General features: G+C 72.3%; 113 protein-coding genes and 7 tRNA genes (1 of these 120 only partly in view). 61 read left to right on the top strand and 59 right to left on the bottom strand.

What is annotated here, in order from left to right:
- Positions 1-197: 197 nt before the first annotated feature.
- Together AB0J97_RS34500 and AB0J97_RS34495 are read right to left on the bottom strand one after the other, a co-directional pair.
- Entirely contained in the window at positions 198-500 is a 303-nt protein-coding gene (locus tag AB0J97_RS34500; RefSeq protein ID WP_364096573.1) for a hypothetical protein, read from the bottom strand.
- A gap of 198 nt (positions 501-698) precedes the next feature.
- Positions 699-1,508, bottom strand: coding sequence for a helix-turn-helix transcriptional regulator (locus tag AB0J97_RS34495; protein ID WP_364096570.1), 810 nt, complete (start codon positions 1,506-1,508; stop codon positions 699-701).
- A gap of 78 nt (positions 1,509-1,586) precedes the next feature.
- On the opposite strand from AB0J97_RS34495, the gene AB0J97_RS34490 reads away from it, so the two are divergent.
- Complete coding sequence (locus AB0J97_RS34490) at positions 1,587-1,976, top strand: nuclear transport factor 2 family protein (protein ID WP_364096567.1); 390 nt, start codon at positions 1,587-1,589, stop codon at positions 1,974-1,976.
- A 38-nt stretch (positions 1,977-2,014) separates the two neighbouring features.
- Here AB0J97_RS34490 and AB0J97_RS34485 read toward each other — a convergent pair whose 3' ends face one another.
- The 6 genes from AB0J97_RS34485 to AB0J97_RS34460 form a co-directional block, all read right to left on the bottom strand.
- Positions 2,015-2,647 (bottom strand): SDR family oxidoreductase, encoded by a 633-nt coding sequence (locus tag AB0J97_RS34485; protein WP_364096586.1) that lies wholly within the window; start codon positions 2,645-2,647, stop codon positions 2,015-2,017.
- Positions 2,648-2,749: 102 nt separating this feature from the next.
- Complete coding sequence (locus AB0J97_RS34480; protein ID WP_364096564.1) at positions 2,750-4,801, bottom strand: iron ABC transporter permease; 2,052 nt, start codon at positions 4,799-4,801, stop codon at positions 2,750-2,752.
- Positions 4,798-5,778, bottom strand: coding sequence for an iron-siderophore ABC transporter substrate-binding protein (locus AB0J97_RS34475; protein ID WP_364096561.1), 981 nt, complete (start codon positions 5,776-5,778; stop codon positions 4,798-4,800). Before AB0J97_RS34475 ends, AB0J97_RS34480 begins: the two co-directional genes overlap by 4 nt.
- An 8-nt stretch (positions 5,779-5,786) precedes the next feature.
- Entirely contained in the window at positions 5,787-6,617 is an 831-nt protein-coding gene (locus AB0J97_RS34470) for an ABC transporter ATP-binding protein (protein WP_357703164.1), read from the bottom strand.
- Between the two features lie 7 nt (positions 6,618-6,624).
- Entirely contained in the window at positions 6,625-7,518 is an 894-nt protein-coding gene (locus tag AB0J97_RS34465; RefSeq protein ID WP_364096558.1) for a siderophore-interacting protein, read from the bottom strand.
- 91 nt (positions 7,519-7,609) lie between these two features.
- Positions 7,610-8,533: an aminoglycoside phosphotransferase family protein gene (locus AB0J97_RS34460; protein ID WP_364096555.1), complete on the bottom strand. Its 924-nt coding sequence runs from the start codon at positions 8,531-8,533 to the stop codon at positions 7,610-7,612.
- Between the two features lie 78 nt (positions 8,534-8,611).
- Here AB0J97_RS34460 and AB0J97_RS34455 point away from each other — a divergent pair, with 78 nt between their 5' ends.
- Positions 8,612-9,577 (top strand): DUF2332 domain-containing protein, encoded by a 966-nt coding sequence (locus tag AB0J97_RS34455; protein WP_364096552.1) that lies wholly within the window; start codon positions 8,612-8,614, stop codon positions 9,575-9,577.
- A gap of 22 nt (positions 9,578-9,599) precedes the next feature.
- On the opposite strand, the gene AB0J97_RS34450 is transcribed toward AB0J97_RS34455, so the two are convergent.
- Positions 9,600-10,787 (bottom strand): MFS transporter, encoded by a 1,188-nt coding sequence (locus AB0J97_RS34450; protein ID WP_364096549.1) that lies wholly within the window; start codon positions 10,785-10,787, stop codon positions 9,600-9,602.
- Positions 10,788-10,891: 104 nt separating this feature from the next.
- Between AB0J97_RS34450 and AB0J97_RS34445 the strand changes: the two genes are divergently transcribed.
- The 3 genes from AB0J97_RS34445 to AB0J97_RS34435 all read left to right on the top strand — a co-directional run bounded on the left by AB0J97_RS34445 (position 10,892) and on the right by AB0J97_RS34435 (position 14,074).
- Positions 10,892-11,221 carry a helix-turn-helix domain-containing protein gene (locus AB0J97_RS34445; RefSeq protein WP_364096546.1) on the top strand — a complete coding sequence of 110 codons (330 nt, stop codon included), beginning with the start codon at positions 10,892-10,894 and terminating at the stop codon, positions 11,219-11,221.
- A gap of 85 nt (positions 11,222-11,306) precedes the next feature.
- Complete coding sequence (locus AB0J97_RS34440) at positions 11,307-12,779, top strand: Ig-like domain-containing protein (RefSeq protein WP_364096543.1); 1,473 nt, start codon at positions 11,307-11,309, stop codon at positions 12,777-12,779.
- A 653-nt stretch (positions 12,780-13,432) separates the two neighbouring features.
- Positions 13,433-14,074: a hypothetical protein gene (locus tag AB0J97_RS34435; RefSeq protein ID WP_364096540.1), complete on the top strand. Its 642-nt coding sequence runs from the start codon at positions 13,433-13,435 to the stop codon at positions 14,072-14,074.
- A 48-nt stretch (positions 14,075-14,122) separates the two neighbouring features.
- Here AB0J97_RS34435 and AB0J97_RS34430 read toward each other — a convergent pair whose 3' ends face one another.
- A complete protein-coding gene (locus AB0J97_RS34430; RefSeq protein ID WP_364096537.1) occupies positions 14,123-15,613 on the bottom strand; it encodes a PLP-dependent aminotransferase family protein in 1,491 nt (496 codons plus the stop codon).
- A 70-nt stretch (positions 15,614-15,683) separates the two neighbouring features.
- Between AB0J97_RS34430 and AB0J97_RS34425 the strand changes: the two genes are divergently transcribed.
- The 3 genes from AB0J97_RS34425 to AB0J97_RS34415 all read left to right on the top strand — a co-directional run bounded on the left by AB0J97_RS34425 (position 15,684) and on the right by AB0J97_RS34415 (position 18,807).
- Complete coding sequence (locus tag AB0J97_RS34425; protein WP_364096534.1) at positions 15,684-16,136, top strand: carboxymuconolactone decarboxylase family protein; 453 nt, start codon at positions 15,684-15,686, stop codon at positions 16,134-16,136.
- Positions 16,137-16,247: 111 nt separating this feature from the next.
- Complete coding sequence (locus AB0J97_RS34420) at positions 16,248-17,444, top strand: MFS transporter (protein WP_364096531.1); 1,197 nt, start codon at positions 16,248-16,250, stop codon at positions 17,442-17,444.
- Positions 17,445-18,315: 871 nt separating this feature from the next.
- Positions 18,316-18,807 (top strand): tyrosine-type recombinase/integrase, encoded by a 492-nt coding sequence (locus AB0J97_RS34415; RefSeq protein ID WP_364096528.1) that lies wholly within the window; start codon positions 18,316-18,318, stop codon positions 18,805-18,807.
- A 102-nt stretch (positions 18,808-18,909) separates the two neighbouring features.
- Here the strand turns inward: AB0J97_RS34415 and AB0J97_RS34410 are convergent.
- Positions 18,910-18,981, bottom strand: a tRNA-Val gene (locus tag AB0J97_RS34410).
- Positions 18,982-19,431: 450 nt separating this feature from the next.
- On the opposite strand from AB0J97_RS34410, the gene AB0J97_RS34405 reads away from it, so the two are divergent.
- Positions 19,432-19,848 carry an SsgA family sporulation/cell division regulator gene (locus AB0J97_RS34405; protein ID WP_020547189.1) on the top strand — a complete coding sequence of 139 codons (417 nt, stop codon included), beginning with the start codon at positions 19,432-19,434 and terminating at the stop codon, positions 19,846-19,848.
- 59 nt (positions 19,849-19,907) lie between these two features.
- Here AB0J97_RS34405 and AB0J97_RS34400 read toward each other — a convergent pair whose 3' ends face one another.
- A complete protein-coding gene (locus AB0J97_RS34400; protein WP_364096525.1) occupies positions 19,908-20,519 on the bottom strand; it encodes a DUF305 domain-containing protein in 612 nt (203 codons plus the stop codon).
- An 82-nt stretch (positions 20,520-20,601) separates the two neighbouring features.
- On the opposite strand from AB0J97_RS34400, the gene AB0J97_RS34395 reads away from it, so the two are divergent.
- Positions 20,602-21,984 (top strand): hypothetical protein, encoded by a 1,383-nt coding sequence (locus tag AB0J97_RS34395; protein WP_364096523.1) that lies wholly within the window; start codon positions 20,602-20,604, stop codon positions 21,982-21,984.
- Positions 21,985-22,032: 48 nt separating this feature from the next.
- Here AB0J97_RS34395 and AB0J97_RS34390 read toward each other — a convergent pair whose 3' ends face one another.
- Genes AB0J97_RS34390 through AB0J97_RS34380 form a run of 3 tightly spaced genes read right to left on the bottom strand, consistent with a single transcriptional unit; the run spans position 22,033 to position 24,757 of the window.
- On the bottom strand, positions 22,033-22,863 hold the full coding sequence (locus tag AB0J97_RS34390) for an aminotransferase class IV (protein WP_357703136.1): 831 nt from the start codon (positions 22,861-22,863) through the stop codon (positions 22,033-22,035).
- Positions 22,860-23,810 (bottom strand): chorismate-binding protein, encoded by a 951-nt coding sequence (locus AB0J97_RS34385; RefSeq protein ID WP_364096521.1) that lies wholly within the window; start codon positions 23,808-23,810, stop codon positions 22,860-22,862. The genes AB0J97_RS34390 and AB0J97_RS34385 overlap by 4 nt, the downstream gene beginning before the upstream one ends.
- Positions 23,811-23,839: 29 nt before the next feature.
- Positions 23,840-24,757 (bottom strand): LysR family transcriptional regulator, encoded by a 918-nt coding sequence (locus AB0J97_RS34380; RefSeq protein WP_364096518.1) that lies wholly within the window; start codon positions 24,755-24,757, stop codon positions 23,840-23,842.
- A 21-nt stretch (positions 24,758-24,778) separates the two neighbouring features.
- On the opposite strand from AB0J97_RS34380, the gene AB0J97_RS34375 reads away from it, so the two are divergent.
- Positions 24,779-25,972 carry a Rid family hydrolase gene (locus tag AB0J97_RS34375; protein WP_364096515.1) on the top strand — a complete coding sequence of 398 codons (1,194 nt, stop codon included), beginning with the start codon at positions 24,779-24,781 and terminating at the stop codon, positions 25,970-25,972.
- A 10-nt stretch (positions 25,973-25,982) separates the two neighbouring features.
- On the opposite strand, the gene hutH is transcribed toward AB0J97_RS34375, so the two are convergent.
- From hutH to AB0J97_RS34360, 3 genes are read right to left on the bottom strand one after another with little or no spacing between them, the layout of a single operon-like run.
- On the bottom strand, positions 25,983-27,533 hold the full coding sequence (hutH, locus tag AB0J97_RS34370; protein ID WP_357703128.1) for a histidine ammonia-lyase: 1,551 nt from the start codon (positions 27,531-27,533) through the stop codon (positions 25,983-25,985).
- A gap of 15 nt (positions 27,534-27,548) precedes the next feature.
- Entirely contained in the window at positions 27,549-28,256 is a 708-nt protein-coding gene (locus AB0J97_RS34365; RefSeq protein WP_357703126.1) for a helix-turn-helix transcriptional regulator, read from the bottom strand.
- 44 nt (positions 28,257-28,300) lie between these two features.
- Positions 28,301-28,855 (bottom strand): hemerythrin domain-containing protein, encoded by a 555-nt coding sequence (locus AB0J97_RS34360; protein ID WP_357703124.1) that lies wholly within the window; start codon positions 28,853-28,855, stop codon positions 28,301-28,303.
- A 112-nt stretch (positions 28,856-28,967) separates the two neighbouring features.
- Here AB0J97_RS34360 and AB0J97_RS34355 point away from each other — a divergent pair, with 112 nt between their 5' ends.
- The 6 genes from AB0J97_RS34355 (at position 28,968) to AB0J97_RS34330 (ending at position 31,918) form a co-directional block, all read left to right on the top strand.
- Complete coding sequence (locus tag AB0J97_RS34355) at positions 28,968-30,167, top strand: hypothetical protein (RefSeq protein WP_364096510.1); 1,200 nt, start codon at positions 28,968-28,970, stop codon at positions 30,165-30,167.
- 164 nt (positions 30,168-30,331) lie between these two features.
- On the top strand, positions 30,332-31,054 hold the full coding sequence (locus AB0J97_RS34350; RefSeq protein ID WP_364096507.1) for an SDR family oxidoreductase: 723 nt from the start codon (positions 30,332-30,334) through the stop codon (positions 31,052-31,054).
- A gap of 86 nt (positions 31,055-31,140) precedes the next feature.
- Positions 31,141-31,212, top strand: a tRNA-Gly gene (locus tag AB0J97_RS34345).
- A 15-nt stretch (positions 31,213-31,227) separates the two neighbouring features.
- A tRNA-Cys gene (locus tag AB0J97_RS34340) sits at positions 31,228-31,298 on the top strand.
- A gap of 6 nt (positions 31,299-31,304) precedes the next feature.
- Positions 31,305-31,379, top strand: a tRNA-Val gene (locus tag AB0J97_RS34335).
- A 107-nt stretch (positions 31,380-31,486) separates the two neighbouring features.
- Complete coding sequence (locus AB0J97_RS34330) at positions 31,487-31,918, top strand: nuclear transport factor 2 family protein (protein ID WP_364096504.1); 432 nt, start codon at positions 31,487-31,489, stop codon at positions 31,916-31,918.
- 150 nt (positions 31,919-32,068) lie between these two features.
- On the opposite strand, the gene AB0J97_RS34325 is transcribed toward AB0J97_RS34330, so the two are convergent.
- Together AB0J97_RS34325 and AB0J97_RS34320 are read right to left on the bottom strand one after the other, a co-directional pair.
- On the bottom strand, positions 32,069-32,902 hold the full coding sequence (locus tag AB0J97_RS34325) for an alpha/beta hydrolase (protein WP_364096501.1): 834 nt from the start codon (positions 32,900-32,902) through the stop codon (positions 32,069-32,071).
- 150 nt (positions 32,903-33,052) lie between these two features.
- A complete protein-coding gene (locus tag AB0J97_RS34320; protein ID WP_364096498.1) occupies positions 33,053-33,661 on the bottom strand; it encodes a TetR/AcrR family transcriptional regulator in 609 nt (202 codons plus the stop codon).
- A gap of 103 nt (positions 33,662-33,764) precedes the next feature.
- Here AB0J97_RS34320 and AB0J97_RS34315 point away from each other — a divergent pair, with 103 nt between their 5' ends.
- Together AB0J97_RS34315 and AB0J97_RS34310 are read left to right on the top strand one after the other, a co-directional pair.
- The gene (locus tag AB0J97_RS34315) at positions 33,765-35,138 is read left to right on the top strand and encodes an APC family permease (protein WP_364096495.1); all 1,374 of its coding nucleotides are present in this window, start codon (positions 33,765-33,767) and stop codon (positions 35,136-35,138) included.
- Entirely contained in the window at positions 35,135-35,785 is a 651-nt protein-coding gene (locus AB0J97_RS34310; protein WP_364096492.1) for an NAD(P)H-binding protein, read from the top strand. Before AB0J97_RS34315 ends, AB0J97_RS34310 begins: the two co-directional genes overlap by 4 nt.
- On the opposite strand, the gene AB0J97_RS34305 is transcribed toward AB0J97_RS34310, so the two are convergent.
- Positions 35,772-37,025, bottom strand: a complete 1,254-nt coding sequence (locus AB0J97_RS34305) for an MFS transporter (protein WP_364096489.1) — start codon at positions 37,023-37,025, stop codon at positions 35,772-35,774. The two genes, AB0J97_RS34310 and AB0J97_RS34305, sit on opposite strands and share 14 nt — an antisense overlap.
- Before the next feature lie 84 nt (positions 37,026-37,109).
- Here AB0J97_RS34305 and AB0J97_RS34300 point away from each other — a divergent pair, with 84 nt between their 5' ends.
- The 8 genes from AB0J97_RS34300 to AB0J97_RS34265 all read left to right on the top strand — a co-directional run bounded on the left by AB0J97_RS34300 (position 37,110) and on the right by AB0J97_RS34265 (position 43,025).
- Complete coding sequence (locus AB0J97_RS34300) at positions 37,110-37,646, top strand: ABATE domain-containing protein (RefSeq protein ID WP_364096486.1); 537 nt, start codon at positions 37,110-37,112, stop codon at positions 37,644-37,646.
- Positions 37,647-37,737: 91 nt separating this feature from the next.
- Positions 37,738-38,829, top strand: a complete 1,092-nt coding sequence (locus AB0J97_RS34295) for an LLM class flavin-dependent oxidoreductase (protein ID WP_364096483.1) — start codon at positions 37,738-37,740, stop codon at positions 38,827-38,829.
- 23 nt (positions 38,830-38,852) lie between these two features.
- The gene (locus AB0J97_RS34290) at positions 38,853-39,464 is read left to right on the top strand and encodes an FMN reductase (protein WP_364096480.1); all 612 of its coding nucleotides are present in this window, start codon (positions 38,853-38,855) and stop codon (positions 39,462-39,464) included.
- Positions 39,465-39,473: 9 nt separating this feature from the next.
- Positions 39,474-40,238, top strand: coding sequence for a chitosanase (locus AB0J97_RS34285; protein ID WP_364096477.1), 765 nt, complete (start codon positions 39,474-39,476; stop codon positions 40,236-40,238).
- A gap of 50 nt (positions 40,239-40,288) precedes the next feature.
- The gene (locus tag AB0J97_RS34280; RefSeq protein ID WP_357703098.1) at positions 40,289-40,828 is read left to right on the top strand and encodes a hypothetical protein; all 540 of its coding nucleotides are present in this window, start codon (positions 40,289-40,291) and stop codon (positions 40,826-40,828) included.
- Positions 40,829-40,857: 29 nt separating this feature from the next.
- Positions 40,858-41,463, top strand: coding sequence for a cyclodeaminase/cyclohydrolase family protein (locus AB0J97_RS34275; RefSeq protein WP_357703096.1), 606 nt, complete (start codon positions 40,858-40,860; stop codon positions 41,461-41,463).
- Entirely contained in the window at positions 41,460-42,287 is an 828-nt protein-coding gene (locus tag AB0J97_RS34270; RefSeq protein WP_364096473.1) for a bifunctional 5,10-methylenetetrahydrofolate dehydrogenase/5,10-methenyltetrahydrofolate cyclohydrolase, read from the top strand. The genes AB0J97_RS34275 and AB0J97_RS34270 overlap by 4 nt, the downstream gene beginning before the upstream one ends.
- Positions 42,288-42,317: 30 nt before the next feature.
- Complete coding sequence (locus AB0J97_RS34265; protein ID WP_357703092.1) at positions 42,318-43,025, top strand: type 1 glutamine amidotransferase; 708 nt, start codon at positions 42,318-42,320, stop codon at positions 43,023-43,025.
- 45 nt (positions 43,026-43,070) lie between these two features.
- On the opposite strand, the gene AB0J97_RS34260 is transcribed toward AB0J97_RS34265, so the two are convergent.
- Positions 43,071-43,703, bottom strand: coding sequence for a hypothetical protein (locus AB0J97_RS34260; RefSeq protein WP_364096470.1), 633 nt, complete (start codon positions 43,701-43,703; stop codon positions 43,071-43,073).
- A gap of 190 nt (positions 43,704-43,893) precedes the next feature.
- On the opposite strand from AB0J97_RS34260, the gene AB0J97_RS34255 reads away from it, so the two are divergent.
- Both AB0J97_RS34255 and AB0J97_RS34250 read left to right on the top strand, forming a co-directional pair.
- Positions 43,894-44,199 carry a hypothetical protein gene (locus tag AB0J97_RS34255; protein ID WP_364096467.1) on the top strand — a complete coding sequence of 102 codons (306 nt, stop codon included), beginning with the start codon at positions 43,894-43,896 and terminating at the stop codon, positions 44,197-44,199.
- 134 nt (positions 44,200-44,333) lie between these two features.
- Positions 44,334-44,999 (top strand): endonuclease V, encoded by a 666-nt coding sequence (locus AB0J97_RS34250; RefSeq protein ID WP_364096464.1) that lies wholly within the window; start codon positions 44,334-44,336, stop codon positions 44,997-44,999.
- 31 nt (positions 45,000-45,030) lie between these two features.
- Here AB0J97_RS34250 and AB0J97_RS34245 read toward each other — a convergent pair whose 3' ends face one another.
- Both AB0J97_RS34245 and AB0J97_RS34240 read right to left on the bottom strand, forming a co-directional pair.
- Positions 45,031-45,402: a hypothetical protein gene (locus AB0J97_RS34245; RefSeq protein WP_364096461.1), complete on the bottom strand. Its 372-nt coding sequence runs from the start codon at positions 45,400-45,402 to the stop codon at positions 45,031-45,033.
- Positions 45,403-45,506: 104 nt separating this feature from the next.
- Entirely contained in the window at positions 45,507-46,160 is a 654-nt protein-coding gene (locus AB0J97_RS34240; RefSeq protein ID WP_364096458.1) for an NAD(P)-binding domain-containing protein, read from the bottom strand.
- Positions 46,161-46,250: 90 nt separating this feature from the next.
- Here AB0J97_RS34240 and AB0J97_RS34235 point away from each other — a divergent pair, with 90 nt between their 5' ends.
- From AB0J97_RS34235 to AB0J97_RS34220, 4 genes are all read left to right on the top strand, one after another.
- On the top strand, positions 46,251-46,607 hold the full coding sequence (locus AB0J97_RS34235) for a helix-turn-helix domain-containing protein (protein WP_364096455.1): 357 nt from the start codon (positions 46,251-46,253) through the stop codon (positions 46,605-46,607).
- A gap of 81 nt (positions 46,608-46,688) precedes the next feature.
- Positions 46,689-46,904, top strand: coding sequence for a hypothetical protein (locus tag AB0J97_RS34230; RefSeq protein WP_364096452.1), 216 nt, complete (start codon positions 46,689-46,691; stop codon positions 46,902-46,904).
- Between the two features lie 332 nt (positions 46,905-47,236).
- Positions 47,237-47,809 (top strand): TIGR00645 family protein, encoded by a 573-nt coding sequence (locus AB0J97_RS34225; RefSeq protein ID WP_364096449.1) that lies wholly within the window; start codon positions 47,237-47,239, stop codon positions 47,807-47,809.
- 38 nt (positions 47,810-47,847) lie between these two features.
- Positions 47,848-48,054 carry a hypothetical protein gene (locus AB0J97_RS34220; protein WP_357703072.1) on the top strand — a complete coding sequence of 69 codons (207 nt, stop codon included), beginning with the start codon at positions 47,848-47,850 and terminating at the stop codon, positions 48,052-48,054.
- Between the two features lie 50 nt (positions 48,055-48,104).
- On the opposite strand, the gene AB0J97_RS34215 is transcribed toward AB0J97_RS34220, so the two are convergent.
- On the bottom strand, positions 48,105-48,908 hold the full coding sequence (locus tag AB0J97_RS34215; RefSeq protein WP_364096445.1) for a Cof-type HAD-IIB family hydrolase: 804 nt from the start codon (positions 48,906-48,908) through the stop codon (positions 48,105-48,107).
- Positions 48,909-48,960: 52 nt separating this feature from the next.
- On the opposite strand from AB0J97_RS34215, the gene AB0J97_RS34210 reads away from it, so the two are divergent.
- On the top strand, positions 48,961-49,344 hold the full coding sequence (locus AB0J97_RS34210; protein WP_364096442.1) for a hypothetical protein: 384 nt from the start codon (positions 48,961-48,963) through the stop codon (positions 49,342-49,344).
- A gap of 65 nt (positions 49,345-49,409) precedes the next feature.
- Here the strand turns inward: AB0J97_RS34210 and AB0J97_RS34205 are convergent, their stop codons facing one another.
- Complete coding sequence (locus AB0J97_RS34205) at positions 49,410-49,886, bottom strand: DUF2283 domain-containing protein (RefSeq protein ID WP_364096439.1); 477 nt, start codon at positions 49,884-49,886, stop codon at positions 49,410-49,412.
- 127 nt (positions 49,887-50,013) lie between these two features.
- Between AB0J97_RS34205 and pyrF the strand changes: the two genes are divergently transcribed.
- Entirely contained in the window at positions 50,014-50,820 is an 807-nt protein-coding gene (gene pyrF / locus AB0J97_RS34200) for an orotidine-5'-phosphate decarboxylase (RefSeq protein ID WP_364096436.1), read from the top strand.
- Here the strand turns inward: pyrF and AB0J97_RS34195 are convergent.
- On the bottom strand, positions 50,801-52,477 hold the full coding sequence (locus tag AB0J97_RS34195; protein ID WP_364096583.1) for a 2-isopropylmalate synthase: 1,677 nt from the start codon (positions 52,475-52,477) through the stop codon (positions 50,801-50,803). The genes pyrF and AB0J97_RS34195 overlap by 20 nt on opposite strands.
- A 201-nt stretch (positions 52,478-52,678) precedes the next feature.
- On the opposite strand from AB0J97_RS34195, the gene AB0J97_RS34190 reads away from it, so the two are divergent.
- Positions 52,679-53,380, top strand: coding sequence for an FCD domain-containing protein (locus AB0J97_RS34190; RefSeq protein ID WP_357706624.1), 702 nt, complete (start codon positions 52,679-52,681; stop codon positions 53,378-53,380).
- Between the two features lie 75 nt (positions 53,381-53,455).
- Here the strand turns inward: AB0J97_RS34190 and AB0J97_RS34185 are convergent, their stop codons facing one another.
- The 11 genes from AB0J97_RS34185 to AB0J97_RS34135 all read right to left on the bottom strand — a co-directional run bounded on the left by AB0J97_RS34185 (position 53,456) and on the right by AB0J97_RS34135 (position 64,703).
- Positions 53,456-53,716: a hypothetical protein gene (locus AB0J97_RS34185; RefSeq protein WP_364096432.1), complete on the bottom strand. Its 261-nt coding sequence runs from the start codon at positions 53,714-53,716 to the stop codon at positions 53,456-53,458.
- A 58-nt stretch (positions 53,717-53,774) separates the two neighbouring features.
- Positions 53,775-54,668: a ribokinase gene (rbsK, locus tag AB0J97_RS34180; RefSeq protein WP_364096429.1), complete on the bottom strand. Its 894-nt coding sequence runs from the start codon at positions 54,666-54,668 to the stop codon at positions 53,775-53,777.
- Positions 54,665-56,005: an ADP-ribosylglycohydrolase family protein gene (locus AB0J97_RS34175; protein ID WP_364096426.1), complete on the bottom strand. Its 1,341-nt coding sequence runs from the start codon at positions 56,003-56,005 to the stop codon at positions 54,665-54,667. The genes rbsK and AB0J97_RS34175 overlap by 4 nt, the downstream gene beginning before the upstream one ends.
- On the bottom strand, positions 56,002-57,141 hold the full coding sequence (locus AB0J97_RS34170) for an ADP-ribosylglycohydrolase family protein (RefSeq protein WP_364096423.1): 1,140 nt from the start codon (positions 57,139-57,141) through the stop codon (positions 56,002-56,004). Before AB0J97_RS34170 ends, AB0J97_RS34175 begins: the two co-directional genes overlap by 4 nt.
- Positions 57,138-58,097, bottom strand: a complete 960-nt coding sequence (locus tag AB0J97_RS34165) for an ADP-ribosylglycohydrolase family protein (RefSeq protein ID WP_357706632.1) — start codon at positions 58,095-58,097, stop codon at positions 57,138-57,140. The genes AB0J97_RS34170 and AB0J97_RS34165 overlap by 4 nt, the downstream gene beginning before the upstream one ends.
- A 6-nt stretch (positions 58,098-58,103) precedes the next feature.
- Positions 58,104-59,069: an ADP-ribosylglycohydrolase family protein gene (locus AB0J97_RS34160; protein WP_364096419.1), complete on the bottom strand. Its 966-nt coding sequence runs from the start codon at positions 59,067-59,069 to the stop codon at positions 58,104-58,106.
- Positions 59,066-60,376 (bottom strand): sugar ABC transporter substrate-binding protein, encoded by a 1,311-nt coding sequence (locus AB0J97_RS34155; RefSeq protein WP_364096416.1) that lies wholly within the window; start codon positions 60,374-60,376, stop codon positions 59,066-59,068. The genes AB0J97_RS34160 and AB0J97_RS34155 overlap by 4 nt, the downstream gene beginning before the upstream one ends.
- A 12-nt stretch (positions 60,377-60,388) precedes the next feature.
- Positions 60,389-61,207, bottom strand: a complete 819-nt coding sequence (locus AB0J97_RS34150) for a carbohydrate ABC transporter permease (RefSeq protein WP_357706637.1) — start codon at positions 61,205-61,207, stop codon at positions 60,389-60,391.
- Positions 61,204-62,118: a sugar ABC transporter permease gene (locus AB0J97_RS34145; protein WP_357706638.1), complete on the bottom strand. Its 915-nt coding sequence runs from the start codon at positions 62,116-62,118 to the stop codon at positions 61,204-61,206. The genes AB0J97_RS34150 and AB0J97_RS34145 overlap by 4 nt, the downstream gene beginning before the upstream one ends.
- The gene (locus tag AB0J97_RS34140) at positions 62,115-63,146 is read right to left on the bottom strand and encodes a LacI family DNA-binding transcriptional regulator (RefSeq protein WP_357706639.1); all 1,032 of its coding nucleotides are present in this window, start codon (positions 63,144-63,146) and stop codon (positions 62,115-62,117) included. The genes AB0J97_RS34145 and AB0J97_RS34140 overlap by 4 nt, the downstream gene beginning before the upstream one ends.
- Positions 63,147-63,476: 330 nt before the next feature.
- A complete protein-coding gene (locus AB0J97_RS34135) occupies positions 63,477-64,703 on the bottom strand; it encodes an MFS transporter (protein ID WP_364096410.1) in 1,227 nt (408 codons plus the stop codon).
- A gap of 23 nt (positions 64,704-64,726) precedes the next feature.
- On the opposite strand from AB0J97_RS34135, the gene AB0J97_RS34130 reads away from it, so the two are divergent.
- The 3 genes from AB0J97_RS34130 (at position 64,727) to mihF (ending at position 66,883) form a co-directional block, all read left to right on the top strand.
- Complete coding sequence (locus AB0J97_RS34130; protein ID WP_364096407.1) at positions 64,727-65,962, top strand: ROK family protein; 1,236 nt, start codon at positions 64,727-64,729, stop codon at positions 65,960-65,962.
- A gap of 108 nt (positions 65,963-66,070) precedes the next feature.
- Positions 66,071-66,475 carry a heme-binding protein gene (locus AB0J97_RS34125; protein ID WP_364096404.1) on the top strand — a complete coding sequence of 135 codons (405 nt, stop codon included), beginning with the start codon at positions 66,071-66,073 and terminating at the stop codon, positions 66,473-66,475.
- Positions 66,476-66,577: 102 nt separating this feature from the next.
- Positions 66,578-66,883 carry an integration host factor, actinobacterial type gene (gene mihF, locus AB0J97_RS34120; RefSeq protein ID WP_043641121.1) on the top strand — a complete coding sequence of 102 codons (306 nt, stop codon included), beginning with the start codon at positions 66,578-66,580 and terminating at the stop codon, positions 66,881-66,883.
- Between the two features lie 142 nt (positions 66,884-67,025).
- Here the strand turns inward: mihF and AB0J97_RS34115 are convergent, their stop codons facing one another.
- Together AB0J97_RS34115 and AB0J97_RS34110 are read right to left on the bottom strand one after the other, a co-directional pair.
- Positions 67,026-67,673 carry a response regulator transcription factor gene (locus AB0J97_RS34115; RefSeq protein ID WP_358285518.1) on the bottom strand — a complete coding sequence of 216 codons (648 nt, stop codon included), beginning with the start codon at positions 67,671-67,673 and terminating at the stop codon, positions 67,026-67,028.
- Positions 67,664-68,911: a sensor domain-containing protein gene (locus AB0J97_RS34110; protein ID WP_357706645.1), complete on the bottom strand. Its 1,248-nt coding sequence runs from the start codon at positions 68,909-68,911 to the stop codon at positions 67,664-67,666. Before AB0J97_RS34110 ends, AB0J97_RS34115 begins: the two co-directional genes overlap by 10 nt.
- Positions 68,912-69,097: 186 nt before the next feature.
- Between AB0J97_RS34110 and AB0J97_RS34105 the strand changes: the two genes are divergently transcribed.
- The 3 genes from AB0J97_RS34105 to AB0J97_RS34095 are packed head-to-tail and all read left to right on the top strand — an operon-like array spanning position 69,098 to position 73,444.
- Complete coding sequence (locus tag AB0J97_RS34105) at positions 69,098-70,363, top strand: acyltransferase (protein WP_357706646.1); 1,266 nt, start codon at positions 69,098-69,100, stop codon at positions 70,361-70,363.
- 37 nt (positions 70,364-70,400) lie between these two features.
- The gene (locus tag AB0J97_RS34100) at positions 70,401-70,940 is read left to right on the top strand and encodes an N-acetyltransferase family protein (RefSeq protein ID WP_364096398.1); all 540 of its coding nucleotides are present in this window, start codon (positions 70,401-70,403) and stop codon (positions 70,938-70,940) included.
- A complete protein-coding gene (locus tag AB0J97_RS34095; protein WP_364096580.1) occupies positions 70,937-73,444 on the top strand; it encodes a DUF3516 domain-containing protein in 2,508 nt (835 codons plus the stop codon). The genes AB0J97_RS34100 and AB0J97_RS34095 overlap by 4 nt, the downstream gene beginning before the upstream one ends.
- Before the next feature lie 131 nt (positions 73,445-73,575).
- Here AB0J97_RS34095 and AB0J97_RS34090 read toward each other — a convergent pair whose 3' ends face one another.
- Positions 73,576-74,139, bottom strand: a complete 564-nt coding sequence (locus tag AB0J97_RS34090; RefSeq protein ID WP_364096395.1) for a hypothetical protein — start codon at positions 74,137-74,139, stop codon at positions 73,576-73,578.
- Positions 74,140-74,147: 8 nt separating this feature from the next.
- On the opposite strand from AB0J97_RS34090, the gene AB0J97_RS34085 reads away from it, so the two are divergent.
- On the top strand, positions 74,148-74,651 hold the full coding sequence (locus AB0J97_RS34085) for a DUF2087 domain-containing protein (protein ID WP_357706650.1): 504 nt from the start codon (positions 74,148-74,150) through the stop codon (positions 74,649-74,651).
- 17 nt (positions 74,652-74,668) lie between these two features.
- Here AB0J97_RS34085 and AB0J97_RS34080 read toward each other — a convergent pair whose 3' ends face one another.
- Entirely contained in the window at positions 74,669-75,601 is a 933-nt protein-coding gene (locus tag AB0J97_RS34080; protein ID WP_364096392.1) for a helix-turn-helix domain-containing protein, read from the bottom strand.
- A 41-nt stretch (positions 75,602-75,642) separates the two neighbouring features.
- Here AB0J97_RS34080 and AB0J97_RS34075 point away from each other — a divergent pair, with 41 nt between their 5' ends.
- Positions 75,643-76,422, top strand: coding sequence for a phytanoyl-CoA dioxygenase family protein (locus AB0J97_RS34075; protein WP_357706654.1), 780 nt, complete (start codon positions 75,643-75,645; stop codon positions 76,420-76,422).
- A 56-nt stretch (positions 76,423-76,478) separates the two neighbouring features.
- On the opposite strand, the gene dusB is transcribed toward AB0J97_RS34075, so the two are convergent.
- On the bottom strand, positions 76,479-77,588 hold the full coding sequence (dusB, locus tag AB0J97_RS34070) for a tRNA dihydrouridine synthase DusB (RefSeq protein ID WP_364096388.1): 1,110 nt from the start codon (positions 77,586-77,588) through the stop codon (positions 76,479-76,481).
- Between the two features lie 79 nt (positions 77,589-77,667).
- Here dusB and AB0J97_RS34065 point away from each other — a divergent pair, with 79 nt between their 5' ends.
- The 6 genes from AB0J97_RS34065 (at position 77,668) to AB0J97_RS34040 (ending at position 80,217) form a co-directional block, all read left to right on the top strand.
- A complete protein-coding gene (locus AB0J97_RS34065) occupies positions 77,668-78,303 on the top strand; it encodes an ACT domain-containing protein (RefSeq protein WP_364096385.1) in 636 nt (211 codons plus the stop codon).
- Between the two features lie 48 nt (positions 78,304-78,351).
- Positions 78,352-78,423, top strand: a tRNA-Gly gene (locus tag AB0J97_RS34060).
- Between the two features lie 16 nt (positions 78,424-78,439).
- Positions 78,440-78,513 (top strand) — tRNA-Cys (locus AB0J97_RS34055).
- 1 nt (position 78,514) lies between these two features.
- Positions 78,515-78,589 (top strand) — tRNA-Val (locus AB0J97_RS34050).
- Positions 78,590-78,765: 176 nt separating this feature from the next.
- Positions 78,766-79,386: a maleylpyruvate isomerase N-terminal domain-containing protein gene (locus AB0J97_RS34045; protein ID WP_364096382.1), complete on the top strand. Its 621-nt coding sequence runs from the start codon at positions 78,766-78,768 to the stop codon at positions 79,384-79,386.
- Positions 79,387-79,470: 84 nt separating this feature from the next.
- Positions 79,471-80,217, top strand: a complete 747-nt coding sequence (locus AB0J97_RS34040) for a hypothetical protein (protein ID WP_364096379.1) — start codon at positions 79,471-79,473, stop codon at positions 80,215-80,217.
- Between the two features lie 76 nt (positions 80,218-80,293).
- On the opposite strand, the gene AB0J97_RS34035 is transcribed toward AB0J97_RS34040, so the two are convergent.
- The 5 genes from AB0J97_RS34035 to AB0J97_RS34015 all read right to left on the bottom strand — a co-directional run bounded on the left by AB0J97_RS34035 (position 80,294) and on the right by AB0J97_RS34015 (position 87,655).
- Positions 80,294-82,291 (bottom strand): DUF5107 domain-containing protein, encoded by a 1,998-nt coding sequence (locus AB0J97_RS34035; RefSeq protein ID WP_364096376.1) that lies wholly within the window; start codon positions 82,289-82,291, stop codon positions 80,294-80,296.
- Positions 82,288-83,127, bottom strand: a complete 840-nt coding sequence (locus AB0J97_RS34030) for a carbohydrate ABC transporter permease (RefSeq protein ID WP_364096373.1) — start codon at positions 83,125-83,127, stop codon at positions 82,288-82,290. Before AB0J97_RS34030 ends, AB0J97_RS34035 begins: the two co-directional genes overlap by 4 nt.
- 11 nt (positions 83,128-83,138) lie before the next feature.
- Complete coding sequence (locus tag AB0J97_RS34025; protein ID WP_364096370.1) at positions 83,139-84,059, bottom strand: sugar ABC transporter permease; 921 nt, start codon at positions 84,057-84,059, stop codon at positions 83,139-83,141.
- The gene (locus AB0J97_RS34020) at positions 84,059-85,375 is read right to left on the bottom strand and encodes an ABC transporter substrate-binding protein (RefSeq protein WP_364096367.1); all 1,317 of its coding nucleotides are present in this window, start codon (positions 85,373-85,375) and stop codon (positions 84,059-84,061) included. The genes AB0J97_RS34025 and AB0J97_RS34020 overlap by 1 nt, the downstream gene beginning before the upstream one ends.
- Before the next feature lie 78 nt (positions 85,376-85,453).
- Positions 85,454-87,655: an RICIN domain-containing protein gene (locus AB0J97_RS34015; RefSeq protein ID WP_364096364.1), complete on the bottom strand. Its 2,202-nt coding sequence runs from the start codon at positions 87,653-87,655 to the stop codon at positions 85,454-85,456.
- A gap of 245 nt (positions 87,656-87,900) precedes the next feature.
- On the opposite strand from AB0J97_RS34015, the gene AB0J97_RS34010 reads away from it, so the two are divergent.
- Positions 87,901-88,887 (top strand): LacI family DNA-binding transcriptional regulator, encoded by a 987-nt coding sequence (locus tag AB0J97_RS34010; RefSeq protein WP_364096577.1) that lies wholly within the window; start codon positions 87,901-87,903, stop codon positions 88,885-88,887.
- 40 nt (positions 88,888-88,927) lie between these two features.
- Here the strand turns inward: AB0J97_RS34010 and AB0J97_RS34005 are convergent, their stop codons facing one another.
- Positions 88,928-89,518: a phosphatase PAP2 family protein gene (locus tag AB0J97_RS34005; RefSeq protein ID WP_357706667.1), complete on the bottom strand. Its 591-nt coding sequence runs from the start codon at positions 89,516-89,518 to the stop codon at positions 88,928-88,930.
- A gap of 39 nt (positions 89,519-89,557) precedes the next feature.
- A complete protein-coding gene (locus tag AB0J97_RS34000; RefSeq protein ID WP_357706761.1) occupies positions 89,558-90,544 on the bottom strand; it encodes a LacI family DNA-binding transcriptional regulator in 987 nt (328 codons plus the stop codon).
- Between the two features lie 202 nt (positions 90,545-90,746).
- On the opposite strand from AB0J97_RS34000, the gene AB0J97_RS33995 reads away from it, so the two are divergent.
- The 4 genes from AB0J97_RS33995 (at position 90,747) to AB0J97_RS33980 (ending at position 94,929) form a co-directional block, all read left to right on the top strand.
- A complete protein-coding gene (locus AB0J97_RS33995; protein WP_357706669.1) occupies positions 90,747-91,592 on the top strand; it encodes a sulfotransferase in 846 nt (281 codons plus the stop codon).
- Positions 91,589-92,767 carry a glycosyltransferase family 4 protein gene (locus tag AB0J97_RS33990; protein WP_364096359.1) on the top strand — a complete coding sequence of 393 codons (1,179 nt, stop codon included), beginning with the start codon at positions 91,589-91,591 and terminating at the stop codon, positions 92,765-92,767. Before AB0J97_RS33995 ends, AB0J97_RS33990 begins: the two co-directional genes overlap by 4 nt.
- A gap of 126 nt (positions 92,768-92,893) precedes the next feature.
- Positions 92,894-93,793 carry a D-alanyl-D-alanine carboxypeptidase family protein gene (locus AB0J97_RS33985; RefSeq protein WP_357706671.1) on the top strand — a complete coding sequence of 300 codons (900 nt, stop codon included), beginning with the start codon at positions 92,894-92,896 and terminating at the stop codon, positions 93,791-93,793.
- 80 nt (positions 93,794-93,873) lie between these two features.
- The gene (locus AB0J97_RS33980) at positions 93,874-94,929 is read left to right on the top strand and encodes an oxidoreductase (RefSeq protein ID WP_364096355.1); all 1,056 of its coding nucleotides are present in this window, start codon (positions 93,874-93,876) and stop codon (positions 94,927-94,929) included.
- Between the two features lie 42 nt (positions 94,930-94,971).
- Here the strand turns inward: AB0J97_RS33980 and AB0J97_RS33975 are convergent, their stop codons facing one another.
- Entirely contained in the window at positions 94,972-95,304 is a 333-nt protein-coding gene (locus tag AB0J97_RS33975; protein WP_364096352.1) for a hypothetical protein, read from the bottom strand.
- A gap of 54 nt (positions 95,305-95,358) precedes the next feature.
- On the bottom strand, positions 95,359-95,988 hold the full coding sequence (locus AB0J97_RS33970; RefSeq protein ID WP_364096349.1) for an alpha-ketoglutarate-dependent dioxygenase AlkB: 630 nt from the start codon (positions 95,986-95,988) through the stop codon (positions 95,359-95,361).
- A 190-nt stretch (positions 95,989-96,178) separates the two neighbouring features.
- Between AB0J97_RS33970 and AB0J97_RS33965 the strand changes: the two genes are divergently transcribed.
- Positions 96,179-97,525 (top strand): MFS transporter, encoded by a 1,347-nt coding sequence (locus AB0J97_RS33965; RefSeq protein ID WP_364096346.1) that lies wholly within the window; start codon positions 96,179-96,181, stop codon positions 97,523-97,525.
- Between the two features lie 47 nt (positions 97,526-97,572).
- On the opposite strand, the gene AB0J97_RS33960 is transcribed toward AB0J97_RS33965, so the two are convergent.
- The 5 genes from AB0J97_RS33960 to AB0J97_RS33940 all read right to left on the bottom strand — a co-directional run bounded on the left by AB0J97_RS33960 (position 97,573) and on the right by AB0J97_RS33940 (position 101,214).
- The gene (locus tag AB0J97_RS33960; protein ID WP_364096343.1) at positions 97,573-98,112 is read right to left on the bottom strand and encodes a CGNR zinc finger domain-containing protein; all 540 of its coding nucleotides are present in this window, start codon (positions 98,110-98,112) and stop codon (positions 97,573-97,575) included.
- Between the two features lie 59 nt (positions 98,113-98,171).
- A complete protein-coding gene (locus AB0J97_RS33955) occupies positions 98,172-99,128 on the bottom strand; it encodes a hypothetical protein (protein ID WP_364096340.1) in 957 nt (318 codons plus the stop codon).
- 5 nt (positions 99,129-99,133) lie between these two features.
- Positions 99,134-100,087: a hypothetical protein gene (locus AB0J97_RS33950; RefSeq protein ID WP_364096337.1), complete on the bottom strand. Its 954-nt coding sequence runs from the start codon at positions 100,085-100,087 to the stop codon at positions 99,134-99,136.
- A gap of 73 nt (positions 100,088-100,160) precedes the next feature.
- On the bottom strand, positions 100,161-100,523 hold the full coding sequence (locus AB0J97_RS33945) for a DUF2203 domain-containing protein (protein WP_357706685.1): 363 nt from the start codon (positions 100,521-100,523) through the stop codon (positions 100,161-100,163).
- Positions 100,524-100,533: 10 nt separating this feature from the next.
- Positions 100,534-101,214 carry a GntR family transcriptional regulator gene (locus AB0J97_RS33940; protein WP_364096334.1) on the bottom strand — a complete coding sequence of 227 codons (681 nt, stop codon included), beginning with the start codon at positions 101,212-101,214 and terminating at the stop codon, positions 100,534-100,536.
- A 91-nt stretch (positions 101,215-101,305) separates the two neighbouring features.
- Between AB0J97_RS33940 and AB0J97_RS33935 the strand changes: the two genes are divergently transcribed.
- Entirely contained in the window at positions 101,306-102,637 is a 1,332-nt protein-coding gene (locus AB0J97_RS33935; protein ID WP_364096331.1) for an MFS transporter, read from the top strand.
- Between the two features lie 80 nt (positions 102,638-102,717).
- Here the strand turns inward: AB0J97_RS33935 and AB0J97_RS33930 are convergent, their stop codons facing one another.
- Positions 102,718-104,016 carry an MFS transporter gene (locus AB0J97_RS33930; RefSeq protein WP_364096328.1) on the bottom strand — a complete coding sequence of 433 codons (1,299 nt, stop codon included), beginning with the start codon at positions 104,014-104,016 and terminating at the stop codon, positions 102,718-102,720.
- A gap of 256 nt (positions 104,017-104,272) precedes the next feature.
- On the opposite strand from AB0J97_RS33930, the gene AB0J97_RS33925 reads away from it, so the two are divergent.
- The 4 genes from AB0J97_RS33925 (at position 104,273) to AB0J97_RS33910 (ending at position 106,540) form a co-directional block, all read left to right on the top strand.
- Entirely contained in the window at positions 104,273-104,980 is a 708-nt protein-coding gene (locus tag AB0J97_RS33925) for a hypothetical protein (RefSeq protein WP_357706689.1), read from the top strand.
- Between the two features lie 41 nt (positions 104,981-105,021).
- On the top strand, positions 105,022-105,570 hold the full coding sequence (locus AB0J97_RS33920; RefSeq protein ID WP_357706690.1) for a GNAT family protein: 549 nt from the start codon (positions 105,022-105,024) through the stop codon (positions 105,568-105,570).
- 72 nt (positions 105,571-105,642) lie between these two features.
- Complete coding sequence (locus AB0J97_RS33915; protein ID WP_364096323.1) at positions 105,643-106,104, top strand: hypothetical protein; 462 nt, start codon at positions 105,643-105,645, stop codon at positions 106,102-106,104.
- Between the two features lie 31 nt (positions 106,105-106,135).
- The gene (locus AB0J97_RS33910) at positions 106,136-106,540 is read left to right on the top strand and encodes a nitroreductase family deazaflavin-dependent oxidoreductase (RefSeq protein ID WP_357706693.1); all 405 of its coding nucleotides are present in this window, start codon (positions 106,136-106,138) and stop codon (positions 106,538-106,540) included.
- Positions 106,541-106,543: 3 nt separating this feature from the next.
- Here AB0J97_RS33910 and AB0J97_RS33905 read toward each other — a convergent pair whose 3' ends face one another.
- On the bottom strand, positions 106,544-106,555 hold the final stretch of the coding sequence (locus tag AB0J97_RS33905) for a LysR family transcriptional regulator (RefSeq protein WP_364096318.1). It continues 942 nt past the right edge of the window; only the last 12 of its 954 coding nucleotides appear in the window; the start codon falls outside the window, past its right edge; it ends in the stop codon at positions 106,544-106,546.

The raw sequence follows: 106,555 nt of genomic DNA, 5'->3' as shown, positions 1-106,555 counted from the left end.
TCCGGCCGTGACGCCTCCGCCGAGGCACACGTCCGCGCCGTACACCCCCGCCCCCGCCGCCCCGCCCGGGAGTCGCCCCTGAGGGGCCCGGCCCCCCCCCCCCGCGCCGGCCAGTCCCTTAGGTGCGCTCGGGGCTCCCACCACCCCCCCCCCCCATCGCCCCCCCTGGCCGTCGGCTGGAGAACGGCCCGCGCCCCCTAGACCGTCGTCGCGATCCAGCCGACGGTCTCGACGGCGTGGTAGCCGTCGCTCTTGACGGTGCCGGTCACCAGGACCTCGTTGAAGCGGATCTTGAAGCCCTGGTGGGTGACGTCGGCGATCCTGAGGCCCGGCGTGTACGGGCCGTTGAACGTCTGGACGGCGGGGATGACGACGACCTGGGCCCCCTGCGGGAAGGGGGTGGGGAAGGTGACCCGGGTGAAGGTGGAGGTGTTGCCGCCGGTCTCCTCAACCGGGTGCTGGGAGTCGAGCTGGAGGATGCCCGTCTGGATCATGCTCATGCGAGGTCTCCCTGGTTGCGGAACGGATTCTCACCGAGAGTATTCGGAGCGTCACGTTGAGCGCCACGGAGGATTCCGTTTCCCACGGGCACCGGAAGCAGACCTCAACAACACTGGACAGATCGTGTCGGCAACGGCGGCCTTGGTGAGCGGGGTGGGCGTGACTGCCGTCACGATGACGGCCCCTGCGGTCGACGGTCACTCCCCCGCCAGTACGTCCGCCCCGAATTTCGTGAAATAGGCGGCGGTCTCGGCGTCGGCCGGGTAGTACGACTCGATCGAGATCTCGTCCAGGGTGATGTCCATCGGGGTGCCGAACGTGGTGGTGGTCGAGAACAGCCGCAGTTCGACGTCGCCGAACCGGAAGATCATCGCAACGGTGACCTCGGACCCGATCGACCGGCCCGGCTCCTCGAAGCCCCGCGCGGGCTGTTCCTCGGGACCCGGCGCGAGCAGTTCCTCGTAGATCGCGTGGAGTTCGGCGTCGGGCGCGACGGCGAGCTGGCGGGAGATCCGGGCCCGGAGCACCGCGCGCACCTCGGGCAGGTTGACGATCCGGGGAGCGAGCCCGCGGCCCTCCAGCCCGAGCCGCAGGATGTTGATCGGCGGACGCAGCAGGTCGGGCGCGACGTCCACGAGGAACGCGTCGATGGCGCGGTTGGCCATCACGATGTTCCACCGGCGGTCGAGGACCACCGCCGGGTACGGCTCGTGGGCGCGCAGCACCCGAGCGATCGCGTCCCCGGCCGTCACCAGCGCGTCCCCGGTGAGCGGACGTTCGGCGTACCGGGGGGCGAAACCGGCGGCCAGCAGCAGCCGGTTGCGTTCGCGCAGCGGAATGTCGAGCTGGTCGGCGAGCCGCAGGATCATGTCGGCGCTCGGGTTGGACTTGCCGGTCTCCACCAGGCTCACGTGACGGGCCGAGACGTCGGCGGCGATCGCGAGATCGAGTTGGCTGAGCCTCCGGCGGTGCCGCCAGTGCCGCAACATTTCCCCGACAGTGCGCATGGCCGTCGAGATTACTCGCCGCCCGCCATGAAATCCCTTTTCATCGACATCCTCCGCAGGGCTGGAAACACTGTTTCCATGACGACCGACAACAAGGCCATCGTTCAGCGCGCGCTCACGGAACTGCTCGGAACGGGCGACGTCAACGCGCTCGCGCCGCTGCTCCACGACGACTTCCTCCATCACCGGCCCGATGCGGAGAACTCGACCAAGGCGGAATGGCTGGACGCCGTCCGTTCCGCGCTCACCCCGCTGGCCGGCATGCGCGTGGAGATCGACCACGTGCTGGCCGACGGCGACCACGTCGTGATGCACTCACGCCGGTGGGCGCCCGACGGCGGGCCGGAGATCGTGGTCGTCGACATCTGGCGCCTGGACGGCGGCCTCATCGCCGAGGCGTGGGAGATCATCGAACCGGTCTCCCAGGCCGCCGCCAACCTGACATGGTGGGCCCCGACCAGCCCCTGAGCGCGCACGCCGCGTCCTCTCACCGGGGCACGGCGGCGTCAACTGCTGGGTGGGAGCATGTCCTGGCGCCCTTGTGCGGCAGGGGAGCGAATCGTCATGCCGCCGTCGACGACGAGGAGCTGGCCCGTCATGTACCGCGATTCGTCGGAGGCGAGGAAGACCATGGTGTGGCCGATGTCCTCCGGGTCGCCCAGGTAAGGCAGGGCGTTCACTCGTTCGAGGCTCTCGACGACCTCCTCAGGGAGATTGCCCAGCAGAGCAGGGGTGACCACCGCGCCCGGCGCCACGGCGTTGCAGCGGACGCGCTGCGGGCCGTACTGCACGGCGATCGACTTCGTGATGTTGATGACGGCGGCCTTCACCGCGCCGTAGGCGATCTGGAGGACGTCTCCCACCAGACCGGCCACCGAGGCGGTGTTGACGACCGAGCCGCCGCCACCTTTGATCAGGTGCGGAAGTGCGTGCCGGGTGCCCAGGAGCGTGCTTCGTAGGGGCCGGTTGGGGGCCTTCGCGTCCGGTGAGGACGTGGCGCGTGGTGAGGGCGTCCCCGACGAAGACGGCGTCGGCGAGCGGGGCGTGCACCGCCACGCTGCCCGCAGCAGCCACCCGGCCCTGTCGATTACATGCCATGTTTGCTGCTGTCGCTCATGCGGGCCACCGTCGGGGAGCACCCAGGACACCGGCAGTCCGGCGATCCGGCCACGGCGCCCCCTGGCGCACCTCGCCGGACCGGGTGCGCCAGGCGGTTCAGCCGCACCCCTTTACAACGTAGATCACGTAGCGGAAGCGGCGCGCGAGCGCCAGAGCAGCCACACGAAGTACGGCGTGCCGAGCAGCGCGGTGACCAGCCCGGCCGGCACCTGGGCGGGTGCGATGACGGTACGGCCCAGCGTGTCGGCCAGGCTCACCAGCACCGCCCCGAGCACCGCCGCGGCGGGCAGGAGCCGGACGTGCCTGCCGCCGACGAGCGCGCGGGCGGCGTGCGGGGCGACGAGCCCGACGAACCCCACCACGCCGACGACCGAGACCGCGGTGGAGGTGAGGAGCACGGCGCCGCCCAGCGCCAGCAGCCGCACGGGTTCGAGCGGCACGCCGAGCACCCGGGGCGTGTCCTCGTCCAGCGCGAGCAGGTCGAGGTCGCGCCGCAGCCACAGAGCCAGTGGCAGGAAGAGCGCGAGCGCCACGGCGACCGGCAGGAGCTGGGCGGGGACCCGTCCGTAGGTGGAACCGGAGAGCCACGTGAGCGCCTTGGCGGTGTTCCACGGGTCGGACCTGACGATGATCAGCACAGTGACCGCGTTGAACAGCGCGTGCGCGCCGATGCCCATGAGCACGAGCCGGTCGGAGCTGAGCCCGCCGCGCCAGGCCAGCAGGTAGACCAGGGCGAAGGCGGCGAGCGCGCCGAGCCCGGCGGCGCCGGACACCGCGGCGATCCCGGCCATGGGCACGAGGGTGAGCGTCGCGACCGCCGCCGCGCCGGCGCCCGCGGTGATGCCGAGCACGCCCGGTTCTGCCAGCGGGTTGCGGGAGACGGCCTGGAAGGCCGCGCCGGAGACGGCGAGCGCCGCACCGGCCAGGACCGCCGCGGCGACGCGGGGCCAGCGCTGATCGAGCACGTACGTCAGCGCCTTGCCGGTCCTGCCCTGCAGCCAGTTGGCGACGTCGCCGAGCAGCAGCCAGGTGTCGCCGCCGAGCAGGCCCAGCACGACGGCGCCGGCCAGCAGCGCCGTACCGGACAGGAGGATCACCGCGAAGGCGGCGCGGCCGGGGTCAGCGGTGCGGACGGTCGGCGGCTGCCTGGTCGGGCCGGCGTCGCGGTGCCGGCGGGCCAGCCACAGGAGCACGCCCGCGCCCAGCATCGCGGTCACCACGCCCGGCGGCACGTCCACCCCGGCCCGGGCGCCGAGCACGAAGCGCAGCGCGAGGTCGGAGGCGAGCAGGATGACCACGCCGGCCAGCGCCGAGAGCGGCACCAGGGCGCGGTGCCGGCTCAGCTCGGGCAGCCGCCGGGCCGGCAGGCGGACGATGACCGGCGCGCACAGGCCGACGAAGCCGACGGGCCCGGCGACGGTGACCGCGGCGGCCGAGAGCAGGACGGCGAGCACGATGACGGTCAGCCGCAGCCGCCGGACGTTGACGCCCAGCACCGTCGCGGTGTCGTCGCCCAGGCCGAGGATGTCGAGGCGGGAGCCGAGGGCGACGGCCGCCCCGATCGCCGGCACGACGACCAGGGCCATCTGGGTGACGCCGCCGAGGTCGCTCTGGACGAGCGAGCCGCTGCCCCAGGCGAACAGGCCGGTGTTCTCCTCCTGGAAGAGGATCATGAGCAGGGTGGTCACCGACTGCAGGGCCAGCGCGGTCGCGGAGCCGGCGAGGATCAGCCGGGTGGTGCCGGTTCTGCCGCCCGCCGACAGGGCGAGCACCAGGGCGGCGGCGGCCAGGCCGCCGAGGAAGGACAGGCCGCCGGACAGGAAGGCCGGCAGGCTCAGGCCGAAGGTGGCGGCCAGCACGACCGCCAGGTAGGCGCCGTTGCTGACGGCGAGGGTGTCGGGCGAGGCCAGCGGGTTGCGGGCGACCGACTGCAGCAGCGCGCCCGCCGCGCCGAGCGCGACGCCGACGCTGACCGCCGCCAGCAGACGCGGCAGCCGGGAGGCGACCAGCACGTTCATCGCCTGGTCGTCGAGGGCGAACAGGTCGGTGTCGGAGGTGCCCTGCGTCAGGTGCAGCGCGGCGAGGGCGGCGATGACGGCCAGGGTCACGAGGAAGGCCCCCGCGACGCCGAGCCTGCGCAGCGGCGTCGTGGGGGCCTCGACTGCGGTGATCACCCGGTGTAGGCCTTCACCAGGGCGTCGGCGTACTGCCGGCACGACAGGGGGCCGCCGAAGGTCCAGATGCCGTCGGGGAGTTTGGTGACGCGGTTCTGCTTGACGAAGCTCAGCGACTTCCACAGGGCGTTGCCGGCCAGGTCGGCGAAGACGTCGGCGCCGTCGGAGGCGTTGTAGAAGAAGCGCAGGTTCTCGTCCTTGACGGCGGTCATGCCCTCGATGTCGGTGCTGCCGAGGCCCCACTGCTCGTCGACCTCGCCGGTCCAGGCGTTGGCCAGGCCGAGCCGCTCGGCCACGTCGGAGACCAGCGAGCCCTTGCCGAACGGGCGGATGGAGATCTTGCTGCCGTCCTTCCAGCCGTCGGCCATCATGAACTTCTGCCCGGCCGAGCCGGAGGCGGCGATCTTGGCCTTGCCCTCGGCCATCGCGGCGTCGAAGTCGGCCATCACCTTGGTCGCCTGCTCCGTCCGGCCGACGGCGGTGGCGAGCAGGGTGAGGTCGTCGCGCATGCGGGTGAGGTTCGCGGCGGCGTCGCTGCCCTTGGCGACGATGACCGGGGCGATCTTCTCCAACTGGCCGATGAGCCCGGAGTCGTCGGACTCCATGACGACGAGGTCCGGCCGGAGGGCGGCGATGGAGTCGACGCTGGGCTCCTGGCGGGTGCCGACGTCCTTGACGGAGGCGTCGAGCGGGGCCGCGGTGACCCAGGTGCCGTACCCCTTGACGTCGGCCGCGCCGACCGGCTGGACCCCGAGCGCGACCAGCATCTCGACCTCGCCCCATTCCAGGCCGACGACGCGGGTCGCGGGCCGGTCGAGGGTGACCTGCTTGCCGCGGGCGTCGGTCACGGTGACCGGAGCGGCGGCACCGGCCGACGGCTCCTGAGCCGCAGGGGTCGCGGGAGCCACGGGAGCCTCGGTGGTGCCGCAGGCGGTCAGCAGCAGCATGGCGGCCATGACCGCCGGGAGGGAACGCATGGGATCTTTCAGCCTTTCATCGCCAGATGGCGGCCCAGCGGCCTGGTGCGGACCAGTCCGGTGAGGGAATCGATCGTGGCCTCGACGCGGATGCCGTAGGCCTCGGTGAGCAGGTCCTCGGTGAGCACCTCGTGCGGCGCGCCGTCGGCGCGGACCCGGCCGCCCTGGAGGAGCACGACCCGGTCCGCGATCTCGGCGGCCTGGTTGAGGTCGTGCAGGACGACGCCGACGGCCACGCCGTGCCGGTCGGCGAGGTCGCGCACGAGTTCGAGCAGTTCGACCTGGTAGCGCAGGTCGAGGAAGGTGGTGGGCTCGTCGAGCAGGAGCACGCCGGCGTCCTGGGCGAGGCAGGTGGCCAGCCACACGCGCTGCATCTCGCCGCCGGACAGCTCGTCGACGGGGCGTCCCGCCATGGCGCTGACGCCGGTCAGCTCCATGGCGTGCTCGATCGCCGCCGGTCCGCCGGGGTCGCCCGCGCGCCAGCGGCCGCGGTGGGGGTGGCGGCCGTAGCCGACGACGTCCTTGACGCGTACGCCGGTCGGGGTGGGACGGCTCTGCGCCAGCAGCGTCACCCGGCGGGCGAAGTCGCGGGCGGACAGGGCCAGGGCGTCGGCGCCGCCGGCCAGCCGTACCTCGCCGGAGTCGGGGCGGTGCAGCCGGGCCAGGGCGCGCAGCAGGGTGGACTTGCCGCTGCCGTTCGGGCCGACCAGGGCGGTGACGGCGCCGGTGGCCAGGCTGATGCAGGCGTCGTCGACGACGGGGCGGCCCGCGTAGCCGAGGCACAGGCCGGTGCCGGTGAGCGCGTGGTCGGAGCGGCCCGGGAGCAAGAGGTCGGTCACGGCGGGCTCACGCGTCCTCGGAGCGGCCCTGGCGCCAGTAGCCCATGAAGGCCACGGCCTTGCGGTCCATGCCGCGTTCGGAGACGAGGTGGCGGCGCAGGCGCTTGATCACGGCCGCCTCGCCGGCCAGCCAGGCGTAGCAGGGGCTGTCGCCGTCCTCAGGGACCTCCCAGAGGATCTCGGTGTCGACGTCGACCTCCTCGGGCTCGACGCCTGCCGCGCCCGCGGGCAGGAGCCTGGCGGCGGCCTCCACGACGGCGGGTTCCAGGCGGGCGCCCCAGGGGGCGTCGCCGCGGGCGAGCCAGGTGACCTTCACGCCCGACCCGGTGACGACCGGCAGGACGTCCTCCTCGTGCGGCACCTCCAGCAGGGCCTCGCCGGTGACGTGGGCGGGCAGGCGTTCCAGGATGCCGACGATCGCCGGGACGGCGGTCTCGTCCCCGGCGAGCAGCACGTTGCCGAAACCGGCGGGCGGCCGGAACTCCAGGCCGCCGTGGAAGCCGTCGTGGAGGCCGTTCGGGCCGAAAAGAGCCGCCTGGGAGCCGGGTTCGGCGGCGGCGATCCAGCGGGCGGCCGGTCCGGCGGGCCCGGCGCAGTCGTCGTGCAGGACGACGTCGATGTCGACCTCGGCGGCCTCGGGCCGGACCGCGCGGACGGTGTAGGTGCGCAGCGGGTTGCGCTCGTCGCCCTGGGCGTACCACTGCCTGAACCAGTCGGCGCCGCGTGGGAAGCGTGTCACGCCCGCGCCGGGGATCGGCAGGACCAGCTTGATGCGCTGGTCGTACCCGTTGTCGGCGAACTCGTGCAGATCATCCCCTGTGAAGGTCACGCGGAGAAACGACGGGCTCAGCCGCCGCAGGCCTCGAACCTGGACATCGAAGGCACGAAAAGGGTCAACCACCACAGGCTCCTTACTTAGGTTAGGCTAACCTATATTGAATTCCCCGATCGGGGAACCAGGAGCTCCGGCGGCGGCGTGATCCGGCGGGCCGTCAGGACAGATCGGTCCAAGGAGCGGGTGGAGCCGAGGCGAAGAAGCGGAGCAGGCCGAGGAGCCGGCTGGCCGGAGGGGCGGTCCAGTGGCGTTCGCCCGGACGCGGGACGGGATCCTTCAGGCGTCCCAGCGCCCAGGTGAGGTGGCACCACAACACGCGGGCTTCCCAGGTCGTCGAGCTTTCCTGGCCGGTTTCCCGTCGATAGCCGTCGAGCATGGCCGGGACGTCGGTGAGGGGCATCTTGGCGAAGTCGGCAGCGGGGTCGGCCCATTCGGCGTCGCCCCAATCCACGATCCCGTTGAGCTGGGCCGTCTCCGGGGCGACGAGCAGGTTCTGGGGCGCGATGTCGCCGTGGATCAGGACCGTCGGCGCGCTCGTGGGGAGATGTGTTGAAAGCCGGTCGAGCCATCCGCTGAGCCAGCGGGCGGTCTCGGCGTCGATCCAGCCGTCCTTGGCGAGGCCGTCGGTGAGCGCCCAGGGGTCCGCGGCGCCGTCGTCCGCGGGGACGCCGGCAAGGGCCGGTGCGGTGTCCGGCGTGAGCCGATGCAGTCTGCCCAGCTCGCGCCCGACCTGCCGGTGGAGACGTTCGGTGTCCGCGTCGGACAGTTCAAGGCGCGCGAGATCCATTCCCCGCGTCCGGGTGAGCACCATGTACGGGACGTCCACCACCGAGCAGGTGTCGTCGAAGGCGACGATCTCCGGAGTCCGCACACCGGCGCGCAGGGCGTACGGGATGACCGCGGCCTCCTTGACCAGGTCCGGAAGGAACTGCTCGGCCCGTGGGACGCGCAGGACCAGGTCGTCCCCGAGAAGGAAGACCTGGTTGGCCACCCCCTGCGGGAGGGGCCGTACGTGCTCGGCGGTGGTCCCGAGCAGGCCGGCGATGGCGGCCAGGGTCGCGTCACTGGTCTCGTATCCCATGATCGATCATGCTGGCACGGACGGTCAGGAGCTGTGAGTCCTGCCCGCCCCAGGGAGAGGTGGATCATCGTGCACGGGATGGCCGAAACGACCACGGCGGAGCGGTACCGGACGTTCGGGGAGATGGAGGCACGGGGTCACTCCCCCAGCTACGAGCGGCTGTGCGCCGGCGTCGCCGCCGACCCCGAACTCCTGGCCCTGGCCGATACGCTGCCCGCGGCCAAGCGGCAACCCAACCTCCTGTTCGGCGCGGTCCGCTTCCTCGGCGGCCCGGTGCATGATTTCGGGGCGTTCCGCGCCTGGGTGCTCGACCATTGGACGGAGGTCAGCACCGCGATGCCGGCCCGCAGCACCCAGACCAACGAGCCGGGCCGGTGTGCGACGCTGCTGCCGCTGCTGGCACGCCTGCCGCAGCCGCTGGCGTTGATCGAGGTCGGCGCCTCGGCCGGGCTGTGCCTGTACCCGGACCGGTACGCCTACCGCTTCGACGACCGGCCCGTCCTGGGTCCGGCCGGCCCGGTCGTCCTGACCTGCCGGACCAGCGGAGCGGTGCCGGTCCCGCAGCAGGTGCCGTCGGTGGTGTGGCGGGCCGGGATCGACCTGAACCCCCTCGACGTCGCCGATGCCGACCAGTTGCGCTGGCTGGAGGCGCTGGTCTGGCCGGAGCAGCAAGATCGGCTGGTACGGCTGCGCGCCGCGGCGCGGATCGCGCGCGCCGAACCGCCCCACCTCGTCCGGGGTGATCTGAACGCCGGCATCGCCGACCTGGCCGGGCAGGCCCCGCCGGACGCCACGCTGGTCGTGTTCCACAGCGCGGTGCTGGCCTACCTGCCGCAGGACGAACGCGATCGGTTCGTCCGGACGATGCGCGGCCTGCCCGCCCGGTGGATCTCCAACGAGGCGCCCGGCGTACTGCCCGGCGTGGCCGCTCGGCTCCCCCGGAGCCCGTCGTCCGACCGTGGCGCGTTCGTCCTGGCCCTGGACGAGGAGCCGGTCGCCTTCACCGGACCGCACGGCCAGTTCCTGGACTGGTTGCCGGAATGACACCCTTGCGGCGGCGGAGGCGTCACGCCTCGGCCTTCTCCGGGGCGGAGGGAGCCGGCCGAGGCGCCGCGGACGCGCGGCGGCGGGCGGTCGTCAGATGGTGGAGCAGCGCCAGGGTCGTGACACCGGCGGCCGGCAGCCCCAGCGCGGCGGGCACGACGGCGAACCACTCCTGGACCAGCCCGCCCAGTCCGCCACCGAGAGCGATCCCGAGGTAGATGGCCGAGGAGTTGAGGCCGAGCAGAACCGGCGCCGCGGCCGGGCTGAGCGCGATGAGCCGGTGCTGTTGCGGAACGACGACAACGCCCAGGGCCGCGCCCCAGACCGCGGCCCACACCAGGGTGGACGCCAGCGTGGCGGTCGCCACCGAAGTGAGCGCGAGGGCGACGGCGGCGACGACGAGGGGACCGGTCAGCACGTGCGCGGGGTCGTGCCGGTCGACCAGCCGTCCGGCGACGATGTTCCCGGCCAGGACGCCGACCCCCCAGGCCAGCAGCACGGCGGCGAGCAGCGGTCCGGAGCCGCCGGTCGCCTCCTGAAGCGCCGGGCCGATGTAGGTGTAGAGGGTGTAGGCGCCGAGGAAGACCAGCGTGGTGACGGCCAGCAGCGCGAGGACCCGGCCCTGCCCGAGCGGGCGCAGCCGGTCGCCCAGCGAGGCCGCGGGGAGCGTCACCTTGGGCAGGCCGGCGGCGATCCCGAGGGCCGCGACGAGGCCGATCCCGGCGACCGCCCACAGGGTGAGGTGCCAGTCGGTACGGCCGATCAGCGTACCGAGAGGAAGGCCCAGCGCCGTGGCCGACGTGAGGCCGCCCAGCACGAAGGCCAGGGCCCTGCCTCGGCGTTCCGGGGCCGCGATGGCCCCGGCGGTGCTGGAGGCGGCGGAGTTGATCATGCCGGCCCCGACCGCGGTGACGACACGGGCGATCATCACCACGTCGTAACCGGTGCCCAGGGCGGTGGCGGCGTTGCCGGCCACGAAGACGCCCAACGCGATCAGCAGCGCGGTCCGCCTGTCCAGCCCACTGGTGAGCGTGCCCATGACGGGCGCGGACAGGGCCATCACCAGGGCGAACACCGTCACCAACTGCCCCGCGGCGGGGGTCGAGACCCGCAGGTCGGCGGCTATGGCCGGGAGCAGGCCCGCGATGACGTAGCTGTCGGTGCCGACGGCGAAGGTCGCCAGGGCCAGGGGAAGCAGTCGTTTCAACACCGGGTGGTGCCGCCTTTCCAGAGGAACCTCGGAAGCAACGAGGGGAACCTTAGGCAATATATGGATGCTTGTCCATGTATCCATATATTGGTAGCGTGGCGGCCATGCGTGAGGTGTCACAACCGGCGACCGAGGCCATCCGACTGGTGGAGGTGCTGCGCGCCCTGGCCGATCCGGTACGGCTCGACCTCGTCGTGCGGCTCGACCGGATGGGCGAGGACTTCTGCAACGCGATCGGCGCCGAGATCGACGTGCACCAGACGACGCTGTCGCACCACTACCGGGTGCTGCGCGAGGCCGGCGTCACCTGGACGAAGGTGCAGGGCCGGTCCCGGCTGGTCCGGCTGCGCCGGGAGGATCTCGACGCGCTGTTCCCCGGCCTGCTCGACTCCGTACTGGGCGCACAGCGCCGAACCCGCGACACCACGTCCTGAACCGCTTGAGGTGAGCAAGGAACCCCTTGCGCCTTTGTGCGATCACAGATAGTTATTTGCCAACTACTCAAAGTAAGGATGGCAAGTGACCCCCACATCGCGTCCCCGACGCCGCCTCGCCTCCCGCGTCAAGATCATGGCGACGGCGACCATCACCGGAGCCCTCCTGCTCCCCCTGTTCGCCGCGACCTCCCCGGCGCAGGCCGCCGCCGCGCCGCGCCGAGTCGTCCACCAGGCCGCCGGTCCCTGCGTCCGGCACGGCCAGGCCAACTACCCCGTCGAGTACTACTGGAAGAACGCGCTCGGCTGGCGGCTCGGCAGCGGGACCATCTCGGTCACCACCTCGCCCAGTCTGTGGGGCGGCCAGATCGCACCGGGCAGCACCTTCACCCTCACCCTGCGGCACCAGACCGCGCAGTGGCCGGCCCTGGTCCGCACCTACACCACCATGTGGGACGTGTCGTCCCTGCTGGCCAGCGCCACCGTCGTGGGATCGGTCAGCAACGGCACCCTCAGCGGCAACACCCTGAGCGTCCAATCGCCGGGCACCAAGACCGACCCGGGTCCGACCGTGATCACCTTCCGCGTCAACCCCGGCACCGTCGGACGCAGCATGACCATCCGGCCGAGCGGCATCAGCAGCGTCATCGCCTTCCCCGGCCAGCTCGGCAACAACACCGCGGCCCCGCCCATCCAGATCGTCAGCGGGAACTCCATCTCGCCCACCAACGCCGCCGACGACACCGCCTCCACCACCGACAACACGCCCGTCACCGTGCCCGTCCTGGCCAACGACACCGGGACGGCCCCGGCGATCAGCGCCGTCACCCAGCCCGCCTACGGCAAGGTGACCATCTCGGGGGACAAGGTGATCTACACCCCGGACAAGGACCGCGCCGGCACCGACACCTTCACGTACACCATCGAGACCGCCTGCGGCACCAGCACCGCCACGGTCACCGTCACCGTCGAGTGCACCCGCGAGCCCATCAACCTGGTCAACGGCAGCTTCGAGACGCCCGCCGTCGCCCGCTACGACTGGGACATCCCCGACGCCTCCACCAACCCCGCCGTCGGCTGGCACACCACCGCCTCCGACCGGAAGCTGGAGTTCTGGAACAGCGCCAGCGGCGTCCCGGCCGCCGACGGCCGGCAGTTCGCCGAACTGAACGCCAACGAGGCCTCCACCCTCTACCAGGACGTCCCCACCGTCCCCGGCACCGTGATGACCTGGTCGCTCTACCACCGCGGCCGCCTGGGCACCGACGTCATGCAGGTGCTCATCGGCGCCCCGACCGCCACCACCCCCCAGAACCCGGACGGGGCCGCCTCCCCCGACATCTCCGACGACAACAACGCCTGGGGCCACCACACCGGCACCTACGTCGTCCCCGCCGGGCAGACCGTCACCCGATTCGCCTTCGAGTCGGTCTCGGCGGCAGGCGGAAGGCCGACGTTCGGCAACTTCCTGGACGGCGTCGTCTTCCAGACCCCGTCCTGCCTCCCCATGAACGGCGACGCCGCCTCAAGGAACGCCACCAAGGCACACCGGCGGTAGGGCTCAGGCCCACCCCTCTGTCCCGAGCCGCGACAGAGGGGTGGGCCCGCGTGGGCGCCACCCCCTGCCGGTGGTGGCCGGATGAGGCCACGTGAGGGCGATGTTTACGGCGTAGGGGGCGTCGGTAACGGAAATGCGGTGTCCGGGGCGTTCGCTTTCGGTCCAACCTGACCGTTTGTGATCGTTGCCAGCTTCTCCGTGTTCTCCCAGCGTCCCCGAGGTGGGCCCGCCGGGCCCGGTGCAGTTCGTACGGAAGAAGCCGACAGGATTCACGGCGATCATTCCGGGGCGGCAGGATCCGTGGGAAGCGCTGTTCCTCCACGACGGCCGGGTCGCGAAGATCAACCTGGAGAAGCTGATCTCGGAAGAGCGGCTGCTGGACGCCTACCCGAACAAGCTGGCCGGGATACCTGAGCCGTTCGTCACCCAGACCGACGCGGCGTTCGAGGTCCGGGGCGCGGCGGGCGTCCAGCGCACGATCTTCGTCGACGAGGACCAGTGCCTGGACTGGGAGTGGGGCGTCGGGGCCAGGTACAAGGGGCCGATCATCGATCTGCCGGACTCCGGCCGACATATCCCGGAAGGGTTCCGCAGCGACCTCGACGCCGTCATGGGCCTGCCGGACGGCGGCACCATGCTGTTCAAGGAAGCCAGTGCGCGATCGTCCAGTGGGGGCCCAGGGCGGCTGCACCTACAAGGGCACCCTGGCCGACATGCCCAGATGGAGCTGGGGGAACGCGCCCTCGGACATGCGCGGCGACTTCGACCACGCCGTGCTGATCAACTCACCGGACCAGCTGCAGGACGAGACCTTGTTCATCAAGGGCGACAAGGCGATGATCTTCCACTGGTCCCTCGGTCCCAGGATCGTCGGCACCTGGGCCCAGGTGCCGTCCGGGCTCGACTCCCCGCCTGACGTGTACAAGAAGCCCGTGCGGCCCGGGGAACTGACTGTCCAGCCCACGAAGCCACCGCAGAAGACACCGCAGCCCCCCGCCAAGAGCTCCCTCGCCACCGCCACGCCCACCGTGGCCAAGGGGGCGCCCCTGACGGTGCGCTACTCCACCCCGGCGAACACTGTCAGCGGCAAGAACCGGGTCGGCGTCTACCCCGACAACAACGGCGCGACCATCGCGAAGGAGGAGTCCTTCGTCTGGACGTACACGCCCGACGCCAGCGGCAGCGCCGCCCTGGACACCGGCAAGGTGCCCGGACCGGGCTCCTACGCGGCCTGGTACTTCCACGACGACGGCTACACCATCCTGGCCGGCCCGGTCATCTTCACCGTGACCTGAGCCGGTTACGGCGCGGGGACCCGGCCGAGCAGTCACCGGGTCCCCGCGTCATGTGCTTTCCGGCGTCCTCACCGCCCCGGCTCCCGTCGATCCGGCCCCGGGCACGCCGACCTCTGCCCCCATGGACCGGAACGGCCGTTCTTCGTCGACCTCGGTGTCACCGGGGTCGGGCAGGGCCAGGCACAGGGCGTCCAGCGCGGCGGCGAACGCGTGCTCAGCCGGTGTGCCGTACCCGATGACCAGGCCGTCGCGGGCCGGCATGGCGCTGTCCGGATGCCGGTAGGGACCCAGGCCGTCCAGGGCGAGGCCGAGACGGCGGGCGGCGCGCAGGGTGGCCTCCTCCGTACCGGCGGGAAGGTCGAGCACGGCGTGCAGGCCCGCGGCGATGCCGCTGACGGTGATGTGCGGGGCGCGCTCGGCGAGCGTGGCCGTGAGCAGGCTCCGGCGGCGCCGGTAGATCGCGCGCATACGGCGCAGCTGGCGGTCGTAGGCACCGCCGGCGATGAAGTCGGCCAGGGTGAGCTGGTCGGTGACGCCCGACCAGAACTCGCGCGCGCCCTTGGCGGCGAGCACGTCGTCCACCAGCCGGGTGGGCAGCGCCATCCAGCCGAGCCGCAGCGAGGGAGACAGGCTCTTGCTGGTCGAGCCGAAGTAGACGACCCGGTCGGGGTCGAGCCCCTGCACGGCGCCGACCGGTTCGCGGTCGTAGCGGAACTCGCCGTCGTAGTCGTCCTCCAGCACCAGGCCGCCCGTGGCGCGGGCCCAGTCGATGACCGCGGCCCGCCGCCGCGGGTGCAGCGCGCCTCCGGTGGGGTACTGGTGCGCCGGCGTCAGCAGGACCGCTCGCGCGTCCGTGGCGGGAAGGTCCTCGATCCGGGCGCCGTGGGCGTCCACGGTGAGCGGGACGGTGCTCAGCCCCGCCTCGGTCAGCAGAGAGCGGTGGAAGGCGAGGCCGTAGGACTCGACGGCGATCGGGCCGCGCAGCACCTGGCACACCAGCCGCAACCCGTGCGCGTAGCCCGAGCAGATCACGATGTGCCGCGCCGTGGTGCGCACACCTCTGGTGCGCGCCAGATAGTCCACCAGCGCCTGACGCACTTCGAGCCGGCCGCGGGGATCGCCGACGCCGAAGGCGTCGCTGGGCGCGGCGGTCAGCGCCCGACGGGCCGCGGCGGCCCAGGCCGAGCGGGGGAAGGCGGCCGCGTCGGGGGAACTGGGCATCAGGTCGTGGACGATCCGCGGGCGGGACGGACGCGCGGGAGCCCGCCACAGGTCCGGCTCCAGAGGCGCGGCGCGGTGCGCGACCTCGGTGCCCGAGCCCTGACGTGCGGTGAGCCAGCCTTCCTCGACGAGCTCGGCGTAGGCGGCGGCCACCGTGTTGCGGGCGATGCCCAGGTCGAGGGCGAGGGCGCGGTAGGGCGGCAACCGGGTGCCGGGGGCCAGCCGTCCCGAGCCGACGGCCTCGCGCAGGGCCCGCATCAGCCGCACGCGCGCGCCGCCGCTGCCGGTGAGCTCCAGATGCAGGTCGCTGCCGCTCACGAATTGGCCCAGAAAGGCGTCACGGGAATGCACCATACCGTGGGCCGATCACGCTCCTAGCGTGGTGGCCATGACGAACGTCGCCATCGCCGAACGAATGAACCTGTCGCGTGTCGCCCCCAAGGTCTTCAAGGCCGTGCTGGCCCTGGACGCCGTGGCCCGCGAAGGGCTGGACCCGGTGCTGGTCGAGCTGGTGCAGATCCGCGCCTCGCAGATCAACCGGTGCGCGTACTGCATCGACTACCACACCGGCGACGCCCGCCGGGCGGGTGAGAGCGAGGCGCGGATCTACCAGCTCAGCGCCTGGCAGGAGGCCGGCCTCTACACCGCGAAGGAGCGCGCCGCCCTGGCGCTGACGGAGGCGGTGACCCTCCTGCCGCAAGGGGTCGAGGACGAGGTGTACGACGAGGCCGCGCGGCACTTCGACGACAAGGAACTGGCCCACCTCATCGCGCTGATCTTCACGGTCAACGCCTGGAACCGCATGAACGTGACCACGCGCAAGACCCCCGGCACCGAGTAGCCCCACCGCTTCCCCGCTTCTCCGCTTCTCTGCTTCTCCGCTTCCGGGCGGTGGCCGCCGCCCGCGTGGCCGCCGTTCGCGCCTTGACCACGCCTGGAAAGGCCCCCACCCATGACCACCATCGGCGCCAGGCCGTCGGACGCGGCCCAGGGTCCCGGCCCGTCACCCGTCCGGGGCTGGTTCGCGATCCTCGCCGTCACGCTGGGCATCTTCGCCCTGATGACGTCCGAGCTGCTGCCCGTCGGACTGCTCACCCCCATCGGCACCGCCCTCGACCTGTCCGAGGGCACCACCGCGCTCATGGTCACCGTGCCCGGACTCGTCGCCGCCGTCGCGGCGCCACTGGTCACCGTGGCCACCGCCCGGATCGACCGCCGCCTGGTGCTGGCCCTGCTGATCGGCATCGTGGGCGCGGCCAACCTCGCCTCAGCCTTCGCCACCAGCTTCGCCGTCGTCCTGCTGGCCCGCTTCCTGATCGGCATCAGCGTCGGCGGCTTCTGGTCCCTGGCCGGCGGCATCGCCCTGCGCCTGGTGCCCGAACGCCACGTCGCCCGCGCCACCGCGGTCGTCTTCGGCGGCGTCGAAACCGCGTCCGTGCTCGGCGTGCCCGCCGGCACCCTGGCCGGTGACCTCGCCGGCTGGCGCGCCGCGTTCGCCGCCGTCGGCGTGCTCGGCCTGATCTCGCTGGCCTGCATGGTCATCGTGATGCCGAAGGTGGCGCCGGAGCGCACCATGACGTTCGCGGACCTGCCGCGCGTGCTGCGCACCCACCGTGCCGTACGCACCGGCATCGCCATGACCTTCCTGGCCATCACCGGGCACTTCACCGCCTACACCTTCCTGCGGCCCATCCTCCAGGACGACGGCGTCGCCGACGGCATGATCAGTGTGCTGCTGCTCGTCTTCGGCGTCGCCGGCATCTGCGGCAACTTCCTCGCCGGCGCCCTGGTCACCACGCGCCTGCGCCAGACCGTGTGCGGCATCGGCCTGCTGCTCACCGCCGCCATGGCCGCCGTCGCGATCGGCAGCCACGACGTCCGGTCCGCGGCCGCGATCCTGGTCGTCTGGGGGCTGGCGTACGGCGCCGTCCCGGTCACCTTCCAGACCTGGATACTCAACGCCGCCCCCACCGCCACCGAGGCCGCGTCCTCCCTGTACGTCTCGACGTTCAACCTGTCCATCGCCCTCGGCGCCTTCGCGGGCGGCCTGGCGGTCGATGCCGCCGGCCCGGCGAGCGTCCTGTGGATCGGCGCCACCCTGACCCTCCTGGTACCACCACTCATCCTGGCCACACACCGCCGCCCATGACGGCCCGCGCAGCAAGCCGTCGAGGCATCACCAGATTCCCAAGAGCGCCCAGTCTTCGGCGAGAAGCCGACAGGTCGAGCAGCCGAACGGGACGGCTCCCGTCAACCCTCGGACATGACAGAAGGGGCTTCGGATGATCACTGGGATCGAACCAGTAACCCCTTCGGTGTAAAGGAACGCAGGCCAGTCTGAACACGTCGATGTGAGTCGATCGGGGCGCCTCTCACCTGGCAGAACGTCTATGGAAGACGCAGCAAGTCTGCTGGAATCGAAGGGCGATGGCTCCCCAAATTGGCTCCCGCAGCTCCTCTCCGTTATGGATGGATAGTCCCTACGTTCACTCCCACCGTTGATGATCTGGAACCGCACGATTCTCGGCTGCCAGCGGGATGGACCGATCGGCGTTCTCTCACACATATCGTCGTCCGGCCGGTCCCTCCATGTGCACTGCGTCGCCGACCGACATTCCTTCAGGAACTCCCTGCCAAGCTCAGACGGACGACCCCGCCCTGCGGAGCCGACATCCACCTGTCTTGCGAATGCCTCTGCGGAACGGGGCGATCCCCCGCGCGTGCGGGGCCGACCCGCGGGCGGTGTAGCCGGTGCCGACGATCTCGGGGCGACCCCCGCGTCCGCGAGGCCGACGGCGCCACATCGAGACGGGGCACACGGTAGAGGGGAACATCCCGCGCGGGGATGTTCCTTGGCTCGACCTCGAAGGCATGGACTGGGAAAGGTCAGCCCCGCGGACGCGGGGATGTTCCCTACGCCTACGCCGTGACGGACGTGACCGCAGCGTCGGCCCTGCGGACGCGGGGATATTCCGCGCCTGCCCAAGGCGAAGATCGACGGCGACTCGTTGGCCCCGCGAATGAGCCTCAAGCAGTGGCGGCCAGTCACCGAGGCAGGGTTCAAGCACAAGAAGTTCGCCATCTACGTCTGGCGGACCGTCCGGGAAGGAGGAGACACCAAGACCCGCAAGTCACGCCGCACGCTGGAGCTGCCGAAGCTGGCGGCCCAGGCGCTCAGACAGCACCACACCCGCCAAGCCGCCCAGAAGCTCAAGGCCGGCGAGGCATGGGAGGACCACGATCTGGTGTTCTGCACGAACGTCGGCACCCCGCTCGACGTGTCGAACGTGCGGCGCACCTTCCGCAGGATCACCAGGCAGGCCGGGCTCGGAACGACATGGAGCCCACGAGAGTTGCGTCACTCGTTCGTCTCGATCATGAGCGTTCAGGGCGTACCGATCGAGACGATCGCGGAGCTCGTCGGACACGCGGGCACCAGCGTCACCGAGGCGGTCCACCGCCACCAGCTCCGACCGCTGATCACCATCTTCGGTGAGAAGCCGACGGGTTGAGCATCCGAGTGGGATGGCTCCCCGATTGGCTCCCGTCAACCCCAGACATGAGAGAAGGGGCTTCGGATGATCTCCGAAACCCCTCCACCTGCACCTTACGAGTGGGCGATACTGGGATCGAACCAGTGACCTCTTCGGTGTGAACGAAGCGCTCTCCCGCTGAGCTAATCGCCCGCCCTGTCGGCGCCTTGCGGTGCTGACGGGGAAAACCATACCGCACTCTGGGGGTGCTGGCGAAACGGAGCATCCGAGGGCGATCTTCGGGAGCTCCGGGTAGGAGGGATTCGAGCGAAAGGCGGCGGTTGCCCACCGGCATGGTGGGTCGGTGTCATACCATCGACGTGTGCCGTAAGGCACCGATCGCGATCTTTTCGGTAGAAACGTTCTTGGTCGGGCCCGTCGGGGCAGGCTCTACAACAGCAAAACCCTCGCAAATACGACCCGATTGATGCCGTTTAGCCAGGTAGATGCCTAAATGTCCAGCTGTGATGTGCGTTACAGAAGGCCCTTGAGGCGGAATCTTTCCTACAGGTTTCTTCGTTCCGCGTCATAGCTCAGGACGAAGTCCGTCAGAGCAGTGAAAGCCCCGAAGAGGGGACCTACGACGAAAAGGTTTGGCTGACGATGAACAGCACCACCGTCTCCGCCGAGCTTGGCCTTCGGCTAGTGGTCCCCGACCGTACTACCGTCCCCCTGCTCGCCGGACTGAGCTACACAGCCGACGATCCGTATGCCATCCGCATGGCCTTCCACGTAGGGAACGACGAGCCGGTCGAGTGGATCTTTGCTCGTGAACTGCTGACCGTAGGCATCGTGCGGCGGGTCGGCGACGGCGACGTGCAGGTTTGGCCCGCACGCGCCGATGGCGAGCGCACCCTGCACATCAGCCTCACCTCGCCGTTCGGGCAGGCGCTCTTCGAAGTGCCGCTGGCCCCCCTCACGGAGTTCCTCCACCGGACGTACGAGAAGGTGCCCGCGGGGCGCGAGACCGACTTCATGGACCTGGACGCCGAGCTCACCAACATGCTCTGGCCGTCCTGAACCGTTGCACCCGAGGCCCCGGCGTCCACCCCGACGCCGGGGCCTCGGCATGCGCGGCGTCAGGACGGGAGCGTGGTCCGGGCCTGGCGCATGCGTTCGATCTCTATGCTCTGGCCGGAGTAGACGTCCCTGGCGAGCAGGCGCATGCGGTGGTCGCGTCCGCCGGCCAGCTCCTCCCCCGCCATCTTCACCGCGCCCTGGTGGTGCCTGGTCATCAGGCGCAGGAACATCTGGTCGAACGCGGCTCCCCTGGCGGCTCTGAGGGCGTTCAGCTCCTGCTCGGTGGCCATCCCGTAGCCGGTCGCCGCGCCGTGGGCGTGGTCGGCGGGGGCCGGGCGGCCGAGTTCGGCGAGCCAGACGGTCATGGCCCTGATCTCGGGGGTCTGGGCGGCGGTGATCGAGCGCGCGAAGGCGCGGATGACCGGGGTGGTCGTACGGGCCTCGACCAGGGCGGTCATCTCCAGCGCCTGCCGGTGGTGCGGGATCATCGCCTCGGCGAAGCGCACGTCGGCGGCCAGGGTCGGGGCGGGGCTGGGGCCGATCCGTTCGCCGGGCTTCGCCGTACGGGCCGGGGCTCCGGGGCTGCCGGGCACCAGGACGGGGGCGTCCGTCCCGACGACCTGGACGTCCGGGGCGGGTGGCTCGGAGCAGGCCGAAAGCGCAAATGTCATCACAACTGTGATGAAGACCGTACGCGGCCACCAACGTGCTGGCATAACTTCCATAGTGAGCCACGAGAGACAAAGGGGACGCGTGTTGATCTTCGCCAAGCTGCGCGGAGCGGTGTTGTGCGCGGTGTTGTTGCTGGCTTCGGCGTGCGCGGGGGAACCGCCGTCGGCCGGTGAGCCAGGGGCCGCCTCCTCACGCGAGAGCGGCACGGCGTCCGGTACGGCATCGGGCTCGGGCGACGTGCTGACCAGCCCCAACGTCAAGCACGTGGCGAACGTCCCGCGCACCGGCCCGTTCGCCGGGGATGACAATTTCAACACCGATCTGGCCTTTCAGGGCGACTACGCATTCGTCGGGAACTTCGCCGGATTCGTGATCTACGACATCAGCGACCCGGCCAAGCCGAAGACGGTGAGCCAGGTGTCCTGCCCGGCGCAGCAGAACGACGTCAGCGTGCACGGCGATCTGCTGATCCTCTCGGTCGACGAGCCGCGCGGCAGCGCAGACTGCGACTCCAACGAGGAGACCCGCGACTGGGAGGGTCTGCGCCTGTTCGACATCAGCGACAAGAAGAGCCCGCGCTACGTCGGCGCGGTGCTGACGGACTGCGGCTCCCACACGCACACCATGGTGCCCGCCGACGACAAGCTCTACGTCTACGTCTCCTCCCCCGGCCCTGAGCCGGACTCGCGGACCTGCTCGCCGCCGCACCAGAACATCCAGATCGTGGAGATCCCGCTCGACGACCCCAAGTCCGCCAAGGTCGTGGCGCAGCCGGACATCTTCCCCCAGCAGCAAGACACCGAGATGTTCGCGGGCTGCCACGACATCACCGCCTACCCGGAGAAGAAGCTCGCCGCGGCGGCCTGCTTCGGCGACGGCGTGCTGCTCGACATCTCCGACCCGGTCAAACCCCGGGTGATCCAGCAGATCCGCGACACCGAGAACTTCCAGATCTGGCACTCGGCGACGTTCAACAACGACGCGACGAAGGTCGTCTTCGGGGACGAGCTGGGCGGCGGCAGCCAGGCCACCTGCGACTCCGGCACCCCGCGCACCAAGGGCGCCGACGCCGTGTACGACCTGGTGAACGGCAAGCTGGAGCGCCGCGGCTACTTCAAGATCCCGCGCGAGCAGGAGCAGGACGAGAACTGCGTGGCCCACAACGGCTCGCTGATCCCGGTGAAGGGCAAGGACGTCATGGTCCAGTCCTGGTACCAGGGCGGGGTGTCGATCTGGGACTTCACCGACTCGGCCAACCCGAAGGAGATCGGCTTCTTCGAGCGGCGTCCGTACCCGGGGGGCGGCATCGCCGGCTCGTGGTCGGCCTACTACTACAACGGCTACATCTACTCCAGCGACATGCGCGAGGGCCTGGACGTGCTGCGCATCGACGACCCGATCACGGACCCGGCCAAGCAGGTGAAGATGGACGAGTTCAACGTCCAGACGCAGAAGTCGTACTGACGAGACCAAGGGACAGGGCCCCGGAGGCGGGGCCCTGTCGCCGGCGGGTCAGGGGTTGAGGTCGGCGGCGGCGCGCTCGGCGAAGATCCGCATGGCCTTGGCGGTGATCGGGCCGGGCGCGGTGGGCAGCTCGGTCCGGTCGACGAGCCTGATCGGCTGGATGTCGCGGGTGGTGGAGGTGAGGAACGCCTCCTCGGCCTCGTACAGGGCCTGCAGCGGGACGTCGGTCTCCTCGCCGCCGCACCATTCGAGCACCAGCGCGCGGGTGACGCCGGCCAGGCAGCCGGAGTCGAGCGTGGGGGTGATCAGGCGGCCGTCGCGCACGATGAAGATGTTGGAGCCGGTGCCCTCGCACAGGTTTCCCGCGAGGTTGCCGAAGATCGCCTCGCCGGCGCCCTGGTTCTTGGCGTGCAGCAGGGCCTTGGCGTTGTCGCCGTAGGAGGTGCTCTTGACGCCGGACAGCGCGCCGCGCTCGTTGCGCGGCCAGGGGACGACGGCCACGTTGGCGGTCTCCGGGAACGGCTTCTGCTCGTCGACGATGACGATCGAGGTGGTGCCCTGGTTGCCGCGGTCGGAGCCGAGCGGGCCCGGGCCGCTGGTGTAGGTGATGCGGATGCGGCCGAGCGACCAGGCGGGGGCGACCGCCAGGAGCTTGCCGACGCCTTCGGCGATGGCCTCGACGTCGGGGTCGGGCAGGTCCATGCGCTGGGCCGAGAGCGTCAGCCGGTCGAGGTGGCGGGTGAGCGCGAACGACTCGCCGTCGACGATCTTGATCGTCTCGAAGACGCCGTCGCCGACCATGAGCCCGTGGTCGAACACGGAGACGGTGGCCTGCGTGGGGTCGATCAGCTCCCCGTTGACCCAGACAGGGATGTTCATCGGTTTCCTCCTGAGGATGCTAGTGCGATGAGCCTGGCTGCCTTCAGCTCCGTCTCGGACCATTCACGCGCGGGGTCGCTGCCCCACGTGATGCCCGCACCGGTGCCGAAGCGGATCTCGCCTGCTGAGATCCAGAATGTTCTGATGCCCACGGCCAATGCCGCCCTGCCCCGGTCGGCGTCGACCCAGCCCACGGCACCACAGTAGGGCCCCCGGGGGACCGGTTCGAGCTCATTGATGATGCGCAGAGCGGACGACTTGGGCGCGCCCGTGACAGATCCGGGCGGGAATGTGGCGGCGAACAGCTCCGGCCAGCCCGCTCCGGGCGCGAGCCTGGCCCGCACGGTGGAGACGAGGTGGACGAGACCGGGATGCTCCTCGACCGCGCACAGAGAGGGCACCTCGACCGAGCCGACCGCCGCGACCCTGCCCAGGTCGTTGCGGACCAGGTCGACGATCATGACGTTCTCGGCGTAGTCCTTCTCCAGCAGGTCGGCGGCGGTGACGCCGGTGCCCTTGATGGGGCCGGACTCCACGATGTCGCCCTCGCGCGACAGGTACAGCTCGGGCGAGGCCGACACCACGCTCAGCCCCGGGACGTCGATGACGGCGGCGTACGGGGCCGGGTTGCCCTCGGCCAGCCGGGCGGCCAGCGCCAGCGGGTCGGCGCCGGGCGGGACGGGGGCCGACAGGACGCGGCAGAGGTTGGCCTGGTAGACCTCGCCCCGCTCGATGTGGTCGCGGATCGCGCGTACGCCGCGTTCGTAGGCGGCGCGGTCGAGCGAGGTACGCCACTGACCGACATGTGGACCGTGCCAAGCGGCCTTGGGTTCGGGCAGCGCGGACGGGCGCACGCGGTCGAAGCGGGCGCACGTCACCGTGCCCTCGTAGTCGGCGACGACGGCCCACCAGCCCTCGCTGTCGAGCGCGGCCAGGTCGGTCGTCACGTCGCGGAGTCCGGTGGCGAGATGACCGTTTAAGTGGGCGAAACCGTCGTACACATCTCCCATTGTCCCAGCATTTCGACCAGTTCCAGCGCGGCGGGGAGGGGAATCTCGGGAAGGGCCGCGTACACCGTACGGATGGGGGTGGCGCCGCGCAGCGGTTTGAGCACGAGGTTCGGCGGCACCGCCCGCGCGGCCAGTTCGGGCACCAGCGTCACCCCGAACCCGGCGGCGACGAACCCGAACTTCCCCGACCATTCGGCCACCCGCAGCCCGCCGCGCGGTGTGAACCCGGCGGCGGCGCACGCGGCCACCAGCGGCGTCGGCTGCCCGCGCGGCGCCGCCTCGATCCAGCTCTCCTCGGCCAGGTCGCGCAGGTCCACGTCGGCGCCGGGAGCCAGCCGGTGGCCGGCGGGCAGCGCGACGAACAGCCGGTCCTCGCGCAGCCGCACGAGCCGGGCGCCCTCGGCGGGCAGCCCGGCCGGGTAGTCGCTGATCACGGCCACGTCGAGCGCCCCGGCGTGCAGGCGTTCCACGAGCCGCGCGGTCAGCCCCTCGGTCATCCGCAGCTCGACGCCGGGATAGGCGGCCATGAAACGTCGCAGTGTGTCCGGCATGAGGTCGACGTTGGCGGTGGCGAACGCGCCCACGCGCAGTGTGCCGCCGCGTCCGCCGTGGATCGCGGCCAGTTCCTCGCCCGCGCGGGCCAGCCGGTCGAGCACGGCGACGGCGTGCCGGTGCAGGGCCGTCCCGGCGGGGGTCAGGCGCACGCCGCGCGGCAGGCGTTCGAACAGCGGGCCGCCGCCGGCCCGTTCCAGCGCGGCGATGCGCCGGGAGACCGCCGACTGGGTGTAGCCGAGCAGCTCGGCGGCGGCGGTGAAGGATCCGCTCCTGGCCACCTCGTCGAAGAGGCGGAGGGCTTGGAGGTCGAAGGCATTCGTGTCATGCATGGCTGCCATGCAATCTAGTCGGTGGTGGAATACCTCGCATCCCTGTTGACTGTTCCCGTGATTGCATTTCTCGGACAGGGACGCATGGGCGTCCCCATGGCTCGGCGACTCGTGGAGGCCGGGCACAAGGTGACGACGTGGCGGCGTGGGACCGGCGTGCCGGCCGCCGAGGCGGTGGACGGCGCCGAGCTGGTGATCACCATGCTCAGCGATCCGGCGGCGGTGCGCGAGGTGCTGACGGCCGCGCTGCCCGGCCTGCGGCCCGGCGCGACGGTGGTGGAGATGTCCACGATCGGCCCGGAGGCGGTGCGTGAGCTGCGCGCGCTGCTGCCGGCGTCGGTCGGCCTGGTGGACGCGCCGGTGCTGGGCAGTGTGGGCCCGGCGGCGGACGGCTCACTGGTGGTGCTGGCCGGTGGCGACGTCTCGGGCTGCCGCGAGGTGCTGTCGGTCTTCGGCAAGGTGCGCGAGACCGGGCCGCCGGGGTCCGGCGCGGCGATGAAGCTCGCCGTCATGAGCGCGATCGTGCCCGCGCAGGTGCTGGTCGCCGAGACGCTGGCGTACGGGGCGGCGCACGGCGTGGACCGGGACGCGCTGCTCGACGTGCTGGCGGGCACCCCACTCGGCCAGGTCGCCGAACGGCTGCGCACACCCGCGACCGAGACCCGGTACGCGCTCGGCCTGGCCGCCAAGGACCTGGAGCTGGCGGCGTGGGAAGGCGCGTCGCTGGCGACGGCCGCCCGGCAGCGTCTTCAGGAGGCGCGAGCGGCCGGGCTGGGCGACCGCGACCTGACGGCGGTCGCCGAGCGCGTCGGCGGCGCCCCGGCCACGCGGGCGGTGCCGCTGAACCTGTCCACGATCCCGGCCACGAACGGCGCGTACTCGCACGCGGTGCGGGTCGGCGACATGCTCTACGTCTCCGGCCAGGCCGCCTTCGACGAGCAGGGGACGGTGGTCGCCCCCGGCTCGCTGAAGGACCAGGCCGAGCACATCTTCGCGGTCACCACGCGCATCCTGGCCGACCAGGGCGCGTCCTGGCAGGACGTCGCCTTCATCCGCACGTACCTGACGGACATGGACGACATCCTCCAGCTCAGGGACGTGCGCAACCGGTACGTCACCGGCACTCCCCCGGCCAGCACGACCGTCGAGGTCTCGAAGCTGTTCCGGCCGGGGCTCGTGATGGAGATGGACCTGATCGTCGCCCTCCCCCGCTGAGCGGGACGGGCTATTCGAGCGGCCCGGTGACCGACTCCGCCGCGGCCACGACGCCGCCCTCGGCCACCAGCCGCACGGCGGACTCGATCTCCGGCGCGAGGAAGCGGTCGGGGCCCGGTGCGGGCACGTTCTCGCGCAGCGCCCTGACCACGGCCGCGGTCGCCGGCGCGGGCTCCAGGGGGGCGCGCAGGTCGAGCGCGCGGGCCGCGGTGAGCACCTCGACGGCCAGCACCCGCGTCAGCCCGTCGACCGACCTGCGCAGCTTGCGCGCCGCCGACCAGCCCATGGAGACGTGGTCCTCCTGCATGGCCGAGCTGGGGATCGAGTCGACGCTGGCGGGCACGGCCAGCCGCTTCAGCTCCGAGACGATCGCGGCCTGGGTGTACTGGGCGATCATGTGGCCGGAGTCCACGCCGGGGTCGTCGGCCAGGAACGCGGGCAGGCCGTGGTTGCGCGCCACGTCCAGGAAGCGGTCGGTGCGGCGTTCGGACATCGAGGCCAGGTCGGCGGCCACGACGGCGAGGAAGTCGAGCACGTAGCCCACGGGCGCGCCGTGGAAGTTGCCGTTGGACTCCACCCGGCCGTCGTCGAGCACGGCCGGGTTGTCCACGGCGCTGGCCAGCTCCCAGCCGGCCACGGTGGCGGCGTGCGCGATCGTGTCCCGGGCGGCGCCGGCGACCTGCGGCGCGCAGCGCAGCGAGTACGCGTCCTGGACGCGGGTGCACGCCTGCGGGTCGCGGTGGCTGGCCATGACGCCGGAGCCGGCCAGGACCTTGGTCATGTTGGCGGCCGACCTGGCCAGGCCCGGATGCGGGCGCAGCGCCTGGAGCTCCGGCATGAAGACGCGGTCGGTGCCGAGCAGCGCCTCAACGCTCATCGCCGCGCTGATGTCGGCGGTCCTGACCAGTTTGGTGAGGTCGGAGATGGCCAGGATGAGCATGCCGAGCATGCCGTCGGTGCCGTTGATGAGGGCCAGGCCCTCCTTGGCGGCCAGCTCGACCGGCTCGATGCCGGCCTGCTTGAGCGCGTCCCCGGCCGGCCGCAGCTCACCGGCGGCGTCGCGGACGACGCCCTCGCCCATCAGCGTCAGCGCCACGTGGGCCAGCGGCGCGAGGTCGCCGGAGCAGCCGAGGCTGCCGTACTCGTGCACGACCGGCGTGATGCCGGTGGTCAGCAGCGCGGCCAGGGTCTTGGCGGTGCCCGGCCGGATGCCGGTGTGGCCGGTGGCCAGGGTGTGCAGGCGCAGCAGCATGAGCGCGCGCACCACCTCGGTCTCCACCTCCGGGCCGCTGCCCGCCGCGTGCGAGCGCACCAGCGAGCGCTGGAGCTGGGCGCGCAGCGCGGGGTCGATGTGCCGGGTGGCCAGCGCGCCGAACCCGGTGGAGACGCCGTAGGCGGGCACCGGGCTTTCGGCGAGTTCGTCCACCCGCTGGCGGGCGGCCGCCATGGCGGCCACCGCGTCGTCGGTGAGCTGCACGGGGGCGCCGTGGCGGGCCACCCTGATGACGTCGTCGAAGCTCAAGGGCTCGGGGCCGACGTTCACGACTCCGTTGTCGCGCATGATCGTCTCTCTCACTTAGGTAACCGGCGTACCCGATGTTAGCTCCTTACTCGGGAAGATCGCCGCCAGCCCTTCCCTCCCTTCGTCGGTGAGGACCACCGCGCGGGGCACCGATCCACGCCGGTACCAGCCGCGTTCCAGCAGGACGTCGGTGATCGCGGCTCCCAGGGCGCCGCCGAGATGCGACCGGCGTTCGGTCCAGTCGAGGCATTCCGGGGCGAAGCGCCGCCTGGCCCTGCGGGCGCCCTCGACGTCCACGCCCAGGCCCATGAGCAGCCGCTCGCCGTCCGGGGTGAGGTCCTGGCGGTCGTAGTGGCCGCCGTCCTTGAGGTGGTCGAGCAGGGCGACGCCGGCGCGTCCGGCCAGGTGGTCGTAGCAGGTGCGGGCCTCCTCCAGCAGCCGCGCCTGCCGGGACTGCCGCAGGGAGCGCACCGGCGGGCGGGCGCTCACCCTGGCCAGCGTCTCCAGCACCTCGGCGATCTCGTGCCCGGCCAGCCGGTAGTAGCGGTGGCGGCCCTGCCGGACGACGTCGACCAGGCCGCCGTCGAGCAGCCTGGCCAGATGGGCGCTGGCGGTGGCGGCGCTCACCCCGGCGACCCTGGCCAGCTCGCCGGCGGCCAGCGCCCGGCCGCCGAGCAGCGCCGTCAGGATGGCCGCCCGGGTGGGGTCGGCGATCAGCGCGGCCACGGGCGCGATGTCGGCGTCGCGAGCGATGTACTCCATGCTCACGACGCTAATACACCGACATTTCGCTCAGGAACGAAGTGTCAGCCGCGGTTCCCCAGGGCCTTCCTGATGATGTCGCGGGCCCGGTCCATCAGCGCGAGGGGCGTGCCCACCAGCACGTTCCTGGTCGCCGACTCCACGCCGGGACGCGGGCGCAGCGGCCCGACCGCCTCGGCCGCCCGCACCGCCGCGGCCATGGCCCGGCGTTCCACGACGGAGGTGTGGTGGCGGAGCTGGGCGAACTCGTAGCGCTCCTCGCTGCGGGCGTGCGCGGTGACCGCCGTACGCAGCTCGGCCAGTTTCTCCCAGAACGCCGGATCGTCCACGCCCGCCCGGTCGATCTCGACGAGCAGGTGTTTGGCGCGGTTCTCCTCGGCCAGCCGGTCGGCCACCACGCCGGGACCGCCGTCCACCTTCCTGCGCGCGTACGGGTGGACGATCTCCTCCTCGGCGGTCTCGTGCACGGCCAGCAGGCGGATCAGCCGCTCGAACGCCTCCTCCACCCGTTCCGGCGGCGCCTGCTCCACCTCGTCGAACAGGTCCCTGATCTGGCCGTGCTGGGCCATCAGCACGTCGATGACATCGTGTTCAGCCACGTCCAGCGGCCTACCCGGGCGCCGGTCCGGCACGCTCCTCCTTACCGAACGCGGGTCGTTCGGCGACGCAACGCGGAGGTTGCCCCACTATGGCGCGGGTAGGCGCAGCGACATGGCCTTCGACCCACTCCAGGAGCGGGGCATCCCGCTGGACGAGCAGTTGCGCAACTGGCGGGAGCTCGACGTCCCGCCCATCGATCCCGACCACGTCGACCCCTACACCCGCTGCCGGATCATCACGATGAACGGCATCGAGACCGAGGCGATCCTGTTCAGCCACCAGCTCGCCCGCCACTGCACCGACCTGGAGCTCAAGCGGCAGCTCGCCCGGGTGCGTTACATCGAGGCGCAGCAGCAGAAGGTGGTCAACTGGCTGCTGCCCGGCGTCTCGTCGGTGCTGGAGACCACGATCGCGTACGAGCAGGTCGCCGTGGACCTGACGGCGTGGGTGGCCCGGATGGAGCCGGACCCGTACCTGACGCAGGCGTACCAGTTCGGGGTGCTGGAGGACTTCGACCACCTCTACCGGTACGCCAACCTCTACGAGATGATCGAGCACCGCAAGGCCGAGAAGATCGTGGACGGGGTCACCGAGGTCATGCCGGGGCGGCCGACGTACCTGCACCACCGCGACCCGGTCGACAACGTGCGCGAGCCCTACGACCGGCACCGCACCGAGCCGCTGTCCAAGCTGCACGCCCTGACCGTGATGGCCGCCGAGCAGCAGACCATGAACTACTACATGAACGTCGGGCCGCTGGCCATGGAGCCGATCGCGCGCCGCCTCTACCAGGAGATCGGCATGGTGGAGGAGGAGCACGTCACCCACTACGAGTCGCTGGTCGACCCGGGCGAGAGCTGGTGGGAGATGCTGCTCAACCACGAGTACAACGAGTGCTACCTGTACCACTCGTTCATGGAGACCGAGTCCGACCCGAAGGTGAAGGCCGTCTGGGAGCTGCACCTGAACATGGAGATCGAGCACCTGCGGCTGGCCTGCGAGCTGTTCAAGCGGTTCGACGGGCGCGATCCCGACCAGGTGCTCGCTCCTGAGCTGCCGCCGCCGGTGACGTTCGAGCCGAACAAGGCGTACCTGCGGGAGCTGCTGGCCACCCAGATCGACTGCACCACCCTGGGCACCGGCTACGTGCAGGAGGCCCACGAGCGCTTCTCGCGGATGCAGGAGGCGGTCATGGGCGGGGAGAAGCCGGCGTCGGAGCAGGTCATCGATGACAACCGGGCGGTGTCGGGGCGGGAGTACCGGCTGGAGACGGAGGGGCCGCATCCGGCGGGCATGCAACTGGGCCGCTGACCTGAGCGGCACGCGGCACGCCTGGCGCGCCGCGGCACCACCTCACGCGGCCCCATGCCTTCACCTCCACACTGGACCCGATGCCCTGTGGCCGTGCGCGCCCCCTCGGAACGGCCCGCTTCGGGGCGCGCGGGCGGCGTTGGGCGGGGGTTAGAGTGCGCGGCATGAGTGTCGTCCTCGTCACCGGAGCCTCGCGCGGCCTGGGAGCCGTGATCGCGCGCAGGCTGGCCGCCGACGGTCTGGCCGTCGCCGTCAACTACCGTTCCGACCGCGCGGGCGCGGAGAAGGTGGTGGCCGAGATCCGGGCCGAGGGCGGCGCGGCGGAGGCGTTCGCCGGGGACGTCACCGACGAGGGCCAGACCGCCGACCTGGTCGCCCGCGTCGCGACCCGCCTCGGGCCGGTGGAGGTGCTGGTGGTGAACGCGACCGGGCCGCAGCCGTCGGTGGCGGTCGAGGAGCTGACCTGGCAGGACCACCTCGACCAGCTCCTGTTCTTCGTCAAGAGCCCCACGCTGCTGGTGCAGGCCGTACTGCCAGGCATGCGCGAACGGGGACGCGGCCGGGTGATCCAGATCGGCTCCGACATCGTCGACCGCAAGCTGCCCGGCATGTCCGCCTACATCGCCGCGAAGGCCGCCCAGCACGCCATGACCCAGGCCTGGGCGCGCGAACTGGGTCCGTACGGGATCACGGTGAACGTCGTCGCCCCCGGCTGGATCCCGGTGGAGCGGCACGCGGGCGACGACGAGGCCGACTACCTGGCCGAGGTGCCGCTCGGCCGCATGGGCACGCCGGCCGACGTGGCCGCCACAGTGTCCTTCCTCGCCTCGGACGGCGGCGCGTTCGTCACCGGCCAGCGCGTGACTGTCAACGGCGGCCACACCTAGGACGACCTGCGCGGAAGCGCTCCGGTTTGGGGACTCGGCGAGGATTCGCTAGAGTTCTCTCGTCGCCCGGCACGAGCGGGGCGCACGCGGAAGTGGCTCAGTGGTAGAGCATCACCTTGCCAAGGTGAGGGTCGCGGGTTCGAATCCCGTCTTCCGCTCGGAGCTTCCGGCTCGGTGGCGTGGCCGAGAGGCGAGGCAGCGGCCTGCAAAGCCGTCCACACGGGTTCAAATCCCGTCGCCACCTCTGCAAGGACGATTAGCTCAGCGGGAGAGCGCTTCCCTGACACGGAAGAGGTCACTGGTTCAATCCCAGTATCGTCCACCATCTCTCATCAGCCAGGCCGGCGGATCGCCGGCCTGGCTGATGCGTTTCCGGCTGTTCCCGGACTGCGGGCCTGGTGTTGGTAGCAAGCGTTTGGTTCGATCAGGGGCATGGACGCTCAGGAAATCGCCGACCGCCTGGAGATCGCCGACCTGCTGGCCCGTTACTCGCGGGCCGTCGACTCCGGTGAGTGGGACCTGCTCGACGAGGTGTTCAGCCCCGACGCGCTCATCGACTACCGGTCCGCGGGCGGGATCAGGGGCGGTCTGGCGGAGGTCAAGAGCTGGCTCGCCGAGGTGTTGCCGCACTGGCCGGGACGCCTGCACCTGATCGGGGCCGCGCGGATCGTCCTCACCGGTGACCAGGCGCAGGTGAGCGCGCCGTTCACCGACACCCTCGCCCCGACCCGGGAGATGGCCGCGTCCGATGCCAAGGGGTTCGTGCACGGCGGCGGGTGGTACCACCACCGGATGCGGCGCACGGCCGGTGGGTGGCGGAGTGAGGAACTGGTGGAGGAGCAGAGCTGGCGCACGGCCCAGTGAGCTTGCCGGGGCCCGTACGGAGCCGCCCGGCCCTCGGTCTGTGCCTTGGCCGGTGGCGGAGCGGCTTCGTGGCCGGCTGTGGGTCGGCGTCTTATCGGTGTATGCAGCCGCTTTGCGGCGGGAGCGTTCGGTGTGCCCGCTTCGGTGTGTTCAGTGGGGCTGGTTGGCGTGGGTTGTGGTGAAGGCCAGGAGTGGGACGGCGGTCCGTTCGGGGTCCTCAAGGATGGGGGTGTGGCCGAGGCCGGGTAGCAGTTCGACCTCCGCGCCAGGCACGGTGCGGTAGTCGGCGGCGGACGAGGAACGCCATCGGCGGTCGTCCTCGCCGAAGATCACCAGCAGCGGTTCGCCGAGGGGCGCCAGCCGGTCCGGGAGCGGCCGTTGTTGCAGGTAGTCGCGGGTGCCCTGCATGGTCGCGGCGAGCGTGTGGAGGGTCATGCAGCGCACCTCGTCCAGGAGCTCGTCGGGCAGTTGGTAGCCCGGACGGCTGAAGCCGGTGCTCGCGAACCCGCGGAGCTGTTCGTCGGTCGGCGGCCACTGTGAGGGGGTGAACGCGGCCGAGGCCGGGGCGATGAAGGCGTCCAGGCTGGGGCCGGTGTTGATGAGGACGAGCGCGGACACCAGGTCGGGACGTTCCTCGGCGAGGGCGGTGGCGACCGCGCCGCCGCTGGAGTGGCCTGCGATTACGGCCCGCCGTACGCCGAGCCGGTCCAGTGCCTCGCCGACCCGGCGGGCCTGATCCGGGGTGGTGTAGTCACGGTCGTCCGGTTTGGCGGAGCGGCCGTGGCCGAGCAGGTCGATGCGGATGACGTGGTGGGAGCCCGTGAGCAGGGGGACCAACTGGTCCCAGGAGCGGGCCGAGGACGCGGAACCGTGGATGAGGAGGAGGGCGGGGGCGTCGCGGGGGCCGTCCTGGTAGACGTGGAGGTCGCCGTCGTCCAGGGAGAGGGTCGTGCTCTTGGTGCTGTCGCCGGTGAAACTGGTCATGGGGCCACTGTCTCGGCCGGGGTGCGGCGAAGGATTGGACGAATGTTCCCTCGCACTGGTCGGTGGCGCGGGGTGGCTGGGGGGTAACAGGGCCACACACTCCGGAACGCGGAGAGGGAGGCGCGTGGCTGAGGTGGAGAAGGGCAAGGGCTATGGGGGCGGGAGGGGGCATTGGGTGGTGTCTGTGGCGTAGGAGAGGAGGAGGTCGCGGGCGGTTTCCGTGTCGAACGGCCGCACCGCGTCCAGCAGGTGCAACCCCAGCCCGTCCTCCAGCGCCACCAGGTTCCGGGCGATCGTCCTGGCGTCCCGCGTCAACGTGAAGACGCCCGTCGCCGAGCCCGCCTCCAGGATCGCGGCGTACAGGCCCACCTGCCGTTCGTACAGCCTGATGTGCTGGGCCGCGTACGCCGGGTCCCGCCGGGCGTGCGCACCCAGCTCGTACAGCAGCACGCACAGTTCGTCGCCCGGACCGGCGGGCAGGCCGCTGCCGATGGTGATGACCAGGCGCCGCCGGGGGTCGGGTTCGCGCGCGGCGGCGGCCTCGCGGGCGGCGCAGAACCGGTCGACCGCCTCGCGCTGCACCTCCTGCAGCAGGTCGGCCATGCTCGGGAAGTAGTACAGCACCGAGCCGGCCGACATGCCGGCGACCTCGGCGACGTCGCGCAGCCGCAGGTCGAGGATGCCGCGTTCGAGCACCGCCCGGCGGGCGGCGGTGACGAGTTCGGCCCGCTTCTCCCGGGCCCGGCTGGGTCGCGCCATGGCCGCGATTCTTCATAGGCCCTTCAAAAAACGCAAGCCCTCCTTGACGCAGGCCCCGGTTAGTTCTTTGATACTCGCTCAAGGAACCCCCCAAGGAGGCGTCGTGGCAACAACGGCCGCCCATCCACACCTGCACCGGGGACTCAAGCTCCTCGGCACCCTCCTCCTCACCCTGTCCGCCATCACCCCCGCGTCCTCGGTCTTCATCATCGCCCCCGGCGTGATCTCCCAGGCCGGCAGCGGCGCGATCCTCAGCTACCTGGCCGGCGCCGTCGTGGGCGTGTTCATGGCCTTCGTCTACGCCGAGCTGGGCTCGGCGTTCCCGCTCACCGGCGGCGAGTACGCCATCACCGCCCGGACGCTCGGCCGGCTGCCCGGGTTCGTGGTGCTCGGGCTGATCCTCATCACGCAGTTGCTCATCATCGCCGTCATCGCGCTGGGCGTGGGCGCGTACCTGTCGGTCGTCCTCCCCGGCCTGGACGGGCCGCTGGTGGCGGCCGTGACGTGCCTGCTCACCACCGTCGTGGCGGTCTTCGACATCAAGCTGAACGCCTGGGTGACCGGCATCTTCCTGGCCATCGAGATGATCGCGCTGGTGGTGGTGTCCGCACTCGGCCTGTTCCGGCCGCAGCGGTCGCCGATCGAGCTGATCGCCCACCCCGTGGTCGCCGGGGACGGCGGCGCGCTGGTGCCCGCCTCGCTCGGGCTGATCGGCGCCGCGACCGCCGTGGCGATCTTCTCCTACAACGGGTACGGCTCGGCGGTCTACTTCGGCGAGGAGGTCCACGACGCGCCGAAGAGCATCGCCAGGACCGTGCTGTGGGCGCTGGGCGTCACCGTGGCGGCCGAGCTGGTGCCGGTGACGGCGGTGCTGGTGGGCGCGCCGACGCTGGAGGGCCTGTTCGGCGCGGAGAACATGATGCAGTACTTCGTCACCGCCCGCGCCGGTTCGGTGGCCAACACGGTGATCTCCCTGGCCGTCGCGCTGGCCATACTCAACGCCGTGCTGGCCATCATCCTCATCACCTCGCGCATGCTGTTCAGCACCGGACGGGACCGCGCCTGGCCCGCGCCGGTCAGCCGCATGCTGTCGTCCATCCACGCCCGGTATGGCTCGCCTTGGGTGGCCACCGCGCTGACCGGCGTGGTCAGCGCGGCCTGCTGCTTCATAGACGAGCGTTTCCTGCTGGTGGTGACGGGCACCTCGATCGTGGCCGTGTACGCCGCGTTGTGCCTGGGCGCGCTCGCGGGGCGGCGTAACAGCACGACCGGCCACGCGGCGTACCGGATGCCGTGGTTCCCGCTCGCGCCGGTGGCGGCGCTGGCCGCGCTGGCGTACGTGATCTACCTCAACGCGCTGGACCCGGTGATCGGCCGGCCCAGCCTGTACGTCACGGCCGGGATCGCGGTGCTGTCGGCGGCGTACTATCTGGGGGTGCTGCGGCGGCGCGGCGGGTGGGATCTGGCTGAACCATGAGAGTGATCATCTTCGGGGCGACCGGCATGGTCGGGCGCGGCGTGCTCAGGGAGTGCCTGCTCGACGAGCGCGTGACGGCCGTGCTGACGGTCGGCCGGTCGCCCACGGGGGCGGTCCACGGCAAGCTGCGCGAGATCGTCCACGCCGACCTGTCGGACCTGTCCCCCATCGAGGACGAGCTGTCCGGCTACGACGCGTGCTTCTTCTGCCTGGGTGTGTCCTCGGCGGGCATGAGTGAGCGGGACTACCGGCACGTCACCTACGACTACACGCTGGCGGCCGGCACCACGCTGGCCCGGTTGAGCCCGTCCTCGACCTTCGTCTACGTCTCGGGCGCCGGCACCGACGCGCACGGCCGCGCGATGTGGGCCAGGGTGAAGGGCGCGACCGAGAACGCGCTGCTCGCGCTGCCGTTCCACGCCTACATGTTCCGTCCGGGATACATCCAGCCGATGCACGGCATCACCTCGCGCACCCGCTGGTACCGGCTGGCCTACGTCGTGGTCGCGCCGCTCTACCCGCTGCTGCGCCGGCTGTTCCCGGCGGAGGTGACGACGACCGAGCGCATCGGCCAGGCGATGATCACCGTGGCCGAGCGCGGCGCTCCCGAGCACATCCTCGGCCCGGCGGCCATCAACGCCCTGTGAAGGCGATCCCCGGCCGTCGACGCCTTGTGACGGCGGTCCCGGGCACCAGCGGCACGGCCAGCAGCGGGGCGAGCGCGGCCAGCCCCCACACCGCCTCCCACGAGGCGAGCGCGAGCACCACGGGGACGAGCAGCGGGGTCAGGAAGCCCGAGGCGAAGCAGGCGGTGCCCTCCAGGCCGAGCGCGGTGCCCGCCCTGGCCGCTCCCGCCATGGCGGCGATCTCGGTGTAGGCGATGCCGTGCCAGGAGTTGGCCAGCAGGCCGCCGAGCGCCAGGGCGGCGACGGTGACCGGCGTGGGCGCGGAGGTGAGCACCGCGGCGGCGGCCATCACGACCCCGGAGAGCGTCCCGATGGCGCGGATCCAGGTGCGCCGCCCGCCGCGGCGGTCGGTGCGCCTGCCGGTCCAGATGCGCGCGGCGCCGCCGCCGAGCTGGGCGATCAGCACGGTGAGACTGGCCAGGGCGGCGCCGGCCCCCTTGACGTCGTGCAGGAAGACCGCGGTGAAGGACAGCACGGCGAACTGCGGCACGGTGAGCAGCCCGCTGGCCAGCGCCAGGCGCCACACGTCCCAGCGGCGCAGCGGTGAGGGGCCGGGCTCGGGGGCGGCCGCGGCGGTCGCGTGGGCCGGCTCGCGCAGCCAGCGCCAGGTGGCCGCCGCCGCCAGCAGGCAGAACACGGCCGGTACGGCGTAGACGGCGCGGAACCCGTACCGCTCGGCGAGCCAGGGCAGCAGGGCGACCCCGACCGCGCCGCCGACGGGGATGGCCGTCTGGCGGACGCTCATCGCCAGCCCGCGCTCGCCGTCGGCGAACCAGGTCATGACGGCCCGTCCGGAAGCGCCGTTCACGCTGCCGCCGAGCGCACCGGCGGCCAGCAGGCACGCGGCCAGCAGGGCCACCCCCACGTTCTCGGACGGCGTGACGGCGGCGGCCATCACCACCAGCAGCGCGCCCGTGGCGGTCAGCCCGGCGAGCAGCACGCGGCGGTCGCCCCACCGGTCGGTCAGCATGCCCCACGCGATGTCGGAGGCGGCCACGCCGAGCCCCAGGCAGGACAGCACCAGGCCGAGCGAGCCCAGCGACAGGTGGTAGCCGGAGCGCATGAAGACCGCGGTCACCGGGATGCCGGAGAACATGGCCGAGAAGCCGGCCTGGGCGCCGACGCCCACGGACAGCACGACCCATCGGTGCCGCGCGCCGAAGCGGCGCGTCCCGCCGCGAGTGGTGATGAGTGTCGTCACGTACGCCCCCAAATAACCGCATTCAGTGGTTAGCAACCTTCGCAGCGCCGAAAGTAACTTGTCAATGCGGTTACCATCGGAGTCGTGGACTTCACCTTCGTCAGCGGCAACCTCGGCCTCGACCTCGCCGGCACCATCGGCCACCGCCGGGGCGCGCGCATCGACCTGATGGCCGCCCCCGCCGACCTCGCCCGCTGGACGGTCGCCGCCGGGCTCCTCGACGAGCCGCCCGCGACCGGCGACGACGACCTGGCACGGGCTGCGGCCCTGCGCGAGGCGGTCTACCGGCTGGCCACGGCCGCCCGCGAGGGCCGCCCGTACGACCGGGCCGACCGCGACCTGCTCAACGAGACCGCCCGGCCCGCGCCCGCGGACGTCGTGCTCGGCGAGCGCGGCCTGCGGCGCGGCGGCGGGCTGACCGGCGCGCTGTCCGCGACGGCGCGGGCGGCGATCGAGCTGCTCGGCGGCCCGCAGGCGGCACTGATCCGCGAGTGCGAGGCCGACCCCTGCACGCGCCTGTACGTCGACGCCTCCCACCGCCGCACCCGCCGCTGGTGCGACATGCGCGGCTGCGGCAACCGGGCCAAGGCGGCGGCCTTCCGTGCCCGCGCGGGCGCCTGACGGGGACGCCTCACGAGATGATGGAATAACCGCACGCGGCCGGACGCTACGGTACCTGTCAAAGATTCAACAGTCATGGATGGTGACTAAAGTGCAGTTCGGAATCTTCAGTGTGGGCGACGTGACCATGGACCCCACCACCGGCAGGACCCCGACCGAGCACGAGCGGATCAAGGCGATGGTGGCGATCGCGCTCAAGGCCGAGGAGGTGGGCCTCGACGTGTTCGCGACCGGCGAGCACCACAACCCGCCGTTCGTGCCGTCCTCGCCGACCACCATGCTCGGCTACATCGCGGCCAGGACCGAGCGGCTGATCCTGTCCACCGCCACGACGTTGATCACCACCAACGACCCGGTCAAGATCGCCGAGGACTTCGCCATGCTCCAGCACCTGGCCGACGGCCGGGTGGACGTCATGCTGGGCCGCGGCAACACCGGGCCGGTCTACCCGTGGTTCGGGCAGGACATCCGCCAGGGCATCCCGCTGGCCGTCGAGAACTACGCGCTGCTGCACCAGCTGTGGCGCGAGGACGTCGTGGACTGGGAGGGCCGCTTCCGCACCCCGCTGCAGGGGTTCACCAGCACGCCGCGCCCGCTCGACGGGGTGCCGCCGTTCGTGTGGCACGGCTCGATCCGCAGCCCGGAGATCGCCGAGCAGGCCGCGTACTACGGTGACGGCTTCTTCGCCAACAACATCTTCTGGCCCAAGGAGCACTTCATCCGCCTGATCAACCTCTACCGTCAGCGGTACGCCCACTACGGGCACGGCACGCCCGAGCAGGCGATCGTCGGCCTGGGCGGCCAGGTGTTCATGCGCAAGAACTCCCAGGACGCCGTCCGCGAGTTCCGCCCGTACTTCGACAACGCCCCCGTGTACGGCCACGGGCCGTCGCTGGAGGAGTTCACCGCCGAGACCCCGCTCACCGTGGGCAGCCCGCAGCAGGTCATCGACCGGACGCTGGAGTTCCGCGAGTTCTTCGGCGACTACCAGCGCCAGCTGTTCCTCATGGACCACGCCGGCCTGCCGCTGAAGACCGTGCTGGAGCAGCTCGACCTCCTGGGCGAGGAGGTCGTGCCGGTGCTGCGCAAGGAGCTGGCCAAGGACCGCCCGGCCGGCGTCCCGGACGCGCCGACGCACGGCTCGCTGCTCCAGGCCCGTACGTCCCAGGCCGTCGAGGTCTGACCTCCAGAAAGGGAGATCCCCCCATGAAGCTCGTCGTCGTCACGGCCGGTCTGACCCAGCCGTCCTCCACCCGTCTGCTCGCCGACCGCCTGGCCGAGGCCACCCGGCGGCGGCTGGCCGGCGAGGCCGAGGTGCGCGTGGTCGAGCTGCGCGACCTGGCCGTGGACATCGCCAACAACCTGGTGACCGGCTTCCCCGGCGCCCGGCTGCGCGAGGTGATCGAGGCCGTGACGGAGGCCGACGGGCTCATCGCGGTCACGCCGACGTTCAGCGGCTCCTACAGCGGCCTGTTCAAGTCGTTCTTCGACGTGATCGACAACACGGCCCTGACGGGCACGCCCGTGCTGGTCGCGGCCACGGGCGGCACGCCGCGCCACTCGCTGGTGCTGGAGCACGCGCTGCGCCCGCTGTTCGCGTACCTGCGGGCCATCGTCGTGCCGACCGCCGTCTACGCCGCCTCGGAGGACTGGGGCGGCGGCGGTGACGCCTTCACCGACGGGCTCGGCGAGCGCATCGACCGGGCCGCCGGGGAGCTGGCCGGCCTGCTGGCGGGCCGGGCTCCGCGGAAGTCGAGCGACGATGGGGAGGTCGTCCCGTTTGCGGAGCAGCTCGCGGCTTTGCGCCCGCTGCGCTAGTTTGCAGCGGTGCTGACCGCTACGTTCCTCTCGCTGTCCCTCGTCCTGACCGGCGCGTCTACCCCAGACCTTAACGATCCGCACAAGAAGGACATCGCCATGCGGCTGGTGTCCAGTGCGGAGAACTCCTCGCTGGACTGGAAGGCCCAGTACGGCTACATCGAGGACATCAAGGACGAACGGGGCTACACCGCGGGCATCATCGGCTTCTGCTCCGGCACCGGCGACATGCTGAAGCTGGTCGAGCTCTACACCCGGCGCAGGCCCGGGAACGTGCTGGCCAAATACCTGCCGGCGCTGCGCAAGGTCAACGGCACCGACTCCCACAAGGGCCTCGGGAAGCCGTTCGTCAGGGACTGGAAGAAGGCCGCCGCCGACCCGGCCTTCCGGCGGGCCCAGAACCACGAGCGCGACCGGGTCTACTTCGACCCGGCCGTCCGCCGGGCCAAGAAGGACGGCCTGCGGGCGCTGGGCCAGTTCGCCTACTACGACGCCATGGTCATGCACGGCCCCGGCTCCGACAAGCTGAGCTTCGGCGGCATCAGGAAGGCCGCGCTGGCCAAGGCCGTCTCCCCCGCGCGCGGCGGCGACGAGGTCGCCTACCTGAACGCGTTCCTCGACGCCAGGAAGGCGGCGATGAAGGCCGAGGACGCCCACGACGACACCACCCGGGTCGACACCATGCAGCGCGTCTTCCTCAGGAAGGGCAACCTCGACCTCAGGCCGCCGCTGACCTGGAAGGTGTACGGGGACAAGTACACCATCAAGCGCTGATCGGGCGATCACGGTAGGTTGGTGAGCCAGCCGAACAAACGGGGTTAATCATGTCCAACGGTGCCCGTCATGGTCTGGGAGTGGTCGCGGGGCTGCTCCTTCCTCCACTGATCGCCGCCTGCCTCATGTACGGCATCGGCGAGATCGGCCTCACCATGGCCACCAGGTACACCATCTCGTGGCTGGGGCTCGGCGTGGTCGCGGCGGCCGGGGCCGGTCTGGCGTTCCTGGCCGGCTCGCGCCTGTCGCCCATCGCCTCGCTCCTCGGCGGCCTCGCCCTCACCGCGCTCGGCCTGGTGCCCGCGGTGGAGCTGAGCGCCGGCGTCCGGGTGATCCCCGACGGGCTGGTCACCGGGACGCTGGCGGCGGGCATGCAGACCGCCCTGTACACCGGGGTCATGCTGTTCCTCGGCGTGGCCCTGCTGGTCGTGTCGCTGTTCCCGTCGCGGTGGCGGTCCCTGGGGCGGCCGTCGGTCCACACCTCCGACTACGGCTCCGACTACGGCTCCGGTTACGGGGCGGCCGGGTCGCCGTACCTGCCGCCGGGCACCGCGGCCCACGACGTCACCAGGCCGATGCACCGCGAGTAGCGGCGTACCGGGCCTGGCAGAATGCGGCCATGCGCGACTCGAAGATCGTCGACTTCCTGGCCGAGCTGGCCGACAAGGTGCCCGCCCCCGGCGGCGGGGCCACCGCCGCGTTGCACGCGGCGCAGTCCGCCGCGCTGCTCGGCATGGTGGCCCGCTACACCACCGGCGAGCGGTACGCCGAGCACGCCGAGACCGTCGCCGCGGTGATCGGCGAGACCGACGCCCTGCGGGCCGGGGCACTGCGGCTGGCCGAGGAGGACGCGGCCGCCTTCACCATGGTCTCCGACGCCTACCGGCTGCCCAAGGGCGAGGAGCGCAGCGTCTCCATCGCCCGCGCCCTGGCCGGCGCGGCCGAGCCCCCGGCCCGGGTGGTGGAGACCGCCACGCGGCTGGTCGAGCTCTGCGAGCTGCTGCTGCCGATCGGCAACCGCAACGTCGTCACCGACGTCGCCGCAGCCGCCGACGCCGCCCGCGCCGCGCTCACCACCGCCCGGATCAACGTCGAGGTCAACCTGCGCGGCATCAAGGACGAGCCGGTCCGCGAGGAGCTGACCGCCCGCCTGGCGGGGGTCGAGGCGGCCGTCGCCGGGGCCGACCGGATCACCGCCGAGGTACGCGAGGAGATCACCCGATGAGGACGCTGACCGGCCGCGACCTGGCCACCGCGATCAAGGCCCAGACGCAGGCCGAGGCGTCCGCCGGACCGCAGCCCAGGCTGGCCGTCGTGGTCGCCACGGCCGACGAGGCCAGCCTGTGGTACGTGCGCTCGATCGCCAAGGCGGCCGCGGGCGTCGGCGTCGCCTGCGACATCGTCGACCTCGGCGCCGACGCGGACCCCGACAGGATTCACCAGACGCTGGCCGGGCTCAGCGCCGACGGCGCCGTCCACGGGGTCATGCTCCAGACGCCGCTGCCCGCAGGGGCCTCGGCGCAGGCGCTGGCCGCCGCCATCGACCCGCGCAAGGACGTCGACGGCGCGAACCCGCTCTCGCTCGGCCGCCTGGCCGCCGGGCTGCCCGCGTTCCCGCCCGCCACCGCGGCGGCCGTCATGGCCCTGCTCGACCACTACGAGGTGCTGCTCGAAGGGCGGCGGGCGGTGGTCGTCGGCCGCTCGACGGTGGTCGGCAAACCGCTGGCCCACCTGCTGCTCGACCGGCACGCCACGGTCACCGTCTGCCATTCGCGCACCCGTGACCTGGCCTCGGTCACCGCCGGGGCCGAGGTGCTCGTGGCCGCCGTCGGCCGCGCCGGGCTCATCGGCGCCGCGCACGTCGCGCCGGGCGCGGTGGTGATCGACGTGGGCACCAACCCCACCGACGACGGCGGGCTCACCGGCGACGTCGACTTCGCGGCGGTCTCGGAGGTGGCGGGCGCGCTGACCCCGGTGCCCGGCGGCGTCGGCCCGGTGACCACCGCGTTGCTGCTCCGGCACACCGCCCGAGCGGCGAACCTGCCCTGAACCCCGGACATCGGAGAGTGGAGACCCGCGATGGGTGACGTCCTGATCGTGCAGAACAGCAGGAGCGGCGGTCCGAGCCGGCTCGGCGGCTGGCTGGAGGAGGCCGGGCTGCGGCTCGACGTGGTGCTCGCGCACGAGGGCGCGCCGCTGCCCGACCGGCTGGACCGGCACGACGCCATGATCATGCTCGGCGGCGGCTACCTGCCCTCCGAGGACGACCGGGCCCCGTGGCTGGCCGGCGCCCGCCGGCTGGTGGGCCAGGCGCTGGAGGAGGGCGTGCCGCTGTTCGGCATCTGCCTGGGCGGCCAGATGCTCGCCGAGGTGGCCGGCGGCGAGGTGACCGGCGACACCGGCGCGCCGGAGAACGGCAGCCTGCCGGTCACGCTCCGGCCCGAGGCGGCCGACGACCCGCTGTTCCAGGGGCTGCCGCCGGTGGTGCCCGCGATCGAGCACCACAAGGACGCCGTCACCCGGCTGCCCGCCGGGGCGGTGTGGCTGGCGGAGACGCGTGCCTGCCCGTACCAGGCGTTCCGGGTCGGCGAGCGGGCGTGGGGGGTGCAGTTCCATCCCGAGGTGCTGCCCGCGCGGGTACGCGAGTGGACGCCCGACGGCTTCGACCCCGCGGAGGTCTACGCCGGGGCGGTGGCCGACGAGCCGGTCTCCACGCCGGTCTGGCGCGAGGTGGCGCTGCGCTTCGCCAAGATCGTCAGCGGCCGGACGCCCGCCGACCGGGCCTGAGCGCCACGGCAGGACTGCGGGCCGGTGGCGCCGGCCTGGCGGGGGTCAGTTTCCCGTCTTCTTCAACGTCCCCGTGGTGGTGACCGCGCCTCGTGTGTGGAAGTAGTTGTAGGTCAGGGTGCCGTTCGCGTGGCGTTCGAGGGCGATGTTGCCTTCCGGCGTGCACCCTGTGCCGCTGGTGAGCGTCTCGGCCAGTTCCAGGCCTTCGGGAGAAGCGGTCCGGAGTGTGAGCTCGCCGGCGCAGTGCAAGGGCTCGTACGCGACGGTTCCCACCGGCTCGCCCGCCTCTCCGTTCCGCAGTCGAAGCCGCACTTCGTACGAGCTGCCGCCTTGGGTGAGGGTCCCCGACCACACGCCGAGGAAGGAGCGCGGCAGGGTCTCGTGGACGGGCGGCGTCGGTGCCGGGGTGGGCGCCTGCGACGCGGAGCCGGACGCGGGGCCGGACGCGGGGCCGGACGTGGGGCCGGACGTGGGGCTGACGGTCGGGGCAGGCTCTGGCTGCTGAACCGCCGGCGACGTCCTGGCTCGGTCCCGCCGGGCCTCCGCCCGCTCCGCCTCGTCGCCCAGAAAGGACAGAATGCCCACCGCTGCGCTTATCGTCGCCAGGACCAGCCCCAAGCCGGTGACGACAGCCTTCCACGGGCCAGGAGAGCGCCCTGTTCGTGCCTCCTCGTTCATGGCGCGCCTCCTTGTCCTCACCGTGCGAACGGGGAGTCCCCCGAAGGAGTTCCCCGCTGCGCCCGCTCTCATGGGCCGCCGGCGACGCGGGCGCCTACGGAGCCCGGCCGCTGATCATATGACGAGATCCGGACGATCATCCCTGGTCCAGAGGGGCGTCAAGGCCGCCGCCGTGAGTTAGCGTCTGGCCATGAAGATCAAGTTTGCCGCCGCCCTGGTCGCCGCGGCCACCGCCGTCTCGCTCACCCCCTCCGCCGCCAGTGCCGAGCCCCTCCCGTCCAACTGCCGCGCCGGGATCGGTTACAACGCCGCCTACTCCTGGGCGAACTGCACCGGCGGTGCGGGTTACGTGCGGGCCATCGCGACCTGCTCCAACGGTTCCTACACCGTCAAGTCCTACGGCTCGTGGCAGTGGGTCGGCACGCAGTCGGAAGCGCACTGCGCCTGGGGGTATGCCACGGCCGTGGCGGCTTCCTACGACATCAAGGCCTACTGACCCACCGCCACCGCCCGGCCCCTGCCACGGCGGCCCGGGCCGGGCGGTGGCGGCTCGGCGGTCCCGGCACGGGGACGGCCCGGTCCGGCGCCTTGCGGTCGAGGCCGGGCGCGAAAGGCCCTAACTTGGGCGGGGTGCGGGTAAACAGACTTCATCCCTGGCCGGACGACGTCGCCGAGGCCGAGGCCGTCCAGGACCGGCTGCGCGGACGCGTCGAGCTCTCCGGGCCCACGGAGTTCACCCTGGTGGCCGGCCTCGACGTGCACTACCACGGCGACGACGACGTGACGGCGGCGGCGGTCGTCCTGGACGCGGCGACCCTGGAACCGGTCGAGCGGGCGGTGGCCCACGGCAAGGCGGCCTTCCCGTACGTGCCCGGCCTGTTCGCCTTCCGCGAGCTGCCCACCCTGGTCGAGGCGCTCGAACGCCTGGCCGTCACCCCCGACCTGCTGGTCTGCGACGGCCACGGCCTGGCGCACCCGCGCGGCTTCGGCCTGGCCTGCCACCTGGGCGTGCTGACCGGCCTGCCCGCGATCGGGGTGGCCAAGACGCCGTTCGTGGGCGAGCACGAGCCGCCGGGCCGGGAGCGCGGCGACTGGACGCCGATCGTCCACGAGGGCGTCACGGTGGGCCGGGCGCTGCGCACGCGGCGGGACACGAAACCGGTCTACGTCTCCCAGGGACACCGCATCGGCCTGGACACCGCCACGTCCCAGACCCTGCTGCTCACCCCCCGCTACCGCCTGCCCGAGCCCGTGCGCCAGGCCGACCACCTGGCCCGCCACCCCGGCGGGACCTGACCGCCCCCCTCGGCCGGTCCCGCCGGGACGGTCACCGCCGCCAGGCCCAGACGACGAGCCACACGCTGAGCCCGAAGATCGTCATGCCCAGCGGCACGTGCGCGGCCACCGCCCCCGACCCGCCGAGCATCGACTGCAGGAAGCCGAGGAGCAGCACCCCCAGGCTGACCAGCGCGGGCCACCCGGCGCCGCGCCCCGGCCGCCACATCAGCACGGCCGCGACGAGCTGGAGCAGCCCGAGCAGGTGGACCGCGCCCGCCCCCGCCCCGTGCAGGCCCGTGCCGGCCCCGCTCATGAGCTGCCCCGCCGTGACGGCCTGCAGCAGCACCGCCAGCATGCTGAGCGTGGCGAGGGCCTTGAACGCGGTCAGGTACCCGCTCCCCTTGACGACCTGGGTGACCACTGGACTCTCCTTCGACCTCGGGTGGACGCCCCCAGGATCGCGCCGCCGCCGTCGCCGGGCATCCGCCCTCCGTCGTCATCCCGGCTACGCCCTGCGGCGTACGCTCACGACGGGTCGTGCGCCCCCGAGGAGGCCAGTGGGGGCAGGATCGCCTGGGCGTCCGCGCCGCCGAACCAGAGCCCGATCACGAACGCGGCCGTCGCCTCCAGCTGCGCCGCCCGGTCGAGGCCGCCGCCGTCCAGCGGGGTGCAGCCGAGGTCGCGGACCAGGCCCCGGACCAGGTCGAGCGCCTCGGGGTCGTCGCCGCACAGGGGCACCGCCAGCGGGCGTCCGCCGAACACGGGCGGTGTCATCCGCCACACGTCCACGTGGCACAGGTTGAACGCCTTCACCACGTGCCCGCCCGTGAGATCGGCGATCCGGCGGGCGAGCGGACGGGTGGCGTCGTACCTGTCGGGGGCGGCGGCGTTGGTCACGTCGATGAGCGGCTTGCCGCGCAGGGCCGGACCGGCGGCGGCCAGCACGTCGGCCAGCCCCGCCTCCCGGACGCCCACCATGACCACGTCGCCGGACGCGGCCGCCTCCGCCCAGCTCCCCGCCCGTGCCGCCGGGCGTCCGGCCTGGGCGTTTATGCTCTCCGCGAGGGCGCGGGCCCGTTCCGGGTCGCGTCCGCTGACGGTCACCTCGTGCCCGGCCCTGATCCACTGCGTGCCGAGCGCGTCGGCCATGCCGCCGGCGCCCAAGATCCCGATCTTCATGGTCGTCCTCCGTGAGCTGAAAGGGCTTTACTAGGACAAGGACTGTAGAAATGTCGTCACACACCAATCGGTGCCTATCGGAGGGCTCACGTGTTCCTCGCCGACTGCCAGGCCAGACTGGCCTTCGACCTGATCGCCAACACCTGGAACGCGGTCGTCGTCTGGTCGCTGCGCCACGGCCCGCGCCGCCCCGGGGAACTGCGCGCGGAGATCGGCGGGATCAGCCCCAAGGTGCTCACCGAGACGTTGCGCCGCCTGGAGTTCAACGGCCTGGTCGACCGGCGGTCCTACGCCGAGGCCCCGCCCCGCGTCGAGTACGCGCTGACCGACCTGGGCCGCACCCTGCTGGGCCCGATCGAGGCGTTCGGCGTCTGGGCGCACGACCACGCCGACGAGGTCATGGACGCCCAGGACCGGTCGACGGGCTGCCAATCCTCCACTTCATGAGGAATCTTTAACTCAGCGTTACTGGATGATTACTCTGGGTAGCAAGTCGGTGGTTGATTCCACCGTCCCCAGGAGGTACTCATGCCTGTCGTCCCACGCCGCGCCGCCCTTGCCGCGGCCGTCCTGACCGCCGGCCTGTCCGCCGGTCTGTCCGTGGCGCCCGCTCACGCCGTCGTCGACCCCGCCCACGCGGTGACCTGCGCCGCCGAGTCCGCCACCGGCCTGACCACGCTGGTGGACCCGATGGCCCCCCAGGCCCCGACGGAGATCCCCGCGGCGGGCTGCCTGCATCCCTGACCGGCCATCACGGGCCACCGCGCAAGGCGGTGCGGCGCGCCATGCCGCACCGCCGATCCCGGCCCTTCCCCCGTCCGACAGCGCCATCCCCGTGCCCGACCAGCAGCAGTCGAGGAGTCCCCATTGAAGTTCCGAATCCTGACCAGCGCAGCGGTCCTCGCTCTGGCGGCGGCGGCCGCCGTTCCCCCAATCGTCCTCGGGTCAGGGGGCCGAAACGAACCGGGGAACATCAATGTCCAGGCCATCGTCGACCGGGTCAACATCTTCACGTCGTAGTGAGGCCGCCACAGTTGACCGTGGCCGAGTCCGAGTCCGCTCCCCGGCCGCGGAGCATGCTGCACCACGTGGGCTACGTCATGTTCCTCAGCCGGTGGATACAGGCGCCGCTCTACCTCGGGCTGATCGTCGCCCAGGTCGTGTACGTGTGGCGGTTCATGGTCGAACTCGCCCACCTGGTCGAACTCGGCTTCGGCGGCAATCCTCCGGAGACCACGATCATGCTGATCGTCCTGGGGCTCGTCGACGTCGTGATGGTCTCGAACCTGCTGATCATGGTCATCATCGGCGGCTACGAGACCTTCGTCTCGCGGCTGCGCATCGACGGACACCCCGATCAGCCCGAGTGGTTGTCCCACGTCAACGCAAACGTCCTCAAAGTCAAGCTGGCCATGGCGATCATCGGGATCTCGGGGGTGCACCTCCTGCAGATCTTCATCAACGCCGCCCGGCCGGCCATCACCGACAGGGAACTCGTATGGAAAACACTGATCCATCTCACCTTCGTGGTCTCGGCGCTCGCACTGGCCGTGATGGATCGAATCATGGCAGGCGGGCGGCACGTCCAGCAGGCGCACCGGGAACAGCAGCCCGGCGGTGTCGCGCAGGAGCGGGTCGCCGCAGCCTAGCGGTCGCGCTGCTGACCGGCGCGGGGCTGCTGGCGTCCGTGGCGCCCGCGTACGCCTCGGCCTCGCCGGGCGCGGCGCCCGCCCAGGGGCCGCGGCCGCTCATCGGCGACGTGATCGTCTTCAACGACGAGATCGTCGAGCCGGTGTCGCTTCCGGTGAGCACCTGCGGCGGGCTGCTGCCGGTGCTGAGCGGCGCGCCCACCGGGTGCAAGGACACGTCCCGGGTGTCGGACGACGACGCCTGAGACCTCCGGCGCCCGCCCGCGGGGGCGGGCGGGCGCCGGGCCCGGCCGGGTCAGCCGAAGAGGCGTTCGAGGACCTCGGCCACGCCGTCCTCGTCGTTGGAGGACGTACGGTGCCCGGCCGCGGCCAGCACCAGCGGGTGCGCGTTGGCCATCGCGTAACCGGCCCCGGCGAAGGCCAGCACGGCCAGGTCGTTGGGCATGTCGCCGAACGCCACCACCTGCGCGGGCTCGACCCCGCGCTCCTCGCACAGCTCCGCCAGCATGCCCGCCTTGGTCACGCCCAGGGCGCTGACCTCCAGGAGGCCCGGCACGCCGGAGTGGGTGACCTCGGCCAGCTCCCCGACCGCCGCCGCGGCGACGGCGGACATCTCGTCGGCGGTGTGCGCGGGCGAGAGCACCAGCAGCTTGACGATCGGCTCGCCGGCCTCGCACGCCGAGGCCACCTCCCGGTAGTGCTCGACGTCGTGCGCGACCCGCCTGGTGTAGCCGGACTCGGTGAGCACGCCCGTGCCGGTCTCGATCGCGAAGGCCGCCCCGGGCAGCGCCGCGGCCAGGCTGTCGGCGACCTTCCTGGCGGCCCGCGGCTCGATCGTGCGGCTGGCGACGATCTCGGCGGTGGCCAGGTCGTACAGGAGGGCGCCGTTGCTGCAGATCGCCAGGCCGGTCAGGCCCGCCTGCCCGGCGATGGCGTGGACGGAGCGCGGCGGCCGGGCGGTGACGAAGACGATCTCCGCTCCGGCGTCGCGGGCCAGGCCCAGGGCCTGTTCGGTGCGCGGGGAGATGATCCCGGCGGAGGTCAGCAGGGTGCCGTCCAGGTCGGTGGCCACGATGCGGGGCCGGGTGGCGGGGGTCACGTCACCTACGGTAGGGCCTGGGGTTCGGGGGCCCGCGGAGTAGGGTGCCCTCGTGTCTACTCCTTCGGGGCGTTTCGCCCGATCTGGGCCGCGGCCGGCCGACGGGCTCGCGCCCGTGTTCCGGTTCGCGTCCGAGCTGGTCGCCTGGGTGGCGATGCCGTGGGCGCTGGCCTCCTGGTCGGTGTGGGCGGCCGTGTTGTCGGTGGTGGTGCTGATCGGGCTGCCGACGGTGTTCGCCACGCCCGGCGACAAGCGCGGCGTGGTGGTCGCCGTGCCGGGGTTCGTGACGGTGGCGCTGGTGGCCCTCCAGCTCGTGGCGGCGGTGGCGGCGGCGTGGGTGGCCTGGCACGCGGCGGTGGCCGCGGTGGTCACGGTGCTGGCGGTGGTCACCGTGGTGCTGGAACTGCCCCGCTGGCGCTGGCTGCTGACCGGCTGAGCCCCTTCGGAGCGGCGTCGCGGCCTCCCGGAACGCAGGCCCTTCAGGCGTTGCAGGCACGCCCTTCAGAGGCGCATCTCGGAGGGGAGGCGGGTGGCGGCGTTGAGGAGCTCCAGGCCGAGCAGTTCGCCCGAGGCGCCATAGTCGAGGACGACGTCCTCCGACACGGTCTGTCGTACCGCCTCACCTGGCACTATTTCATGCTTCATCGCGATATAGGCGATGTCTCGATCTTTGTCCCAGTTGACGTACACGGTCTGGGTGCGTTGCCGGTCCGGCGGGGTGTCGTCCGGGCGCAGCAGGCCCTCCTTGGCCTCGTGCGAGCCGGCCAGCGCCGCCCGTACCATGGCCAGCGCCACCTCGACCGCCTCCAGCGCGTCGCGGCCGGTCGCCCTTCGCTCGTGCTCCCATCCGGCCAGCCCGTCGATCCGGTACGGGCACGACCACTCCCCCGCCTCCTCGTACGGCACGCCGACGGTGACGACCACCTCGCGCGGCGGCACGGTCTCCAGCACCAGTACTCGTTGGGCGATCTCGTACATGTCGCATCATCTACCCCGGCGCCCGCTTCCGGAAGACCCGCGACCCGAGCCATATCATCCGGGGCCGATGCTTACCGGATTCGAGCCGCGGCGGGTTAGTGTGCGTTGGGGTCGCAAGGGGGCCTAGATGAACGAGTCGTTCGGCACACGCCTGCGTGCCAGGCTGGACAAATTCGGCCCGCTCTGTGTGGGCATCGATCCGAGCCCGGCGTTGCTCGACGCCTGGGGCCTCGACGACTCACCGGGCGGCCTTGAGCGCTTCAGCCGCACGGTGGCCGACACGATCAGCGACGTGGCCGCCGTGGTCAAGCCGCAGTCGGCCTTCTACGAGCGCTGGGGCAGCCGCGGCGTGGCCGTCCTGGAACGCACCATCGCCGACCTGCGCGAGGCCGGCACGCTGGTGCTGCTCGACGTCAAGCGCGGCGACGTCGACACCACGATGGCCGCCTACGCCGAGGCCTACCTCGACCGGGGCAGCCCGCTGGCCGCCGACGCGGTGACGCTCAGCCCCTACCTGGGGTTCGGCTCGCTGGAGGTGGCGATCACCTCGGCGGTGGCCAACGACGCCGGGGTCTTCGTGCTGGCCCGCACCTCCAACCCGGCGGCGGCCGGATTGCAGCAGCGGGTGGCCGACCTGGTGATCGCCGGGGCCGCCGCCGCGAACGCGGGCCACGAGCCGTTCGGGCCGGTGGGAGTGGTGATGGGGGCCACGCTGCCCGCGCTCGACCACTCCCTGGCCGGCCTCGACGGGCCGATCCTGGCTCCGGGGCTCGGCGCGCAGGGCGCCTCCCCCGCCGACGTGGCCCGCCTGTTCGCCCCGGTACGCGGCTCCGTCGTCCCGTCGGTCTCCAGGGCCGTCCTGGCCGACCCGAAGCGGCTGCGGTCGAGGACCCTGCACTACCGGGACGAATGCGTCAGATACCTGACGGACTGAGCCGGTCGACGGCGGCCAGCACCGCCCGTACCGAGGCGGTGAGCACCGAGGTGTCCTGACCGGCGCCCCAGCCGATCACGCCGCCGACCCGGGCCTCCACGTACGCGACCGCGCTGCTGCCCGTCCCCGGGTCCACGGCGTGCTCGGCGTAGTGCAGGACGTCGACCTCGACGCCGTCCCCGGCCAGCGCGGCGGTCAGCGCGGACAGCGGCCCGTTGCCGGTGCCGCGCAGCACCCGTCCGGATTCGAGCACGCCCTCGAACTCGTGCGTCCCCGGCGCGGTCTCGGCCGTGCGCCAGGAGGCGAACCCGCCGCGCTCGCCGGGGGCGATGTAGGTGGCGTGGAAGAGCGACCACAGCTCGTCGGCGGTGATCTCCTCGCCGCTGTCGTCCGTGGCCCGCTGCACCGCCGCCGAGAAGTCGATCTGGAGACGGCGCGGCAGGTCGAGCCCGTGGCGGGCGCCCAGCAGGTACGCGATGCCGCCCTTGCCCGACTGGCTGTTGACCCGGATGACGGCCTGGTAGTCGCGCCCCACGTCGGCCGGGTCGATGGGCAGGTACGGCACCTCCCACGGTGCCAGCTCCGGCGGCACGCCCAGCTCGGCGGCCCGCGCGGCGTGGTGGGCCAGGCCCTTGCCGATGGCGTCCTGGTGGGTGCCGGAGAAGGCGGTGTAGACCAGGTCGCCGGCGTAGGGGTGGCGGTCGTGGACGGGCAGGCGGTTGCAGTGCTCGACGACGCGCCGGACCTCGTCGACGGCCGAGAAGTCGATCATCGGGTCGACGCCCTGGGAGTGCAGGTTGAGCGCGAGGGTCACCAGGTCGACGTTGCCGGTGCGCTCCCCGTTGCCGAACAGGCAGCCCTCCACCCGCTGCGCCCCGGCGAGCACGGCCAGCTCGGCGCAGGCCACGCCGGTGCCGCGGTCGTTGTGCGGGTGCACCGACAGGATCACCGAGTCGCGGCGGTCGAGATGGCGGTGCATGTACTCGATCTGGTCGGCGTACACGTTGGGGGTGGAGATCTCGACGGTCGCGGGCAGGTTGTGGATCACCGGGCGGTCCGGGGAGGCGTCCCAGAGGGCGGTCAGGTCGTTGCAGACCTCCAGCACGAAGTCGGGCTCGGTGAGGTTGAACACCTCGGGCGAGAACTCGAAGCGCACCGGCAGCCCCTCGGCCAGGCGGGCGACCTGGCCGGCCGCGTCCAGGACGAGCTTGCGCAGGTCGTCCCGGTCGCGGCCGAGCACCACGTCCCGCCAGACGGGCGCCGTCGCGGTGTAGAGGTGCACGACCACGTCGGGCAGGCCGCGGATCGACTCGAAGGTGCGCTCGATCAGGTCCTGACGGGCGGCGGTGAAGGCCACCACGGTCACGTCCTCGGGCACCGCGCCGGGCTCGGCCAGTTCCCTGAGGAAGTCGAAGTCGAGCCTGCTGGCCGACGGGTAGCCGACCTCGATCTCCTTGAAGCCCATCCGCGCCTGGAGGTCGAACAGGCGGCGCTTGCGTGCCGGGTCCATCGGCTCGGCCAGCGCCTGGTTGCCGTCACGCAGGTCGACGGGGACCCAGAGGGGGGCGCTGGTGATGCGGCGCGAGGGCCAGGCGCGCTCGCCGGCCACGGGCACCTCGACCCGTTCGTGGGCGGGCCGGTAGCGGTGGGAGGGCATCGCGCTGGGGCGCTGCCGGTTCCATTCGTACACGTCTTCGTTCCTTCTCGGCGATCGGACGACCGGCAGCACCTCGCACGCCGCGGCGGGGTGCCGGTCCGGTCAGGCCCCGCCGCGGCGGCCGAGAAGAAGGAGACCGTACGACGACATGGCGGCTACACTAACCACAACACAGGTCCTCAGACAACCTGAGAGGTACACATGCCGCTCGGCGCCCTCCGCCGCAGCCCCCTGGTCGACCAGGCCGTCGAGCATCTGCGCGAGCAGATCACCGGAGGCCACTGGCCGGTCGGCACCCGCCTGCCCGGCGAGAACGCGCTGGCCCAGACACTCGGGGTAGGCCGGTCCACGGTCCGCGAGGCACTGCGGGCGCTGGCCGGCGCCGGGCTGGTACGGGCGCGTCAGGGCTCGGGCGTGTTCGTCATCGCCTCGGAGCCGGTCCAGGACTGGCCCGCCCGGCTGCGGCGGGCCGCGATCACCGACGTGTACGAGGTCCGCATGATGGTCGAGACGCAGGCGGCCAGGCTGGCGGCGGCGCGGCGTACCGACGAGGACGTGGCGGCGATGGAGGCGGCGCTCCAAGCCCGCGAGCAGGCGGCCGGCGGGGACGACGCGGCCTTCGTGGACGCCGACATCGCGCTGCACGCGGCGGTCGTGGCGGCGGCGGGCAACCCGGTGCTCACGGACCTGTTCGCCGAGTTCGCCCCGGCGTTGCGGGAGGGCCTGATCGACATGGTGGAGCTGCTGGGGCTGCGCGAGCACGACCGCAACCCGGGGCACGGCACGCACGCCGCGCTCGTGGCGGCGGTCCGCGACGGGGACGCGACGGCGGCGAGCGACCTGCTGGCGGCCGAGCTGGAACAGACCCTCGCCCGCCTGCACACGACCCCGGGCGGCCGGTGACCGCCGACCGGCGGGCCGGGCCCGTCGCGGCGACGGACCGGGGGGCAGACCGTGCGGCGGGTGCGGCGGGTGCGGTCAGGAGGTGGGGCCGGCGTCGGTGCGAATGACGTCCTCGCCTTCGTCGTCCTCCTCGGGCGGCTCTTCCGGGGTGGGCTCCTCCTGCTCGTCCGGCGGGTCGGCGGACACGGGGCGGCGGGTCCTGGGCGACCCCGAGAAGGATCGTTCGGCGACCACGTCGGTCTCCCCTTCCACGCCTCCCACCGCCTCGGGCAGGTCGTCGGGCTTCCGCCTCGCGTGGCCCACCGCCTCGGGCAGGTCGTCGGGCTGCTCGCTCATGGCCCCCACCTGCCCGTGACGGCGTCCCTTGACGCCCGGCCGGACGTCAAGGGACGGGCTAGGACAGCTTCCGCAGGGCGTCCTCGATCTCGGCCCTGACCGGCATCGACGTGCTGGCGCCCGCCCGCTGCACCGACAGCGCCGCCGCCACCGAGGCGAACCGCAGCGCCTCGGCCGGCGCCAGCCCCTCGGCCCGCGCCACCGACAGCGCGCCCACGAACGTGTCACCGGCGGCCGTCGTGTCGACAGCCTTCACCCTGATCGCGGGCACCCGCAGCCGCTCGCCCGAGCGGGAGCCGTAGAGCGCGCCCTGCGAGCCCAGCGTGATGACGGCCTCCTCGACGCGTTCGAGGAGCGCGTCGAGGGCGGCCTCGGGGTCGGCCTGCCCGGTGATGTCGGCGGCCTCGTGCTCGTTCGGGACGATCATGGTGACCGCGTCGAGCAGCTCGTCGGGCAGCGGCTGGGCGGGCGCCGGGGTCAGGACGGCGGGCACGCCGGACACGCGGGCCGCCTCCGCGGCGGCCATGACGGCCTCCATGGGCAGTTCGAGCTGGAGCAGCAGGGCCCGCGACCCGGCGATCGTGGCCAGGTCGCCGCCGGACGGCCCGGTCACGGTGCCGTTCGCGCCCGGCACGACGATGATCGAGTTGCCGCCGGCGTCGTCGACCACGATGTGCGCGATGCCGCTGGGGCCGTGCACCTCGCGCAGGCCGTGGACGTCCACGCCGGCCTCGGCCAGGGTGGAGCGCATCTCGGCGCCGAAGCCGTCGTCGCCGACCGCGCCGAGGAAGGACACCTGCGCACCGGCGCGGGCCGCGGCGATGGCCTGGTTGGCGCCCTTGCCGCCGGGCACGGTCCGGAACGAGTGACCGGTGACCGTCTCACCCCGCTTGGGGGCTTCAGATACGTACGCGACGAGGTCCATGTTCGCGCTGCCGAAAACCGAGATCATGACGCCATCATCTCCTGAGTACGTCGCGCCAGTTCGCCGAGCCCCACCCCGTCGAAGCCGGTCAGGCTGCTGGACAGGCTGTCGCGCATGAGCCAGCGGTCCGGCACGCCGCCGTTCAGCGCGCCCGCGACGGACCCCGCCGTGGCCCCGGCCGAGTCGGTGTCCCAGCCACCGGCGACCGCGCCCGCGATCGTGGCGGTGAAGTCGCCCCGCCCGTGGATCAGGGTGGCGGCGACCAGGGCGGCGTTGTTGATCGTGTGCACCCAGTGCAGCGTGCCATGCCGCTGGTGCAGCAGGTCGATGACACGCTCGAAGTCCGGCTCGCGGGCGGCGTCGGCGGCGGCCAGGCTGACCGCCTCGTGCAGGCGGGAGTTCCGCGGCACCACCGACAGGCCCGCCTCGACGACCTCCCGGGGCGAGCCGGCGACCAGCGAGGCGGCGCACATGGCCGCGACGAACATCGCGCCGTAGATCCCGTTGGCCGTGTGGGTGAGCCGGGCGTCGCGCCAGGCCAGCTCGGCGGCCGCGGCGGGGTCGCCGGGGTTGGCCCAGCCGTAGACGTCGGTCCTGATGAAGGCGCCGATCCACTCGCGGAACGGGTTGCGCCGGGTGGCCGTCTCCGGGGGCTCGAAGCCGTCGAGCAGGTTGCGGTAGGCGACCCGCTCGGCGGTGAACGTCCGGCCGGCCGGAAGCTCGTCCAGCCACAGCTTGGCGACGTCCTCGGTGGTGAAGCCGCGGCCGTGGCGCTCCAGGACGGACAGCGCCAGCAGCGGGTAGTTGAGGTCGTCGTCCTCGGGGATGCCGTCGATGTTCTCGGCCAGGGAGTTGACCGCGCTGCGCCGGTTCCACGGCCACCTGCGCGCGATCTCCTCCGGCAGGCCCTCGGCGGTGAACCAGCCGGTCACGGGCCAGTTGCCGGTGGCCTCGGCGATCTGCCTGATGCCCTCGCGCGGGATCTTCTCCACCGGCTTGCCCAGCACGCATCCGGCCGCCCGTCCCTGCCAGGCGCCCAGCAGCCGCGCCGGGTCGGCCTTCGCGGCCGTCCCGGACGAGGGCCAGCCGGGGCAGGCGGCGACGATGGCGTCCAGCTCGGACGGCTCGGCCAGCGGCGACGGGATCGCGGCCAGCTCGTCCAGCAGGCTCTCGGCCAGGGGACGCAGCCGGGCGGCGGCGGCCTCGGAGGCGCCGGCGCGCGGCGGGGCGTCGTGGCCGCCCGCCGCGTGCCAGCGTCCGGCCAGCTCGCGCACCTGCGGCAGGTCGCCCCTGCCGTCCTCGGCGGCCTGGCGCAGCTCGTGGCCCACCAGGTCCTCCGGCTGCACCCAGGTGAGCCTGATCATCGCGCGTCCAGCTCGGCGAAGGCGGTCTCGTGGGCGCGCCGCCGCGCCAGGTCGTCGGCGTGCACCCGGCGCGCCACCTCGGCGATGGCCAGGCCGGGCGCCACCAGGTCGGTACGGCTGGCCGCCCCGATCTGCTCCACCCACTGCGCGGGCACCGCGGACAGCCCCCCGAGGGCGCCCGCGATCGCTCCGCCCATGGAGGCGATCGAGTCGGCGTCGCGGCCGTAGTTCACGCCGCCGAGCACGGTGTCGCGGAAGTCGCCCTTGGCCGCGACCAGGAAGCCCAGCGCCAGCGGCAGCTCCTCGATGCTGTGCACCCGGCTCGGCCGGCGCGCGCCGAGGCCCTGGTCGCGGTAGGTGTCGGCGACCGTGTCGAAGGGCCGTACGGCCGCGCGCAGCGTCTCGAACGAGCCCTCCCAGTGGCCGACCCCGGCGGCGGCCTCGCAGACCGCCTCGATGGCGGCGCGGGTGCCGTCCTTGGCCAGGCGCAGGCAGGCGGCGACCACGGAGTCGACCGTGGCGCCCGGCCGCATGGCCTCGGCGACGGCGGCGGCCATCACGCCGGCGGCCTCGCGTCCGTAGCTGGACTGGTGGGCCCCGGCCAGGTCGACGGCCTCGGCGTAGGCGGCGTCGGGGTCGGCGGCGTTGACGATGCCGACGGGCGCGACGTACATGGCCGCGCCGCAGTTGACGATGTTGCCGACGCCGGCCTCGCGCGGGTCGACGTGCCCGTAGTGCAGGCGGGCCACGATCCACTTCTCGGCCAGGAAGATCCGGTGCAGCGGCAGCGCCTCGGCCTCCAGCTCGGGGATCCACCGCCGCTCGCCCATCAGCTCCGGCACGAGGTGGTCGGCCATGGCGTACGCCCCCAGGTGCCCGCCGACCTTCTCGTACACGCGGATCAGGGCGTGCGTCATCAGGGTGTCGTCGGTGATGTGCCCGTCGCCCTTGTGGTACGGCGCGATCGGCCGGGCGTTGCGCCAGTCCTCGTTGTACGGCGGCACGATGCCCTCGACCCGGCCGCCGTACCTGTTCACGATCTGTTCGGGAGTCCAGCCCTCGGTGGCGCCGCCCAGCGCGTCTCCGACCGCCGCCCCCGCCACGCAGCCAGTGGCCCTGTCCTCAAGCGGCGTCATGCGATTCCCTTCGTCAGTTCGATCAGATCCTTGCCCGCCAGCGACGGCAGGCAGCAGCCCGCCAGCGCGCGGGCCGGCGCGAGCCACCCCTCCGGGATCGCGCCGTACCCACTGGCGGCCCCCGCCAGTGCGCCGGTCAGCGCGGGCGCCGAGTCGGCGAGCGCGGACAGGCAGGCGGCGGCCGGGACGGCGCGGGCGAGGTCGCCCCCCGCCGCCTCGGCCAGCGCCAGGGCGACGGGCACCGTCTGGGCGGCGCCCACGCCGTAGCTGTAGACGTGGTCGAGCAGCGCGGCGTCCAGCGCGGGCACCGCGCCGAACGGGTCGCCGGCCTTCCTGGCCGCGGCCAGCGCCACCCGGGCGTTGTGCCCGATGGCGGTGTCCTCGGGCAGGACGGCGAGCGCCGCCTCCACGGCCTCCCCCACCGAGCCCGACGCGACCGCCGCGGCGACGGCGGCGGCCATGGCCTGGGCGCCGAGCAGCCCGTCGCCCGCGTTGGTCACCTGGGCGTCCTCGGTCGGGTCCTTGCCCAGGGCTCCGAACGCGACCGCCCGTACGGCGGCGGCGTCGTCGAAGTGGTGCGGGTTGTCGTGCCCGGAGGCCGGCGGCTCCAGGCCCCTGGCCAGGTTGTCCAGCGCGGTGGCCACCGAGATGCGCGCCCGGACGTCGGTCAGCTCCCGGAACGCCGCGGCCCGCGGCCGGTCGATCGTCAGCAGCGTCCAGGCCAGCCATTCGGCGTCGTCGGACGGGCCGACGGCCAGCGGCGCGATCGGCTGGTTGAGCGCGAACGGCACCGGCAGCGTGGTGACCCGGTGCTCCTCGGCGAAGGCGTCCAGCTCGCGGTGCAGGCGCCGGCTCCAGGGCGCGTGCAGGGCGGCGCGGTGCCTGGCCGCGGGCCAGCCGACGGCGTCGCCCACGGCGAGCCCGATGAAGGCCCCCCTGATTCTGTCCCCCGACATGATGATCTACAGTCCTTCCGCCAGCTCGTCGGCGACGTCCAGCACGTGTCTTCCGGCCACGACGGGCAGGCATTTCCCGCTCACCGGGCCGATCTGGGCGGCCCATCGGGCGGGCACGCCCTGCTCTCCCTGGATGGCGCCGGCGATCGCGCCGGCGATGGCGCCGATCGTGTCGGCGTCCCTGCCCAGGCTCACCCCGAACGTCACCGTCGCCTCCACCTCGCCGCCGCCCGCCAGGACGGCGCCCAGCGCCAGCGCGACGGCCTCGGGCGCGAGGTCGGTCCAGGGGTAGTGCCTGATCACGACGGCCTCGTGCAGGGCCTCGATCAGGGCGAGGTCGTCGCCCGCGCCGGACGCGAGCACGTCGCGCGCCCTGACGATCGCGCGGGCCGTCCAGGAGTCGGCGGGGATCACCGACAGCGCGGCCGCCACCGCCTCCGCGGGCGTGCCGCCCGCCATCGCGGCGGCCACGGCCCCGGCGACCGCGCGGCCGCCGAGTATGCCCTCGCCCGACCCGCTGACCAGCCCGTCCTGCTCGATCAGGCGGGCGGCCTCGGCCGGGTCGCCGGGGCAGAAGATCCCGTACGGGGCCGCCCGCATGGCCAGGCCGTCGGACCAGCCGTGCTGGTGGACGCGTCCGGTCAGCGGGGGTTCCAGCCCCCGGCGAAGCGCTTCGATGGTGCCCAGCTCGGAGAAGCCGGCGCCGCGCATCGGCCCGGTCACCGACGGGATGATCTCCCGCCGGTACGCCCGCGCGACGTCGGCCGCGGTCAGGGCGTGCCCGTGCCGGACGAGCAGCGAGGCGGCGAAGATGGCGTACTCAGTGTCGTCGGTGCCGCCCCCTTCGATCTCGGTGAGCCGGCCCCACCGCCGCCGGATCTCCGACGGCGACAGGTTCTCGGCGGGGGCCCCGAGGGCGTCGCCGGCCGCGAGGCCGAGCAGACACCCCCGGGCCCTCAGGCGATGAGTCACTGCTGGTACCGCTCCAAGACCTGGTTGCCGTCCTCGACGAGCCGCTTGGCCGCGTCGTCGATGGTGATCTTATTGGCGAAGTACTCCTGGAGGACCGGCGTGGCGACCTTGCTCTTCCACTCGTCGAAGCCGTTCACCTTCAGGAACGGAGCCACGACCAGGTTCTTGGCGGAGGCGGTGGCGACGTCCCAGCCGTTCTCCTGGGTGGTCATCGCCGGGTCGGCGGCGGCCGTCTGCGAGGTCGGCAGCAGCCAGTCGCCCTTGGCGAGCTTGGCCTGGTTGGCGCCGTTGAGGAAGAACGAGATGAACTTCATGGCCTCGTCCGGGTGCTTGCTGTCCTGGGCGATCGACAGCGTCTGCGAGACCGCGCCCTGCTGGGCGCTGGTGCCCTTCGGCGCGGGCAGCGTCACCCAGTCGAAGTCGTCCGGGGCCTGCTCGGCGACCTGCTGGCGCAGGTAGACGCCGGCCGGCAGCAGCGCGAACTTGCCCTTGTAGAAGGCGGGCAGCGGGTCGGCGGTGCCCTGGCCGAGCGCGGCCGGGTCGGCCGACTTGTCCTTGTAGAGCTGGTCGTGGATGCGCTGCAGCACCTCGCGCTCCTCCGGCCCGACCTTGACGGTGGTCTTGCCGTCGGTGGTCTGGAAGAACGTGCCGCCGAAGTTGAGCGCCAGGTTGAGCGTCTTGTTGACCGGCGACTTCATCGGCCAGGCCACGCCGAACGTGCCGCCCTTGGTCATCTTCTTGGCGGCCTCGGAGAACTCGTCCCAGGTCCACGGGTTGTCCGCGGTCGGGACGCGCACCTTGGAGGCGTCCAGGAGCTTCTTGTTGGCGATGATGACCTGCGACTCCTGCAGGAACGGCACGCCGTAGACGCCCTGCTCGCCCTTGCCGCCGTTGAAGGTGACGGTGCCCCAGGCCGACTGCGGGATGTCGCCCTTGAGGTCGGCGGGCAGCTTGCTCGTCAGGTCGAGCAGGTAGCCGTCGGAGGCGAACCCGGCCAGCGCCGGCGAGTCGTTGTGGATCACGTCGGGCGCGGTGCCGCCGGCGAACTGGGTGACGAGCTGGTCGTTGACGTTGTCCCAGCTGCCCTGCACGTACGTGACCTGGGTCTTCGGGTTGGCCTTGTTCCACTCCTCGACGAGCTGCTTGTTGGCCGCGACGGACTCCTTCTGCCAGGCCAGGCTGAGGAAGTTGAGCTTCACCGGCTCGCCGGAGGAGGCGGCCTCTCCACCGCCTCCTCCTCCGCTGCTGCCACACGCGGCGGCGAGAGCGACGACGGCCGCCGCCGCCAATGCGGACTTGATTCGCATATGAGCCTCCTACTAGCCCTTCACGGCGCCGGCCATCAGGCCGGACTTCAGTCGCCGCTGAATGATTGCGAAGAAGATCAGGCTCGGGATCGTCGCCATGAGCGACGCCGCGGCCAGCGGGCCGAGCCTGGCCACCCCCTCGGGGCCGGTGAACCGCACCAGCGTGAGCGGGAGTGTCATCACGTCGGGGTCCTGGAGGATCACGAGCGCGAACAGGAACTCGTTCCACGACGAGATGAAAGAGAACAGCAGCGTGGCCACCACGCCGGGCGCGAGCAGCGGCGCCACCACGCTGGCGATCGAGCGCAGCCGGGTCGCGCCGTCGACGGCCGCGGCCTCCTCCAGCTCGCGCGGCACGGCCCGCACGTAGCCCTGGAGCATCCACAGCGCGAACGGCAGCGTGAACGTCACGTGCACGACGACGAGCCCCGGCAGGGTGTTCACCAGCTCCAGATCCCGAAGGATCATGAAGAGCGGGATGATGATCAGGATGAACGGGAAGACCTGGCTGACCAGCACCCACCCGATCGCGACCTTGTTGAGCAGGCTGCGGTAGCGGGCCATGGCGTACGAGGCCGGCAGCGAGATCAGCACCGTGATCACGCTGCTGAACAGCGCCACGACCAGGCTGCGGCCGGCCGCGCCGATCAGGTCCTGCTCGCCGAAGGCGTCGGAGAAGTTGGACAGGGTCGGCTCGCGCGGGATCCACGTCGGGTCGGCGAGGGCCATCTCCTGGGGCGTCTTCAGCGCCGTGGACAGCAGCCAGAACAGCGGGAAGGCCAGGAAGACGATGTACGCGACCAGCGCGACGTACTGCGGGGCGCGTCTCATCGGGTCTCCCTCATCTGGCGCCACAGGTACAGGCCGAGCACCGCGAGCACGACGATCGCCATGGCCAGGCCGAGCATCGAGGCGTATCCGGCCATCCGGTAGCGGAAGGCCTCCTCGTAGGCGAACAGCATGGGCAGCCGGGTCTGGCCGCCGGGCCCGCCCTGGGTGAGCACGTAGACCAGGCCGAACTGGTTGATGTTCCACACGAAGTCGAGCGAGGTGATCGACACGATCACCGGCCGGAGCTGCGGGAGCGTGATGCTCCAGAACCGCCGCCAGCGGCCGGCGCCGTCGACCTCGCCGGCCTCGTAGAGCTCCTTGGGGATGCCCTGGAGGCCCGCGAGCAGCACGACGGTGGTCTGCGGCATGCCGGTCCAGACGCCGACCACGATGATCGCGGGCAGCGCGAGCGAGAAGTCGGCCAGCCAGTTGACGTGCGTGCCGAGCAGGCTGTTCAGGATGCCCGCGTCAGGGTGGTAGACGAGCTTCCACATCAGGCCGATGACCACCGGCGGCATCGCCCACGGCACCACCGCGAGCACCCGGGCCAGGGTCCTGAAGCGCAGGTTCTGGTTGAGCAGCACGGCCAGGCCGAGCGCGGCCAGGAACTGCAGCACGGTCACCGAGACCGACCAGATCGCGCCGATCCGGAACGAGGCCCAGAAGTCGTCGTCGGTGAGCAGCCGGCCGAAGTTCTCCAGGCCGACGAAGCTGGTCTCGTGGACGCGCGTGTTGCGGGCGTCGGTGAAGGCCAGGCCGATGCCGTACAGGAGCGGGCCGATGCTGAACAGCGCGACGGGAACCAGCGCGGGCAGCATGAGCAGCCACATCTCGCGGTTCCTGCGCGACTTGGGGCGCCGCCGGGAAGGCGGGCGCCGGGGCGGTGCCGCCGTGGTCACGGTCGCGGTCACGTCCTGCCTCCCTCATGTCCGTAGGTCTCGCCCGCCGTCGAGGCCCGCACCACCAGGCGCGGCGGCACGGTGATCACGCGCGGCGCGGCGTCGTCGCCGTTCAGCCGGTCGAGCAGCAGCTCGGCGGCGGCCTTGCCGCGCTCGGCCGAGCCGAGCGAGACGCTCGACAGCGACGGCCAGGACGCGGCGGCCAGGTCGGTGTCGTCCATGCCGACCACCGCCACGTCGTCGGGCACCCGGCGGCCGGCCGCGCGCAGCACGTCCAGGGCGCCGAGCGCGATCAGGTCGTTGGCGCACATCAGCGCGTCGACGTCGGGCGCCCGGTCCAGCAGCTCGGCCACCGCGCGGCCCCCCTGCGCGCGGTAGAAGTCGCCGATCTGGACGAGGTCGTCGTCGTAGGGCAGTCCGAGCTGCTCCAGCGCCTCGCGGTAGGCCGCGCCTCGCGAGGCGCCGGGCCAGGTGTCGGGCGGGCCGTTGACGAGCGCGATGCGCCGGCGGCCGAGCGCGTGCAGGTGGTCGACGGCGAGCCTGACGCCGGTACGCGAGTCGGCCCGCACGTTGTCCACCGGCGTGCCCTCCGGCACCGTGCCGATGATCACGACGGGCGCCCTGGCCGCGGCCAGCATCTGCAGGTGGGCGTCGGTGACCCGGAGCGGGCTCATGATCAGCCCGTCCACGTACCGCTCGCCCAGGCTGTGCAGCACGTCGATCTCGTCGGCCACGACCGCGTCGGTCGAGTGCAGCACGAGCCGGTAGCCGGCCGCCTTGAGCACCGGCTGGATCTGACGCAGCATCGCCAGGTAGGCGGGGTTGCCGACGTCGGCCATGGCGAAGGCCACCTGGTGGGTGCGCCGGGACTTGAGCGACCTGGCCACGGCGTTGCGCACGTAGCCCAGCTCGTCGGCGGCGGCCATCACCTTGCGCACGGTCTCCTGCCTGGTCGGCAGGCCGTTGAGGACCCGCGAGACGGAGGCGATCGAGACACCGGCGCGCTCGGCGATCGTGGTGATCGTGGGTCCGTCGGCCAAGGCTGTCCTTCCAAGAAGGTAAACGTTTACGGGAAAGTGTCTGTAAACGTTTACCGTGTTTCGCACATGAAACCGGCCCGTAACTTCGGGGTCAAGTCACGATCCCATAACGCCAGGTCAGCGGGCATATCGGCAAAAGAAGAGCGCCCACTCCCCCGGGCTCGGGGAAGCGGGCGCACAAGGACCCGTGACAGCGGGCGCACAAGGACCCGTGACAGCGGGCGCACAAGGACCCGTGACAGCGGGCGCTCAAGGGCCCTTGGCGGCGGGCGCGCGACGGCCCGTGACGGCGGGCGCGCGAGGGTCGGCGGCAGTGGGCGCCCGCCGGGGTTACGCGGGACGTTCGGCGGGGACGGGCGCGGGGGCCGTCCGCCCGGTGAGCGAGCGGATCGCCGGGGCGCCGCTGAGCGCGACGACGGCGGCCAGGACGGCCGGGATGATCAGCGCCACGGGCAGCGACTTCGTCGCCTCGGCCACGTACCCGAGGACCGCCGGGCCGAGCAGCAGCCCGCTGTAGCCGAAGGCCGTCACCATGGCCAGCGCGCGGCCCACCGGACCGCCCGCCGCGCCGACCGCGCTGAACAGCACCGGCACGACCGTGGCCAGCCCCACGCCCGCCAGCGCCCAGCCGGTCCACGCGCACACCACGCGCAGCGCCCCGCCGAAGACCGGCGCGCCGAGCACCAGGACGTACCCCAGGGTGGCGAAGCCGCCGGCGAGCTGGATCGTGCGCACCGAGCCGAGCCGGGCCCTGATCGGGTCGCCGAGCAGGCGGATCGTCGTCATGGCGACCGAGAAGATCGTGTAGGCGAGCGGCGCGGCGGCCGGGTCGGTGTTCAGCACCCAGCGGGCGTGCAGCGCGGCCCAGTCGATGGCGGCGCCCTCGCTCAGGTGCCCGGCGAAGGCCGCGACCCCGAGCAGCGCGATGAGCGCCCACTTCAGCGTGCCGCCGCTCTCACCGCCGTCCGTCTCCTCGCCGGCCTGCCGGGCGGCGTCGGGCAGGAGCAGGCGGCAGGCCAGCAGGTACAGGAACGGCACCACGATCGCCGCCGTCACCAGCAGCGCCTGCGGGTCGATCGCCATCCGCAGCACGAGGGACGTCAGCAGGCCCCCGGCCGCCCCGCCCAGGCTCCACGTGCCGTGGAAGGCCGAGATGATCGGCCGGCCGTAGACCCGCTCGACCTCGACGGAGTGGGCGTTGATGGCGACCTCGACCACCCCCAGCCCGATCCCGAACAGCAGCGCCAGCGCCATCAGCGCCCCGTACGAGGGCGCCAGCGCGGGCCCGAGGAGCAGCACGGCCGACAGCGGCCCGCCGACCCAGCACACCCGCCGGCTCGACCACCTGTCCACCAGCCGCCCGGCCACCAGCATCGACACCAGCGCGCCACCGGAGATCAACAGCAGGACGGTGCCCAGTCTGGCGGCGCCGAGGCCGAGGCGGTCGTTCAACGAGGGCAGCCCGGCCGCCCACAGACCCATCACGAATCCGCTGAGAGTGAAGAGACCGAAGACTCCGACACGAGCCCGTTTGGCATCAATGAGGCTTTTGTTCACGCCAAGAGCATAAGCTGTGATGTGTGAGAAGTGCTACGACGAGCGGCGAACTTCGCGCGCACAACCGGGTCCGGCTGCTGCGCGCCGTGCACGACTGCGGGGCGACCCGTACCAGGTCGCAGCTCACCCGCGACCTGAACCTGGCCAGGGGCACGGCGTCGGTGCTCGTCGCCGGCCTGGCCGAGGACGCCCTGCTGCACGAGGAGCCCGCCGCCGGGCACACCAGGGGACGGCCCACGCAGGTGCCCGGCCCCCACCCGGGGGGCCCGCTGGCCCTGGCCGCCGACGTGCGCGAGGACGCCTGGGAGCTGGCGGCGTGCGAGCTGGGCGGACGGGTGAGCGTCCTGGAGGTCCAGCCGCACGACGGCACCCCGGAAGGCGCCCTGGCCTCGCTGGGCCAGGCGGTGTCCGACCACCTGTCGCGGCGGGTGGTGGGCCTCGGGGTGGCGCTCGCGGGCCCGGTCCGGCACGACGGGCTGGTCGACATCGCCCACCTGGGCTGGCGGTCGGTGGACGTGCCCCGGCTGCTGGCCCTCGGCCGGCGGGCGTCCGGCCCGGACCCGGTCGTGGTGGGCAACGACGCGGGCCTGGCCGCCCTGGCCGAGGCCCGCCGGGGACGGCTGCGCGGCGTACGGCTGGGCCTGCACCTGCACGTGGACTTCGACCTCGGCGGCGTCCTCGTCGTGGACGGCCGGCCGCTGGACGGCGCGAGCGGCCCCGGCGCCGAGTTCGGCCACATGCCGCTGGGCGGCGGCGACCGGCCGTGCGCGTGCGGCGCGACCGGCTGCTGGGGCCAGGAGGTGGGCGCGAACGCGCTGCTGCGCCACGTGGGCCTGGCCTACGGCGGCGGCCGGGGCCGCGCGCAGGCGGAGGAGGTGCTGGCCGGCAGCCGGGAGGCGGTCGAGGCCGGGGCCCGCGCGCTCGGCCTGGGCATCGCCGCCCTGGTCAACGCCCACGACCCCGAGGTCGTCACGCTCTCCGGGCACGGCCCCGCGCTGCTGGAGCGCGCGGGCGAGGCCCTGACCGGCTCCTGCGCTCCCGCGCTGATGGCCATCCGGCGGGAGCGCCCGCCCCGGATCGAGGCCGCCGCGCTCGGCTGGCGCGGCACGCTGCTGGGGGCCATGGAGTCGGTCTTCGACGCCTTCCTGACCCCCGAAGGGCTGGAGAGATGGCGTGAAACAGGCCCCGACCAGGGCGCCGACACGCCCGGATCACGAAATGTGACGCATTCCACCCCAAAGCAGAAAATCCTGCAATAGCGCTCGGCCGTACGAGCCCCGACCAGGCGATCTTGCGGGCCCCGGCCCCGCCGCTGTACGGATGGAAGAGCCCGGCGCGCTCACGACCATCGACGGGGGTGGGAACGCATGGATCTGGAACTCGCGCTCCGCATGACCGAGGCCGCTCTGAAGCAGGCCGTCCGGGAGGGCGCGCTGGTCTCCGTGGCGGTCGTGGACGGGGGCGGACATCTGGTGTCTTTCCAGCGTATGGCGGGTGCGGAGATCGCCGGGCCGGTGCTCGCGCCGGGCAAGGCGTACACGGCGGTGGCCCTTCGCACGGCCACCGCCGACCTGGCTCCGCTGGTGGCGCCGGGAGGGGAGCTCTTCGGCCTGACTGGTGACCGATTTGTCTGTTTTGGAGGTGGTGTCCCCCTCTGGGCGGACTACGGCGAAGGGGAACGCGTGGTCGGCGGCGTAGGGGTCAGCGGCGGCACGATCGCCCAGGACGTGGCGTGCGCCGAAGCGGCCGCCCTGGTGTGGCGGACTCGTTGAGCGGGCGCTTTCCGCAACACGAACCGCTGGTATCCGCCATGATTAGCCACTGCACCACGGGAAACACTTTCCCGAACCCAACTCCCCGAGGAGAGAAACGAGATGGCACTTCCCACTCTCACCCCCGAGCAGCGTCAGGCGGCTCTGGCGAAGGCGGCCGAGGCCCGCGCGGCCCGCACGGCCCTGCTCGCCAAGGTCAAGGCGGGCGAGCTGACCTTCGCCCAGCTCCTGGAGCGCGACGACGACATCGCGAAGAAGATCAAGGTGTCCCAGGCCCTGCGCGCGGTCAAGGGCGTCGGCCCGGCCAAGGCCACCGCGCTCATGGAGGAGGCCGGCGTCGACGAGAAGCGCCGTCTCGGCGGCCTGGGCGCCCAGCAGCGCAAGAAGCTGGTCGACGCGCTCGGCTAGAACCGGGCGGCCGGGTCCGCGCGCCACGGCGCGCGGGCCGGCCGGCGACCCCTCGTAGGGCCAGGAGGGGCCGGAGAGCGGCGAGCGCTCCACGGCGGGCCCGGCCGAGGGGTCAACCTCAGGCGGTCGATCTCAGGGGAGGTCAGGACCGCAGGTAGGCCAGCACGGCGAGCACGCGGCGATGCTGGTCGCTGTCGTCGGCGTAGAGGCCGAGCTTGTTGAAGATGCTCCTGATGTGCTTCTCCACGGCGCCGTCGCTGATGACGAGCTGCCGCCCGATGGCCGGGTTGGACTTGCCCTCGGCCATCAGCCCGAGCACCTCGCGTTCGCGCGGCGTGAGCTGCGCCAGCGGGTCGTCCTTGCGTCTGCGGACCATCAACTGGGACACCACCTGCGGATCGAACACGGTGCCCCCCGCCGCCACCCGCCGCAGCCCCTCCAGGAACTCGTCGACGTCGACGACCCGGTCCTTCAACAGGTAGCCCACCGCGCCACGGGCGTCGGCGAGCAGGTCGTCGGCGTAGGAGACCTCGACGTACTGCGACAGGATGAGCACCGGGGCGCCGGACACCCTGCGCCGGGCCTCGACCGCCGCCCGCAGCCCCTCGTCGGTGAACGACGGCGGCATGCGCACGTCGACCACCGACACGTCGGGTCTGTGCTCGACGATCGCCTCCACGAGGGCGTCGCCGTCCCCCACGGTGGCGACCACCTCGCAGCCGAACTCCTCCAGCAGCCTGACCAGGCCCTCCCTGATCAGAACCGCGTCATCGGCCACGACTACCCGCACGGCACCTCCGCCACGATCACCGTCGGCCCGCCGTCCGGCGACCGAACGGTGAGCTCCCCGTCAACGGCGCGGAGCCGGTCGGCCAGACCGGCCAGGCCGTGTCCCTTGGCGACGTGTGCGCCGCCCACCCCATCATCCCCGATCGTGAGCATGAGGACGTCACCGATGCGGGCGAGCTGGACCGTGCAGATGGTCGCGCGGCTGTGTTTGGCCACGTTGGTGAGGGTTTCCGCGCAGACGAAGTAGATCGCGTTCTCGGTCGCCGCCTGGAAGCGGCCCACGGTCTGCACGTCGAGGTCGACCGGCACCGTGCAGCGGCCGGCGAGGGCCGCCAGGGCGGGCGCGAGGCCGCGGTCGGACAGGATGGGCGGCGCGATGCCGCGCGAGAGGGCGCGCAGCTCGTCGAGCGTCTCGCGGGTGGCGCTGATCGCCTCGCCGATCGTGGCCGAGGCGGCCTGCGGGTCCTTGGCGAGCTGCCGCTGCGCCCTGGACAGCTCCATGGCCAGCGAGACCAGGCGCTGCTGCGGGCCGTCGTGGATGTCGCGCTCCAGCTTGCGCAGCGCGTTGGCCTCGGCGGAGACGGCCGCCGCCCGGCCCTCGGCCAGGTCGTCGATGCGCTCCTGCAGCTCGGCGACGCCGGTCAGCAGCGCCCGGCCGAGCCCGGCCCTGACCAGCGCGGCCCCGCGCACCATGAACGGCATGATGAAGGCGAACACCAGGCCGAGCGAGACGTAGAAGATCGTGTTCACGACGTAGCCGGTGCCGATCCCGAGCAGCTGGGGCAGCTCCATGTTGCCGGGGATGCGCGAGGTGATCAGGCCGTAGAGCGGGTAGGTCAGCCCGAGGATCGGGATCGCCCAGAACACCACGGTCAGCACGAACGCCAGGACGGCGAACGGGAAGTTCAGGACGCCGTGCAGCAGGTCCAGCCACGACTGGCCGTTGGTCAGCGGGTTGACGATCCGGCGGAAGCGCCCCGCCCCCTCCGGCGCCGGACGGTAGCGCGGCCGTACGGGCGGCCGCTTGAGCACGTCGGACAGCCAGCCGCGCTCGGCGTCGGCGAAGCCCCTCGCCACCAGGAGCGTGCCGGCCAGCAGCGGCACGCCGATCCACACGACCGCGGTGCCGACGCCCGCGGCGAAACCGGCAATCATGATCACGAAGCCGATGACGGCCGTCGGGAATCCGACCAGCGTGTAGCGGGTGTCGAGAAGGACACGCCTCATCAGGGAGCGCATGCAATGAAGGCTAAGTCCCCCGGCGGAGCGGTACGAGCCGGTACGCAGGCGTCCGGTGGTAGGGCCAGCCCTACCACCGGGGGTGGTGTGATCTTGACCTGAAGAGTGCGGCCTGCGGCAATGTGCGCGAGCCCCCGGGACGGAAGCCTTGAGTCATCCGCTCCCCCGCTCGAAACGAGGCTCCCCATGACCGTCCTGCTCGATCGTCCGGCGCCGGTACAGGCGCCGGTCCGGGCGCCGCGCGCGACGGCGCGGGACCCGTTCATCGACCTGCTGCGCGTGCTCGGCATGGCGCTCATCGTGCTCCAGCACTGGACGATCCCCGTCCTGTCCTACGAGGGCGGCCGGCTGACCACGGGCAACGCGCTGTCCACGCCGGGGGTGTGGGTGGTGACGTGGCTCAGCCAGGTCATGCCGCTGGTGTTCTTCGCCGGCGGGGCGGCCAACGCGATCAGCCGCGGCCGGTCGGCCAAGAGCGACCAGGAGTGGCTGGCCGGACGCCTGCGCAGGCTCGCCTGGCCGTTGCTGCCGCTGGCGGCGGTGTGGATCCCGCTGCCCCACGTGCTGCTCACGCTGGGGGTGCCGGAGCAGCCGCTGGAGGTGGGCGCCAAGCTGACCGGGCAGTTGCTGTGGTTCCTGGCCGTGTACCTGATCGCGGTCACGGTCACGCCGTACGCGCTGCGTCTGCACCGCAGGTTCGGCGTGCTCGTCCCCGTCGCGCTGGCGGCCGGGGCGGCGCTGACGGACGTGGTGCGCTTCTCCACCGGCCTGGAGGCGGCCGGTTACCTGAACATCGTCTTCGTGTGGCTGGCCGTGCACCAGATCGGCTTCTTCTACGCCGAGGGCCGGGTGCGGATGGCCGGGTTGCTGGCGGCCGGCGGGTTCGGCGTGGCGGCGCTGCTGGTCGGGTTCGGCCCCTACCCCGGCAGCATGATCGGCCTGCCCGGCGCCGAGGTGTCCAACATGGCCCCGCCCACGCTGGCCATCCTGGCCGTCGGCGTCGGCCAGATCGGCCTGGCCGTGCTGCTGCGCCCCTGGCTGGTCCGGCTGCCCCTGCGCCGCGTCCTGGACTGGGCCGGCCCGCGGATCATGACCGTCTACCTGTGGCACATGCCCGCGCTGTTCGCCGTGACCGGCGTGGTCGTGGTCCTGCTGGGCGTGGAGACGCCGGAGCCGGGCAGCCTGTCCTGGTTCGCCGGCTGGCCGGTGTGGTTCGGGATGTTGTGCCTGGTCATGTGGGGGCTGGTACGGGCGTTCGCCAGGTTCGAGACCCCACCGTCGCTGCCGTACGGGAACGCCGGCCGGGGGGCCATGCTGGTGGCCGCCGGGCTGGTCGGAGCCGGGCTCCTGACGCTGACCGTGGGCGGCTTCGCGCCGGGCGGCGGCCCGTTCCTGGCGGTGCTGGCGGTGCTCGGCGGCCTGCTGATGACGGCGCCCAAGGCCCGCGCGTAACACCGACGAAATCCGTCCCCGGCCACAATCGGGGACCATGACGATGATTCGCGACCTGACCGAGGACGACGTGCCCGCGGTGGCCTCCATCTACGCCCATTACGTGACCGGCGGCGTGGCCACGTTCGACGAGGTCCCGCCGGAGGCCGGCGAGTGGCGGGCCAGGGCGGCGGCGCTCACGGCGGCGGGGCTGCCGTTCCTGGTGGCCGAGGACGACGGCGTGGTCACCGGTTACGCCTACCTCGGCCAGTACCGGCCCAAGCCCGCCTACCGCCACAGCCTGGAGGTCTCGATCTACCTCGCGCCCGGGTCCACCGGCCGCGGGCTCGGCCGCCTGCTGCTGGGCGAGCTGATCCGGCGGGCGCCGGCGACCGGCGCGCGCTGCCTGATCGCGGTGATCGCCGACGGCGGCGACCCGGCCTCACTGCGGTTGCACGCCGCCTTCGGCTTCGAGGACGTGGGACGGCTGAGGAACGTGGGGTTCAAGCACGGCCGCTGGATCGACACCGTGCTGCTGCAACTCGACCTCCCCCTGGGGGCGGCGGGTTCGACCATGCGGCAATCTTCGGCAGGATAGATACCGTGAGCCTTCTCGTTGACCGCCTGCCGGAAGAGATCGACGCCGATCCCGACGCCATATTCGACGCGTTCGTCGCCTGGAACGCCGAACGGGGGCTCACGCTCTATCCCGCCCAGGAGGAGGCCCTCATCGAGGTCGTCTCCGGCAGCAACCTGATCCTCGCGACGCCGACCGGCTCGGGCAAGTCGCTGGTGGCCGCCGGAGCCCACTTCGCCGCGCTGACCCGTGACGTGCGCACGTTCTACACCGCGCCGATCAAGGCGCTGGTGTCGGAGAAGTTCTTCGACCTGTGCGCCGTCTTCGGCACCGACAACGTCGGCATGATGACCGGCGACGCCAGCGTCAACCCGGGCGCGCCCATCATCTGCTGCACGGCCGAGATCCTGGCCAACGTGGCCCTGCGCGACGGCGCGGCGGCCGACATCGGCCAGGTCGTCATGGACGAGTTCCACTTCTACGCCGAGCCCGACCGCGGCTGGGCCTGGCAGGTGCCGCTGCTGGAGCTGCCCGACGTGCAGTTCGTCCTGATGTCGGCCACGCTCGGCGACGTGTCGATGTTCGAGCGCGACCTGACCAGGCGCACCGGGCGGCCCACGTCGGTGGTCAAGCACGCCGAGCGGCCGGTGCCGCTGGTGTACTCGTACCGGATGACGCCGCTGCACGAGACGCTGGAGGAGATGCTCACCACCGGGCAGGCCCCCGTCTACGTCGTGCACTTCACTCAGGCCGCCGCCATGGAGCGGGCCCAGGCGCTCATGTCGATCAACATGGCGACCAAGGCCGAGAAGGAGGCCATCGCCGCGATGATCGGCGGCTTCCGGTTCACCACCCGGTTCGGCCGGGCGCTGTCGCGGCTGGTCAAGCACGGCATCGGCGTCCACCACGCCGGGATGTTGCCCAAATACCGGCGGCTGGTCGAGCGGCTGGCCCAGGCCGGGTTGCTGAAGGTCATCTGCGGCACCGACACGCTCGGCGTCGGCGTCAACGTGCCCATCCGCACGGTCCTGTTCACCGCCCTGTCCAAGTACGACGGCAACAAGGTGCGCCGGCTGCGCGCCCGCGAGTTCCACCAGATCGCCGGCCGGGCCGGCCGCGCCGGCTTCGACACCATCGGCTACGTCGCCTGCCAGGCCCCCGAGCACGACATCGAGAACGCCAAGGCGCTGGCCAAGATCGGCGACGACCCCAAGCGGCGGCGCGGCTACGCCCGCAAGAAGCCGCCGGAGGGTTTCGTCGGCTGGAGCGAGGAGACGTTCGAGAAGCTGCAGCAGGCCGAGCCCGAGCCGCTCAACTCCCGCTTCAAGGTGAGCAACGCGATGCTGCTGGCCGTGATCAACCGGCCGGGCGACTGCTTCCAGGCGATGAAACACCTGCTCACCGACAACCACGAAGACCGCAAGTGGCAGCGGCGGCACATCAGCCAGGCCATCGCCATCTACCGGTCGCTGCTGGCCGGCGGCATCGTCGAGCAGTTCGCCGAGCCCGACGAGCAGGGCCGCCGGGCCCGGCTGACGATCGAGCTGCAGGAGGACTTCGCGCTCAACCAGGCGCTGTCCACGTTCGCGCTGGCCGCCTTCGACCTGCTCGACCGCGAGTCGCCCTCGTACGCGCTCGACATCGTCTCGATCGTCGAGTCCATCCTCGACGACCCCCGCCAGATCCTGTCGGCCCAGCTGAAGAAGGCGCGCGGCGAGGCGGTCGCCCAGATGAAGGCCGACGGCATGGAGTACGAGGAGCGTATGGAGGCGCTCGCCGAGGTCATGTACCCGATGCCGCTCGACACCCTGCTGCTCGGGGCGTACGAGACCTACCGGCGCGGCCACCCGTGGGTCGGCGACTACACCGTCAGCCCGAAGTCGGTGGTGCGCGACATGTTCGAGCGGGCCATGACGTTCGGTGAGTACATCCAGTTCTACGAGCTGGCCCGCTCCGAGGGCACGGTGCTGCGCTACCTGGCCGACGCCTACCGCACGCTGTCGCGCACGGTCCCGGAGCACCTGAAGACCGAGGACCTGGTCGACCTGATCGAGTGGCTGGGCGAGCTGGTCCGGCAGGTCGACTCCTCGCTGATCGACGAGTGGGAGAAGCTCACCAACCCCGAGGAGGCGCTGGAGCGCCAGGCGCAGCTGGAGACCAAGGTGCGGCCGGTCACGGCCAACCCGCGGGCCTTCCGGGTGCTGGTGCGCAACGCCATGTTCCGGCTGGTCGAGCTGTGCGCCATCGAGAAGGAGGACGAGCTGGAGGAGCTGGCCCCCGACGTCGACTGGGGCGCGGCGCTCGACGCGTACTACGCCGAGCACGAGGAGATCTTCACCGACGCCGACGCGCGCGGGCCCGCGCTGCTGCGGATCGAGGAGGAGAGCGGCCTGTGGCGGGTGCGCCAGACGGTCAAGGACCCGGCCGGCGACGGCGACTGGGGCATCGACGCCCAGGTCGACCTGACCGCCTCCGACGAGGAGGGCCGGGCCGTGCTGCACGTGGTGGGGCTCAACCGGCTCTAGAGGCTCCGCGAAAGAGAACAAGCCGTGTGCCGGAACGGACTGGCAAGGGCGTTCCGGCACCGGCTTGTCGCTTCATTGTCAGGCGGCGAAGTTAGGCGTCCGGTCATGACGATGTCTCAAGATCGAGACATTCAGCACTCCGCCAGGTCGCAGATCTTGGCGAGCATCGTGCCCGCGTCCTTGCGCTGCTGCCTGAAGTCGGACTTGGCGGGCTTGCCCCACTCACCGCCGGCCGTGTAGAGGATCAGGGCGTTCGCGCGGCGGGTCACGACGGCCCGCTCGCCGCCGACGGCGGGCTTGCCGTGGGAGTAGGCCTGGCCGACGACCTGCAGGCCCTCGTCGCCGAGCGCCAGCTTGGCGACGCTGTACCGGTAGCCCGCGGTGCCGCAGGTCCGTACGGCCGTCCTGAGGTCGCCGACCGCCTTGCCGGCGGCCTCCGGCGAGGAGTAGAGGATCACCTGCTCGGACTTGGAGTAGTCGGGCACCGACGTGTACACGATCGTCCTGGCCGCCGTGCGACCGGCCAGGCCCAGCCCGGCCTTCTGGCACGGGTTCACGACGAGCTGCGCGTTCTTCTTGCCCGACACCGTCCAGCTGTGCTCGGGGTTGGGGTCCTTCTTGGCGGCGGCCTTCTCGTACAGCAGGAAGTTGCCCGGGACGGCCAGGCTGGCCGCGACGAACAGTGCTGTGATCATGGGACAAAATGGTAGGGGTGAGCGACGAAAACCTCAGACGCGTGCTCGGGCTGCTCTGTCAGGACGACACCCTGCGCGCACTCGCGTCCCTGGTGCTCGGTGACACCGGCGATCTGCCCCCGAAGGCCCTCGACCGCCTGGCCAGCGGCGGCCTGGCCGAGCGCGGCGACGACGGCAAGTGGCGGGCGCGGCCGGAGCGGTTCCGCGAGCTGCTGCGGGAGCAGGCCGAGCCCCCCGCCGAGCTGAGCGCCGAGGAGCGAGTGCTGCGCACGTTCCTGGTCGACGGCCGGCTGACCACCATGGGCATGCGCCGCGACAAGCGGCTGGTCGTGCTGCGCTACATCTCGCGGGTGTTCGAGCCGGGCGTGCGCTACCCGGAGAAGGACGTCAACGTGGCTCTGCGGGCCTTCCACGACGACTTCGCGGCGCTGCGCCGCTACCTGGTGGACGAGGGGATGCTGTCCAGGGAGGGCAACGTCTACTGGCGCAGCGGCGGGCCGGTCGAGGTGTGATGCCGGAATGAGCGCGGTCAGGGGCGGCGCAGGCGGGCGCGGTAGTCGCGGGGCGGGAGGCCGTACTCGCGCCTGAAGGCGCGGCTGAAGTGGAACGGGCTGACGAAGCCCGAGGCGGCCGCCACCTGGCCGACGTCCAGGTCGGTCACCTCCAGCAGGCTCGCGGCGTGCCGCACCCGCGCCTTCCGTACGGCGCCCATCGGGGTCTGGCCGGTCCGGGCCGCGAACACGTGCGCGAACCTCGACGGCGACAGCGCCACGGCCCGGGCCAGCGAGGCGACCGAGTGCCGGGCGCCGGGCTCGGCGGCGATGAGGTCGAGCGCGCGGCGCACCCGTTCGTCGCCGTCCTCGGACCCGGGCGCGGGCACGGCTCCGGCCGAGGCCGTGGCCAGCACCAGCACCTCCTCCACCGCGCCGAGCACCAGCTCACGCGCGGGGCCCGACCTGACGACCGCCGGCGGCGGCGCGGTCGCGGCGGGCGGACCGGTGGGCGGGCCTGTGGGCGGGCCTGTGGGTGGACCGGTGGGCGTGGCGTCGCCCGGGATCCAGCGGGCGTCCTGGAGTGCGCGGCCGAAGGCCCGGTCGACGCGCTCACGCACCCCGGCGGGCACGCCCTCGACCAGGTGACAGCCGGTGGCCACGGCGTACGGCGCGAGCCAGCCCGTCCAGGAGGGACGCGGCTGGAAGTGCACCCACCAGAACCGCCACCGTTCCGCCCCCGGCGCGACCCGGTAGCGCTGCGGCGAGTCCGGCCCGAGCACCGCCAGATCCCCCTCCCGCACGGTGAACGCCGCCCCCGCCTGCTCGACGCGCCCCTCCCCCGCCTGGGTCCACAGCAGGAGCCAGCTCGGCGAACCGTGGGGGCGGCGCGCGCCGTAGCCGGCCGGCTGGTCGAAGTGGCCCACGATCGTCAGCTCGGCAGCAGGAACAGACAGGTTCTCAGCGGTCACGGTCATACCGTCCCACGAGCCGGGTCCCTACCGTGAAGGGCATGAGGCTGAACGACTTCCACGACCGGGGGTACGTGCTCGTCCCCGCGCTGCTGGCTCCGGAGGAGGTGGCCGAGCTGCGCGAGGAGTTCATGGCCCTGCACGCCGGCGGCCCGATCCCCGGACATTTCACCCCTCGTCCCCAGGATCCGGGCGCCCCCTACGACGTCCTGCGCGACTACCCCCGGATCATGCACCCCCACCAGGTGAACGACGTCGCCCTGCGCTACCTGCTCGACGCCCGCTTCGCCGAGATCCTGCGCGAGCTGCTCGGCGAAGAGCCGATAGCAGCCCAGAGCATGTTCTACTTCAAGCCACCGGGGGCCCGGGGGCAGGCGCTGCACCAGGACAACTTCTACCTGCGCGTCGAGCCGGGCACGTGCGTGGCCGTCTGGGTGGCGCTCGACCAGGTCGACCGCGCCAACGGCGGGCTGGAGGTGGTCCCCGGCACCCATCTGATGGACCTGTTCTGTCCCGAGGAGGCCGACCAGGATCTCTCCTTCACCCGCGAGTACGTCCCGCCGCCCCCGGGCCTGGAACGGGCGCCCGTGGACATGCGGCCCGGCGACGTGCTGTTCTTCAACGGCAGCCTGGTGCACGGGTCGGAGCCCAACACCACGGCCGACCGGTTCAGGCGCAGCTTCATCTGCCACTACACCGGCCGCTCGGCCGAGCGCATCTCGGCCTACTACGAGACGCTGACGATGGACGGGGAGCGCGTGCTCCTGGAGCCGTCCACCGGCGGCGGCCCCTGCGGCACCGAAGCCACCGGCCCCCACTGACCGCACTCACATCACCGGGCGGGACACCGGCCGGGGCGCCCGCCGGTGTGCCGCCGTCAGCCGCCGGATATGTCGGACTCCGCCTCGTCCGGGACCACGCAGTCCCACGGGTCGTCGAGCCACCCGTCAGGCAGTTGCACCTTCTGACGCTCGCCCGACTTCCCCCGGGGCGTGTCGGTGTTCGGCGGCCACGGCTGGTCGTGGTCCAGCTTGGCCAGCCCCTCCCGGAGCCCTTCGAGCGACTCGGCCGTGGCCAGCTCCCGCCGCAGCGCGCTCCCGACCTCGAACCCCTTCAGATACCAGCCGACGTGCTTGCGGAAGTCGGCGATCGCGTACCGCTCGATGTCGAAGCACTCGGTGAGGCCGGCCGCGTGGCGCTCCATCATCCCGGCCACCTCGCCGAGCGTCGGCCTGACCCGCTCGGGGCTGCCGTTGAAGGCGTTCTCCAGATCCTTGAACAGCCACGGACGCCCGAGGCACCCACGCCCGACCACCACGCCGTCGCACCCGGTGCGCGCCACCATGCGCAACGCGTCGTCGGCGGACCAGATGTCGCCGTTGCCCAGCACCGGGATCTCGGGCACGGCCTCCTTCAGGCGCGCGATCGCCTCCCAGTCGGCCACGCCGCCGTAGTGCTGCCTGGCGGTCCGCGCGTGCAGCGCGATCGCCGCCACGCCCTCCTCGACCGCGATGCGGCCCGCGTCGAGGTAGGTCAGGTGGTCGTCGTCGATGCCCTTGCGCATCTTCATCGTCACCGGCAGCGGCCCCGCGTTCGCCACGGCCGCCCGCAGGATCCGCCGCAGCAGGTTCCTCTTGTACGGCAGCGCCGACCCGCCCCCGCGCCTGGTCACCTTGGGCACCGGGCAGCCGAAGTTGAGGTCGACGTGGTCGGCGAGGTCCTCCTCGGCGATCATCCTGACCGCCCGCCCGACCACGTCGGGATCGACCCCGTAGAGCTGGAGGCTCCTGGGCCGCTCGGACTCGGCGAACCTGATCATCCTGAACGTCTTGGGATTGCGCTCGACCAGCGCCCGCGTCGTGATCATCTCGCACACGAACAGCCCGGCGCCCTGCTCCCGGCACAACACCCGGAACGCCGCGTTCGTGATGCCCGCCATGGGTGCGAGCACCACGGGCGGCCATACCCCAATCGGCCCAATCTTCACTCCGTCAGTTGTAGCGCAGCTCAAGCCGGAAGCGGTATTCGCCGGATAGGCTGTGGACCGGTATCCCAGGGAGGGATCGATGCTTCTTCGCGTGCGCGTGGCGCTGCCCGACCGTCCAGGATCTCTGGCCCAGGTCACCAAGGCCCTGGGCACGGCGGGGGCCGACATCACCCAGGTCACCGTCCTCGACCGGGGCGCCGGCACGGCGGTCGACGACATCACCGTCTTCTGCCCCGAGAGCACCCCGCGGGAGGTGCTGGTCAAGAGCCTGGAGAGCGTCGAGGACGTCCATGTGGCGGGCATCTGGCCCACTCGTGAGACCGCCGGCACCTATCCCGAGCTGGAGATCCTCAAGTACATCACCCTGGCCGGCGACCGCGCGCTGACCACGCTCGTCGACTCGCTGCCCGTGCTGTTCAGCGCCGACTGGGCCGCCACGGCCGCCGACCACGGCGTGGTCTACGCGAGCTGGCGCGCCCCGCAGGGCCTGGCCGTCCCCAGCCCGGCCCCGCCACGCCCGGCGGCCCTCACGCTGGACGGCGGCGCGCACGCCATCCACGCCCCGCTGCCGCCGCTCGCCCTCACCCTCCTGCTGGCCCGCTCCGAGGGCCCGGCCTTCCACCGCATCGAGGTCCACCGGCTCACCCGGATCCTGGAGATCTTCCTGAGCCTGCCGGCCACCGAACGCAGCGTCGCCCGCCAGCTCCGCAAATAGCGGGAGGCATCTGGTCTGAAAAGGCGCTAGAGTTAGGCACGCAACAGCGCGGAAGTGGCTCAGTGGTAGAGCATCACCTTGCCAAGGTGAGGGTCGCGGGTTCGAATCCCGTCTTCCGCTCGGAGTGGTTCGACTCGGTGGAGTGGCCGAGAGGCGAGGCAGCGGCCTGCAAAGCCGTCCACACGGGTTCAAATCCCGTCTCCACCTCCAAGGACGATTAGCTCAGCGGGAGAGCGCTTCCCTGACACGGAAGAGGTCACTGGTTCAATCCCAGTATCGTCCACCACGCTCCAAGGCCAGACTCGGAAGATCGGGTTCTGGCCTTTTCGCTGTCCGCTCCCCGATTCGCGCTTCAGGTGGACACCTGACGCCCGCGGAGTGGCGGGCGGGCCCCCGGGGCGCCCGTACCAGCGGGGCCGCCCGTCGGGGCGTAAGGGGCGGGCCGGGGGAAGGAACGTCCCCATGGACATCGAACGTGCCCGCACGGCCTTCGCCGCCGCCTACCGCGAGCTCACGGTCACGGTGAACGAGTCGGACCTGCTCAGGCCCACCAGGTGCGCCGGATGGGCCGGGGTCGACCTGCTCTTCCATGTGCTGTGCGACGCCCAGCGGGCCCTCGTCGCGTTCGCCACCCCCGCGGACGGGCCGCCCGACGTGGACCACGTCACCTATTGGAGCTCCTTCCAGCCCGCCGCCGAGGGCGCGGACGCCCACGCCTGGTGGGTACGCAGATCCGCCTCCGCCTTCGCGCGGCCCTCCGGGGTGCTGCGAGTGTGGGCGGACACCGCCCCCGCCGCGGTGCGGGCCGCGCTCGCGGCCGACCCCGCCGGGCACGTCGCCACGCAGGGGCACGTGATCGCCGTGCCCGACTTCCTGGCGACCCTGGCCACCGAGGCCGCCGTCCACCACCTGGACCTCCAGGCCGGACGGCCGCCGGCCCGGGAGGCGCTGGAGCTGGCGGGCGAGACCCTCGACGGGCTGCTGGGCGCGGATCGCCCGTCCCATCTGGACCTGCCCGCGTACGTGCTGGAGGCCACCGGACGGGTGCCGTCCGCCGACGACCGGTTCCCGCTGCTGGGGTGAGCGACGTCCGGGGGGCGTGGTATCGGCGCTTGTGTGAGGCGGCCGTGCTCCGGCCGTGACCGGCGCGCGGCATGATCGCTGCTCGTGAAGAAGACGATGATCGCCGCCCTGGCGGCCTGCGCCTGTGTGCTGACGGCGACCGTGCCCGCCCAGGCCGCCCCCAAGGACCCCGTACGCGCTCTCAAGGCCAAGCTCGCCACCGGGCACGGCGTGCGGTTCACCGAGACGACCATGCTCTCGGGCGAGAAGAAGGCCAAGATCCAGAGCCGCAAGGGGACCTTCCAGTTCAACGCCAAGGGCGTGGCGGCCTCCGACATCTCCGCCGTCCCTGTGGGCCGTCCCCGCGAGCGGACGATCAGCATCGGCAAGGTCAGCTACACCTCGGGCGGCATGTACGCCGAGCGCCTGCCCGAGGGCAAGTCCTGGCTCAAGGGCAACGGCCTGCTCGGCGGCGGCAGCGGCTTCTTCGGGCAGGTGATCAACCCCGTCGAGCCCACGACGCTGGCGGCGCTGGTCAAGAAGGGCGCCCTGCGCGGAAGCACGCTCACCGGGAAGATCACCTTCAAGGAGCTGGCGAAGGTGTCGCGCTGGTTCGACGCCTCGATCCCGCTGCGCATGCACGACGACACGAAGGTCTCCTACACGCTCACGCTGACCTCCGCCGGGCTGGTGAGCAGGGTGAAGTCGTCGTACGCGGCCACGGGGATCTTCGACACCAACCAGTTCGAGGGCGGGACGATCACGATCGACAGCCGCTTCACCGGGTGGGGCGCCAAGGTGTCCATCAAGGCGCCGGACTCCGAGAAGGTGACCTCCGACAGCGGCGAGTGACCGCCCTCCAGGGGCTCTGGCGCACGGGTACGGAGGTCCGGCGTCCGTACCCGTGCGGGTCTTCGTGAGGGACGGCTCAGAGGTCGTCCGGGTGCATGCGGAAGTCGTAGCGCTCGGGCAGCGGGCCGGTGGTCAGGCGTGACCAGGTGTCGTGCAGGGCGGGCTCTCCTTCGCGCAGGTCGTCGACGTCGAAGCCGGCGTCGAACAGCGCGCGGGCGCCGTCCCGGTCCCCGCCGGCGAGCAGGGCCCGGGCGCGCAGCAGGACGATCCGGCCGGTCGGGGGCAGGGTGTCCAGGACGGCCAGGCACTCCGCGTGCCTGCCGGCGTCCAGCAGGGCGACGGCGGCCTCCACCGCCAGGGCCCGCCTCGGAACGGCGACCTCCGGCGCGGGCGGCCGGGCGTCGGCGTCCACACTCTCCGGCGCGGGCGGCCGGGCTGCGGTGTCCGGAGCCTCCAGGGCGGGGTGTGCCTGGTGGAGGGCGGTGAGGTGGAGGGTGGCGCGGTCGTCCGGGTCCGGGGTGGCGTGGGCCAGGCAGCGGGTCGCCCAGGGGTTGGGGCGCAGCTCGGCGGAGCGCCGCCACGCTCGTACGGCCTCCTCGCGGTCCCGCGCGTGCCAGGCGGCCACGCCCAGGTGGTAGGCCGTCACCCAGGTCTCCGGCGCCTGCTCCAGCAGCCGCCGCCACGGCCCGGACACCAGGCTGTGCCCGGGGTCCGCCGCCACGTCCGTGCGAGGAGGTTCGGGAAAGGCGCCGGTGGTGAGGAGGGTCTGCCAGGGGGACTGCGCGGGGCCGAGGGCGGATTCGGGGAAGGGGATGCCGGGCGTGCGCACGCCGGTGCGCAGCGTTTCCAGGGCGCCCCAGCCGGAGCCCTCCGCCAGGATCCGGGTGGGCTCCTGGTCGGCGTGCGGCCGCCACTTGTGCCAGGCGGCGGTCACCTCGGCGGCCGGCAGCCGGGCCGCCAGCTCCGTCTCCGCCGCGCGCACCGCCGACACCCAGTCCGGGCCGTGCACGGCCTCGGGGTCGGCGCGCAGCGGCCCGTACGCCTCCAGCCACGAGAACTCGCCCCCGCCCGGCAGCGGCACGTGTTCGAGCTGGGTACGGGCCAGCCCCGCCTGGATCTCCAGGTAACCGCCCGTGCCGGGCTCGGTGAGCCATTCCTGCCAGCGACGCCCGCCCCGCCCGCGTCCCCACAGGAAGAGCTTGCGCCCGCGCAGCAGCCCGGTGGACGTCTGCACCAGGCCCGCGCCGGAGCCGTCGAGCGCGGCGATCCAGGGACGGCGGTCGCCGAGCTCGAAGAAGTAGTCGGCGGCGTGGCCGGCGCGGGCCGGGTAGCTGCGGTCCAGGCCGTCCCAGGCCGGGAAGGGCACCTGTTCGAGCCGCTCGGTGTAGCCGAAGTGCCAGGCCGTGGCGGCCGGGGCGAGCACGCGGGTCCGCCCGGTCTCGGGGACGGCGATGTTCGACCACCAGTACGCCGGCACCTCGTGCCCGTGCGGGTTGCGCATGCGGACGCCCACGTAGAGGAAGTCCGACCCGCGCGGCAGCCAGAAGTCGACCTGGTACGGCAGGTCCCGGGTGCGCTCCCACTCCCACACGCGCAGCATCGGCGTGCCGTCGGGCCCCTCGGCCTCCCCGGCGAAGACCGGACGGCAGGTCAGGGTGGTGTGGCCGGTCGAGCCGGAGTTCCACTCGACGCCGCCGGAGAACCAGGCGCCGGTCAGCCCGAAGTTGGCCGGTTGCAGCACCGGGTTCCGGTAGAGCAGCTCGCCGTGGTCGCGATGGACCAGCGAGTACAGCCGTCCGCCCCAGCCGGGCAGCACGGTCGCGGTCAGCCGGTCGTTGGCGAGCTGGATCGCCTCGACCCGGCGGGGCCGGCGTGCCCGGTCGTAGCCGTCCTGCGTACGGCAGGGCAGCACGGAGGCGAGCCGGCCGTAGGAGAGCTGGAAGGCCATGTCGGGCGGCGCGCCGGCGACCGTGACGGCGTGCCCGGCGGCGTCGCCGAGGGGCGGCAGCGGGTTGTCCGGGCCGGGCAGCGCGACCGGCAGGGTGATCGTGGTCCGGCGGACGGTTGTCGTCATTTCCCCATTCCCAAGGTCATGCCTTCGGTGACGCGGCGTCCGACCCAGGCGAAGAGCACCACCATGGGCAGCACGACCACGCAGACGCCGGCGAACATGCCGCCCCAGTTGGTGCCGGTGTACTGCTGCTGCTGGGCGAAGCCGATCAAGGCCACCGGCAGCGTCTCCTTCTCGTCATCCTGCATCAGCACCAGGGCGAGCATCGTCTCGTTCCAGGACACGATGAGCTGCAGCACGAAGACGGTGACCAGCCCCGGCCGGGCGACCGGGACCACGATGCGCAGGAAGGTCCGCCACACCCCGGCGCCGTCCAGCGCGGCGGCCTCCTCCAGCTCGCCGGGCAGCGACCGGAAGAAGCCGGTCAGCAGGAAGACGGTGAACGGCATGGCGGTGCCGACGTAGGCCAGGGTGAGGCCGGTCAGGGTGGAGGTGAGCTCCAGGCTGCTCAGCATGAGGAAGATCGGCAGCAGGATGACCTGCGTGGGCACGCCGGTCCCCAGCGCGAACAGCAGCGTGAGCGGCCGTCCGGCGCGGTTCGTCGTCCGGGTCAGCGCGTAGGCGGCCGGCGCCGCGACCGCCACGGCCAGCAGCGAGGACAGCACGCCCACGACCGCGCTGTTGACCGCGGCCCGGCCGAAGTTCCCGACCTCCAGCGCGGTCAGGTAGTTGTCCGGCGTCGGCGGCATCGGCAGCCGCCACGGATGGTCGAACACCTCGCGGGTGCTCTTCAGCGAGGTGATCAGCACCCAGGCCAGCAGCGCCACGTCGGCGGCGACGACCGCCCACACGGCCATTCGCACGGGCGCGAGCCCCGTCAGTCTCAGGGTCGGTCTCATGGTCTGCCCTCTCAGAACCGGACGGCTTCACGGTCGAGCGCCCGCCGCAGCAGCAGCACCACGGCCGCCGCGATCAGCAGGCTGACCAGCGCGCTGGCGGCGGTCATCCCCAGCTCGGGCGGCGAGCCCGAGCCGCCGTACGTGGCCGCGTAGCTGTAGAGGGCGACGGTCCAGGTGCTGCTCGGCGGGGTGCCCGCGGTGCCGCCGCCGAACACCAGCACCAGCTCGAACACCTTGATCGAGCTGATGGTCCACAGCAGCGCGCAGACGCTGAAGACGTCCCAGCTCAGCGGGATCGTGACGTGCCGCAGCCGCTGCCAGGACGTGGCCCCGAGAAGCGCGCAGTCCTCGTAGAAGTAGGCGGGGATGCGGTCGACGGCGGCCATGATGATCGTGGTGTAGTACCCGACCGCGGCCCAGATCGCCACGATCAGGATGAGTGTGAACGTGTTGTCCACGGCCAGCCACTTGGGCGGGTCGCTCACCCCGAACACGCTCCTCAGGACGGTGTTGACCAGCCCGTCGGGGTTGAACAGGAAGCCCGCCACGATCGCCGGGACCAGCGCGCTGACGATGTTGGGGAAGAACAGGATGTTGCGCGCGACCAGCCGCCCGCGCATCTCCCTGAGCACCATCGTGAGCGCGAAGCCGGTCACGAACGTCACGCCGCCGCCGATGACCAGCAGCTTCAGGGTGTTGAGCAGCGCGGTGTGGAAGACCGGGTCGCCCAGCAGGCGGGCGTAGTTGCGCAGCCCGACGAAGCGTGACTCCCCGTACCCGGCGGTCTGCTGGAGGCTGATCCACACCGCGTAGCAGGCCGGCCCCAGGACGAAGACGGTCAGCAGCGCGAGTGCCGGGGCGGCCATGGGGACGAAGGCCCGCTGCCGGGCCCGTCCGGCGGGGCCGGGCCGCGGCTCGGGTGCGAGCGCCATCAGTCGCCCTGGTTCTTCCAGAAGGCGGCCTGGACAGCGGTGATCTTGTCCACGAACCCCTGCGCGGTGAGCTTGCCGTTGAACAGCTCGCCCACCGTCGGGTAGTAGACCTTGTCGGTCCAGCCCGGCACGCTCAGCCCGGCCGCGAACGGATACGTGGCGGGCACGCCGTCGAGCTGCTTCTTCACCCCGGCCAGGGCCTCGGGCACGTACGCGTCCTCGCGCGGCGAGAGCACCGAGGCGGTCCTGGCCAGCTCGTCGGCGAAGGTCTTGGTCGTCATGTAGGCGATGAACCGCTCGCCGGCCTCGACGTTCTTCGCCTTGACGGGCATCGCGAAGCCGAACTGCACGACCTCCTCGCCCTCGGCCGGGCCGCCGACCTCGGGGAAGGGCATGGAGGCGGGCCTGAACCCGGCCTTGGCGTACGAGCCGACCTCGCTGGGCAGCCAGGAACCCATGATCATGAAGGCGGCCCGGCCCTGGGCCCAGTTCTTCTGCTGCTCGGGGTACTTGCCGGCGTCGTACCCCTTGAGCAGGTAGCCCTCCTTGGCGAACTTCTCGATCTGCCGAGCGGCGGCCAGCACCTCGGGCTTCTTCCACGACTGCCCGGTCCGGTCCTCGGCGATGGCCTTGAGGCCGTCGGCGCCGATCGTCCGGTACAGGTAGTAGTTCATCCAGTAGGAGTCGGACCAGTACTGCTCGCCGTCGGCCGTGAGCGGGGCCGTCCCGGCGGCCTTGAGCCTGCCGAGCAGCGCCAGGAACGCGTTCCAGTCCGTCGGCGGCGGCTCGGTGAGGGTGGCGGCGTCGTAGAACAGGCCGATGCCGGCGACGCTGTAGGGCACCATGTACGGCTCCCCGCCCGGCAGCCGCAGCGCAGGGCTCTGGAGGTACTTGGCCGGGATGACGTCCTTGACCTTCTTGCCCGCCTCGCCGGGCACGTCGGCCTCGTACACCTGGGCCAGGCCCCGGGCCACGCCCGGAGTGACCATGAACGGCCGGATCGTGTCGTCGGACTGGTCGACCACGTCCGGCACCTTGGACGTGGTGAGCGCGGCGGGCAGCTTCTGCTTGACCACGTCGCGTCCGGCCCACTCCACGCTGACCTTGATGCCGGTGGCCCGCGTGAAGCGGGTGATCGCCGCCTGCAGGGCCACCTGCTGGGGCTCGCCCTGCTTCCACATCGACCAGTAGACGAGCTCCTTGCCCGGCTCGTCCGGGGAACCGCCGCCGCAGGCGGTGAGCAGGCCGAGGGCCAGCGCGCCGGCGGCGAGGCCGGCGAGCGTCCTGCGGGAGGGGAGATGTCGGGATGAGCTCATCGAGCCGCACCGCCTGTCCTGTGAGTTCCGGGGGGTGGTCGGTCCGGCGGGCCCCGGACGGAGGCCCGCCGGAGGAGGTCAGCCGACGGTCCAGCGCTGCAGCGCCGAGCCGGTGTCGGCCTGCTGGGTGACGGGGGAGCCGTCGGCGGTGGAGGCCGTGGTGAGCGACAGCCCGCTCTTCTGCGAGGCGATCCGGTAGCCGCCCGCGGAGGCGGGGGTGACCTGCCAGCGCTGGTTCGCGGCGCCGGTGCACGTCCACTGGATGACCTTGGCGCCGGCGGCGGTCGAGCCGCCGCTGACGTCCGCGCAGAGCTTCGACAGGTCGTTGGCGATCTGGTAGGAGCCGTCGGACTGGCGGGTGAGGATCCAGCGCTGGTTGGCGCCGGAGTTGGGGGCCCAGGTGATGAGCGGGGTGCCCGGGGTGGTGGAGTGGTCGGGGTCGTCCAGGGCCTTGCCGGCGGCGGTCAGGGTGTGGACGCCGCTCAGGTCGCCGCCCGCCGCGCCGGTGTCGGTCAGCGTCAGGGTCTGCTCGGCCGCGGTGCGCCGCCCGCCGACCGTCCCGCCCGAGGTGTCGCTCCAGTGGCGTACGGGCGTGGTCTCGGCCGGCCGGGCCGCCTCCGCCGACAGGCCGAGCGCGAGGCCGCTGTAGCGGTTGACCAGCCGGTGGCCGCTCCCGCTCGGCACGGCGAACCACTGCTGGCCCGCGGTGGGCCCGCCGGCGCCGGGCGCGGTGACGACCGGCTTCGCCCCCCAGGCCCGGCCGGCGGCGGTGGCCGCGTCCACGCCGAGCAGGCCGCCGGTCGAGGCGTTGGCGATCCGGTAGGAGCCGTCGCCGTTGGAGGTGAACGTCCAGCTTTCCAGGGCCGAGCCGGTCGGGGCGGCGGTGGAGGTGGTCGCCGCGCCGCCAGAGACCTGGGCCAGCACGCGGCCGGCGCCGTTGCCGATCCGGTAGGTCCGGCCCGGGTTCGCCGGGGCGGGAGCGGGCGCGGTGGAGGAGATGGTGAGGGTCGCGTACTCGCCGCTGGAGGTCGCGCACTCGATCGAGCAGTACGAGCGGAACGTCCTGCCGACGACGGTCGAGCCGGTCTTGCTGACCTGGTCGAGGAACCAGCGGTACCAGGAGCCGGAGACGTAGCCGCCGGAGTCGCCGATCAGGCGCCATTTCTGCGTCGAGAGGTCGTCGGTGACGTAGAAGCGCTGGGGCTGACGTCCGGAGACGACCTCGGGCTCGCCGACGTACAGGCCGAGGTGGGCGTCGTAGGCGATGTTCATGATGAACAGGTCGGACTTCGGTGGCAGTTTCCCGGCGGCGATCTGCTGGTCGACCGTGCCGGTGTTGGCCGGGTCGTAGTCGCCGCCCACGGGTGTGTAGCCCTGGGGGTCGGCGGCGGTGACCGGCACCATGTTGCTCTCCTTGCCGCCCACGCCGGGCTGCGACCAGGAGCCGTCGTACCACTTGGTCCACGAGCCGGTCGCCATCTTGGCCGACATCGGCGCCCGCGCCACGTGGGCCAGGCCGCCGTTGCCGCCGCCCACGCCGCCCTTGGGGATGATCCGCGAGCCGTAGTAGACGTAGAAGTAGCCGGAGACCGGGTCGGCGAACAGGCGCGGGTCGCCGTCGCCGTAGTCGTAGGTCTGGTTGGGGAAGGCCGTGCCGTCGTTGCGCCTGGTGCTGTACGGCGAGGTGATCGCGTGGCCCAGGATCGTCCACACGCGGCCCTGGTTCCGGGAGACGGCGTAGTCGAGGGAGTCGTAGTGCAGCCCGTCGCCGAAGGGTTGCGGGGTGAACTCGTTGTGGACCAGGCCGTACCAGTCGCCGGTGTCGGGGTCCACCCAGACGCCGACCAGGTCGCAGTAGTTCTTGTGGGCGTACCCCGAGCCGGCCCCGGCGGAGGTCGCCTCGACGCCGGTCGGGCTGTTGTTGCAGCGCCAGGTCGTGTCGTTGTTGCGGTCGGCGGAGTTGGCCGGGTTGACCGCGTCGCTGATCGCGGCCGAGCGGGTGGCGGTCTCGAAGTTCGTGCCGGTGAAGAAGTCCCAGTAGCGGGGGTCGGAGCTGCCGTAGAGGGCGGCCGACTGCTGGAAGTAGAAGGTGCCGTCCTTGTCGATGTAGGTGGCCGCCGGGGTGTCGGTGGGGTGGGCGTAGCGGCCGGTGGAGTCGACGGTGATGGTGTAGGAGGCGTCGGGCGGTGCGGCCGACGCGGCCGGGGCGGGCAGGGCGCCGCCCAGCACGAGCGTCAGGGCCGCGGCGGTGGCGGTGAGCACGTTGCGATGGGGGGACACGGGTGCTCCTTTCTGTCGGGCACGCCACGCCGGCGTGCCCCCGGTGAACCACGAGCCAGAACCGCGTGGCCGGACCATACGCCAGATTTGACCGCTCAAACAAGGCCCGATTTCGCGTTCTTGCTCTCTTGCCCGGTCAAACAGCACATAATGAGCACGCTGGTTGACTCCGTCGGAGCTCGGCGGCTACGTTTCGGGGCGACGTGTTGGACCGGTCAAACCCTCTGGAGGCAGCGGTGGTCACGATGCAGGACGTGGCCGAACGGGCCGGGGTCACCAAGCAGACCGTGTCCAACGTCGTCACCGGCCGCGTACGCGTCCGCCCCGAGACCGAGGCCAAGGTGCGCGCGGCCATCGCCGAGCTCGGCTACACCCCCAACCTGGTGGCCCGCTCCCTGGCCACCGGCACCACCATGACCGTCGGCCTGTTCGTGCCGACGGTGGCCAGCTCGTTCTACTCGGCCGTGGTCGAGGAGGCCGAGAACGTCCTGGAGGAGCACGGCTACCACCTCCTGCTGTGCACCACCCGCCTGGACGGCGAGCGGGCCCGCCGGCACATCACCGGCCTGACCAGCCGCTCGGTCGACGCCCTGCTGATCGCCGGCGACAACGGCCTCACCGAGCACCTGCCGCTGCTGGCCGGCGCGCGCTTCCCCGTGGCGCTGTGCGCGTGGGAGAGCGAGGTGCCCGACACCCTGCCGGTGGTCACGATCGACTACGAGCAGGCCGGCTACCTGGCCGGGCGGCATCTGCGCGAGCTGGGCCACGAGCGCGTCGCGGTGCTGAGCAGCGCGCCGCACGCCCTGCGCGTGCAGGGGTTCCGGCGCGCGTTCGCCCGCGACGGCCTCGACGTCCCCGCCTCGGCCGTCTTCACCGCGCCGGAGCCTACGGCGATGGGCGGCTTCACCGCCGCCACCGCCGCCCTGACCGCCGTCCCGGAGGTGACCGCGGTCTTCTGCACCCACGACATCCTCGCGCTGGGCGCGCTGGAGGCGGCCCGCCTCGGCGGCCGCTCGGTCCCGGGCGACCTGTCGGTGGTCGGCCACGACGACATCGACGAGGTACGCGTGACGCACCCCGCCCTCACCACGGTCGCCATCCCGAGCCGGGAGATGACCAGGCAGGCCATCGAGCTGCTGCTGCGCGCGCTGGACGAGGGCCGCCCGCCGGTCAACTCCCTGCAACTGCTGCGCTCGACCCTGATCGTCAGGGCCAGCAGCGGCCCCGCCTGACCTGCTCCGGCACCTGCTCCGGCATCTGCTACGGCACCTGCTACGGCGCGGCCTGCCCGGCGAGCGCGCGGCGGACCCACCGGCCGGCCCCGCGCCCGCAGCCCCGGACGCTCCAGCCCGCCGCCGCCCCGACGGCGACCCCGGCGAGGACGTCGCCCGGGTAGTGGGCGCCCACGTACACGCGGGAGGCGGCCACCGCGGCGGCCAGCAGCATGACCGGGGCGGCGACCGGGAGCGGCGCGTCCCTGGCCACCGCCACCGCGAAGGCGACCGCGGACGCGCTGTGCCCCGAGGGCAGCGAGGACGACGACGGCACCCGGCGGCGGCGGATCACCGGGATGAGGTCCGTCAGCGGGCGCGGCCTGCGGATCGCCTGCTTGACGACCATGCTGGTCAGCGGGCTGGCCAGCGAGATCGCCAGCAGCCCCCGTACGCCGGCCCGCTGCAACCGTGGCCGGCCCGTCAGCATCAGCACGCCCGCGACCAGCCCCCACAGGACCGAGTTGTCGGCGGCCGACGACAGGTGCGGGAGCAGGGCGTCGAGCACGGGCAGGTCGGCGCGCGCGACCCGGTCGAAGGCCCGCTTGTCCCAGGCGTCGAGACGTTCGAGCAGCATCATCCAGCCGATCACCTCCGCGACGGCCCTACACCTGCCCGCCGATCACGCCGATCATGCCCGGGACGGCCTGGCTCCCGTGCTCTCCCTGACCACGAGCTCGGGCTCGACCAGCCGCCGGGCCTCGGGCTCGTGCCCGGCCATGAAGTCGAGCAGCAGGTGGAAGGCGTGCCTGCCGACCTCGCCGAAGTCCTGTCGCACGGTGGTCAGCGGGGGCCAGAAGTAGGCCGACTCGGGGATGTCGTCGAACCCGGCCACGCTCACGTCCTCGGGCACCCGGCGGCCGGCCTCGCGCAGCGCGCGCAGCACACCGAGCGCCATCTGGTCGTTGGCCACGAACACGGCGGTGACGTCGGGGTTCTCGGCGAGGCGGCGGCCGAGCTGGTAGCCCGATCGGGCGCTCCAGTCGCCGCGCAGCACGTCGGGCGCCTGGCGGCCGGCGGCCTCCAGCACGCCGCGCCAGCCCTCGATGCGGCCGTTGGCGTCGAGCCAGTCGGCCGGGCCCGCGACGTGCCAGACCGTCTCGTGGCCGAGGCTGAGCAGGTGTCGGGTGACCCGCCTGGCCCCCGCCTGCTGGTCGACCTTGGCCACCGGCACGGGGATGTCGTCGCCCGCGTCGACGGCCACCACCGGCATCTCCGGCGGCAGGTGACGCAGGCCGTCGGCGGCCGACTCGTGCGGGGCCACGATGATCACGCCGTCGACCGCCTGGGCGCGTAACCGCTGCACGCCCTCCTCCATCGACCTGCGGCTGAGCGAGGGCAGGCTGGCGATGCTGACGTTGTAGCCGGCCCGCCTGGCGGCCTGCTCGATGCAGTAGAGCGTGGAGGCCGGGCCGTAGAGGGTGGTGTCGATGCTGACCACGCCGAGCACGCCGGACCTGCCGGTGACGAGCTGGCGGGCGGCCTGGTTGGGCCGGTAGTCGAGCTCGCGCACCGCGGCCATCACGCGGGCCCTGGTCTCCGCGCGGACCCGGTCGGGCGCGTTGAGCACGCGCGAGACGGTCATGGCAGAGACCCCGGCGAGGACGGCCACGTCCATGAGCACCGCGGGCCTGTCGCCCTTCGCTTTCACCGCCGCTCCCTCCTGTCAGCGGTAACGCTAACAGGCCAGGGACGAGATCGTGCGCCCGCGCCGATGCCCTGAGCGGGCCCGGTATGTGGTCCGGTGAGCCCCGGCGTGCCTGGTCGGCGGCTTGACACTGCCAGCTAACTGCCAGGAACGGTATGTAGTCTGCCTCGCCATGAACTGGCAGCGGCACGTCAACAATGCGCTGGTCAGGTTCACCGGATTCCAGATCGAGCGAGTGGGGAACGCCCCTTCTCCCCCGCCCGCTCCCGAGATCAGACCGCCCGCGGATCCGCTAACCGACCGGCTGCTCGAATCCCCCGTCTTCGTCCTGTCCCCCGTACGTTCCGGCTCCACCCTCCTGCGCGCGATCCTCAACGCCCACCCCGACCTGCACGCCCCGCACGAACTGCACGTACGCCGGCTGCGGGTGCAGTTCGACACCTCGCTGGCCGCCAAGGCGATGGGCGCGCTCGGGCACAACCAGGCCGACCTGGAACACCTGCTCTGGGACCGGGTGCTCCACCGCGAGCTGGTCCGCAGCGGCAAGCGGTACGTCGTGGACAAGACCCCCGCCAACGCCTTCGCCCACCAGCGCATCGCCGCCTGCTGGCCGGACGCCCGGTTCGTCTTCCTGCTGCGCCACCCGGCCTCGATCGCCACGTCCTGGCACGAGGCCGGCCCGGACCGGCGCACCCCGGAGGAGGCCGCGCTCGACGCCCTGCGGTACATGAAGGCCGTGCAGAAGGCCAGGGCCGCGCTGCCGGGGCTGACCGTCAGGTACGAGGAGCTGAGCGCCGAGCCCGAGCGCGTCACCCGCGAGATCTGCGCGTTCCTCGGCCTGGAGTGGGAGCCGCGGATGCTCTCCTACGGCGAGCAGCGGGTGCTGGAGAAGGGGCTCGGCGACTGGCGGGACAAGATCAGGACCGGGACCGTCCAGCCCGCCCGCGAGCTGCCCTCCCCCGACCTGATCCCCGAACCCCTCAAGCCCATCTCCCGGACCTGGGGGTACCTCACGTGAAGATCCGCTACCTGATGCTGCACGCCTACGGCATGGGCGGCACGATCCGCACCGTGGTCAACCAGGCGAACGCGATGGCCGCGGCCGGGCACGACGTCGAGCTGGTCAGCCTGGTACGGCGGCGCGACACCCCGCAGTTCGCGATCGACCCCCGGATCACCGTCACCACGCTGGTGGACCAGCGCGACGGCAGGCTGCCCGACTCCGTCGGCCGCAAGGCGTGGCGGCGGATCCGCGGCAAGATCGTGCCGCGCGGCGAGTTCGCGGCCGACTACTTCACCGAGCGGGTGGAGCGCGCCGCGATGGACTACGTCTCCGGCCTGTCGGGCGGCGTCCTGGTGACGACCAGGCCCGCGCTGAACCTGATCTCCGCCCGCCGCACCCCCGCCGACGTCGTCAGGATCGCGCAGGAGCACATGAACCTGTCCGCCTATCCCGACACGATCCGCAGGGAGATCGCCCGCCATTACGGCAGGTTCGCCGCGGTGACCGTGCTGACCATGACCAACAAGCTCGAATACCAGCGGCTGCTGCCGGACACGCCGGTGGTCGTGATCCCGAACGCCGTCCACCGCGTGGAGCAGGAGCGGTCCCGGCAGGTCAACCCGGTCGTGGTGGCCGCCGGGCGGCTGGTGCCGCAGAAGGGGTTCGACCTGCTCATCGAGGCGTTCGCGCAGGTCGTACGGGTGCATCCGGAGTGGCGGCTGCGCGTGTTCGGCACCGGGCCGCGCCGCAGCCAGCTCAGCGGGCTGATCGCGCAGCACGGGCTGGCCGATCACGTGACGCTGCCCGGACGTACCGAGCGGCTGGAGAAGGAGCTGGCCGAGGCGTCGGTGTACGCGCTCAGCTCCCGCTTCGAGGGCCTGCCCATGGTCATGATCGAGGCCATGACGCACGCGCTGCCCGTGGTCGCCTTCGACTGCCCGACGGGGCCACGGGACGTGCTGACCGACGGCGTGGACGGCGTCCTGGTGCCGCCCAGGGACGTGGACGGGCTGGCCGCGGCGCTGATCCAAGTGATCGGCGACCGGGAGCGGCGGGTGCGGATGGGCGAGGCGGCGGCGACGACGTCGCGGGCGTACGCGCCCGAGGTGGTGATGCCGATGTGGGAGGAGTTGTTCTCGGGGCTGGTGCAGGGGAACCGGACGGCGGGCAACTTCTGGGCGGGCCGCTGATCTGCCTGGATCCGCGAAGATCTACCCGACGGATCCTGCGGCCAGGGCGGCGTTTCTAACGATTAGGTCACAGATTTAGCTGCAAATCGTTAAGAGCATGCCAAACCGGGCGGCAGCCTGGGGTACATGCGTAACCGGAAAGCTCGACTCACCGCGTTCGCAGGCGCCTTCGCCCTGGTCACGGGGTTCGGCGTGCCTGCGTACGCCCAGACCGCCGCTCCCGTCACCGGTCCTGTCGCCGCGGCCTCCGTGGTCGACGGCGCCCAAGCGCCCGCCGTCTACGGCCGGGCCGCCTACCTGATGGACGCCAGGTCCGGCGCCGCCCTGTTCGGCAAGGCCGCCGACACCCGCATGCCGATCGCCAGCCTCACCAAGACGATGACGGCGTACGTGGTGCTGCAGGCCGCCAAGCCCACGGACATGGTGGAGATCACCGCCCAGGACGCGCAGTACGCCGAGGACGGCGGCGGCACCACCGCCGACCTGCGGCCGGGCGACCGGCTCCCGGTCGGCGAACTGCTGTACGCGCTCATGCTGCCCTCGGGCGCCGACGCCGCCCACGCGCTGGCCCGTACGTACGGGCCCGGCGTGCCGGGGTTCGTCGACAGGATGAACGACACCGCCCGCTCGCTCGGCATGAACGACACCCGGTACGTCAACGCCGACGGCCTGCCCACCTCGGCCGGCGACGGCTGGTCCACGGCCCGCGACCAGTCCGTACTGGCCGCCAAGGCGCTCTCGGTGCCGCTGATCGAGGGGGTCGCCGGGACCCGCTACCACGAGGTGGCCGCGACGGACGAGCACGGCGCGTACGGCTGGCGCAACACCAACCGCCTGCTCGCCGAGCCCGGCGCGATCGGGCTGAAGACCGGGTTCACCCGGGCGGCGGGGTACAGCCTGGCGTTCGCCGGTGAGCGGGACGGGCGACGACTGGTGGGCGTGATCCTGGGCGAGTCGGTCTCCAGCCGCCGCTTCGACACCGCCCAGGCCCTCCTCACCTGGGCCCCCACCCGCGCCGCCGCCTGAGGCATCGCCGCCGGCTCCCGGCCGCGCGCTCGGTGTCCGCATGATGGACGCTCGTGATCTGTTGGGTTAGTTTGCCCGACATGAACGTTCGCATCGCGATGAGCGTGATGTCCGCGGCGCTCGTGCTCGCCGCCCCCCTCCCCGCCCACGCGGCCACCCCCGGACTCGGCTGGGAGCTGAAGGAGACCGGCGTGACCGCCCGCTTCCGCGGCCTGGCCCCCGTGAGCAGGGACGTGGTGTGGGCCGCCGGCACCGGCGGAACCGTCCTGCGCACCGTGGACGGCGGCCGTACCTGGCAGAACGTCTCCCCACCCGGCACCGAGGCCCTCCAGTTCCGCGACGTGGAGGCGTTCGACGCCCGCCGCGCCCTGGTCCTGTCGATCGGCACCGGCACGGACGGCCGCGTCTACCGCACCGAGGACGGCGGCCGCACCTGGACCGAGTCCTTCAGGAACGACGAACCGAACGCCTTCTACGACTGCATGGCCTTCTTCGACCGCCGCCACGGCCTGGCCATGAGCGACCCGGTGGACGGCAGGTTCCGCGTCCTGGCCACCGACGACGGCGGACGGAGCTGGCAGGTGCTGCCCTCGTCCGGCATGCCGGACGCGCTGCCCGGCGAGGCCGGGTTCGCGGCGAGCGGGCAGTGCCTGGTGACCGCGGGCGGGCGCGACGCATGGATCGCCACCGGCGGCGGCGAGCGGTCGCGCGTGTTCCGTTCGGCCGACCGCGGACGTACGTGGACCGTCGCCGACACCCCCGTCCCGGCCGCCGACGCCGCCAAGGGCGTCTTCGCGCTGGCCTTCCGCGACCGGCACCGCGGGATCGCGGTCGGCGGCGACTACCAGCCCGGCCGCCCCTCCCCGAACGCCGCCGCGGTCACCAGGGACGGCGGCGCCACCTGGCAGACCGCCACGACCCCGCCGCCCGCGTACCGGTCGGGGGTGACGTGGCTGCCGCACCTGCCGTTCGCGGCCGTCGCCGTCGGGCCGACGGGGAGCGACGTGACGTACTCGGGCGGGGCCCGCTGGGAGTCCTTCGACGGCGGCTCGTTCGACACGGTCTCGTGCACCCCGGACCTGTCCTGCTGGGCCTCCGGCGAACAGGGCCGCATAGCCCGCCTCCGCCTCCGCTAGAGCGCGTCCGGCCATGCGTACGGACACGAGGAGGAGCAGAACTCAGGACGGGACAGGCGGGCACTCCAGGACCTCGATCGAGTTCCCCGGCATCAGAGCGATATGGGGATGGTCGCTGAAGAGCCGCGCCGCGTCTTCATGCGTCTCGGCCTCCACGATCGCGTATCCGGTCTTCGAGTCGGTGAAGTCCTCGACGCCTCGGGCCGTCACCAGCTTCTTGCGGAAGAGCGGCGCCCCGGGATCGATCAGGGCGTGCTCGTTCTTCTGAGCCCACACCGCCCACGCGTTCATGAACTCACTCTGCTGCTGCTCGGTGAACTCCGCCTTGTCGGCGTCGTCGGCCGCGCCGTTCAGGACAGCGAGAAACCTACCCATGGCCGGAGGGTAGCCCACGAACCAAGCGGAGGGAGGCTGTACCGAGGGGCGGGGTCAGCGGACGCCGCGGGGCCTGAACTGGATGCTGATGCGCGGCCCCGCGGGCCGGGCCGTCTTGGGGATCGCGTGTTCCCACGTGCGCTGGCAGCTTCCGCCCATGACGATCAGGTCGCCGTGCCCGAGGTCGCGCCGGATCGAGGGGCCGCCGCCGCGCGGACGCAGCAGGAGCGGACGCGGGCTGCCCACCGAGACGATCGCGACCATGGTGTCCTCGCTGCCGCCCCGGCCGATGGTGTCGCCGTGCCAGGCCACGCTGTCGCGGCCGTCGCGGTAGAAGCACAGGCCCGCCGTGCGGAAGGGCTCGCCCAGTTCCTCGCCGTAGTGGTCGTCGAGCGCCGCCCTGGCCTCGTCGAGGACGGGGTCGGGCAGCGCCTCCCCTTCGTCGTAGAACTTCAGCAGGCGCGGGACGTCGAGGACCCGGTCGTACATGCGGCGGCGCTCCGCGCGCCAGGGCACCGTCTCGGCCAGCCGCCCGAACAGCGTGTCGGCCCCGGCCAGCCAGCCCGGCCGCAGGTCGATCCAGGCCCCGTGGTCGAGGTACGTCCTGCGGACCGTGGCGCCCAGCCGCCCGACGCCGAGCTCCTCGTCGAGACTCAGCAGAGATGCTTGGAACGCGGCTTTCATGAGGCCGAGTCTACGTCATCTCTCAAACACATTTTCGACTGGGAGCGTGAGGGTGCCCGGCCTGTGCGGTACGCAGTCCGTACAGGCCGGGCAGGTCGCCGCCGGCGGGCGCGAGACCCGCGCGGGACGGTCACCCAAGGTCCTTCCCGCCCGAACCAGCACCTAACGCTCATCCTGTAACGTCTTGCCAGTGTTATCCCGTTACATAGCCGGCGTGGTGGCGGCACGGACCGGCGACGAGATGTCCGGGCCCGCCCTCCTGGTCGCCGGGCTCGCCGCCACCGGCTCGCCGCTGCTCGGAGCGTCGCTGCTGGCCGGGCTGACGGTCTCGGCGGCCGTCGGCGGGCCGCTGCTCGGCGTGCTGCTGGACCGGGCCCGCCGTCCGGGCCGGTTGCTCGCGTGGTGCCTGCTCGGGTACGCGACCGGCCTGCTGCTGGTGGCGGCCGGTGTCGGCAGGGTTCCCGGGACGGCCCTGGTCGCGCTGGCCATGGTGACCGGACTGGCGGGCCCCGCGCTGACAGGCGGCTGGACGGGACAGCTCCCCCTGGTCTCCGGCCCCGACCGGCAACGGCTGGCCCGGGCCACCGCGCTCGACGCCATGACGTACAACGTGGCCGGCCTGGCCGGTCCGGCGGCGGTGGGCGTGGTGGCGGCCATGGCCGGCGGGACGACGGCGGTGCTCGTCTCCGTCGCCCTCCTCCTGTCCGCCCTCCCCACGGCCTGGACCCTCCCCACCCGCGACGACCGCGCCCACGACCGCCTCGCCCACGACGGGCCCGTCTGTGAGGGTCCCACCCGCGAGCGGCGGCGCGCCGGGCTCCTCGCCTCCACGGCGCGGGCCGGCAGGGAGGTCGCGGGTGAGGTGGTGGCCGGGGTCAGGGTGGTTCTCGGGAACCGGGTGTTGTGGCGGGCCACCGCCGGGTCGATGATCTCCTGCGCCGGGACGGGCATGTTCGTGGTGTCGGCGCCGGTGCTGGGCCTGGAGCTCTCGGGTGACAGTGGCCGCGGGACGCTGCTGCTGGCCGTCACGGCGGCGGCCGGCCTGGCCGCGAACGGCCTCCTGGCCTGGCGAGGCGGCTCCCGGAGGCGGAAGGCGACCCCGCCGTGGGACGCGACGCTGGTGTGGGCCACTGCCCTGGTCGGCGCGGGCATGGCAGTCGCGGCCGTCGCGGGACTGGTGGGGATGTCCGTCGCGGAGCCCTCCGTGGAGGGGCCGCCGGGAATGGGGGCGGCCGTGGCGGGGGCGTACTGGGTGGCGGTGGTCGGGGCGGGGTTGGTGGGGGTGGGCGAGGGGCCGCAGTTGACGGCGCTGTTCGCGGTGCGGCAGCGGGAGGCGCCCGCCGGGCTGCGGAGTCAGGTGTTCACGACCGGCGCCAGCCTCAAGATCACGTCGTTCGCCGTCGGCTCGGCGCTGGCCGGGCCGTTGAGCGCCCACTCGGCCGCCGCGGCCCTGCTGGCCGGCGCGGTGACGCAGCTCGTGGCCGTCTGCGTCCTCGCCCACCGCCGCGCACGGCGGGCGTCAGCGGAAAGCCGCTGACGGAGGCACGCGGGAACGCCATCAGGCGGCATCGGGAGCCAGGGACGTCAGGGGGTGGTGGGGAGGCGGGAGCGGTGGGCGGCGACGCGGGCGCGGGTGGCGCAGCGGGTGCCGCAGTAGCGACGTGGGCTGCCGCCGCCCAGGTCCAGGTACGGCCGCCCGCACCCCGCCGCCGCGCACAACCCGCCCGGGACGCGCTGATGATCGGCGAGCAGCACCGCCAGGGCCATCGCCGAGGAGGCCAGGAACCACTCGGCCCACGGCGCGTCGTCGCCGCTGTCGACATGGACATGCCAGGACGTCGTGCCCGCGTGGCTGGTCAGCCGGGGCGGCCGGGCCGACTCCGACAGCAGCCGGTTGAGCAGGTCCGCCGCCTCCCCGGCGTCGCGGGCCCCGAGCACGTCGCGCAGCCGGGCCGCCACCGCGCGCATCGCGGCCACGTCGGAGCCGCCGAGGCGCAGGTCGCCGTGCTCGCCGTGGCGGCGCAGGACGTCCGTCACCGAGGCGGCCGTCGGCTGTCCGTGCAGCAGCTCCGTGCACAGCTCGACGGCTCTGACGGCCATCGCCCTGGTCGAGTGAACCTCCACGCGGCAAGCGTATCCACGGCGGGGCTCCCCCTGCCCGCGCCGTGGACCGCGATCCCGGGTCAGCCGCCGCAGGCGGCGAAGACGAAGGTGTCCTTGAGCACGGTGTACCGGTCCCTGACCCGTACGGCGCCCGTCCCGGTGTCGATCTGCACGATCGTCATCCTGGACGACCCGGACACCAGGTGCAGCGTGACCTGCGTGTCGCCGGTCCAGTCGATCATGCTGAGGTCGCCGGCCGGCAGCTTGATCTTCTTGCGTCCGGTGACCTCGTCGGTGGCCAGGTCGTAGGTGAGCAGTTCGGTCTTCTTCCCGCGGATCACGACGGCCGCCGTGTGCCCGTCGCCGGCCAGCGCCTGCGGGCCGTTGGCGGCCACGACCTGCGGCGGCGTGGCACGGACGAGCTGCTCGCCCGTCTCGTCGCGGACGACCAGGTCGGTGACGGAGTCGTCGGAGTCGATCGTGGACAGCACCTCGTCGCCGTCGCCGCTGAAGCCCAGGACGGTCTCGTCCGCGGGCACGGTGCCGAGCAGGGCGCCGGTGGCCGTGTCGAAGATCCTGGCGTCGGCGGGCTTCTCGCTCCCGATCACGACGGCCAGCCGCGCGCCGTCGTCGGACAGCTGCAGCGTCACCTCGTTCTGGGCGACCCGCGGCAGCGCGTCCTTGGGCAGCAGGGTGACGCCGCCGCCGAGGACGCGTACGGCCAGGCGCCCGCCCTTGGTGAAGTACGCCACGCGCTGCCCGTCGCCGCTGACCGCGATCGGCGCCGGCGAGTCGACGACGGACCGTCGCCGGGCGTCGAGCGCGACGACCTGGGCGTCGGGCAGCGCCATGCGCCCGCCGTCGTGCATGACGAGCCGCCACTGCCCGCAGGGCCTGGAGGCGCCGTCCTTGCCGGGGCAGCCCTTGACGGAGGCGTACCGGATGCTGTCGTGACCGTGGTGCGGCGCCGCCTGGGCGGCGGCCGGCACGGCGGCGAGGGTGAGCAGGGCCGCGGTCAGCAATGGGACGATTCTCATGATGATCATTCCCCCGGGAACACGATGGTGTGGGAGTCGGGGCCCACCTTGTAGGTGTCCGTACGGCGGGCCTGGCCGGAAGCGGGGTCGACGGTGAGCACCCGTACCACCGTCGACTTCGTGGTGCTGCTGTCGTAGGAGTAGGCGACGAGCGTGCCGTCAGGCGCCCAGCGGGCGTGGTCGGGCGGGGTGTCGCTGGTCAGGGGGAGGTTCACGCCGTCGGAGAGCCGCGCGGTCTCCAGGTCGTAGGTGCGCGTCCTGGGCGGGGTCCCGCGGCCGGGGGCGCCGGAGCTGAACGCGGCGACGGTGTGCCCGTCGGAGGACAGCGCGAGGGCGACGGCGTTGGCGACGAACTGCGGGGCCGGGCTCCTGAGCGTGCGGCCGTCGAGCCCGTGGGAGTAGAGCCATTTGGTGCCGTCGCTCAGGTCGCGGGTGGCCAGCACCTCGTCCCCGTCGCCGCTGAAGCCGGCCGGGTCGCCCTTGACGGTCAGGCGGGTGATCCGGCCGGTGGCCAGGGTGAGCACCTTGACGTGTCCCTTGCCGCCGGCGAGGACCCGGTCGCCCGCCGGGGACAGGAACAGCGCGCCGTCCTCGCCGCCGGGCCGGAAGGAGCTGGGCAGCTCCCTGACCGGGCCGCCGGCCGCCGCCCGTACGACGAGGCGGTGGTCGCGGGCCCGCTGGTAGACGATCGTCCGGCCGTCGCCGCTGAGGGCGAACAGCGAGGTCGCGCGGCCCTTGGCGCGGGCGGCGGAGTCGCTCACGGTGACCTTGCGGCCGTCCCGTAGGAGCAGGTGCCAGGGGCCGCACGGGGACGTCCCCTCGACGGGGAGTTCGCAGGTGGTGACCCAGGCCGCGCGAGCCTGCGGCGGCCCGGTGTGCGCGGATGCGGCGGCCGGAAGCCCGAGCCCGCCGACGACCGCCGGCGCGAGGAGCGCGACGGCCGCTGAGGATTGCCTCATGAGTGGTGATCCTTTCGCTCACCTGGTTAGACCCATGGGCACGGTGGCGAGTTGGTCACATGTAGGCCACGCTTCAGGGCAGCGGACGGCGCCCCGCGAAGCCCAGATCCGTACGGTGGTACCAGGCGAGCTCGGGCTCCCCCTCGATCCAGCACAGCCGTACCGACGCCCCGCCGAGCACCGAGGGGAAGTCGATCAGCAGCGGCGCGATGCCCTTGACCTCGATCCCCTGTTCGCTCCAGCCGGTCAGCGTCTCCTGGATGCGCGCCTCGATGGCCTTGATCTCGGGCAGCCCGCCGAGCTGCGACCCGCCGGCGGCCTCCCGGTCGAAGGCGATCTCGGCCAGGTCGGCGCGGCCCGCGACGATCTCCCGCGCCTCGGCGATGATGCCGGGCAGCAGGGCACGCGCCTCGTCCAGGGTGAAGATCCGGTCCATGCGGAAAACGCTACCCGTTCGGCTGGTAGGCGTGGATGAGAAGCCGCTCGGCCTCGTCGAAGTAGTCGTCGAGGCAGGCCGCCGCCTCCTCGGTGCGGCCGGCCTCCAGCAGGGCGAGCAGCTCGCGGTTGCGGCCGATGAACGGCTCGTGGAAGGCGCGCGGGTTGTCCATCACGTGGAAGACCAGGCGCAGCTCGGCCAGGAGCTGCCGCATGGCCTCGTCGAGGCGCGGGCTGCCGTGCAGGCCGACGAGGGCCTGGTGGAAGCGGATGTTGGCGGTGCCGACGCCCTGCCAGTCGCCCTGGGCGGCGGCCCGTTCGGCGTCGCGCACGGCCTCCCCGATGAGCGTGAGCGCCTGCCGTGACGCCGCGCGCCGGACGGCGGCCCCTTCGAGCACCCGCCGCATCGTGTAGAGGTCGGAGACGTCCTCCACGGACGGGAGCCGGACGAAGACGCCCCTGTTGAGCCGGTGGTCGAGCAGGCGTTCGTGGCCGAGCAGGCGGAACGCCTCGCGCAGCGTGTTGCGGGAGACGCCGAGCCCTTCGGAGATGGCCTCCTCCGACAGCCGCTCACCCGGCGGGAAGGCGCCCTCGATGATGTTGTCGCGGAGGATGTCGGCCACGCGCTCGGCCGTGCTGCTGCGGCTCAGTCTCGACCGGTGCCGGGCGAGGTCCGCGACCACGTCTTCCACGTTCGCCAGGGAATCATGGAGCAAACCTCTTGTCGAATTGTTCAACAATCCTTACGTTGAAACTATCCCCTCGACCATCTGGGAGCCTTCGATGTCAAGCTCCGCGCACCAGACCCGCCGGGTGATCCTCGCCGCTCTCATCGGCACGTCCCTGGAGTGGTACGACTTCTTCCTCTACACCACCGCCGCGACGCTGGTCTTCGGCAAGCTGTTCTTCCCGACGCTCGACCCGCTCAACGCGACGCTGGCGGCCCTGACGACCAACGCCGTCGCGTTCGTCGCCCGGCCGCTCGGCGGCGTGGTGTTCGGCCACTTCGGCGACCGGGCCGGCCGCAAGACCGTGCTGGTGGTGACGCTGCTGCTGATGGGCCTCTCGACGTTCCTCATCGGCGTGCTTCCCGGCTATGCGAGCGTGGGGGTGGCCGCGCCGGTCCTGCTGGCCGTGCTCCGCTTCGTCCAGGGCTTCGGGCTCGGCGGCGAGTGGGGCGGCGCGGTGATCATGTCGCTGGAGCACGGCGACAGCAGGCGGCGCGGCTTCAACGCGAGCTGGCCGCAGGTCGGCGTCCCGGCCGGGTACGTGCTGGCCACCGGCCTGCTCGCGATCCTGTCCTTCAGCCTGTCGGACGCGGCCTTCCAGGCGTGGGGATGGCGGGTGCCGTTCCTGCTGTCGGGCGTGCTGGTGTTCGTCGGGCTGTGGGTGCGGACGCGGATCAGCGAGTCGCCGCTGTTCTCCCGCGTCGAGAGGCACGGCGGCACGGCCAGGATGCCGCTGGTGGAGGTGGTGCGCACGCATCCGCGGGCCCTGCTGTCGGCCTTCACCGCGCGCATCGGCGTGGACGTGGCGTTCTACACCTTCACCGCGTACATCATCGTCTACCTCACCGGGCAGCTGAAGGTGGAGCGGTCGGTGGCGCTGTACGCGGTGCTGATCGGCTCGGCGCTGCAGCTCGGGCTGATCCCGCTGTTCGGCGCGCTGTCGGACCGGCTGGGCCGGCGGCCGGTCTACTTCGCGGGCGTGCTGGCGGCGGCCGTGTGGGTGTTCGCGTTCTTCCCGCTGCTGGACACGAAGTCGTTCCCGCTGATCGTGCTGGCGGCGGTGGTCGCGCTGGTCGCCCACGCCGCCATGTACGGCCCGCAGGCCGCCTTCATCGCCGAGCTGTTCAGCACCCGGCTGCGCTACAGCGGCGCCTCCATGGGCTACCAGGTGGCCGGGATCGTCGGCGGCGCGCTGGCCCCGCTCATCGCGCTCAAGCTCTTCGACGTGTACGGCACCACCCTCGCCGTGTCCCTGTACGTGGTTGTCGCGCTGGCCGTCACCGCCGTAGGTTTGGCCATCGCCCCGGAAACCCGCGACCTGGACCTCGCCGCCGGCGAGAGCGGCACCGCCAGGAGGCTGCCCGGCCAGGTGGGCCCCTTCGCCTGAGGCGGAGGGAGGCGGGAACGCCGCGAAGGCGTGGGCGGCGGCTGCCACCGCCGCCCACGCGGGCCGTTCAGACGAGCTGCTCAGACGGCGGTCTCTGGCTCGGTCACCCGGCGGCGCCTGCGCCAGTCGCCCTTGAACGCCGCCATCGAGGCCAGGAACACGACCTGCCCGGCCAGCGCCACGGTGAGCCAGGTGCCCCAGCCGCCCGCGGCCACCACCATGGGCGAGACGACCAGCAGCACCACGATCATGACGCGGACGACCATGCCCCAGATGCCCAGCGCCGAGCCCTGCAGGCGCGACTCGACGTCCTCGGCGTTCTCGGAGAAGTTGGCCATCCACGGGACGTACGCGACGCCCATGAACAGGAAGAGCAGCGCGTAGACGGCGGTGACGTGTCCCGGGGAGACGCCGGGGCCGACCAGGCCGATGAAGTAGGCCAGGGTGAGCACGGTCAGCGCGGTGCCGGCGGCCGTGAACGGCTTGCGCAGCCGCAGCCGGTCGGAGACCCGTCCGACGACCACGACGGCGACCGCGTTGAGCACGATGCCGAGCGCCACGACCCGGTTGGCCCCCGCCGGCTCCAGGCCGAACGCCTCCACCAGGATGGTCTGACCGAAGATCGCGAACGTCCAGTAGAGCACCTGCCAGCCGGTGTTGCCCAGGACGTGGGCCCACAGGTGGGGATGCCGGAACAGCTCGCGCACCCGTCCCGCGTCGACCTTCTCCTCGACGGCGACGGCCTCCTCGGCGTCGAGCACCTGGGCCCGCAGCGCCGCCGACGGCTCGGCGATCTTCCAGACGATGACCGCGCACATGGCCAGCGACACGACGCCCATGATGATCGCCTGCGACTGCCAGGCGTTGTCGAACAGCGGCAGCGTGAACCCGGCGATGAACGAGGCCAGGAAGGAGGCCCCCACCGGCCCCCACGTCCAGAACGCGAACGCCTGGGCCCGCCCGAGACGCGGGGAGAAGTCGCGGACGAGGGAGGCGGTGATGGTGATGCCCGCGCCCTCGATGAACAACATCAGGCAGCGCACCCAGAACAGGCCCGCCACGGTGTCCACGGTGGCCAGCAGGAAGTTGCAGGCGGCCGTGACGGTGAGGGTGGGCACCAGGAGCGTGACGCGTCCCCAACGGTCGGACAGGATGCCTCCGACGCCGGCCGACAGGCCGCCGATCAGGACCGATCCCGCGGCGAGCAGGCCATAGACCGTGAGCGACATGCCCAGGTCCTTCATCAGCAGCGGCAGGATCGTGGCGAGCGTGGTCTCGAAGTTGGCCACCAGGCTCGCCAGCACGGCTATCGCCAGCAGGAAGATCCGCCGGCGACCGACCGGGTACACGCTCAGCTCGCGGACATAGAACGGCTTCATTCCCATCCTCCGGGGACGGTGTGTGACGGTCGCTCTAGAACGCGTTTCTAGTTGCCTCAGGGTTTCCCTTTTCAAGGTGTCCGTCAACGGCGACGGCGGTCACGATGTGATCTCGATCACACCCCTTCCCCCTTGTGCCGGATTCGCTCCCGATTCGCAGAACAACCTCCCCCGAATAGGCATAAAATGCGCGCCTGTGAGCCTGCCTGTACGTGAACGTTCCCCCCGGCCCGGCGGCGGCCGGCACCGTCGCCCCGTGCCCACGTCCCTGCCGCCGGACGCGCCCATGCTCGTGCTGGCCACCCCCGGCGGCACCGGCGGCGTGGCCGAAGAGATCGCGGCCGTGGTGCGGGTCGACAACCCGCAGATCGAGGTGCGGCTGACCGCCGTCGCCGACCTGGCAGACTCGCTGCCCTCGGGCCGCGACGCCGTCGTGGTGCCCCTGCTCACCTGGGACGACCCGGTCGTGATGGCCGAGATCGGCAAGGCCATCGCGGCCAGCGGCTCCGGCGCGGTCGCCACCGAGGCGCTCGGCCCCCACCCGCTGCTCGCCGAGGCCCTGCACATCAGGCTGGCCGAGCGCGGCCTGGCCAGGGCCGACCGCGTCCGCCTGCTCAACGTCTCCAGCCCCGTCGACGCCGTCATCCTCGGCACGGTGGGCGGCGAGCGCGCGGTGCACGCCGTCCAGGCCACGGCCGTGCTGCTGGCCTCCAGGCTCACGCTGCCGGTCGTCGCCGCCTCGCTCGACAGCGCGCCCGGCGTGGACGTCGCCGCCCAGCGCCTGCGCGCCGCCGGGGCCGAACGGCTGGCCATCGCGCCCTGCCTGATCGGCCACGAGGCCCCCGCGGAGATCGTGGAGCGCGCCGCCACCGCCGTCGAGGCCGGTCATGCCGAGCCGCTCGGCGCCCACAGCGCCGTCGCCGAACTTGTCGCGCGGGCTTACGGCAGTCAGCTCGCGACTTGACACCCTTGTAAAGATCACTACAGTCGCGTTACCTTCTGCGCATGCGGCGCGTGATGGTCATCGGCGAGCGAATCGGACTCCGTGACGTCACCGACGCCGACGTCGTCCCGCTGCACTCCGTGTACGGCGATCCGGCGGCCACGCAGTACATGCCGTTCGCGCCGCGCAGCGTGCAGGAGGTCGCCGCCCTGGTCGGCCAGGCCGTCGAGGCGGCCGCCGCCGACCCGCGCCACCTCTACGTGCTGGCCGTGGTCGACGCCGACCGCCGGCACGTGCTCGGCGTGGCCCGCCTGAAGATCGACCCCGACCTGCCCCACAGCGCCGAGATCGGCTTCGGCCTCCATCCCGACCAGTGGGGCCGCGGCATCGGCACCGACCTCGTACGGCTGTTGCTGTCGTTCGGCTTCAAGCAGCTCGGGCTGCACCGCGTCTGGGGCGCCAGGTCTCCCGCCAACCTGCCCGCCCAGCTCGCCATGCTGACCGCCGGCATGGTCGAGGAGGGGCTGATCCGGCACCACGTGCACACCCCGCACGGCTGGCGCGACTCCATCGTGCACGCGGCGCTCCAGGACGAGTGGACCGAGCGGTAGACGGCGAGTGGCGAAGAGCGGAATTGTCGGTGGCACGTCCTACGATGAGCCTCCTCACGGAGGGATAGCCGCATGCCTGACTCGCTGATCGTGCCCCTGTTCGTCACCACCGACCTCCCGCCGCACGCGGACCTGGCCGAGTTCGGTGAGCTGCTGGCCCGCACGGCGCGGGTGCTCGGCCCCGACGGCTACGAGGCGTCCCTGTCCGGCAACGTGTTCTGGCTCGACCGGCCCGTGCTGCCTGGGCAGCAGCCCGTCGCCGACGACGAGCTGCGCTTCGCCGGGATGCTCGGCCACCTCGCCGTGTCCGTCCCCGCCGTGTCCGTCCCCGCCCGGCCCGGCCGCGACGTCCGGGAGGTCGTGCGTGACGTGCGGCGGGCGATCGGCGCGGCGGTGACCGAGCGCTACGGCGACGTGGGCGCGGCGCCCGCCGTGTTCGCGATCCGCGACCGCGACGTGCGCGAGCGCACCCCCGACTCGGCCCTGGCGGTCGCCATCCGGCCCGCCGCCGAGCTGGTCGGCGCGGCCCGGTGAGGAGACCCCGCCGCGGGGGTAGTGCAGAGGCATGCTCTTTGGCCAAGAACACGTGCAGCGCTATCAGGCGACCGACGGCGCGGAGGGGCACGACTGGAACAACACCACCGTCCTCCTCCTCACCACCAAGGGCCGCAACTCCGGCAGGTCGTACACCACGCCGCTGATCTACCAGCGGTTCGGGGACGACTTCCTCGTGGTCGCCTCCAAGGGCGGCGATCCCGACCATCCGCAGTGGTACAAGAACCTGCTGGCCCATCCCGACGTCGAGGTGCAGGTCAAGGGCGACCGGTTCAAGGCCCGCGCCCGCACCGCGTCCGAGGAGGAGAAGCCGGAGATGTGGCGGACGATGACCCGCACCTGGCCCCAGTACGACGAGTACCAGGAGAAGACCGACCGCCAGATCCCGGTGGTCGTGCTCCAGCGCGCCACGTAGGCGTCAGGCGGTCAC

The organism is Nonomuraea sp. NPDC049607, from assembly GCF_040675375.1.
GTDB lineage: Bacteria > Actinomycetota > Actinomycetes > Streptosporangiales > Streptosporangiaceae > Nonomuraea.
The sequence above is the reverse complement of the archived record's forward strand: the minus strand, read 5'-3'. Positions and strand labels throughout refer to the sequence as shown.

Coding starts and splice junctions, on each gene's coding strand:
- AB0J97_RS34500 (WP_364096573.1), bottom strand. CDS start 500: ATGAGCATGATCCAGACGGGCATCCTCCAGCTCGACTCCCAGCACCCG.
- AB0J97_RS34495 (WP_364096570.1), bottom strand. CDS start 1,508: ATGCGCACTGTCGGGGAAATGTTGCGGCACTGGCGGCACCGCCGGAGG.
- AB0J97_RS34490 (WP_364096567.1), top strand. CDS start 1,587: ATGACGACCGACAACAAGGCCATCGTTCAGCGCGCGCTCACGGAACTG.
- AB0J97_RS34475 (WP_364096561.1), bottom strand. CDS start 5,778: ATGCGTTCCCTCCCGGCGGTCATGGCCGCCATGCTGCTGCTGACCGCC.
- AB0J97_RS34460 (WP_364096555.1), bottom strand. CDS start 8,533: ATGGGATACGAGACCAGTGACGCGACCCTGGCCGCCATCGCCGGCCTG.
- AB0J97_RS34455 (WP_364096552.1), top strand. CDS start 8,612: ATGGCCGAAACGACCACGGCGGAGCGGTACCGGACGTTCGGGGAGATG.
- AB0J97_RS34445 (WP_364096546.1), top strand. CDS start 10,892: ATGCGTGAGGTGTCACAACCGGCGACCGAGGCCATCCGACTGGTGGAG.
- AB0J97_RS34425 (WP_364096534.1), top strand. CDS start 15,684: ATGACGAACGTCGCCATCGCCGAACGAATGAACCTGTCGCGTGTCGCC.
- AB0J97_RS34420 (WP_364096531.1), top strand. CDS start 16,248: ATGACCACCATCGGCGCCAGGCCGTCGGACGCGGCCCAGGGTCCCGGC.
- AB0J97_RS34415 (WP_364096528.1), top strand. CDS start 18,316: ATGAGCCTCAAGCAGTGGCGGCCAGTCACCGAGGCAGGGTTCAAGCAC.
- AB0J97_RS34405 (WP_020547189.1), top strand. CDS start 19,432: ATGAACAGCACCACCGTCTCCGCCGAGCTTGGCCTTCGGCTAGTGGTC.
- AB0J97_RS34400 (WP_364096525.1), bottom strand. CDS start 20,519: ATGACATTTGCGCTTTCGGCCTGCTCCGAGCCACCCGCCCCGGACGTC.
- AB0J97_RS34390 (WP_357703136.1), bottom strand. CDS start 22,863: ATGAACATCCCTGTCTGGGTCAACGGGGAGCTGATCGACCCCACGCAG.
- AB0J97_RS34380 (WP_364096518.1), bottom strand. CDS start 24,757: ATGCATGACACGAATGCCTTCGACCTCCAAGCCCTCCGCCTCTTCGAC.
- hutH (WP_357703128.1), bottom strand. CDS start 27,533: ATGCGCGACAACGGAGTCGTGAACGTCGGCCCCGAGCCCTTGAGCTTC.
- AB0J97_RS34365 (WP_357703126.1), bottom strand. CDS start 28,256: ATGGAGTACATCGCTCGCGACGCCGACATCGCGCCCGTGGCCGCGCTG.
- AB0J97_RS34355 (WP_364096510.1), top strand. CDS start 28,968: ATGGCCTTCGACCCACTCCAGGAGCGGGGCATCCCGCTGGACGAGCAG.
- AB0J97_RS34350 (WP_364096507.1), top strand. CDS start 30,332: ATGAGTGTCGTCCTCGTCACCGGAGCCTCGCGCGGCCTGGGAGCCGTG.
- AB0J97_RS34330 (WP_364096504.1), top strand. CDS start 31,487: ATGGACGCTCAGGAAATCGCCGACCGCCTGGAGATCGCCGACCTGCTG.
- AB0J97_RS34325 (WP_364096501.1), bottom strand. CDS start 32,902: ATGACCAGTTTCACCGGCGACAGCACCAAGAGCACGACCCTCTCCCTG.
- AB0J97_RS34320 (WP_364096498.1), bottom strand. CDS start 33,661: ATGGCGCGACCCAGCCGGGCCCGGGAGAAGCGGGCCGAACTCGTCACC.
- AB0J97_RS34310 (WP_364096492.1), top strand. CDS start 35,135: ATGAGAGTGATCATCTTCGGGGCGACCGGCATGGTCGGGCGCGGCGTG.
- AB0J97_RS34290 (WP_364096480.1), top strand. CDS start 38,853: ATGAAGCTCGTCGTCGTCACGGCCGGTCTGACCCAGCCGTCCTCCACC.
- AB0J97_RS34280 (WP_357703098.1), top strand. CDS start 40,289: ATGTCCAACGGTGCCCGTCATGGTCTGGGAGTGGTCGCGGGGCTGCTC.
- AB0J97_RS34275 (WP_357703096.1), top strand. CDS start 40,858: ATGCGCGACTCGAAGATCGTCGACTTCCTGGCCGAGCTGGCCGACAAG.
- AB0J97_RS34270 (WP_364096473.1), top strand. CDS start 41,460: ATGAGGACGCTGACCGGCCGCGACCTGGCCACCGCGATCAAGGCCCAG.
- AB0J97_RS34265 (WP_357703092.1), top strand. CDS start 42,318: ATGGGTGACGTCCTGATCGTGCAGAACAGCAGGAGCGGCGGTCCGAGC.
- AB0J97_RS34260 (WP_364096470.1), bottom strand. CDS start 43,703: ATGAACGAGGAGGCACGAACAGGGCGCTCTCCTGGCCCGTGGAAGGCT.
- AB0J97_RS34255 (WP_364096467.1), top strand. CDS start 43,894: ATGAAGATCAAGTTTGCCGCCGCCCTGGTCGCCGCGGCCACCGCCGTC.
- AB0J97_RS34240 (WP_364096458.1), bottom strand. CDS start 46,160: ATGAAGATCGGGATCTTGGGCGCCGGCGGCATGGCCGACGCGCTCGGC.
- AB0J97_RS34230 (WP_364096452.1), top strand. CDS start 46,689: ATGCCTGTCGTCCCACGCCGCGCCGCCCTTGCCGCGGCCGTCCTGACC.
- AB0J97_RS34225 (WP_364096449.1), top strand. CDS start 47,237: ATGCTGCACCACGTGGGCTACGTCATGTTCCTCAGCCGGTGGATACAG.
- AB0J97_RS34205 (WP_364096439.1), bottom strand. CDS start 49,886: ATGTACGAGATCGCCCAACGAGTACTGGTGCTGGAGACCGTGCCGCCG.
- pyrF (WP_364096436.1), top strand. CDS start 50,014: ATGAACGAGTCGTTCGGCACACGCCTGCGTGCCAGGCTGGACAAATTC.
- AB0J97_RS34195 (WP_364096583.1), bottom strand. CDS start 52,477: ATGCCCTCCCACCGCTACCGGCCCGCCCACGAACGGGTCGAGGTGCCC.
- AB0J97_RS34190 (WP_357706624.1), top strand. CDS start 52,679: ATGCCGCTCGGCGCCCTCCGCCGCAGCCCCCTGGTCGACCAGGCCGTC.
- AB0J97_RS34185 (WP_364096432.1), bottom strand. CDS start 53,716: ATGAGCGAGCAGCCCGACGACCTGCCCGAGGCGGTGGGCCACGCGAGG.
- rbsK (WP_364096429.1), bottom strand. CDS start 54,668: ATGATCTCGGTTTTCGGCAGCGCGAACATGGACCTCGTCGCGTACGTA.
- AB0J97_RS34175 (WP_364096426.1), bottom strand. CDS start 56,005: ATGATCAGGCTCACCTGGGTGCAGCCGGAGGACCTGGTGGGCCACGAG.
- AB0J97_RS34170 (WP_364096423.1), bottom strand. CDS start 57,141: ATGACGCCGCTTGAGGACAGGGCCACTGGCTGCGTGGCGGGGGCGGCG.
- AB0J97_RS34165 (WP_357706632.1), bottom strand. CDS start 58,097: ATGTCGGGGGACAGAATCAGGGGGGCCTTCATCGGGCTCGCCGTGGGC.
- AB0J97_RS34155 (WP_364096416.1), bottom strand. CDS start 60,376: ATGCGAATCAAGTCCGCATTGGCGGCGGCGGCCGTCGTCGCTCTCGCC.
- AB0J97_RS34150 (WP_357706637.1), bottom strand. CDS start 61,207: ATGAGACGCGCCCCGCAGTACGTCGCGCTGGTCGCGTACATCGTCTTC.
- AB0J97_RS34125 (WP_364096404.1), top strand. CDS start 66,071: ATGGATCTGGAACTCGCGCTCCGCATGACCGAGGCCGCTCTGAAGCAG.
- mihF (WP_043641121.1), top strand. CDS start 66,578: ATGGCACTTCCCACTCTCACCCCCGAGCAGCGTCAGGCGGCTCTGGCG.
- AB0J97_RS34110 (WP_357706645.1), bottom strand. CDS start 68,911: ATGCGCTCCCTGATGAGGCGTGTCCTTCTCGACACCCGCTACACGCTG.
- AB0J97_RS34105 (WP_357706646.1), top strand. CDS start 69,098: ATGACCGTCCTGCTCGATCGTCCGGCGCCGGTACAGGCGCCGGTCCGG.
- AB0J97_RS34100 (WP_364096398.1), top strand. CDS start 70,401: ATGACGATGATTCGCGACCTGACCGAGGACGACGTGCCCGCGGTGGCC.
- AB0J97_RS34090 (WP_364096395.1), bottom strand. CDS start 74,139: ATGATCACAGCACTGTTCGTCGCGGCCAGCCTGGCCGTCCCGGGCAAC.
- AB0J97_RS34085 (WP_357706650.1), top strand. CDS start 74,148: ATGGTAGGGGTGAGCGACGAAAACCTCAGACGCGTGCTCGGGCTGCTC.
- AB0J97_RS34075 (WP_357706654.1), top strand. CDS start 75,643: ATGAGGCTGAACGACTTCCACGACCGGGGGTACGTGCTCGTCCCCGCG.
- AB0J97_RS34065 (WP_364096385.1), top strand. CDS start 77,668: ATGCTTCTTCGCGTGCGCGTGGCGCTGCCCGACCGTCCAGGATCTCTG.
- AB0J97_RS34045 (WP_364096382.1), top strand. CDS start 78,766: ATGGACATCGAACGTGCCCGCACGGCCTTCGCCGCCGCCTACCGCGAG.
- AB0J97_RS34035 (WP_364096376.1), bottom strand. CDS start 82,291: ATGACGACAACCGTCCGCCGGACCACGATCACCCTGCCGGTCGCGCTG.
- AB0J97_RS34030 (WP_364096373.1), bottom strand. CDS start 83,127: ATGAGACCGACCCTGAGACTGACGGGGCTCGCGCCCGTGCGAATGGCC.
- AB0J97_RS34025 (WP_364096370.1), bottom strand. CDS start 84,059: ATGGCGCTCGCACCCGAGCCGCGGCCCGGCCCCGCCGGACGGGCCCGG.
- AB0J97_RS34020 (WP_364096367.1), bottom strand. CDS start 85,375: ATGAGCTCATCCCGACATCTCCCCTCCCGCAGGACGCTCGCCGGCCTC.
- AB0J97_RS34010 (WP_364096577.1), top strand. CDS start 87,901: ATGCAGGACGTGGCCGAACGGGCCGGGGTCACCAAGCAGACCGTGTCC.
- AB0J97_RS34000 (WP_357706761.1), bottom strand. CDS start 90,544: ATGGACGTGGCCGTCCTCGCCGGGGTCTCTGCCATGACCGTCTCGCGC.
- AB0J97_RS33995 (WP_357706669.1), top strand. CDS start 90,747: ATGAACTGGCAGCGGCACGTCAACAATGCGCTGGTCAGGTTCACCGGA.
- AB0J97_RS33985 (WP_357706671.1), top strand. CDS start 92,894: ATGCGTAACCGGAAAGCTCGACTCACCGCGTTCGCAGGCGCCTTCGCC.
- AB0J97_RS33980 (WP_364096355.1), top strand. CDS start 93,874: ATGAACGTTCGCATCGCGATGAGCGTGATGTCCGCGGCGCTCGTGCTC.
- AB0J97_RS33975 (WP_364096352.1), bottom strand. CDS start 95,304: ATGGGTAGGTTTCTCGCTGTCCTGAACGGCGCGGCCGACGACGCCGAC.
- AB0J97_RS33970 (WP_364096349.1), bottom strand. CDS start 95,988: ATGAAAGCCGCGTTCCAAGCATCTCTGCTGAGTCTCGACGAGGAGCTC.
- AB0J97_RS33955 (WP_364096340.1), bottom strand. CDS start 99,128: ATGAGAATCGTCCCATTGCTGACCGCGGCCCTGCTCACCCTCGCCGCC.
- AB0J97_RS33950 (WP_364096337.1), bottom strand. CDS start 100,087: ATGAGGCAATCCTCAGCGGCCGTCGCGCTCCTCGCGCCGGCGGTCGTC.
- AB0J97_RS33945 (WP_357706685.1), bottom strand. CDS start 100,523: ATGGACCGGATCTTCACCCTGGACGAGGCGCGTGCCCTGCTGCCCGGC.
- AB0J97_RS33935 (WP_364096331.1), top strand. CDS start 101,306: ATGTCAAGCTCCGCGCACCAGACCCGCCGGGTGATCCTCGCCGCTCTC.
- AB0J97_RS33930 (WP_364096328.1), bottom strand. CDS start 104,016: ATGAAGCCGTTCTATGTCCGCGAGCTGAGCGTGTACCCGGTCGGTCGC.
- AB0J97_RS33920 (WP_357706690.1), top strand. CDS start 105,022: ATGCGGCGCGTGATGGTCATCGGCGAGCGAATCGGACTCCGTGACGTC.
- AB0J97_RS33915 (WP_364096323.1), top strand. CDS start 105,643: ATGCCTGACTCGCTGATCGTGCCCCTGTTCGTCACCACCGACCTCCCG.
- AB0J97_RS33910 (WP_357706693.1), top strand. CDS start 106,136: ATGCTCTTTGGCCAAGAACACGTGCAGCGCTATCAGGCGACCGACGGC.